Origin of the sequence: Myxococcus eversor, from assembly GCF_010894455.1 — a bacterium.
Lineage (GTDB): Bacteria > Myxococcota > Myxococcia > Myxococcales > Myxococcaceae > Myxococcus > Myxococcus eversor.
The window spans coordinates 173,014-288,356 of sequence record NZ_JAAIXY010000011.1 but is presented as its reverse complement, the minus strand read 5'-3'; the positions used below and the strand labels follow the sequence as shown (position 1 = coordinate 288,356).

Here is a 115,343-nt window from a genome sequence, read left to right as displayed (position 1 = left end):
CGCGGTCGATGAACGCCTCGTCGACGTAGACGAGCCCGAAGTAGTACTCGGTGACGTCCGGCGACTCGCTGGACTCCAGCTCCCAGGGGAGCGTCGCGGGGTTGGACTGGACGGTCTCCGTGCGGCTGCTCTCCGGAACCTCGTCGTAGTTGGTCATCGCGGAAAGCGAAGCCACCACGTCGCCCGGAACCGCCTGGTTCTCATCGCGGAAGGAGATGATGAACTCCGCGACGGAGTTCGGGGCCGCGCCCGTCAGCGTCACGGGCACGGACACCGTCGTCTGATCGAAGACGGCGAGCTCCGGCAGCCGGACAAAGCCGCCGTTGGCGATGCTGACACCGCGGGTCGGGGAGAACACGGTGATGGAGCCATTGCGCGAGGGGTGCGAGCCGGTGTTCGCGATGGTGACGAGGATGCGGCCCGTCTCACCATTGTCGAGCACGCCGTCGCGATCACACGAACTGGCGGGCAGGTCGTCGGAGAGCGTCGCGCTCATCAGCCCCAGCGCGGGACCCGTGCGGAAGCTCTGCACCACACCCTCGTGGGTGGTGGAGACATAGGACGGAGCCACGGCGCCGACACCGGCACCGCGCTTGGCGAAGGCGACCCACATGCGCTCCGCATCCGCGGGGTCCACGGAATAGGCACCCGCGAGGACGGCGTCACGCGCTTCCAGGAAGGTCGGCGCGAACGGCGTCTGCATGTACCCCAGGACGATGTACCGCTTCATCCGGTCCTGGGCCTCCTGGAACGGGTGCGCGCGCAGCAGCGAGGTATATGCCTCCCACAGCATGGTGGCCCACACTTCACCGGAGTTGTGGACCTGCGAGTTCACGCTGGCGTTCGGGATGAGGGGCGCGGTGGTCGGCAGGGTCGCCGAGTTCGCGATGTGACCGAACGTCAGTGCGTTCTTCGCCATGTCGGACGAGTACGTCACGCGACGGATGCCGAAGAAGGCGCTGTCGGGTGAGCCATAGCGCGGGGCGAACTCCGCCGCGCCGTAGGCACCGTTCCAGTTGGCGTTGGAGGGGACGTTGATGTCCTCCGCCCGGGTCACCATGAGCAGGGCGTGGAAGTCCGCCCAGCCCTCGCCCATCGCGCGACCCTGGTTGTTGACCAGACCGCCCGCGTCGAGGACGAGGCGGTTGCTGATGTAGTGCCCCCACTCGTGCGCGACGATGATGTTGTCGACGGTGCCGTCCGGGCCAATGCTCGCCTCACGGACCAGGCGCACGTTGAGGCCCGGCGCGTTGCGGAGCAGGTTGCCATCCGCCAGGGTGATGCGCAGCGCGGGGATGGTGAGCGTGGTGGAGGCGCCGCCCATGTCCGCGACAGGGCCCGCGGCGTTGTCCGCGACGATGATACCCGTCGCCCCCGCGTTCTGCGCCATGGTGAGCTTGTCGATGAAGCCGCAGCCACCGCGGTCGACGAGGGCGATGTTCCCGGCCACCGCCGCCGCGTTGGTCAGCGCGGTGCAACCGTCCGTGGTGGACGGACCACCCGCGGTGACCTCGTCCAGCGCGATGACGACGTTGCCCACGACGTTGAACACCTGGGCGCCCATGCCCGACGCGATGCCGACGTTATAGTTACCCGCGACGTTGCCCGGAGCATTCACCGTCAGGCGCGCGATGCGCGGGCCGGAGAAGCGGTACATCTGCATGCGCGGCGAGGCACCATCCGCCGGCGTCAGCATGTTGGCGTTGTCGACGCCGCTGTAGTCCTGCGCCTGCGCCTGGATGGGGTCGCCGTCCTCGCCACCGCGGTCGAAGTTGTTGAGCTGCGCGTTGCCCGTCGACTCGTCAAAACCCGTGTCGTAGTACCAGTCGTGCAGCCAGTTGTTCATGAAGAACAAGCTGGTCGTCGCCGCGGCGATCTGCTCGGCGTTGGCGTTCGGCTGGATGTCGAACAGCATCGTCCGGTCGAACACGCCGGGGGCGGTGACGGTGGGGCGAAGGTCGCCCGCGCTGTAGTAGTCCGGCGCCACGAGGTCCGCGTACGCGTCCACGTTGTTGCCGGTGGTCACCGTGGCGCCGGCCGGCAGCCACGGGTCATTCTGGCTGTAGGGCGCGTTCTGCAGGGTGACGAGCGAGGGAGGAACGAACGGGGGACGCCAGCCGGTCGGCGCTCCGTCCGGGTGCGGCGTGGCGTTCGTGCCCGACGGGCCGTCGTGAGGCGTATACGGGGGTGTGGAGTCCGCGAAGACGCGGTAGCTGAAGGCGGCTTCCTCGCGCATGTTCTTGCGAGACAGCACTCGACCATCCACCGCGGAGATGACGTACGCGTACGCGTCCGAATCGACGCTGTTCTCGCGCCCGGCGATGACCTCGACGTAGTACGCGGGCACCAGCGCGTTCGGCAGCGCGTAGTAGACCTGCTTGGAGCGAGCCGGCTCCCGGAGGCCCTCATCCTGAGGACGCGCGTACGAGGCCAGGGTGTAGCGCGTGTAGCGCCCCGTGGGCTTCGCGCTCTTCACCTGCATCAGCAGGCTGCCGTCGAGCGCGGCGCCCGTGACATCCTGGAAGGCGGCGGCGATGGCGGACTTCGCGGACAGCTTGAACTGCAGGCGCTCGGGGACCGTGCGCGTCGCGGTGACGTGCTCGGAGATGGTGCCGGAGACGGACACCAGCTCGTTCTGCTTGTTCAGGAGCAGCCGGAGGCTCTGGCGAAACACCTCGACGCCGGAGATCTCCTGCGCCACGGTGACGACCTTGACGCCCGCGGCCAGCTCCTTGACGCCGGAGACGCGCGCGCCAGCCACCTCGAACGACTTCACGCCGTACAGCGTCGCGTAGTCGCCAAGCTGGGCGAGGGCCGCCTGCGCAGGCGCCATGCTGGCGTACTGCGCCTTCAGCTTGTTGTTCGCCTGAGCGCCACCGTTGGCCCAGAGGAAGCGGGGCGCGCCGGTGTGCTCGTCGCGGTGGGTGACACGGACATTCGTGTCGGCGTCCACCGGCTTGAAGCTCGCGGTGGTACGGCTCGCGGGCTTCGCCTCAAGGAATGCGTCGTAGTTCGGCAGCGTCCGGGCGAAGGAGCCGGTACCTGAAAGTACCAGCGCCAGGCCGGACAGCTTGGCAACCAACCTTCTCACGTGGGGGTGCTCCCATGGGATTGCGCGGGGTGGGAGCCGCCCGGGAGACCCGATACGTCGCTTTCCGACAACCTCGCCGGAAGTTCAGGTCTGTTCTGATTGGCTCCCAGGTGACAATTTGTCACCTGTTGGAGAGATTAGTGCCATTACTGGTGTAAGTTGAAAGGCGACATCGCGGTTATTTCTACGATGGCGGGAGATTTCCGCATCCACGAGAGACCGGGTCTGAAAAATGCCCTGTCAAATCAGGTGGCTACAGTGTTCGTTGGCCACATTCCAGTGCTGGCGGACCTACCCGGGTTCCCTCGTGTCAAGCCAGACACGACGCGGAGTCCGTGCGGGAGTCGGGCCCCTGACAGTCCGCCTCGTGAGCGGCCGCCCTGCCCCGCCTGGAGCAAACCCAGTACGTGAGGCGCTGGCGCGCGGCGAGCGGATGCAGGAGCGCGGCGACGATGGAGCGCACCAAAGAGAAAACCCCGGCCACCATTGCTGGTAACCGGGGTCTTCAACCTTGCGGCGCTTTCGAAACCAGACAGGCATCGAAAGACACCAAGTTGCGGGGGCAGGATTTGAACCTGCGACCTTCGGGTTATGAGCCCGACGAGCTACCAGGCTGCTCCACCCCGCGCCATGTTGTGTCTGCCTATAAACACCAGAGGCCCGGCTTTCTATTCTCCGGGCCTCTGGCATTCCTAATTGCGGGGGCAGGATTTGAACCTGCGACCTTCGGGTTATGAGCCCGACGAGCTACCAGGCTGCTCCACCCCGCGTCAGCGGCGAGGGAGGTAGTACCGCCCCTCGCCGTGGACTGCAACATCTATTTCCCACGAACCCGAACACGCTTCAAACATGTTCGGGCGCGGTGAATCACTTGCCGAACTTGCTGAAGAGATCAGCGAGCGTGCCGAAGCCCTTCTTTCCAGCGGCGGCGCCCTGCGGCTGCTGCGTCTTCTGCCACTCCTCCACCTCGGCGCGCTCTTCGGCGCGCACCGCGGCGGTGACGGACAGACGAATCTTGCCGGAGGCGTCGATGTCGAGAATCGCCACCTTCACCTCCTGGCCGAGCGCGTAGTGCTTGCGCAGATCCGTGCCGCGCTCGGTGCCCGTCTCGCTCGCGGGGAGCAGACCCTTGCCACCCGGGAACTGGAGGAACACGCCGTAGGGCTCGATGCGGTCCACCTTGCCCACCACCACCTGCCCCGCCTTGGGGCGCGGCGCGGCCGGAGCCGAAGGCGCGGACTTCTCCGCCGCCACCGGAGCCGTACGCTCCTCGGGAGGACGCTGCGCCTCCTCCTCGGAGATGCGGCGCAGGCCGATGCGCTTTTCGTTCACGTCGATCTTCTCGACGGCGACCCAGATGGTCTCCCCTTCCTTCACGACGTCGCGCGGGTGCGCGATGCGCCGATCACTCAGGGCGGAGATGTGGACCAGGCCGTCCACGCCGGGACGCAGCTCCACGAAGGCGCCGAACTGCTGGAGCCGGACGACCTTGCCCTGCAGGCGGTCTCCCTCCTTGATCTCGGAGATCGCCTTCTTGAACGGGTCCTCCTGCCGCGAGCGCATGGACAGCGTGATGCGCTCCTTCTGCTTGGTCTTGTCGGGCGAGTTGGGCTGCGCGGGCTCCATGCGCAGGATCTCCACCTCCACCTCGTCGCCGGACTTCACCACGTCGCTGGGGTGACCCACGCGCGTGTACGAGAGCTCGGAGACGGGGATCATTCCCTCCACGCCGCCCAGGTCCACGAACACGCCGAAGTCGCGCACGCCGGAGACCTTGCCCTTGACGATGCTGCCCTGGGCCAGGTTCTTGCGCGTCTCCGAGGCGAGCTGACGCTGCTCGTCCTCGAGCAGCGAGCGGCGCGACAGCACCACGTTGCGGTCACGCACTTCCGTGACGCGGAACTTGAGCTTCTCGCCGATGAACTGGTCCGGCTTCTCCACGTAGCGCAGGTCCAACTGGCTGATGGGGCAGAAGGCGCGCTGGTCGCCGATGGCGACCTCCACACCGCCCTTGTTCACGCTCAGCACCATGCCCTCGACGGGCATGCCGGAAGCGCGAGCCTCGGCCAGCATCGCCATGGACGCGCTGCCCTTGGCCAGCGCACGGCTCAGGACGATGCCCTTGGCGCCCAACTCGATGACGTGCGCCTCCAGGCTGTCGCCGACGCCGAAGCGCAGGATGCCCTCGTCGTCCTTGAGCTCGCGAAGCTCGATCATCGCCTCGCTCTTGGCCGAACCCTCCAGCGACACGAACGCGGTGTCCGCGCCGAGCTGGAAGATGGTGCCCTTGACCTTCTCGCCCAGGCGCACGCCTCGACGACCCGGAGTGCCCCCCTCCTTGGCCTGCGCCTCGAACATCTCGGCGAAGGACTCGGATTCAGGTTGCTCCTCGTACAGCGCCGTGGAAGGCGCCGGCGTCGGCGCGACAGGGCGCGGCGTCGGAGTCGGCGTGGCACCGGAGGCCTCGGCGGCGGCCGTGGTCGCCTCCGCGGTCGCGGTCGCCTCGGCGGGCTGATCACCCACCGGACCCCGCGTTTCGATGGCACCCGAAGCCCGCTTCACGACGACCATGGGACCGGACGGACGGCGCTCGCCGCCACCACCGCGGCGCTCGCCGCCTCGGTCAGCACCCCGCGGACGGCGCTCCTCGCCGGGCGCTCCTCCCTCGGGGCGCGGCTGCGCACCGCGTCCCTGACCGGGACCGCCGCGCTCGCCTCCGCGACCACCGCCGCCGCCGCGACCTCCCTCGCCACGGCTCGCGCCGCCCGAAGGAATGCCGAGCATCACGTCGCCGAAGGTCGCCTTCGGCTTCTTGGGGCCCATTCCGCCAGGACCGCCCGCATTGGAACCGTTCTTCTCGTCGCTCACTGCCGAGACCTTCCTGAGACGAAGTCAGCCCAGACTTCCCGTGAAGCCGGAGCCCATGAAAAAGGCGGCGCACTCTACACGCGCGCCCTGTCGGGAGGAAGCCCCGATGACACGCACGTGGTCCACACCGCCACCTGGACCCTAACGAAGAGAGCCCATTACGCCTTCCCTTCCGACACCTGTTTGCACCCCCAATCAAAGCCTGCCTGCCCCGTCAGGAGCCGAGCAATGGCGCGGACTTAGCGCTTGCGCTGCAGGCGGCCAGAAACCTTGCGGAACACCGCGCTGGCCTCTGGAACGCCGAGCGCCGCGGCCACCGCGAAATAGATTACTCCCATCGGGAGGGCGACGGCGACGAATCCCAGGATGGGATGCAGCGCGGGGGGGGCGAGGAAGGCGCCACCCCACTCTTCTTGTACTCCGGGCATGGGACCCAGCACCGAGGCAAGCCCCAGCTTCACCCCCAGGGCCACCACCCCGCCGATCACCGCCGCGCCCCACAGCCGGGGCAGCAACCCCGAGGGCACGCCCACCCGGCCCAACTGTCGGGAGAGCTTGCGGCGCAGGAGGGTCGACTCCAGCCAGGCCACCATGCCGCTGGAGAGCGTGAGGCCGAGCGCGCCCAGTTCGGGGGGAAGCCCCAGCCACTCGGGCCCGTGAAGGCCCAGGGCCCAGGCGCCCAGCGAGCCCAGCGCCACGCGGACGATGGCGAAGCGCAACGGCGTCTTTGGATCCTTCAGCGCGTAGAACGCGGAGGCATAGAGCCGGCCCACGGTGGCGGCCACCAGCCCCACGGACGCGCCGATGAGCAGGTACCAGAGGTAGCGCGAGTCCGCCGCGCTGAAGCGGCCCGTCTGCAGCAGCGCCGCGGCGACCATGTCCCCCAGGAAGAAGAAGGCCGCGGCCGAGGGCACCACCCAGAAGGCGATGCGCCGCGCGCCCGCGTCGATGCGCGCCCGAAGCTTCGCGACGACCTCTTCCCGCTCGCCGTCCGCCGCGCGCGCCATCTCCGGCAGCTCCGCCGCGGACACCGCCATGCCGAAGAGGCTCACCGGGATCAGATAGATGGTCTGCGCGTAGACCAGCGAGGACATGGCCCGCCCGGAGATGAGCGTGGCGAAGGCCGTGTCCACCCACGCGCTGAACTGCACCACGCCTCGCCCCAGGACGACGGGCCCGAAGCTCTTGAGCACCTGGCGCACCGGCGCCGCCACGGTGGAGAGCGACGGCCTGAAACGCCCCAGGAGATTGAGGACGCTGGGCACCTGCACCGCGAACTGGAGGAAGCTGCCCGCCACGACGCCGTAGGCGAGCAGCTCCACCAGTCGCTCCTCGCTATACCGGCCGCCGAGCACCAGCAGCGTGAGGATGATGGCGCCGTTCCACACGACGGGCGCCAGGTACGACAGCAGGAAGCGGCGGTGGCTGTTGAGGATGCCCAGACACCAGGCGCTCAGGACCAGGAAGCCGGTGCCCGGGAAGAGGATGCGCACCACGCGGATGGCCAGCTCGCGTGAGTAGCCCTCGAAGCCCGGAGCGATGAGGTCCACGAAGAGCGGGGTGAAGAGCATGCCCGCGCCCACGAGCAGCGCGGTGGCCAAGGACAGCAGGCCGAACACCGCGCCCGCCACCCGGTCCGCCTCCTCCGTGTCCTTGCGGCCAAGCAGTTGGGCATACACCGGAATGAACGAGCCGGAGAGCACGCCCTCGCCAAACAGGTTCTGCAGGAAGTTGGGGATGCGCAGCGCCGCCTTGAAGATGGCCGCGGCCGCCTCGTTCCCCAGGTAGTGCGCGAAGACGCGCTCGCGCACGAGCCCCACGAGCTTGGAGGCGAGAATGCCGGTGGCCACGAGCAGCGCGCCTCGGCCGCTGGAGCGCTCGGACCGAGGGGGCGAGGCGGTGGGAGGCGGCGGGGAAGGCTCGGGCACGGAGGCGGTCACGAGCGGCGGACTCTACGCGTGACGTCAAGTGGCATGAAGCAGGAAACCCACCGGGCCCTGTTTCTCTTGACGGTGCCCCCGGCGCATTGCAAGGGTCCATTCCCAATGGCCGATACCCCGGACAGCGACCTGGACGACGTGGCGCGCATCCGCCGCGTGCTGGCGCGTGAGCTGGAGACCATCAACGAATACGAGTCCTTCGCCCGGGCCGCCACCCACCCCGAAGTGAAGGCGTTCTTCCTCCACCTGGCGACAGAGGAGAAAGAGCACGTATCGGAGGCGGTCCACATGCTGCGCATGCTCGACGCCAGCCAGGACACCCGCTTCACCAGTCCCATCGCGGCCGGGCACTTCCAGCAGGCCGTCGCCAGCACCGGCACACCTGTCGCGGCCCATTCGCCCTCTCCGCCTCCACCGCCGACGCCGAACGTCATCAACGGCCGGTCCCCGGTGGAGCCGCTCACGTCCCTTCCCCCGCAGCGCCTGATGTACGGCCTGCCCGCTCCGCCGCCCGCCGTGGAGTCCCATCCCCTCACGGTGGGCTCGCTCCGCCGGAGTGGTGGCGGTGGCGGCAGCAATCGCTGAAGCGTTCCTTCCCTCTTCTCCTTGTTGAGTATCTGGAGACTGTTCGATGCCTGACTTCCTTGGACATGCCGAGAACCCGCTCCGTGAAGAGGAGTGGGCGCGCCTGAATGAGACCGTCATCCAGGTCGCGCGGCGCTCGCTGGTGGGCCGCCGCATCCTCGACATCTACGGTCCGCTGGGCGCGGGCGTGCAGACGGTGCCCTACGACGAGTTCCAGGGCGTGTCCCCGGGCGCGGTGGACATCGTCGGCGAGCAGGAGACCGCGATGGTCTTCACCGACGCGCGCAAGTTCAAGACCATCCCCATCATCTACAAGGACTTCCTGCTGCACTGGCGCGACATCGAGGCGGCGCGGACGCACAACATGCCGCTGGACGTGTCGGCCGCCGCGGGCGCCGCCGCCCTGTGCGCGCAGCAGGAAGACGAGCTCATCTTCTACGGCGACGCGAAGCTGGGCTACGAGGGCCTGATGACGGCCAACGGCCGGCTCACCGTGAATCTGGGCGACTGGACGGTGGCGGGCGGTGGGTTCCAGGCCATCGTCGAGGCCACGCGCACGCTCAACGAGCACGGCCACTTCGGCCCCTACGCGGTGGTGCTGTCGCCTCGGCTCTACTCGCAGCTGCACCGCATCTACGAGAAGACGGGCGTGCTGGAGATCGAGACCATCAAGCAGTTGGCCGCCGACGGCGTCTACCAGTCCAACCGCCTGCGCGGTGACTCGGGCGTGGTGGTGTCCACCGGCCGCGAGAACATGGACCTGGCGGTCGCCATGGACATGGTGGCGGCCTACCTGGGCGCCTCGCGGATGAACCATCCGTTCCGCGTGCTGGAGGCCCTCCTGCTGCGCATCAAGCACCCGGACGCCATCTGCACCCTCGAGGGCCCCACCGCGGCGCCGGCCCCCCGTCGTTAGTCCGGCCCTCGCGCGCCCTGCTCCCATGGCCAAGGTCCTGGTGATCGACGACGAGGCGAATCTCCGCAAGGTGCTCGCCGCGATGCTGCGCCGGGATGGCTTCGACGTCACCGTCGCGGAGAACGGTGAGCAGGGGCTCGCCGAGTTCCACAAGAACGGCGCCGACATCGTCGTGACGGACCTGGTGATGCCCAAGGTGGGCGGCATGGAGGTGCTCAGCAACGTCCGCGCCGCCAACCCGGACGTGCCCGTCATCATCATCACCGCGCACGGCACCGTGGACTCGGCCGTGGACGCCATCAAAGCGGGCGCGTTCGACTACATCACCAAGCCCTTCGACCAGACGGAGCTGTCCGCCGTGGTCGCCAAGGCCGCCAAGACGAACGAGAGCGCCCGCCGCTCCGTGCGTCCGGACCTCAAGGCGCGCGCCGCCATCATCGGCGATGCGCCCCAGATGCAGGACGTCTACAAGGTCATCGACAAGGTGGCGGACACGCCCTCCACGGTGCTCATCACCGGCGAGAGCGGCACCGGCAAGGAGTTGATCGCCACCGCGCTGCACGGCGCCTCCAGCCGCCGCGACAAGCCGTTCATCAAGATCAACTGCGCGGCCATCCCCGCCACGCTGTTGGAGAGCGAGCTGTTCGGCTACGAGCGCGGGGCCTTCACCGGCGCCGTCACCTCCAAGCCCGGCCGCTTCGAGCTGGCCGACGGCGGCACGCTCTTTCTGGACGAAATCGGGGAGATTCCCGTCGAGATGCAGGTGAAGCTGCTGCGCGCGCTCCAGGAAGGCGAGTTCGAGCGCGTGGGCGGCATCAAGACGACCCGCGTGGACGTGCGCCTCGTCGCCGCCACCAACCGCGACCTCCAGGCGGAGATTGAAGCGGGCCGGTTCCGCAAGGACTTGTACTACCGGCTGGCGGTGGTGCCGCTCACCCTGCCGCCCCTGCGCGAGCGCCGCAGCGACATCCTGATGCTCGCGCGGCACTTCGTGGACAAGTACAACCGCCGCCTCAACAAGAAGATCGAAGGCATCGCCGACGAGGCGCTCGCGCTGCTCCAGGGATACTCGTGGCCGGGCAACATCCGCGAGTTGGAGAACCTCATCGAGCGCGCGCTGCTGTTCGCGGACGGGCCGCTCATCACCGCCAAGGACCTGCCGGACCCCGTCCGTCAGGGAGCGGGCGTCCAGCCGAGCCCCGTGTCGTCCACCCCCACGCCGAGCCTGGAAGTTCCCACGGGCGAGGTGGGCCTGAAGGACATCGTCCGGATGAAGGCGGCGGAGCTGGAGCGGGACCTCATCGTCAAGAAGCTGGATGAGACGGGGGGCAACGTCACCCGGGCCGCGCGGCTCCTGCAGATCAGCCGCAAGTCGCTGCAGACGAAGATGAAGGAATTCGGCCTGCGCGACTCCACGCCAGACGAGCAAGAGGACGGCCCCGAGGATTGACCCTCGGCAGGCGGAATTCCTCGTCGCGGGCGCTGGTTTTCGCGCCCGCCCACTCTTTTCATTCACGGAGCCAGCATGCGGCCGAACCTTCCCACCCTCGGTGCACCACCCAAGCGCAGCCCCATCGGGCCCGTGGTCGCCGTGTCACTCATCCTGGGCGGCGCCGCCGGGGGCGTGTGGTGGTGGAAGCAACGGATGGCCAACGCCACGGGCGAGGCCGCCGTTCATCAGCCCGTCGCGGAGGCCACCGGCCCCGTCGATGCGGGCGCTGTCGCGGCGGCCGCGCTCACCGCGCCCGTTCCCGTGGACCCGGTGAAGGCCGCGGGTCTTGAGCGCGCGTCGATGCGCATCGACGGCCCGCTGGAGACGGCCATCAACAGCGCCGCGGGTGCGGACGTGGGCCCTGCCCTGGCGCAGGTGGTGACGCGCACGCTGGTGTGGTGGGTGGCGGTGCCGGGTGAAATCCTGCGCGGCGACACGCTCGACGTGCTCTTCCAGCGCCGCCCCAACGAAGAGCCCCTGGTGCACGCGGTGCGCTTCACCAGCGCCAAGCTGGGCAAGACGCTGACCGCGTATCGCTACCAGGCGGGAACCGAGGGCGCCGCCCGGTACTACCTGTCCACGGGCGAGGAACTGGAGCTGCGCCTGGAGAAGTCGCCGCTGGACGACTACGAGCAGGTGACGTCGCTCTTGCGCGATGGCCGGCGCCACAAGGGCGTGGACTTCCGCACCCCGGTGGGCACGCCCGTCAAGGCGCCCTTCGCGGGCGTGGTGAAGCGCAAGAACTGGAACTGGGGCAGCAACGGCAACTGCCTGGAACTGGTGGAGGCTGGGGGCCGTGGCCGCCGCGCGCTCTTCCTGCACCTGGACGAGGTGGGCAAGGACATCCACCCGGGCACGCGCTTCAACGTGGGTCAGGTCATCGGCCGGAGCGGCAACACGGGCCGCTCCTTCGCGCCTCACCTGCACTACCAGCTGATGACCCAGGATGACCGGGTGCTGGACCCCTTCGACCAGCACAAGACCTACCGCCGCACCATGGCGGCCGGCCACAAGACGGGCTTCGATGACGAGGTCCGGCGCCTGGAAGGGCTGCTCGGAACCTCCGTCGCGGGGAAGTAAAAGCAACCCGATTCTTGACACTCCTTCGACGGCGCGGCTAGCTGGAAGCCCCCGGGCTTGCCGGAAGGCCCGGTCGTTTCGCCGTCGGAGGTCGGATGCACAGGCTTCGCGCCGTACTCGCCGCGCTTACACTGGGCGCGCCGTTCGCCGCCAGCGCGGCGGACATCACCCGGATCGCTTCCTCCTTCGAGGAGGACGATCCGTTCGACCTGTTCATCGACGTCGGGTTCGAACGTACGCAGACTCGCGCCAAGATTGTCCGCGAGCAGCTCGCGCCAGCGGGCACGCCTCCCAATGAGGATGGCTCGCCCGCCACCCGCGGTGATGCCGCGGAGCTCTGGTACAAGGGCGTGGATGCCCGCCTCAACCTGAGGCTGGCCATCGGTCTCTACAAGGACCTGGAGCTGTCCTTCCTGCTCCCGCTGGTGTTCCAGCAGAACGAGCGGTGGGACTTCACCTCCCAGTCGTCCCGGGAGACGTCCACCATCACCAACAACTGCGTCAACGCGGATGGCTCGACCATCCCGGGATGTCTCTCGGACCCCGCGAACCTCGGCGCGCCCCTCTTCGGCGTGCCACAGGAGAGCTTCCGGGGCGGTCTGGGCAACCTCCACTTCGGCCTGGCCTACGCCTTCTTCAACCAGGCGAATGACGACACCAAGCCCACCTGGATTGTCGGCATCGACTACGAGGCCCCCACCGCGAAGGTGCGGGATCCGAGCGTGGACACCACGAACTCGGACGATCGCGGCAACATCGGCGACCGGGTCCACAAGTACCAGATCTACACGGCGTTCTCGCGCCGCATGGGCGTGGCCGAGCCGTACTTCAAGGCCAGCTACACCATCCCCGTCCGAGGCCCGCTCTTCTATTCGAACTGCGACCAGCGCAACGCCAACCCGCCGAACCTCGGCGCGCCCGGCAACTGCGGCACGGGGCCGTGGAACCGCAAGGAGACGGGCATCAAGGCGCCCGAGATGCTGGGGATGACCGCCGGTGTGGAGCTGGTGCCGTTCGACCGGCCCCAGAAGCACCAGAAGTTCACCCTGGACCTGCGGGCCATCGGCAACTACGTGGGCTCCGGCCGGTACAACAACGAGCTGAGCGCGGCGCTGCGCAAGCTGCTCACCTCCGAGGACTACTTCCAGGTCGGCGGCATGCTCGGCGCCACCGCGAGCGCGTCGGACGCCTTCAAGATTCGCGCGTCGGGCACGTTCCTCTACAACACGGACCACACGCTGACGAACGAGGAGCTGGGCCAGGACCTCGACGGCAACGGGCAGGTCGACACCGCGCCGGGCTCACCCGAGCTCAACCCGACGTTCGACTGGCGCTACGACCTGGTCTCCCGTCGCTTCCGTGCCGTGGGCAGCACGACGTTCCGCTTCGACCTGAGCGCTTCGTTCAACTTCTAGCGACAGGCCACACCCGGGAGGCGCGGCATGCACCGCCTGCCCTCCCGGTGCCGCGACGGCGGCGACCTGGGCTCCAGGAAGGACCCTTCCTGGAACCCGCGGCGATTCACCGCTTCAGCGACAGCCCGAGTCGGTAGACGTCCTGTCCCGACCAGCCCGCACGACGCGCCAGCTCGGTACTCAGCGGCTTGAGCTTCTCGCCGCGAGCCAGCCCCTCCTCGAGTCCGCGCTTCAGCTCCTCCTCGGACCAGCGGCGCTCTCCGGTGCGGCCCTCCACCAGAACCACCACCTCGCCCCGAGCCTCTTCCGTCGCGTAGCGCGCGGACAGCTCCGACAGCGGGCCCCGCACGAACTCCTCGTGCAGCTTCGTCAGCTCACGGGCCACGCACGCTCGGCGATCTCCCCAGGCCTCTTGCAGGTCCGGGAGCGTCTCTCCCAGACGGCGAGGAGACTCGTAGAGCACCAGCGTCGCGGACAGCGCGGCCACCTCCTCCAGCATGGCACGCCGCTCGGCGCCCTTGCGGGGCAGGAAGCCCAGGAAGTGGAAGCGCCCCGTGGGGAGCCCCGACGCGCTCAGGGCCGCGACGAGGGCCGTGGCACCTGGAATGGGCACCACCGTCAGCCCTCGCTCCAGGGCCTCGGCCACCAGCCGCTCGCCAGGGTCGCTGATGGCGGGGCTGCCCGCGTCCGTGACGAGCGCGCAGTCATCCCCTTCCGAAATCCGGTCGAGGATTCGCCCGGCCCGCTGTCCCTCCGCGAAGGCCGGCAGGCTCACCAGGTCCTTGCCGCCAATGCCGAAGTGGTCCAGCAGCACGCGGGAGTGCCGCGTGTCCTCGCAGGCGATGAAGCGCACCGCACGGAGCGTCTCCAGCGCGCGAGTCGTGATGTCACCCAGGTTCCCGATGGGCGTGGCCACCAGGTACAGCGTTCCAGCCATGCCTTCCCCTTACATGCCCGCATCGAAGGCGCCGGGAATGTGCTCCACGGTGGCGCGCTCTCCGCGCCCCACCACCGAAATCACGTCGAAGCGCATCATCCGCCCACGCAGGTCATGAGCGAAGAGATAGTGCAGCGCCGCCTTCACCACCCGACGTTGCTTGGCGAAGGACACGGTGTGCGCGGGGTCTCCCCACACGGCCGAGGAGCGCATCCGCACCTCGACGAAGCACACGGTGTCCTCGCGCTCCGCCACCACGTCCAGCTCGCCGTAGCGACAGGGCCAGTTGCGAGCCCTCACCACCCAGCCCCGCGCCTCCAGGTACCGCACCGCCACCGACTCCGCCTCGTCCCCGAACTCCCGCCGCACCCCACGCCCCATCCCCATACCCCCACGGTCCTCCTCCATGGAGGACACCTTCTACATCGGACTACACGTTAACCGTGCCGTCCGACATCTGGGCGAAGCCTGAGTGCGGGGTGACGTGGAGCACCTGCGTCAGCGTGCCCAGGTGCTTCAGCATGCGAGCGATGAGCGGCAACTTCACTTCCTCGACGCCGGCGAAGACATCCTCGAGGACGAAGGGCCGCTTCACGCGAGCGCTCCCCTTCTCCACCACCGTCATCCGCAGGGCCAGGTAATACATGTCCAGGTCCTTGGGCGGAATCTCGCCCACCGGCACGCGCTTGCCGCTCGCGAGCGCGAAGGCCCGGCCCTCCTTGTCCCACTCGACGCCCTGGTAGCGGCGGTCCGTGAGCGCGGTGAGGTACTGGACGCAGCGCTCCTTGAGCATCGCCTGCACGCTCAGGATGTCGGTGGTGAAGATGTCCGCGGCCTGGGCCAGCAGCGCCGGAGACGGGTCCTCCAGCGGCTCCGCGGGCGCGGGGGCCCCATCCGGCCCGGCGGCGGCGGGCGGCGGTGGCGCCTTCGCCAGCGCGATGGACTCCTTCACGCGGCCCAGCTCTCGCTCCACCTCTCGCATGTCGCGCACGTAGGAGCCCTTCTGCGTGAGCTCCGCGTTGAGCGCCTCGAGCTGATCCTTCAGCGTCTGTCGCTGCGTGGACGCGGCCAGGAACTCCGGGTCGGCCTCCACGCCCGCGAGCTGATCCTTCAGCTCCACCACGCGAGCGGCCAGCAGCTCCTTGCGCTCCAGCGCGGCGGGAATCTCATCCAGGCTCTCCACGCCGAGCGCCTTCTGGGCCATGCGCACCGGCGCGGCGTCGGCCTCGAACTCCTCGTGGATCTTCTTCTCGCGCGAGTCGAAGCGGCCTTCCTTGCTGCCACGCTGCGAGGTCTTCTGGATTTCGTCCACGTAGCGCAGCGCGAGCAGCGCGGAGAAGCCGAAGGCCGGGATGTCCAGCAGCGCCAGGTAGCGGAACATGCCGTCGATTCCAAAGCCCAGGCCTACGCCCAGGCCCAGGAACAACACGCCCACGGCGATGCCCGCCCAGAAACCACGGTCCTGGGTCAGCGGCTCCACCGAGGCCGGAATCTCCGCGGCGTCCGCGTCCCGGTCCGCCCCGAGTCGAGCCAGCGCATCGTCCCGCTTCGACACCGCCTTGGGGAAGCGCTGCACGCGGTTGAGGATGTCCTGGGGAAGCCCCAGCGTCTGCGGCGTCGGCGCGGCCCGCCACGCGTTCTCCGCGTCGTTGATGGCGGCCTTCAGGCCCTCGGTGCCCTTCAGGCGCTGGTCCGCCTCGAAGATCTGCGAGGACAACCCATCCACCTTGAACTGGAGCGCATCCACCTCGCGCGCGGAGACGAGCTCCGCTTCCAGCGCGCGCACCTTCGCCTCGGACGCGGCGATGTCCTCGGAAGGCGCCACGGCGGACGCGGACGCGAGCGAAGGGAACTTGCCGGACGTCTTCGGATCCACGCCGGCCTTCGCCGCGGCCTTGCGCGGACGTCGTGACGGCAGCTGCCCCAGTTGGAGGCAGTAGAGCTGCTCGAAGGTCGTCCTCGGAGGCAGCCCCACCTGACCTCGGAGGAACTGGTTCATCTCCGACGCGTCCGACGACACCAGCTCCGGCTGCTGCGTCGTCTTGTTCAGACGGTGCAGCGTCCCCGAGCCACCCAGCTCCCGCAGCACCCGGTACGTGGCGCCGTCGACTCCCTGGAACGTGAGCGCGGCCTTGCCGGACTTCGCACCGGGAGCCACGAAGGAGGCGTCTCCACCGCGACCGTCCGCATAGAACAGCGCGAGCAGGAGCCCCGCGAACGGGCTCGCCTCTGCCGAGGGCGGCTTGAGGACAAGGTACCCGGACTTCAGCGCGAAGCGGCCCGCGGGAGTGAAACCCCGGACATTCTGGACGGCGACCTCGACGAATTGCATGGCCGGCGCATGTTACCGCGAATGAAAAAAGGAGCGCCCGGGATCGGACGCTCCTTCTTTACGACGGCCCCGGGGGGGGGCCGACGAGGACTCAAGCGCTCAGGAGGCCTTGGGGGCCTTGGGAGCCTTGTTGGGGTCGTCCTGCACGTCCACGCGGGCCGCCTTGCCCTTGAGGTCGCGGAGGTAGAAGAGCCGGCTGCGATTCACGCGGCCACGCGAGAGGACCTCGATCTTCTCGTAGCGGGGGCTGTGCAGCGGGAAGATGCGCTCCACGCCGACGCCGAAGGACGTCTTGCGGACGGTGAAGGTGGCCCGGTGGCTGCCCGAGGTCTTCCGGATGACGGTGCCCTCGAACGCCTGCACGCGCTCCTTCTCGCCCTCCTTCACCTTCCAGAAGACGCGCACGGAGTCACCTGAACGGAACGGGGTGACGTCCTGGCGCAGGTACTTGGCCTCGACGTGCTGAATGGCGCTGTTACGCATGACAGACTCCAGTAAAGCGGAAGCTAACGCGATGATGAACGCGTGAAAGAGCGGGCCGTACTACCAGAGAGAACGGTGTCGGACAAGCCCGCTGAAGCCCAATCCACTGAGAACCCCCAGGGTTACAGGTCTTCCTCGCGGCGAGCCAGCAGTTTCTGATCCGCCTTGGACAACTCCAGGCGGGAGTACAAGTCAGGACGGCGCTCTCGTGTGAGCACCAGCGACTTCCACCGGCGCCAGCGGGCGATGCGGGCATGGTCCCCCGACTGGAGGGCGGCGGGCACCTCGACGTCCCTGAAGACAGGCGGGCGCGTGTACTGGGGATGCTCCAGCGTCCCCTCCTCGAAGCTCTCCGACACCGAGGACGCCACGTTGCCCAGCACCCCGGGGACCAGGCGCGCCACGGCATCCACCACCGCCAGCGCGGCGATCTCCCCGCCGGTGAGGACGAAGTCCCCCAGGGACAGCTCGCCGTCCAGGTGGCTCATCACCCGCTCGTCCACGCCCTCGTAGCGGCCGCAGACGAGGATCAGCCCCGCGGTGTGCGCCACCAGCTCGCGCGCCGTCGCCTGCGTGAAGGTCGTCCCGCGAGGGCTCATCAGCAGCACCTTCGCGCCGGGCAGCCGCGAGCGCGCCGCTTCGATGCCGGCGATCAGCGGCTCGGGCTTCATCACCATGCCCGCACCGCCCCCGTAGGGCGCGTCGTCGGTGACGCGGTGCTTGCCCTCCGCGTACTCGCGGATGTCGGTGATGGTGGTGGAGAGCAGGCCCTTCTCCTGGGCCTTGCCGAGGATGCTCGCGCCCAGGTAGCCGGACACCATGCCGGGGAACAGCGTGAGCAGCTCCACCGGATACGGCGGGCTCACGACTCGGACCCGTCCGGGGCGTCCTTGTCGGCGTCGGGGCGACCGACCACCACGTACTCAGGGGGGCGGATCACGATGCGCTGGCCGGCGATGTCCACGGTGGGGACGAACTCGTCGGCGAAGGGCACCACCAGTTCCTGGCGGCCCGGGGCGCGGATGACCAGGTTGGGCACCTCGCCGGTGGCCCAGATCTCCTCCACCGTGCCCAGGGACACACCAGCCTCGTCCACGGCGGACAGGCCCAGCAGGTCGCCCTGGAAGAACTGGCCGTCCTCGGGCGGCTCCAGGTCCTCGCGGAAGACGAACACCGTGGAGCCCACCAACGACTCCGCCTCCGTGCGCGTCTCCACGCCCTCGAAGGCGACGATGTCCTCTTTCGGCGTGGGCCGCAGATCCTCGATCTTGAGGTCGCGCTCCACGCCCGCGCGGGTGCGGATCCGGACCCGCTCGACGGTGGCGAGCGTCTCCGAGTTGGGATCAAACGGCCGCACGGCTATCTCGCCGCGCAGTCCGTGCGCGCGAGAGATGAAGCCCAGCTCGAGCAAGGGGGTCGGAGTCACCGCGACGTGTCCGGTGCGGCGGCGGGTGGACCGCTGGCCGCATTGCGCCGGTCGTCGAGGATCTCCAGACGGACCTTCTGGCCTGACTTCTGCGCGGCGGCATTGAGCAGCGTCCGGAGGGCATTCACGGTGCGCCCATCACGGCCGATGACCTTGCCGACGTCCTCGGGGGCGACCTTCAGCTCGAAGAGCCGCGCGCCGTCCACCTCGGAGATGCGCAGGCCCACCTGGTCCGGTTGATCGACCAGGGCCCGCGCCAGATACGTGAGGAGTTGCTCCACGTCCGCTCAGTACAGGCGGTCGCGGATCAAGCCGCGGGGGTGGACTTGGGAGCCTTCGCGGCGACCTTGATGAGGTCGGCGACAGTCTCCGAAGGCGTCGCGCCCGTCTTCAGCCAGTAGCTCAGCCGCTCCTCGTTGAACTCCACCTTCGGGGGGGTGAGGTTCGGGTCGTACGCACCAACGGCCTCGATGAACTTGCCGTCCCGGGGGTTGCGGGAGTCGGTGGCGACCACGTGGTAGTACGGCTTCTTCTTGGCGCCCGCTCGGGCAAGACGGAGGACGACGGCCATGGAGTGCTCCAACGAACAGGTAACAACGATGGAAACGGGGTGGCGCTCTTAACGCCGCACCCGCTGGATTGTCAAGGAAGCTCGGGACTTTATGTCGTGCTTTCGGCCGGACTGGCCTCACCACGATTCGCGAGTTGCCCGCAGGCACCCGCGATGTCCCGGCCCCGGTTCTTGCGGATGTACGCGGCCACGTGACCATCCGACAGGATGGCCCGGAACTCTTCGGCCCGCTCTTCCGCGGTGGTCTGGAAACCCAGACCGGGGTTCTCGTTGTAGGGAATCAGGTTCACCTTCGCCGGAATTCCCTTGAGAAGCTGGATGAGGCGATGGGCGTCCTCGTCGGTGTCGTTGAAGCCCTGGATGAGGACGTACTCGAAGGTGATGCGGCGCCCCTGGCGCAGCGGGAACTTGCGACACGCGTCCAGCAGCGCGGCGATGTTCCACTTGCGGTTGACGGGCATCGTCTTGCTGCGCTGCTCGTCGGTGCTGGCGTTGAGGGAGATGGCCAGCTTCACGTCCGTCTCCTGCCCGAAGCGCTCGATCATGGGAACGAGGCCGACGGTGGACACGGTGATGTGGCGGTGGCTGAAGTTCGGCCCGTCCCCGGACTGGAGGATGGCGAGCGCCGTCTTGAGGTTCTCGAAGTTGTGCAGCGGCTCGCCCATCCCCATGAACACGAGGTTGGAGAGCGGGCGCAGCGTCTCGTGGCCCTCGTTCTTGCGAACCTCGCGGTTCACCGCGTGGACCTGGGCGACGATCTCGCTGGCCGTCAGGTTGCGCTTGAGGCCCATGGTGCCCGTCATGCAGAAGCTACAGGCCATGGCGCAGCCCACCTGGGTGGACACGCACAGCGTCCTGCGGTCCTCGGAGGGCATGTAGACGGACTCGATGTAGCGCCCGTCCCGCGTCTTCCACCGGTACTTGATGGTGCCGTCGATGCTGCGCTGCTCCAGGTCCTTCACCAGCGGGATGATCTCCGCGGCGACCCTGAGCTTCTCGCGCAGGACCTTGGACAGGTCCGTCATCTCGTCGAACGAGGTGGCGCCGCGCTGGTGGAGCCAGCGGTAGACCTGCGGGGCGCGGAAGGCTCGCTCGCCCAGCTGCTCGGTGACGAAGCGGGTGAGCGCCTCCATCGACAGGCTGGCCACGTCCACGAGCTTCGCTGGCGCGGGCGCCGGCAGGGGCTCCGTGACGGGAAGAGAGGGGGTGGCGGAGGTGTCGGTCATCGTCGTCGCGCTAGTGAACGGTAGGGCCCGGGGCGTCCCTTCCCACACCTGGGCACGACAAGTCAAAGGAGCGCCCGGCCCCTGAGTCCTGCCCCAGCCAGTAGGGCCCTTCCCTGCCCCGCTGGAAAGCCAACGGCCCGGGCCAGCCCCCCTCGCGGGTGCCGACACCGGGCCGCCGGTCAGGAGCCCGCTGGGGGCCCCGCCGCCCTACTTCTTGGCGGTGTAGTCGTACGGCTGGACTTCCGTCTCGCGGAAGAAGTACGCGATCTCGTTCTTCGCGTTCTCCAGGCTGTCGGAGCCGTGCACCGTGTTCTGGTCGATGCTGGTGGCGAAGTCCTTGCGGATGGTGCCCTCGGCCGCCTGCGCGGGGTTGGTGGCGCCCATGATGTCGCGGTTGCCCAGGACGGCGTTCTCGCCCTCCAGCACCATCAGGACGACGGGGCCGGAGATCATGAACTGCACCAGGTCCTTGAAGAAGGGCCGGGCCTTGTGGACCGCGTAGAAGCCCTCCGCCTCCTTCTGGGAGAGCTGCTGGAGCCGGATGGCGACCGGCTTCAGACCCTTCTCCTCGAAGCGGCTGATGATCTTCCCGATGACGCCCTTCTGCAGACCGTCCGGCTTGATGATGGAAAGCGTACGCTCGATGGCCATTTTGACTGGCTCCTTGTTCCCTTGAGGGGTGTTAGCGCTTCTGGGGGCCGCGCTTCACGGCCGCCTGGAGGGTGGTGCCCAGCTCGGCGGGGCTGGCGGCCATCAGGATTCCCGCGGCCTCCATCGCCTTGATCTTCTCCGTCGCCGTGCCCTTGCCGCCGGAGATGATGGCGCCGGCGTGGCCCATGCGCTTGCCCGGGGGCGCCGACTGACCGGCGATGAAGCCGGCGATGGGCTTGGTGAACTCGCGAGCGACGTACTCCGCGCCCAGCTCCTCGGCGCTGCCGCCGATCTCACCAATCATGATCACCGCGTCCGTGTCCGGATCCGCGTTGAACAGCTTCAGCACGTCCACGAAGTCCGTGCCGTTGACCGGGTCTCCGCCGATGCCGACGGCCGTCGACTGGCCCAGCCCCAGCTGCGTGAGCTGGTGCACGGCCTCGTACGTCAGCGTGCCGGAGCGCGACACCACGCCGATGCGGCCCGCCTTGTGGATGTGGCCCGGCATGATGCCGATCTTGCACTTGGCGCCGGGGGTGATGACGCCCGGGCAGTTCGGACCGATGAGGCGCACACCCGGCTTGCCCTGCAGGTAGCGCTTGGCGCGCACCATGTCGAGGACCGGGATGCCCTCCGTGATCGTGATGATGAGGGACACGCCCGCGTCAGCGGCCTCCATGATGGAGTCCGCGGCGAACGGGGGCGGGACGAAGATGACGGACGTGTTCGCGCCCGTCTGCTTCACGGCGTCGGCGACCGTGTTGAACACGGGAACCTTGCCCTCGAAGTCGGTGCCGCCCTTGCCCGGCGTGACACCGCCAACGAGCTTCGTGCCGTAGTCCAACATCTGCTTCGAGTGGAACGAGCCCGCCGAGCCGGTGATGCCCTGGCAGAGGACCTTCGTGTTTTCGTTGACGAGGATGCTCATGGCGCTCCTTCAAAAAAGTGTGGGCGATGAAGCGCGCGGACTACTTCAGCGCGGCGACGGCCTTCTCGGCCGCCTGACGCAGGTTGTCCGCCGGGGTGATGGCGAGGCCAGAGTTGCGCAGCAGTTCCTTGCCCTGCTCCACGTTGGTGCCTTCCAGGCGAACGATGAGGGGCACCTTGAGCTGCACTTCCTTGGCCGCGGCGATGATGCCGTCCGCGATGACATCGCACTTCATGATGCCGCCGAAGATGTTGACCAGCACCGCCTTCACCGCGGGGTCGGCCAGGATGAGCTTGAAGGCCGCCGTCACCTTCTCCTTGCTCGCGCCGCCGCCCACGTCCAGGAAGTTGGCCGGAGAGCCGCCCACCAGCTTGATGGTGTCCATGGTGGCCATGGCCAGGCCCGCGCCGTTCACCATGCAGCCGATGTTGCCCTCGAGCGCGATGTACGCCAGGTCCCACTCCTTGGCCTGCGTCTCGCGCGCGTCCTCTTCCGCCAGGTCCCGGTAGTTCAGCAGGTCCTTGTGACGGTAGAGCGCGTTCTCATCGAACGTCACCTTCGCGTCCAGCGCCACCACGCCGCCATCCTTCAGGATGACCAGCGGGTTGATCTCCACCAGCGACGCATCCGTCTCGATGAACATCTTGTAGAGCGCGGTGCAGAACTGGGCGAACTTGTTCACCGTGGGGCCCGTCAGGCCCAGCCCGAAGGCCAGGTTGCGGCCCTGGAAGTCCAGGAAGCCCACCGCCGGGTCCACCGTCTCGCGGAGGATCTTCTCGGGGTGCTTCTCCGCCACTTCTTCAATCTCCACGCCGCCCTCGCGGGACGCCATGAAGGTGACGCGGCTGGTGACGCGGTCCAGCGTCACACCCAGGTACAGCTCCTGGCCAATGGCCAGACCTTCCTCGATGTAGACCTTGTGGACCTTCGTGCCTTCCGGCCCGGTCTGGATGGTCTTCAGCATCATGCCAAGCATCTGCTTGGCGAGTTCCTTCGCCTCGGCGGGGCTCTTGGCCAGCTTCACGCCGCCGCCCTTGCCGCGGCCACCCGCGTGGATCTGGGCCTTCACCACGACGACGGACGTGCCCAGCTCCTTCGCCGCGGCCTCCGCTTCATTCGGCGAGAGGGCGAGAATTCCCTTCGGCGTGGGCACACCGTACTTCCGGAAGATTTCCTTGCCCTGGTACTCGTGGATCTTCATCGAGGCTCCATGTGGAGACGAGGGGGACGACCCCTTACAGGCGTCAGCGCGTCGCCCTCATTGCGCAGAAACCGACGGATGGCAAGGCCGTTTGACCCTGCACACACCGCGGTGCGGCAGCGTGTGGACAGCTGATAACCAGGAATGTCCGCGTGGATGAGGCCGCCTTCACCTCGCCCGAGCGACGGGGCGAACGCTCGAACGGCGACGGCCCCATGCGGTGTCCCGGAGGACACGCGCACGAGGCCGCTCGCACGTCACGCGAGTGACGGACGTGTCACCCCGGACCGCTGTGGCTCTTCTTCTCCTCTTCCTGCGAGAAGAGGTCCTTGATGACCAGCTTGGTCACCTGACGGTTCATCATCGCGATGGAGGTGGTGAGCGGAATCTCCTTCGGGCAGACCTTCACGCAGTTCTGCGCCTTGCCGCAGTCCTGCACGCCGCCGGGCCCCATGAGCGCGCGCACGCGCTCCTCGGAGTTCAGCTTGCCCGTGGGGTTCATGTTGAACAGGCGGGCCTGGCTGATGGCCGCGGCGCCCACGAAGTCGTTGCCCATGGTGACCTGCGGGCACGCCTCCAGACAGCTGCCGCACGTGATGCACGTGGAGAGCACGTACATCGTGGACTGGTCCGCCGGAGACTGGCGCGGGCCCGGCCCCAGGTTGTGGGTGCCGTCCGTGGGAATCCAGCCCTTCACCTTCTTGAGCGCCTCGAACATCCGGCTGCGGTCCACGGCCAGGTCCCGGACCACGGGGAACTTGCTCATGGGCTCCAGGGTGATCGGCTGCTCCAGCTTGTCGATGAGCGCCGAGCACGCCATGCGCACCCGTCCGTTGATGTTGATGGCGCAGCTGCCGCAGACCTCCTCGAGGCACGCGGCGTCCCAGACCACCGGGGGCACGCGCTTGCCTTCCACGGTGACGGGGTTGCGCTGGATCTCCATCAGGCACGAGATGACGTTGGCGCCCTTGCGATAGGGGACCTTGAACTCCTCGTAGCGGCCCGGCTGGTCCGGAGCGTCCTGCCGCCAGATGCGGAAGGAGATGGATTGGGTGCTGACGGCGCCTGCCTGTGCGGTGTCCATGTGGCTCGACCCTTCAAGTCAGTTGCGGGGACCCGCGCTCGCGCACGGGCCCACCCAGAAAGTTCCCCGGTGACTCACGCGTACCAGCGCGGCTCGGGCTTCAACACCGGCGTCGGGACGTCCTCGTAGGAGATGTTCGGCCCCTCTTCCGCGTACTTCGCGATGGTCGTCTTCGCCCACTTGTCGTGGCGCGCCTGCCACTGAGCCATCCACGACGGGTCCTCGTTGGGGTCCTTCGTCTTCGGCTCGGGCAGCGAGAAGTCCGGCTTGTAGTGCGCGCCGCGGCTCTCGTCGCGCAAGAGCGCGCTGGTGGCGATGACCTCGCCCAGCTCCAGCATGTTCCAGAGCTGGTTGGTGTACGACAGCGACCGGTTGGACGAGTTGCCCGTGTCCAGGACGTTGACGTTCTTCCAACGGCTCTTCAGCTCGCGGATCTTCTCCACGGTCTTCTTCAGGCGGTCGTTGTAGCGGACGACGGTGCAGTTCTCCGTCATCACGTCGCCCAGCTCCTGGCTCAGGCCGTAGGGGTTCTCCGGGCCCGACATCTTCTTGATGGTCCCGAACCGGTCCTCCCAGTAGCGCTTCGCGTCCTGGAAGTACTTCTCCGGCATGGCCGCCGCGCTCGTCGTGTTGCTCTTGGCGAAGGACGCCATCGCCGGGCCGCCGATCATCCCCGAGTAGATGCAGGAGAGCAGCGAGTTGGCGCCCAGGCGGTTGCCGCCGTGGAACGCGTAGTCCGCCTCGCCCGCGGCGTAGAGGCCCGGGATGTTGGTGGACTGGTTCTTCGGGCTGCCCTCCAGCGGCGTCAGCGTCTTCGGGTCGGCCTCGAACTGCACGTACAGGCCGCCCATCGAGTAGTGCATGCCCGGGAAGATGACCATCGGCGTGACGCGCGGGTCGTCACCGACGAACTTCTCGTAGATCTCCATGACGCCCTTGATCTTGGCGTCCAGCGTCTTGGCCGGGATGTGCGTCACATCCAGGTACACGCCGTCCCTGCCCCCGATGCCCATGCCCAGGTCGCGGCAGACGATGAAGATCTCCCGCGTGGCCACATCGCGGGGCACCAGGTTCTTGTACTTGGGGTACTTCTCCTCGAGGAAGTACCAACGCTCGCTCTCCGGGATGTCCCGGGGCCCGCGCGTGTCGCCCTTCTTCCGGGGCACCCAGACGCGGCCACCCTCGCCGCGCACCGACTCGCTCATCAGGCGCAGCTTGTCCTCGCCCGGAATCGACGTCGGGTGCACCTGGATGAACTCACCGTTCGCGTAGATGGCGCCCTCCATGTAGGCGCGACCCGCTGCGGTGCCGGTGTTGATGATGGAGTTGGTCGAACGACCGAAGACGATTCCGGGGCCACCCGTGGCGAGGCACACGGCCTCCGCCGGGAAGGTGCGGATCTCCATGGTGCGAAGGTCCACGGCCACGCTGCCGATGCAGCGGCCACCCTCGTCCTTCACCGTGCCGAGCCACTCCCAGTACTCGTACTTGGTGACCTTGCCCTCGGCCTCATAGCGGCGGACCTGCTCGTCCAGCGCGTAGAGCAGCTGCTGGCCCGTCGTCGCGCCGGCGAAGGCGGTGCGGTGGTGCAGCGTGCCGCCGAAGCGACGGAAGTCCAGCAGCCCTTCCGGCGTGCGGTTGAACGTCACGCCCATGCGATCCAACAGGTAGATGATCCCGGGGGCCGCGTAGCACATGCCCTTCACGGAGATCTGCTCGGCCAGGAAGTCGCCGCCGCGCAGCGTGTCCTTGACGTGGATCTCCGGGCTGTCGCCCTCGCCCTTGGTGTTCACCGCGCCGTTGATGCCGCCCTGGGCGCAAACCGAGTGCGAGCGCTTCACCGGGACGAGCGAGAGCACATCCACCTGGTGGCCCGCCTCCGCGAGCTTGATCGTCGTCATCAGCCCGGCGAGTCCGCCGCCCACCACCGTGAACCGCGCTGCTGCTGCCATCATCGTCTCCTTGACTGCCGGGGTCCCGGACGCGCCAGCCGTCAGCCGGCTCGCCACGTTGGCGCGCCACGCTCCGGACATCCCCGTGCGAGTTCTACAGGCTAGTTAACTTGGCGGAACCGCGCCGCAACGGCGGCGTCGAAAACGATAAGCCCGCGTCATCCGCGGCATCAGGCGCGAAGCCCGCCGACTGCTTCCGGCGGGCTCCACGACTGGAACGGACTACAGCTTGACGGAGTCGACCGTCTTCTTGACCGACTGGAAGGACTTCGCCAGCTCGGTCTTCTCGGCCTCGTTGAGGTCGACGGTGATGATCTTCTCGATGCCGCCCGCGCCGATCTGCACGGGGGTGCCGAAGAAGTAGTCGCTGATGCCGTACTGGCCCTTCAGCAGCGCCGCGCCCGGCAGGATGCGCTTGCGGTCGAAGATGAAGCTCTCCGCCATGGCGATGGAGGAGGCCGCGGGCCCGAAGTAGGCGCTGCCCGTCTTGTACAGGCCGACCAGCTCCGCGCCGCCCTCGCGGGTGCGCTTGACGATGGCGTCCAGCTTGTCCTTCGCGATGAGCTCCGTGAGGGGCACGCCGCCCACGGTGCTGTGACGCACCAGGGGCACCATGTCGTCGCCGTGGCCGCCGAGCACCAGCGCATCCACGTCACGGATGGAGCAGTTGAGCGCCTCGGCCACGAAGCACTTGAAGCGGCTGGTATCCAGCACGCCCGCCATGCCCACCACCATGTTGTCCGGCAGGCCGGCGATCTTGTGGAGCGCGAACACCATCGCGTCCAGCGGGTTCGCCACGTTGATGACGAACGCGCCCGGGGCGTGCTGCTTGATGTTGGCAGCCACGTCCGTCATGATCTTGAGGTTGATCTCGAGCAGGTCCTCGCGGCTCATGCCCGGCTTGCGAGGCACGCCAGCCGTGATGATGATCACGTCCGCGCCCGCGACATCCGCCCAGTTCGTGGTGCCGGTGACGCGACAGTCGTAGCCGTCCACCGCCGAGAGCTGGTTGATGTCCAGCGCCTTGCCCTTGACCAGACCTTCGGCCACGGGGATGTCGTACAGGAACACGTCACCGAGCGACTTCTGCACCGCCAGCAGCGCGAGGTTGCCGCCGATCTGCCCGCCGCCGATGAGGCCAATCTTCTTCTTGCGATTCTGAGCCATGGATTCGCCGTCTCCCATTTCCCCGTGAGGGGACTACATGTGCTTGATGATGGCCTGACCGAACTCGGAGCACTTCACCTCGTTCACGCCAGACTGCCCTTCCTGCTTCATCAGACGGGCGAAGTCGTAGGTCACCGTCTTGGCGGCGATGGCGCGGTCCATGCCCTGGATCATCAGGTCCGCGGCCTCGTGCCAGCCCAGGTGCCGGAACATCATCTCACCGGAGAGGATGACCGAGCCGGGATTCACCTTGTCCTGGTCCGCGTACTTGGGCGCCGTGCCGTGCGTCGCCTCGAAGACGGCGTGGCCGGTGACGTAGTTGATGTTGCCACCCGGGGCGATGCCGATGCCGCCCACCTGCGCCGCGAGCGCGTCCGACAGGTAGTCACCGTTGAGGTTCAGCGTGGCGATGACGTCGAACTCGTCCGGACGCGTGAGCACCTGCTGCAGGGTGATGTCCGCGATGGAGTCCTTGATGATGATCTTCCCGGCGGCGACGGCGGCCTTCTGCTCCGCGTTGGCCGCGTCCTCGCCCTTGGCGGCCTTCGTCACTTCCCACTGGTCCCAGGTGTAGACCTTGTCACCGAACTCCCGCGCGGCCAGCTCGTAGCCCCACTTGCGGAAGGCGCCTTCGGTGAACTTCATGATGTTGCCCTTGTGGACCAGCGTCACGCTCTTGCGCTTGTGGTCCACCGCGTACTGGATGGCCGCGCGGATGAGCCTGTCACTTCCCTCCTGGGACACCGGCTTCAGGCCGATGCCGACGTTGGAGGGGAAGCGGATCTTCCCGAACTCCTTCGGGAACGACTCCTTCAGCAGGGCCAGGAACTTGTCCGCCGCCGGGGTGCCGGCCTCGAACTCGATGCCCGTGTAGATGTCCTCCGTGTTCTCACGGAAGATGGTCATGTCCACCTTGTCCGGCGTCTTCACCGGGCTGGGCACGCCCTTGAAGTAGCGTACGGGACGCAGGCAGACATAGAGGTCCAGCATCTGGCGCAGCGCCACGTTGAGCGAGCGGATGCCGCCGCCCACCGGCGTCGTCAGCGGGCCCTTGATGCCGACCAGATAGGTGCGGAAGGCTTCAACCGTCTCTTCGGGAAGCCAGTTGTTGACCGCCTTGAAGGACTTCTCGCCGGCGAGCACTTCGTACCAGGCGATCTTCTTCTTGCCCTTGTAGGCCTTCTCCACCGCCGCATCGAAGACGGCCTGGGAGGCGCGCCAGATGTCGCGGCCGGTGCCGTCGCCCTCGATGTAGGGGATGATCGGGTGGTCCGGGACGGACAGCTTGCCGTTCTGGAGGGTGATCTTCTCGCCGGACGATGGGGGCGCCATGGACGTGCTCCTGGAAGGTGTGGCCGTGTAAGAATTGGCGCGGGATAGTCGAGAACCCGCCCCCCTCCCGTCAAGGAGTTTGGCCACCCCTCCAGGGTGCAGGACTTATCGGACCCAGCGGCGCGGCACGAGAGGACGCCCTCCTCTCGCGCGCCCACGAGCGCTCGATGTCCTCGCCGGCCCGACTACCAGCAGGCCAGGCCCGGCGCGGGCAGCTCCACCGTCACGGTGAGCCCCTGCTCCACGCCGCGCGCCACATCCAATGTCCCGCCCACGGACTCCACCAGCTCCCGCGCGCGAGCCAGCCGCCGGTGCGCCGGCCCCACCAGCATGGGCGACAGCAAAACGGCCCTCAGCTCCCGCTCGGACAGGTGCGCGTCCGGCGTCACCACCTGGAAGCGCGGCCCCTCGTCACCGAAGTCGTCCGGCGAATCCAGGCGGACATGAACCCCGGCTTCCCCGGCGTGGTCCGCCGCGTGCGCCATCAACAGCAACAACACCTGCCGTGTGCGGCGCACCCCCGTCCGCGCCAGCACCGCTTCCTCCGGAAGTTCCAGTTTCACCGCGATGCCGTGGATTCTTCGCGTGACTTCCAGCAATTCCTTGGATTCACGCATGAGCGCCGCCACATCCACCTGGTGGAAATCCGGCCCCTCCACCGACTCCAGGGAGGCCACGCGCACGGGGCGTCCGCCCTCGTTCGTCGCTTCACCCGAAGTGCTTCCCACCCAATCCCGCGCCGCGCTCATCGCTCACCTCATCTGGTTGGCGTGTGGGAGGGAGTTTACTGGAGCAATCCGACTTGCTCCATTTCACTACGAGAAAGCACTCAGAGCGTGGTTGACTGGTGACATTACAGTTGCGCGACATCTTGGCGGTGGCGTTGTCGGGTGCTGGGCATACAGTTGGTGAAATTTGGAGAAATGACCTGTCACGGTTGACCCAGTGACCTAGATTCCCGCCTTGCCGAAAACAGCAAGGCTGCACAAATTCGATTTGACTGTTCCTGCTGACTCCGTATGATACGGACCCATAGCGAAATGCCGCCCACCGCAGCACCGCTGGAGCAGGGAGGAACTGTTGTGCTTGCAACTTCGCCATCCGCATCAGGCGTTCCTCACTACCGGAGAAGGGGGCTCCTGGACATGGAAGGGGGAAACCCGCTCTCCGACCGGCGGACGGTCGAGTTCGATAGCAGAGACGCTTTCATCAATGTGATTCCGCTGCCGCCAGCGGAAGCCGCGCTGGATGACTCGGGCTATTCGCTGCACGGTCGCGGCCCCAACGCCATCACCTGTTCGCTGGGTTCGCTGGAAGGGACCATTGGCGAGGTGACGCGGTTGAGCCCCACCGTCGTCTGGGTGATGCCGCGAGGCCCGGTGAACCAGGTCGAGTCGCCCACCCTGCCCGTCTTCCTCAAGGGACGCGGCGTCACGATTGGTCCGCTGGTGGGTGCGTTCATCCGCACCGACGCCGAGACGGCCAGCGCGCCCGTGGGCCTGCAGCTCGTCGGAGTCACCGTGGAGCAGGGCCGGCAGATTCTCGCCATGCTGGCGGAGGCCCTGCGCAACGGCGTGGCGGAGCCCGCGGCCTCGGCGCTCCCGATGCAGGACACCATCGAGCAGCCCGAGCGCATCCGCTCCATCCTCAGCGCCATCTGCGCGGCGGGGAACAAGGGCGTGCTGCGCCGCATGGGCCACTCGGTTCAAATGGTGCTGGAGCGCTTCAACTCGGCGACGGCCCAGCTCGAGTGGCGCACGGATGAGACGGTCACGGATTGGGGCGAGGCGCCCTACGACGTGGACGTCATCGGCTACAACAGCGCCTACCGGATGCAGTTGGAGGCGGGCGGCACGGATGGAGACCGCCTCTTCACGCCGCTGCCGACGCGCATCTTCCGCATCCGTCACCGCTGGCACCGCCGAGTCCCCGCCCCCACCGGCGCGCGCGTGCGCTTCCACCACCCGCTCTGGCGGGAGCTGGGCGAGCTGCAGCGCGACGCGGTGGACCTGTCCTTCTCCGGCCTGTGCGTCCGCTGCAAGCCCGAGGACTTGATGTTCCCCGGCCTGCTGCCGCCCCACATCGAGCTGGAGACCGGCGCGGGCCAGACTCTGACTTTGCGTGGCGAAATCCGTTACGTCACCAGCCCACGCGCGGACGGCCACGTGTTGTGCGGCCTGAGCGTGCAGCCCTACTCCGTGGATGAAGCGCGCTGGGTGCGCTTCGTCTCGCAGACGACATCCCCCGCGACTCGCACCAGCGAGGACATGGAGGACGGGCTGTGGGACTTGTTCACCCGCTCCGGCTTCTTCAGCCTGGCGGGCAAGTCCACCGAGGAGTTCGAGGAGCTGCGGCTGTCCTTCCGGACCATGGCGAAGCGCGGCGCGGAAGTCCCGCAGCTCTTCTGCCAGGCGGTGTGGCCGTCGGAGCGCGGGCCCGAGGCGACGCTGTCCTTCATGAAGCCCTACCGCCACGCGTGGATGGGGCACCAGGTCGCCAAGCGCCCCGGCAAGCCGCCTCCGAGCGTGACGGAGCCGGGGCAGATCATGCGCGACTTGTACGTGCGCACGTTCGAGCACCCGCAGAGCGACCCGGACTTCCGCTGGGTGGTGGCCTATGTGGAGGCCCTCAACCCGTGGATCGCCAAGGCGCACGTGCGCTACGCCGAGCGACAGATGGAGACGGGCCAGGGCCTGGCCTTCACGCGCAAGGTGCACATGCTGGACGTGCTCACGCACGAGCAGACCGGCCGCAGCCACGAGGGCATCCAGGTGGGGCTCGCCACGCCCCAGGAGCTGACGCTGCTGGCGGACACCATCGCTCGCACGCGCCCGGCCTGCTACGTGGAAGCGCTGGACTTCACGCGGGAGCGCATGGACATGCGCCCGGTGCAGGCGCGCTGGAAGGAATTCGGTCTCGAGCGTGAGCGCGAGATTCTCGTCGCCCGGCGGGGTGGAGTGCCCGTGGCCGCGACGGTGCTGGAGCTGGGTCAGCGGGGCACGAATCTGTACTGCCTGCTGGACATGGCCCGCCTGTTCTCGCTGACCGAAGAAGGACCGTCCACCTATGTCGCCTTGGTGGATGCCGCGCGTCGTTGGTATGCCGCGCGACGCCGCACCTCGTTCCACTTCCTGTGTGAGGACGAGGGGGGGGATTACGTGCAGGAGGCCGGCATCCACGGCGGACCTGATCCATTCATGTGGATCATCTCCTCCAAGCTGATTCCCGACTTCCTCGAGCACATCAGTGAGCTGACCATCGGGCGCCGTGGCGCCCACAACCCTCGCTAACACGCCCTAGAGGTTCAGACATGAGCAACAAGCAACTCGTGGAGCAGAAGTACGTTCCCCACGTGGTCGAAGTCCGCGAGCGCCTCAAGTCCTCTCCCGCGCTCCAGACGCTGTTGGATCCGAACGTGGACCCGGCGCTCGTGGAAGGCTTCCTCATCCAGCTCAACTCGCTGGGCGTGTACATGACGGAGCCGGTGGACGGCTGGATTCGCCGCGCTGGCGAGGCCACCGTGAAGATGGGCCTCAAGGACGTGGGCGAGAAGCTCATCACCCACGCGAAGCACGAGGAAGGCCACCACCTGATGATGATCGAGGACACCAAGAGCCTCGTCGCCCGGTGGAACGCCAGGCGCGCCCCCCAGCTGGACGCGAACGCCCTGCTGAACCAGGCGCCCACGCAGTCCATGGTGGACTACCGGAAGATCCACGAGGACACCATCGTCGGGCCCATGCCCGCCGCCCAGGTCGCGATTGAATATGAAATCGAGAACCTGTCGGTCGTCTTCGCGCCCGGACTGATGGCTCAGGCCAAGCGCGTATGTGGCGAAGACATCATGGAGGCGATGTCCTTCGTGAAGGAGCACGCCGAAATCGACGTGGGCCACACCGCCCTCAACGAGGTGATGCTCGGCAAGCTGCTGACCCAGGTCCCCGAGAAGGCCGAGGTCATCGGCAAGACGGGCGCCCAGGCGCTCGACATCTACCTGCGCTTCATGGGCGACTGTGTCGAGCGCGCCCAGGGCATGCTCAAGCCCGCCGCGGCGGCCTGACCTCACCTGCTGGCGAAGAACACTTCGGGGCGCCTCGGGCCATCTCGGCCTGGGCGCCCCGTCGTCATTTCACGCAGTCCCCTGCCCTCGCATCACCCGGCGCGGCGGACCTCGGTGGAGCCGCCCGAAGGCCTGGGACGGATGAGTCCGCGCAGCGAGCGGCGGAGCCCGTCCAGGCTGGGGCCGTTCGACGTGCCGTACACGTAGCGGTCCGGACGCAGCACCACCACGTCCTTGTCGTGGTGCTTGAACCACGCGCTCAGCCGGCCCTCCGTGTCCACGAACGCGTCCGCGGGCGGCTCGCCGATGCGCTCCGCGGAGAGCACCGACCAGGCCCGCGCGCCCAGCTCGGCCGCCAGCGCGCGCGCCTCCCGCTGCGTGTCCTGCGAGGCCCCGGGCCGCGTCAGCACCACGAAGCCGTCGCCGATCACGTGGTCCATCAGCACCCGCTGGTTTTCGGAGGCCTCGACATGGGGCTGCGGGAAGTAGGTGCCCTCCGGCGCGGCCTTCGCCCGCTGCGTGCCGAGGATGAAGCCCTTCTCCAGCGCGAATGCGGGCTTCACCTTGAACTGGCGGATGAACTCCCCGGTGACGGGCAGGCGGTAGAGCAGTTGGATGAGCACGTTGCGCGCGCGCGCCAGCACCTGGCCGCCGGTCATCATCGCCCGGCCCATGGCGTCCGAGCTCTTGATGACCTCCGCGACGTGGCCCCGGCGCTCCTGCTCGTACGTGTCCAGGAGCGAGTCGTCCGCCGAGCCGTCGAGGACTCGCGCCAGCTTCCAGGTCAGGTTCGCCGCGTCGCGGAAGCCCGCGCACAGGCCCTGGCCCAGGAAGGGCGGCATCAGGTGCGCGGCGTCACCGAGCAGGAACGCGCGCCCCACCCTCCAGCGGTCCACGAGCCGGCTGTGGTACGAGTGGACGTTGACGGAGCGGATGGTCACCGTCGCCGGGTCGATGTAGTGCGCGATGAGCGAGCGCACGTGGTCCGGCTGCCGCACGGCCTCCAGGTCCGCGCCCGGGTCGACAATCAGGTCGAAGCGCATCTCGTCCCGCGCGGTGCGCGCGATGAAGCCCCGACGGTTCGGTCCGCACAGGTAGCTGGTGTAGTCGGGCTCCGGCGACGTGGTGCTCACCGTGATCGCCAGCGAGTGCTCCAGCGCGGTGGTGCCCTCCAGCTTGAGGTCCAGCTTGCGGCGGATGGAGCTGTGGGCGCCGTCGCAGGCCAGCAGGTAGCGCGCGCGCACCGTCACGGACTTGTCGGTGCCGCACTCGCGCACGCGCACGTTGAGCCCCTCGCCATCCTGCACGAAGGACTCGACCTCGCGGCCCTGCCACAGCTCCACGTGTTCGAAGCGCGCCATCCCCCGCCGCAGCCCCGCCTCCATGCGCGGCTGCTGGAAGAAGGCCCCCACGTAGTGGCCGTACGGTTGATCCAACCCCGCGAAGTCCACCTCCGCGAGCGAGCGCAGGCGGTCGTCGAGGTAGCGCAGCGTGTGGCACGGATGGAAGCCCGGCCCCAGCTCGCCCTCCAGTCCCGCGGACTGGAAGATGCGCTGGGCCTCGTCGTCCACGCTGATGGCGCGGGACTGCCCATGCGCGGACAGCTCCTTCTCCACCACCAGGGTCCTCACGCCTTGGAGCCCCAGCAGATTGGCTGCCATCGCTCCGACCGGTCCACATCCCACGATGATGACATCAACAGTTTCTGGAGCCACGTCCGCCCTCCGGGTGCCGTGCTTGTTGAACTGCCTTTGATTCATCCCCCAGGCCAGGCCTTGGAATAATCAAGCCAGTACCACCGCTCCGCCTCGCCCCGTGCCTCTTGATTCAAAGAACGCCTGGGGGTGGATTCCTTGCCTGTTTGAGTTTCACCCCTCGAACAGAATTTCCAATCACGCCTGGATGTTTTCTGTTGCAAGCGGGGAGGTGCTCCCTACCCGGCGGATTCCCCTCGTGGGCCGAGGTGGGTGCGCGTTCCTCGTGAGCTACAAGTTTTGCGTCTGCATGAAATCGCAGTGTCGAGTAGCGACGGAGACCCTGTCTGGAAAGCAGCACAGATGTCGTGGCAACGCGCGGCGTCGTGCTTTCGGGGATCGACGGATGCTTTGGTGGAGCTTCCCCCTCACGCGAAGTTCGCGAAGGAGCAGTCAGATGGAATGGCTCGAATTCTCCCGCTGGTCCCCCGAGGTGGAGCGCCAGCTCGCCCAGCAGGCGGCGCGACTGGGCGCGGCGGCGGCCCGTGGAGCCTCCCTCACCCGGCGGGTGCGCGTCAGCGCCACCGTGGCGGCGGCGTACCGGTTGAGCGCGATGCTGCGTGAGTACCCGCGCACCAATCCCTGGGGCCACCCCGTCTCGGAGTCCTGAGTCGGGGCAGACGCTCGCCGGAGGTCCCCCGGCTTCCGGCGTCCCGTCCCCACCAGGAGCCTTGGCCCCCTCGTCGAGGGTGAGCGCGTGAAAGGTCCCTTCAAGGGGCCGCACGAAAGCTCCCATCCGAGGGAAGGGCTCTGACGAAAGCGGTTCGTTTCACGATTGATTGACACATCAATCCACTCCCACCTCAGACTACCGGGTTCCCACGGCGACGCCCAGTGGCGCGCAAGGACTTCGCGCAAGGGGCCAGGCGCGGCGCAAGGGCTGCGCGGGCACGTCGGCGGACTGGCCGTGCTCCACGTGAACTGGTGGGGCTCGCGTGCTCGACTGCTCGAGCTCACTCCTCGGCGGCCTTGCGCAACGCGGGGCGCTCCAGCTTCCCCATCGCATTGCGTGGCAGGGCCTCCACCCAGAGGAACCGCACCGGCAGCTTGAAGCCCGCGAGCGACTGGCGGCACCAGGCCTCCAGCGCCTCCGCCTCTGGATGCGGCTGGCCCGCGCGCAACGCGAGGAAGGCCACGGGGACTTCGCCCCATCGGGAGTCAGGCACGCCGACGACGGCGGCCTCCTGCACCGAGGGATGATTGGCGAGCACCGCCTCCACCTCGGCCGGGTAGATGTTCTCCCCGCCCCGGACGATGAGGTCCGTGCGGCGCGACAGCACCGTGAGCCGGCCCCGTGCGTCCAACACACCAAGGTCCTTCGTGCGCAGCCAGCCGTCGCGCAAGACTTCGCTCGTGGCCTCGGGTCTTCGCCAATAGCCCGCCATCACCGTGGGGCCACGCACCTCGATGTCGCCCTCCTGCCCGGGGCCTCGCATGTCGCCGTTCTCTCCGACGACGCGAACCTCCAGCCCAGGGAGCGGTGGCCCGGCGGTCCGCCCATCCGCGTCAGAAGGTCGCTCCGTCGTCACCTGTGAGCATGCCTCGGTCAGCCCATACGTCTGGAGCGCGAGCAGTCCCACGACGCGCGCCCGCTCCAACAAGGGCACGGGCACAGGCCCTCCACCAATCAACGCCAGCTTGAAGGACTCCGGCACGCGACGCCCGGCTCGAACGTCCAGCACCCGCTCCAGCGTGGTGGCGACGAGGCTCGCGTGCGACACGGCCTCCTCGTCGATGGCGCGACAGGTGGCTTCCGCATCGAAGCGCTCGTGCAGAACGAGGCAACCGCCCTCGTATGCGGTGCGCGTGAGCATCGCGAGCCCACCGACGTGGAACAGCGGCAACGTCCCAAGCCAACGCGGCGCACGGTGTTCTCCCAGGTTCTCCGCGGAGCCACGTGAGGACGCCCGGAAGTTCCCCTCCGTCAGCACCGCCCCCTTGGGCCTTCCCGTCGTCCCGCTGGTGAAGAGGACGACACGCGGCGCGCCCTCCTCCAGCGCCACGCACGTGTCGGACGAAGGCGCTCCCGCGAAGGTCTCCAGCGCCTCAGCGCCGACCAGCCGCTCACGCAGGGTTCCCAGGACAAGCGTCAGACTCGGATCGACGTCCTGGGCCAGGGGCTCCAGCTCCGCGCGGGTGAGTCGCGCATTGAGCGGCGCCAGCAAGGCTCCGAGACGACCCAACGCCCAGAAGAGGAACACGCAGGCCGCGTGATTCGTCGCCAGCACACAGACGCGATGGCCCGCGCCAATCCCGCGAGCCTCCAGCGCGGCCACCCACCGACGCACCTCCGCATCCAGTGCACCGTAACGCCACGAGCGCCCCGCGAAGGTGAGCGCCTCCACGTCCGGATGACGCGAGGCTCCTTCGCGAACGGGACACCCGTACTTCGTCACACCAACGCCCCGGCATCCAGGCCCAGCCCAGGCGACTCCGGAAGACGGATACGTCCGTGGACGGGCTGGTACTCATTCCAGTCGGGCTCCTTCGCGAAGAGCCGCCCCACCGCGAGCCCCGAGGCCAGCACGCCCGAGGGCAGCGCGGCGGCCAGGTGCGCGGCGCCCGCTCGGGCCACCACGCCATCCAGCGAGCTCGTCACATACGCCTGCATCCCCAGCCGCGCGGCCCGCATCGCCACCACGAGCCCGGGGAGCAGTCCGCCCAACACCATCGGCTTGAGCACCACCGCGCCCACCGCAGGTCCGCCGCCCAACAGCGGGTCCACCGACAGCAGCGCGCGCAGCGTCTCCGGAGAGCCGAGCGACTCGTCCGCCGCCACCATGCACGGCGCCCTTCGCTGCACGCGCCACAGGGCCGACAGGTCCTCCGGCGGCGTCGGCTGCTCCACCAGCTCCAGGCCGTACCAGCCCAGCTTGTCGAGCGCTCGCTTCGCCTCGGGCTCGGACCAGCCACCATTCGCGTCCAGCCGCAGCTTCACGTCCGGCCCCACGGCCTCGCGCACCGCCTTCACGCGCTGCTCGTCCGCCTCCAGCGAGCGCGTCGCCACCTTCAACTTCAGCGTCCCGTAGCCCTCGGCCACCGCGCGCCTGGCTTCCTCCGCGAGCGCCTCCGGGGACTCCTCACCCAGCAGCGCGTTCACCAGCACCTCGGGACGCGACTCCTCGGCCAGCAGCCAGCACAGCGGAACGCCCTGGCGCTTCGCGAGCAGGTCCAACAGGGCCAGCTCCAGCGCATGCTCCGCCGCGGGCACGGGACACGGCGGCGCGGGATGACGGGCCCGGACGCGGACGCCCTCGCCACGTGCCACCGTCGGAGGAAAGGGCGACAGCGTGTCCTCGACAGCGCGCACCGTGTCGCCCAACATCTGGCCCTTCAGCGACGACAGCCACGCGCCCAACACCTCACCGCACACCGCCAGCGGCTCCGTGCCGAACTCCGGCAGCGGCATCGCCTCTCCGAGCCCCACCCGCCCGTCCTCGTCCTCCAACCGCACGAGGAAACCCTCGCGCGCGGAGTAGGAGCCTCGGGCTGTCTTCAAGGGCTGGAGCAGCTCCAACTTCAGCGGGGTCAGCGTCGCCTGGACAATGCGCATGAGCTCACATCATCGCAGGTACAGGCCCACGCCGAACAGCAAACCGAAGAAGAGTTGGAAGCGCGCCGTCCCGCCCAGCGCCGGGTTCAGCGCGGCCCCCTGCTCTCGCAGCACCCGCTTCAGCGGCGGCACGACGAGGGGCGCACTCAAGAATGAGAGAAAGACCCAGGGTCCCGCGAGTCCCAGCGCGAACATCGCCACCGGCGTGGCGAACGAAGCCACGAGCAGCAGCACGTACTCGGCCTTGCCCGCCGTCGTCCCCCAGCGCACCGCCAGTGTGCGCTTGCCCGCCTTCACGTCCGTGGTGACGTCCCGCAGGTTGTTGACGACGATGAGCATGGTGCCGCTCGCGCCCACGGGGATGGCCGCCCACCACGCCGCCGCATGCACCGTGCCGGCCTGCACGTAGAAGGTCCCCGTCACCGCGACGAGCCCGAAGAAGATGAAGACGAAGAGGTCGCCCAGGCCGTTGTAACCCAGGGGGAACGGCCCGCCCGTGTACGCGTAGCCACAGAGGAGAGACGCGAGGCCAATCGCGACGATGGGCCAGCCGCCCACCGCCACGAGGTACGCCCCCACCGCCGTCGCCAGGCCGAAGCAGATCGCCGCGCCCAGCAGCACCGTGCCCGGCGCGATGAGCCCGCTCTGCGTGACTCGCACCGGCCCGAGCCGCTCGTGCGTGTCCGCGCCCTTCTTGAAGTCGTAGTAGTCGTTGATGAAGTTGGTGCCGATCTGGATGAGCACCGCGCCCAAGAGCGCCGCCAGCGCCGGGACGATGCGCCCCACGCCCAGACCGAACGCGAGCGTCGTCCCCACCAGCACCGGCACCAGCGCCGCCGTCAGCGTCTTGGGGCGGACCGCCATCAACCACGTCTTCACCGTGGGCCGAGGCTTCACCATGGCCACCGGAGCTCCCGGCACGGACGTACTCACGGGTTCACCCTCCCAGGGCTCGCCGTCGGAGTGGCGGCCTCGAACTGGGGCGCCTCGTACCAGGGCGTCTGGAGGAACCCCAGCACCTCTCGGGAGTAGTCCTCGGGCGCCTCCAGGTGTGGCGCGTGGCCGCAATCCGAGAAGGCATGGCGCCACACCACCGGAAGCTCCGTCGCCATCTTGCGCGCCGTCTGCGTGAACTTCTCGTCCCGCGCGCCCGTGAGCAGCAACGTGGGCAGCCGCTGGTGATGCAGCTCCGACCAGTAATCCGGTTGCACTCCGAGCCCCAGGCACTCCAGCGCCCCGGCGAGCCCCTCCACGGTGCAAGCGCGACGGTGCGCGCGCAGCGTGTCCCGGCGATCCTCGGGCATGGCTCGCAGCCCGTCGAACATGGGCAGCGCCTCCCAGCGCTCCACGAAGGCGTCCACGCCTCGCGCACGGATGAAGGCCGCGAGCCGCGCGTCCGCCTCACGTCGCGCGGACCGCTCCTGTCGTCGATGCAGGCCCGGTGAACCGCTCTCCATGATGAGCCGACCGAACCGGTCTGGTGCGCGCACGGCCGCGGCCAGCGCCACCCGCGCGCCCTGCGAATAACCGAGCAGGTCCACCGTGCCCGCGCCCAGCGAGTCGACCAGGGCGACCAGCGCGTCCACCGTCTCCAGGAAGCCGTCGCGGCCCTGTCGCGTGGGCAATGGCGTGGCGCCATGCCCCGGCAGGTCCACCGCGATGGCTCGCACTGAGCGGCCCAGCAGCGGACGCAGTCCGTTGAACGAAGCCCGGTTGCCGGTGAAGCCGTGCAGCAGCACGAGGGGCCGGGAGCCTTCTCCCCATGTCTCGCAGGCCAGTGTCACGCCCATGGTCCGTCTCCCAGTGCGGCGGCCATCCTCGCGAAGAGCTGCCGATGGTCATCCACGTTCGCGGCCCGGTCCACGCGAACCTCCACGAGGTGCAGGCCGCCTTCGAGTCCTTCACGTACCGCCGACCGCAGCGCGGTGGGAGTCGTCGGCCGGTGCAGCCGCGCCCCGCCGAGCGCCGCCGCATGCGACAGGTCCACCCCGTGCGGGGTGCCGAACAACGTCTCGAACTCGTCTGGCTTCGCCGCCTGCGCGATGGGCAGGAACGAGAAGATGCCACCGCCGTCGTTGTTCACGGCGACCACCGTCAGCGGAACGCGCGAACGCGACGCCGTGACGAAGGCGCCCACGTCGTGAAGCAGCGCCAGGTCGCCGGTGAGCAGCACGGCGGGACGCGAGGCCGCGGCGGCCATGCCCAGCGCGCTGGAGATGATGCCGTCGATGCCATTCGCCCCACGGTTGGCCAGCACCCTGAGAGGCACCGGACCCGCCGGCGCGAACGCGTCCACGTCGCGGATGGGCATGCTGCTGGAGACGAACAGCGGAGCACCCGCCGGAAGCGCGGCCACCACCTCGCGGGCGATGCGCGGCTCACTGAGCAGTTCGGGTCGCTCGGCGAACGCGGCCTCGAGCGCGCCTCGCGCCAGTCGCTCCGCCGCGAGGAAGCCCTGCGCCCACCGTCCCGGGCCTCGGGTCTGTCCCTTCGCCAGCGCCGCGCAGGCCGACACCGCCGAGCCCTCCACCACCGTCGACGCGCGATGCGTGGGGTCGAACAACGCGCCCCCATCACTGAAGAGGACGACGTCCGAGCCCGACGCCTCCAGCCACTGCTGCGGCGACTTGGGCGTCAGCCCGCCACCGAAGCGCAGCACCAGCTCCGGCCGGTGCGTCTTGGCGAAGGGCGCATGGCGCAACAGCGCGTCGTAGTACGAGAGCGTGAGCGGCCCACCGCCATAGCGCGCCTGCGACGTCGCCTCGGCGAGCACCGGGTAGCCCGTCGCCTGGGACAGCGCGGAGATGGCGTCGGCGAACCCGTCCGCCTCGTCGCGCGGTCCACAGACGATGACACCCCGCTCCGTCGCTGCGATGCGCTGACGGACGGACTCCAGCACCGCCGCGTCCGGCACTTGCATCGGCGGCACGATTCGCGTGAGCGGCGCACCCGCGCGGCCCGCCTTCGACAGCTTGGACAGGTGCTCCTCGCCGAAGGCCTCGGTCACCGGCGCGAGCGGCTCGCGGAAGGGCACGTTGAGCTGCACGGCACCACGCGGCATGCGCAGCGCGGTGGCCACGGCCCGCGCGGCGGTGGCGCGCAGGTGGATCAACGCGACGTCACTGGCCTCGGGGACGCCCACGTCCGTGAAGCTGCGCGCGTGCGCGCCATAGAAGTGCGCCTGGGGCACCGTCTGCGCCGCACCCCAGCCCTGCAGCTCCAGTGGCCGGTCCGCCGTCAGTACCACCAGCGGCACCTGCGACAGCGAGGCCTCGATGACCGCGGGATAGAAGTGCGCGCCCGCCGTGCCGCTCGTCGCGACGAGAATCACCGGCGCGCGGGACTGCTTCGCGAGCCCCAGCCCGAAGAAGGCCGCGCCGCGCTCGTCGATGATGGACCAGGTGCGCAGGCCCTCCGCGCGAGCACACGCCAGCGCCAGCGGCGAGGAGCGCGAGCCCGGGCACACCACGGCGTGCCGCGCGCCACCGCGAACCAGCTCCTCCACGAGCGCGCGAGCCCACAGCAGGTTGAGATTACTGTCGCCCGACATCCCCGCCTCCCAACGCACGCAACACGGCCAGACTCTTCATCTCCGTCTCCCGCCACTCCGCCTCCGCGATGGAGCCGGCCACGATTCCGCAACCCACGAACAGCCGGGCCCTCGAGCCCCGTACGCGCGCCGAGCGCAACCCCACCATCAGGTGCGCACGCCCCGGCCCCATCCAACCGACCGGCCCCGCATACCAGCCCCTGTCCAGCCCCTCATGCTCCACCAGGAACGACAGCGCTCGCTCGCGAGGCGTCCCACCCACCGCGGGCGTGGGATGCAGCGCCCCCACCACCTGCGCCGCCGACACACCCTCGCGCAGCTCCGCGCGGATGCCCGTCCGCAGGTGCACCACGTTCTTCAACGCCAGCAACTGCGGCTCCGCATCAGCCCGCACGTCGTCGGTGGCCAGGCCCCGCACCGTCGCGAGGATGTAGCGCACCACGGCCTCGTGCTCGCGCACGTCCTTGTCCTGGCCGCGCAACCCCTCGGCCAGATGCGGCGCGGCCGTCCCCGCGAGCGCCTCCGTCTCCAGCACCCGCCCCTCCACCCGACACAGCGTCTCCGGCGTCGCGCCCAGGAAGCACGTCCCGTCCGGCGCTCGAAACAAGAAGGTGGCGCAGCGAGGGTTCTGCTCCCGCAGCCGCGCCAGCACGTCCACCACGTCGAAGGGCGCCGGCCCCTCCACGTCCACGGCGCGCGCCAGTACCACCTTCTGGAGCTGTCCCGAAGCAATGGCTTCCAGCGCCCGCTCCACCCGCGCCTCGAACTCCGGACGCGACGACGTCAAGGACAGCGAGACCTCGCCTCCCCGCGCATGTCGATAGGCGTCCGAGAAGCGCGCGCGCACCCGCTCCAGTCGCGAGCGCACCGCGTCCTCACCGCCCCGTCCCTCGGGCGCGAAGGCCGCCACGGCCAGGCCGTTCGCGGTGCGCCACACCAGGACTTCCGGCAGCGTCCAGCGCGCCACGCCGTGCGCCGCCCAGGCCTCGTCGGGAAGGCCCGTCGCACCGAAGCGAATCCCGCCGAACCAGGGACCCGGAAGGTCGTCGGGCACCTCTCCCAACCAGCGCAGCGACGTCGCGGCCAGCGAGTTCAGGACCGCGGGCACCTGCCCGGACTCCGACGCCACCACCACCGCCGCCTCACCCCACCCCGCCGCCGCTTCCCGCTCCAGGGGCCGCTCCCAATACACGGTGGGAACGCCCAGCGAATCCGCTCCGGAGAGTGGATCCACCGCCGCCAGGGGCATCATTCCGGCCACCCAGCGCTGGCCCTCAACGGGATTGAGCGTCTTCATCAGCGGTCCTCATCCGCGACTGCCCTGAAATCACCTTCGGTTGTCTTCTAAGCCATCTCGGCTATACATGCACCAAGGAGTTCAAAACCTCTTGAACTCGGTGGATGGGAGGGCTCGTGGGAGGCAAGCAGCCAGACGAATCCGTGCCGGTAAACGCCGGGAAGGACACGGGTGCGCGGCGAGTTCTCCGGGCATTCCGTCCCGAGGGCACGCGTGTCCGCGCGGGGACCGTGGAGGTAGGCGGCCCGGGGTTCGTCGTCATGGCTGGCCCCTGCGCCGTGGAGGGTGTGGAGCAGGTGGAGCGGACCGCCGCCGCCGTGGCTCAGGCGGGTGCGCATGTCCTCCGCGGTGGCGTGTTCAAGCCTCGCACCAGCCCCTACGCATTTCAGGGCATGGGGGAGCCGGGGCTTCAGTTGCTGGCCGACACCGGACGCCGGCACGGGCTGCCCATCATCAGTGAAGTGATGGAGACCGCGCAGATTCCCTTCATGGCGGAGTCCGCGGACATCCTCCAGGTCGGCGCGCGGAACATGCAGAACTTCTCCCTGCTGCGCGCGCTGGGAAAGATTCGCCGCCCGGTGCTGCTGAAGCGGGGGCTGTCCGCCACGGTGCAGGAGTGGCTGCTGGCGGCGGAGTACATCCTCGAGGGCGGCAACGAGCAGGTGCTGCTGTGCGAGCGAGGCATCCGGACGTTCGAGACGGAGATGCGCAACACGCTGGACCTGGCGGCCGTCGCCTGGGCCAAGCAGCGCACGCACCTGCCCGTTATCGTCGACCCCTCCCATGCGACGGGACAGGTGGAGCTCATCCTCCCCATGTCGCTGGCGGCGGCGGCGGCGGGGGCGGATGGGTTGTTGATTGAAGTCCATGCGAAGCCGGAGCAGGCGCTGTGCGACGGGGCGCAGGCCCTGACGCCGGAGCGCTTTCAAACGTTGATGCAGCGACTGCCAGCCGTGCTAGACGCGGTGGGCCGACACCTTTGGAGGCCGGAGAGTCCGGCCCAGGTCGTGAGGGCGCGATGAGTACCGAAGTCCGTCAGATGTTCTCCTCCATCGCCACGCGGTACGACGTGACGAACGAGGTCCTGTCGTTCGGCATCCACCGCCTGTGGCGCCGCACGGCCGTGCGCCTGAGCCGGGCCAAGGAAGGCGACAGCGTCCTCGACTGCGCCTCCGGCACGGGTGACCTCGCGCTCGTCTTCAAGCGGAAGGTGGGGAGCAACGGCCGCGTCGTGGGCACGGACTTCTGCCCGGAGATGCTGGAGAGCGCCCCCTCGAAGGCGGCCAAGGCGGGCCTCCAGGTGGACTTCCAGGTCGCCGACGCGATGGCCCTGCCCTTCGCGGACAACAGCTTCGACGTGGCCTCCATCGCCTTCGGCATCCGCAACGTGGATGACCCGGTGAAGTGCCTCAGCGAGATGGGGCGCGTGGTGAAGCCGGGCGGCCGGGTGGTGGTGCTGGAGTTCGGCCAGCCCCAGGGTGCCTTCGGAGCGCTCTTCCGCTTCTACAGCAAGACGGTGATGCCGGCCATTGGCGGCCTGCTCACCGGCAACCGCGCGGCCTATGAGTACCTGCCCCGCACGTCGGCGGCCTTCCCCGCTGGAGATCGTTTCCTGTCGCTGATGGACCAGTCCGGCGCCTATGCGGAGCGAAGCGCGCATCCGCTGACGTTCGGTACGGCGAACGTGTATGTCGGCACCGTCCGCTGAAGGCCGCAGAAGACTCGTCGAGCATGTCCTCAACTCAGTGGATCCCCGGCTCGCGCCGACCCTGAGAGAAGCCGTCGCGCGTCCGGGGCCCACGCCCCGCCCGGACGCGGGCCAGACGGTGGTGCTGTGTGGCCACCGCAGCGCGGGCAAGTCCACGCTGCTCCCCCGCGTCGGCGGGCTGCTGGAGCGGCGGGGGCTGGACCTGGACGCCCACCTGGAGCAGGTCCACCGACGCCCGCTGCGCAAGTGGGTCGCGGAGGCGCCCACGGAGTTCCGCGCCGCCGAGCGCCGCGCGCTCCTGGAGCTTCCCGCTGGAACCCTCGTGGCGGTGGGTGGCGGCTTCCTCTCGCACCATCCGGACGCGCTGGCGGGGATGTTCACCCTGCTCATCCCGGTGACGTTCGAGACCTACCGCGAGCGGCTCCTCACGGACCGGACCCGCCCCCGGCTGCGTCCGGCCCTCTCCCTGGAGGAGGAGCTCTCCTCCGTCTTCCATGAGCGCGAGGCCCTGCATGCCCGCGTTCCCACCGTCGCCCTGGTGGACTTCCTCCGGGGCTGCCTCCACCTCGAGGAGTCCCCGTGACGCCCGCCCGGCGTGTCGTGACGCTGCCTCCCACCCTGCTCGGCACCGACGCCGTGCACTTCGCCCGGGAGTGCCAGCGTCGCGGCGCCGACGTGCTGGAGATTCGCACCGACCTGCACGCCCCGGAGGCCGTGGACCCGGCGGCGCTCGCGACCGTCCTCCCGCTGCTCGTCTCCGAGCGTGGCAAGCCGCTGCCCCCGTCCTGGCTCTCCGCCGCGTGGCGCGTGGACCGGGACTTGATGGACGCCACCGGGCACCAGGGCTCGCTCGACGCGCCCTCCGGCAAGCTGCTCGCGTCGCACCACGCGGACCGGCAGCTCACCACCGACGAAGCGCTGCGCCTGTGGGAGCGCGCGGTGCCCCCCGACGCGCTGGTGAAACACGTGGAGCCCATGGCCCATCCGGACCATCTCGGCACACTGCTGGAGACCCAGCGTCGGATGGCGGAGCGGTTCGGCGTGACGCGTGTCACGGTGCTCGGAATGGGCACGGTGGCGCTGCCCGCGCGGGCCGTGCTCGCCCGGAACAACGTGCTCGACTATGTGGCCGCTGGTGGCTCCTGGGCCGCGGCGCCGGGTCAGCGACTCCTCGACGATGTCGTCCGGGAGTGGCGCGGCGCGGACCGCACCACGATTCCCGCTCCGCTGCGGCTGGGCATCTTCGGGATGTCCATCGCCCACTCGCGCTCGCCGCGCATCCATCGTCAACCGTTCGACCGCATCGACATCCCCGAGGGCGGCCCCGTCGAGGCGCTCCTGGACTCGCTCCTGCCCCACTACGCGGGCTTCGCTGTCACCAGCCCGTTCAAGAAGCCGCTGGCCCTGCACACCGGCTCGTCGCTGGACGCCATCAACACCCTGGTCCGCCGAGGCAACCGCTGGGAGTCCTTCAACACCGACACCGAGGGCGCCCGGATGGTACTGGAGCGCCTGGGCTCGAAGGAGGTCTTCGTCCTCGGGGACGGAGGCGCCACGTCCGCGCTGCGCACCGTGGCGGCCGAGCGCGGTGAAGCCCTGCGCATCCTCCGCCGGGCAGACATCCAGGCCCCCCTCACCGGGGCGGGTGTCTGGACGTGGCCGGTCCAGGTCGAGCCGCCGGATTCCCTGCGATTCGAGCGAGCACGCGTCGCGGTGATCGCATACGGTGCACCGGGCCGACGCATCGCGGCGGAGATTACGCGGCGCGGCGGCACCCCGGTCCTGCTGGGTGCGGCGTGGTTCGTCGCGCAGGCCCGGCGGCAGCGACAGCTTTGGGAGACCGCGACATGAACACCTTCGGAGTCCTCTTCCGTCTGACGACCTTTGGTGAGAGCCACGGCCCCGCGCTCGGCGCGGTGGTGGATGGCTGCCCCGCGGGCGTGCCCCTCACGCAAGAGCGCCTCCAGGCCGCGTTGGACCGGCGCCGCCCCGGCCAGTCCGCCCTTGTCACTCCTCGCAACGAGCCGGACCGGGTCGAAATCCTCTCCGGCGTCTTCGAAGACAAGACGCTCGGCACGCCCATCGCCGCCATGGTGCGCAACACGAACCAGCGCTCGGGCGACTACGAGCAGCTCAAGCAGGTGGACCGACCCGGCCACGCTGACGCCGTGTGGCGCGAGCGCTACAAGCACCGCGACCACCGCGGCGGTGGCCGCACCAGCGGACGCGAGACGCTCTGCCGCGTCATCGGCGGCACCATCGCGGAGGCGTACCTGGAGCGGGACATGCCCACCGTGCGCACCGTCGCGTACGTGTCCCAGGTCGGTGACCTCATCGCCTCCGTGCCCGCGCCGGGCCTTACGCGCGCCATGGTGGACGCGCACCCCACGCGCTGCCCCGACGAGGCCGTCCGCGAGGAGATGTCCCGCCGCATCCTCGCCGCGAAGGAGGCCGGGGACAGCCTCGGCGGCTCCATCGACATCCGCGTGGAGGGCCTGCCCGTGGGACTGGGCGAGCCCATCTTCGGGAAGATCAAGGCGCTCATCGCGCAGGCGCTCGGCAGCGTGGGCGCCATCACCGGTGTCGTCTGGGGCCCGCCGGATCTGCTCAAGCGAATCGGCCAGCCGGGCACCCAGTTCCATTCGGTCAAGGACGTCTACGGCGGCATCCAGGGGGGACTCACCAACGGTGAGCCGCTCCAGGTCCGCGCTTTCTTCAAACCCCCAGCGACGCTGGCGGACCACGCGAAGGGTGGCCGTCACGATCCGTGCATCATGCCCCGCGCCGTTCCGGTGCTGGAGTCCATGGTGTCCCTGGTCATCGCGGACCTCGTCCAACAGATGAACGCACGCCCCAACACCCTATGAGCCCCTACCCTCCCGGCGCCTACCGTCCTCCCAACGACCGCTGGGGTCCGTTTTCCCGACTCGCCAAACGCCTCCCCGAAGGCAGCCTCGCGGTCGTGGACCGCACCGTGGCCCGCCTGCACCCGGGACTCATCCCCGCGCTGGAGGCGCAGAACCCCCGCGCCATCGTCCAGCTCGTGGGCGGAGAGAGCGCGAAGAGCTTCAAGGCCCTGGAGAGGGTGCTCGCCGGGGGCCTGTCCCTGCCGCGCTCCGGCACGCTGCTCGCCGTGGGCGGAGGCACCGTGGGCGACGTGTCCACCGTCGCCGCGCACCTGCTCAAGCGCGGCGTGAGGTTGGTGCAGGTCCCCACCACGCTGCTCGCCGCCGTCGACAGCAGCCTGGGTGGCAAGGGCGCGGTGGACCTCACCGTGAAGGGCCGCGTGGTGAAGAACCCCGCCGGCGTCTTCCACTACGCCGAGGAGTCGTGGATCTGCCCGGAGCTGTTCGCCACGCTGTCGCCGACCCAGGTTCGCGAGGGCTCGCTCGAGGCGTGGAAGATGATCATCAGCCTGGATGCCGCGCTCTTCCGCCGCTACCTGCGCAAGCCTCCCGCGCTCGAGAAGCTGGTGAAGGACGCGCGCGCCCTCAAGGAGAGCGTCTGCGAGCAGGACCCGTACGAGCACAAGGGTCTGCGCCGGGTGCTCAACTTCGGCCACACCTTCGGCCACGTGCTGGAGAGCGTGTCCCACTTCAAGTTGTCCCACGGTGACGCCGTGGGTTTGGGCATCCTCCTGGCCCTGGACGTGGGTCGCCACCTGGGCGTCACCCCCGAGGCCGTGGCCGCCGAGGCCGAGCGCGCCCTCATCGACGGCCCGGGTGTCCTCGATAGAGAGCGAATCGCCGCCCTCCTGCGCCCCGCGTCGCTCAAGGACATCGCCACGCTGCTCGACGCCGACAAGAAGGCGGGAGCGCGGGGCGAGCTGCGCATGGTGCTGCTGACCGCCATTGGCGCCACCGAGGTCCGCGACGTAGCGGCCAGCACGTGGCGCGAGCTGTGGCCGGCGTGGACGAAGGCGGTACGCCCGTGAGCCAGAGCACCCGTCGAATCCTCCTGGACCCGAGCGGCCTCGTCGCCTCCCCGCTCACCCCGCCCGTCTCCAAGTCGGACGCGCAGCGCGCCCTGGTGCTCGGTCACCTCACCGGCGCCTGGCCCCTGCCCTCCGTCCAGGCCGAGTCGGACGAGGACCTCCCCGCCGACGTGCGCGTGCTGCGCCGGGGCGTGGAAGCCCTGCGCCTGCCGCCCGGGCCCGTGCGGGCCGTGGACTGCGCGGACGGTGGCGCCCCCTTCCGCATCCTCGCCACCCAGGTCGCGGTGACTCCGGGCGCGCGCGTGAGCCTCACCGGCACACCCCGCCTGGGCGAGCGTCCCCATGGCCCGCTCTTCACCTCGCTGAAGGACGCGCTCGGCCCCGCAGGCCTCACCCTCACCGAGGGGAGCCCCTGGCCGGTGGAGCTCGCCGCGCCCACGGACACCTCGAAGGTGTCGCCCGTCTTCCGGGTGCCCGGCGACCAGAGCAGCCAGTACGCCTCCAGCCTCCTCCTGGGCTGCGCCGCGCTGTTCCTCCGGGAGCACCGCGCATGGAGCGTCGAAATCGAAGGGACGCTGACGAGCGCCGGCTACCTGGAGCTCACGCTGACGTGGCTGGAACGGTTCGGCTTCGAGGTCCAGAAGTCCGAATCGCGCTACACCCTCTCCGGCTACACGCCCCCGCCGAGCGTCCCCTCCCTGCCCGGGGACTGGTCCTCATTAGGCTATCTCCTGCTCGTCGCATGGAAGGCCGGCGGCACGGTGGAGCGAGCCGACCCCGCGAGCGCCCATCCGGACCAGGCCATCCTCCGCCTCATCGAGCAGGTGGGCCTGGGCACCACTCCCACGGGTCCAGCACACACCCTGAAGGTGACGGGTCGTCCCGCCGGAGGCCTGCGGGCTTCAGGAAAGGAGTGCCCGGACCTGCTACCCACCCTGGCGGCGCTCGCCTGTGTACTCCCCGCGCCCTCCACGCTGACGGACGTCGGAATTCTCCGTCTCAAAGAAAGCGACCGGTTGGAAGGTATCCGAGACCTCGTGAAGGCCTACGGGGGCACCACGGAGCTCCAGGGGGAAATCCTCCACCTGACGCCTCCCGTGGCCCCTCCTGCCCGCTTCGAGATGGACAGCCGGGGGGACCACCGCCTGGCGATGACGGCCGCGACACTCAGCGTGCTGTCTGGAGCGACCCTTGTCCTCACGGGTCCTGATTGTGTCGAGAAGAGTTTCCCCGGCTTCTGGCGGCAGCTGTCCCGCTCGGGAGCGCGTATTTCCGAGCAGCTGTAGGAAGCATCAGTGTCTCCCCATCCGACTCATCGTTCTTTTTTGTTGAAAGCGATCCGCGCCCTGTGAAATCTCCGCCCATGCCCAAGGACACGCTGACGATCACCGACAATCGGACCGGCAAGACGTACGAGGTCCCGGTCGAGAACGGCTGTATTCGCACCAACGCCCTCCGACAGATCAAGGTCGCGGACGACGACTTCGGCCTCATGGGCTACGATCCGGCGTTCCTCAACACCGCGAACTGTAAGAGCGCCATCACCTTCATCGATGGTGACAAAGGCATCCTGGAGTACCGCGGCTACCCCATCGAGCAGCTGGCCGAGAAGTCCAGCTACCTGGAGGTCGCCTACCTCCTGCTGAATGGTGAGCTGCCGACCCCGAAGGAACTGGACAACTTCGTCCACCTCGTCACGCACCACACGTACGTGCACGAGAACGTGAAGTCCTTCATGGACGGGTTCCGCTACGACGCGCATCCCATGTCCGTGCTGGGCTCCACCGTGGCGGCACTGTCCAGCTTCTACCCGGAGGCGAAGTACACCAAGGACGAGCAGAGCCGCCGCATCCAGATCACCCGGCTCATCGCCAAGATGCCCACCATCGCCGCGTTCTCCTACCGGCACCTGATGGGGCTGCCCTACATCTACCCGGACAATGACCTGTCCTACGTCGCCAACTTCCTGGCGATGGTGAAGCGCGTCGGCACCGCGACCTACAAGGTCCACCCCGTGCTGGAGCGCGCGCTGGACGTGCTCTTCATCCTCCACGCCGACCACGAGCAGAACTGCTCCACCACCTCCGTGCGCACGGTGGGCTCGTCGGAAGTGGACCCGTACTCGGCCGTCACGGCCGGCATCGGCGCCCTCTACGGCCCGCTGCACGGCGGCGCCAACGAGGCGGTGCTGCGCATGCTCCGCGAGATCGGCCACATCTCCAAGGTCCCGGACTTCATCAAGTCGGTGAAGAGCGGCGAGGGCGAGAAGAAGCTGATGGGCTTCGGCCACCGCGTCTACAAGTCCTACGATCCGCGCGCCAAGGTCATCAAGCGCGTGGCCGACGAGGTCTTCGAGGTGACGGGCAAGAACCCGCTGCTGGAGCTGGCCGTGGAGCTGGAGCGCATCGCGCTGCAGGACGACTACTTCGTCAAGCGCAAGCTCTACCCCAACGTCGACTTCTACTCCGGCCTCATCTACGAGGCGATGGGCTTCCAGGCGGAGATGTTCCCCGTCCTCTTCGCCATTCCCCGCACGGTGGGCTGGTGCGCGCAGTGGGAGGAGATGGTCCTCGACTCCGAGCAGAAAATCGCGCGTCCCCGTCAGATCTACACGGGCCAGAAGCGCCGCGACTACATCGCCATGGACAAGCGCGCCGCGAAGTAGTCGGCGCGTCCCTCCAGGGATGACGTGAGAAGGGGCGAGGGACCGCGAGGTTCCCCGCCCCTTTCCCGTTGCGGGCTTCCAGAAGGCCCCGAGGCGCCGGAGCCCCAAGAGCTCCGGAGTCGCCCGCACCGCCCCGCTTCAGCCCGTCTGGGCCGCGCCGCCGGCCTCGGTGTACATCGACTCGATGAGCGCGGCGTGCTTCTGCTCCACGGCCTTGCGGCGGACCTTCAGGGTGGGCGTCAAATCCCCCGCGTCCACGGTGAGGTCCGTCTCCAGGACGACGAAGCGTTTGATCGTCTCGAAGCGGGAGAGCTTCGGGTTGATGTCCCGGTCCAACCCCTCCTGGAGGAGCTGGCGCAGGCGGGCGTCCTGGGAGAGCGTCTTGAGGTCCGCGGGCCAGCCCTTCTCCTGGGCCAGGGCGCGGCACCTCTCCACGTCCAGCGCCAGCAGGGCCACCAGGTAGTTGCGCCGCTCCCCTATCACCACCGCGTGGCCGACGCCGGGCAGGGACTTGAGGAGTTCCTCGATGTTGCCAGGCGCCGTCTTCTTCCCGCCGGAGGTGACGATGATCTCCTTCTTGCGGCCGGTGATGTGGAGGTAGCCCTCGCCGTCGAGCTGGCCCACGTCCCCGGTGTGCAGCCACCCGCCCTCCAGCAGCTCCTGGGTGGCCTCCGGGTTCTTGTAGTAGCCCATGCAGACGTTGCCGCCCTTGACGAGAATCTCTCCGTCCTCGGCGATGCGCACCTCCACGCCGATGAGGGGACGTCCCACGGTGCCCAGGTGGGCGGCCTCGCGCGTGTTCACCGTGCCTGGGCCCGCCACCTCCGTCATGCCCCACACCTCGTGGATGAACATGTCGATGGAGGCGAAGAACTCCAGCACGTCCCGGCCGATGGGCGCCGCCGCCGTGGCGAAGAAGTCCACCCGCTCCATGCCGATGCGCGTCTTGAGCGGCTCGAACACCAGCCGCTGGGCCAACTTGTACTGGGCCTCCAGCAACACGGGGATGCGCTCGTGGCGCTGGGCGCGCGCGTGCAGCTCCGAGGCGACGCCCCGGGCCCAGGAGACGATGCGGCGCTTCATGGGCGGCTGGGAGCGCAGCCCTTCGTCCGCCTTGGCCTTGAACTTCTCCCACACGCGGGGCACGCCGAAGAAGAACGTGGGCCGCACGTCCTTCAGGTTCGCCGGCATCGCCTCCACCGAGTCCGCGAAGTACACCTGGATGCCCAGCATCAGCGGGCAGTGCAGGGAGATGACCTGCTCGGCGATGTGGGACAACGGCAGGTAGGAGATGATGACCGAGTCACTCTTGTGCTTGAAGTCCACCGCGGTGATGAGCTGCCGGGTCGTCCAGGCGAGGTTGTAGTGGCTGAGCATCACCCCCTTGGGGTGGCCCGTCGTCCCGGAGGTGTAGATGAGGGTGCCCAGGGCCTCCGGCTTCAGCGCGTTGACGCTGTCCCAGTAGGGCTTGTCATCCACCCCGGTGCCCTTCTCCAGGACGTCCGCGTAGCGCAGGACGCCCTCCGGCAGCGGCGTGGAGGGGGCATCCAGGATGATGATGTGGCGCAGCTTGGGCAGCCGCTCGCGCAGGGCCAGGCCCGTGCGCAGGTGCTTCTCGTTCTCCACCACGAGGACGGTGGCCTCACAGTGGCCCAGGATGTACTCGAGCTGGTCCACCGCGCTGGTGGTGTAGAGACCTACCGGCACGCCTCCCAGCGCCATGGCGGCCAGGTCCGCGACGTGCCACTCCTCGCGGTTGAAGCTGATGATGCCCAGGGGCTGGCCCTCCCCATAGCCGAGCGTCCTCAGGCCCAAGGCGAAGCGTTTGACCCGCTGGGCGTAGTCGAACCAGGAGGTGGGGACATAGGAGCGTCCCCGTCGTGTCCAGAGGGCCGGCCGATGTTCCTGCTGCGAGGCCCGGTCATGGAGGGCATGCACCATCGTCTTCGGAAGGTCCATCCGACGAAGGTTAGCGGATGTAGGGGCGTCCCCACCACGTCCCCGATTCGCGGACGTTGACAGCTGGTTGGATGGCTTTGTATGCCGCGCCCGACCATGAGCATCGACTTCACCTGCCAGAAGTGCGAGGCAAGCTTCGAGCTTGACGTTCAAGACCTCATCGAGGGGACGGAGAAGATCGTCTGTCCCCACTGCGACGCGAAAGCGCCCGCGAATCTCTCGGAGGACTTCGTCGCCGCGCTCTCGGAGATGCGCGCGCAGATCGCCGTGCTCGACAAGAAGTTCGCCGTCTCCATGACGCTGGAGTCGGAGGACGTCGCGGACACCATCGACGACGAGGACGAAGAAGAGGATGAGGAGTCCGAGGACGAGGACGACGACCTCGACGAGGATGAAGACGAGGACGTCGAGGACGACGAGGACTACGACGACGAGGATGAGGACGAGCGTCCCTGACGTCCGCTCCCTTGCCCTCCGGGCGGGCGTTTCCCGCCGTCCAGGGCAACCTGGCTGAACCGCTGCCCTCCCGACAGGGTGGCGGGTGCGTAGTTTCAGGGTGTGAGAACACCCAACCGCGCCACTTTCTTCTTCGCCCCCCTGTCGGCGCTGTTGCTGGCGCTCGGGGGGGTCCTGATGCTCCCCGCCTTCAGCGCTCCGGGGGCCGTCGCGGCAACCCTTCCGGAGGCCTCCGGGGAGCCGTGCATCACCGAGCACGGAGGCGACCCCAAGGCCTGCGATGAGCTCGTGGAGCTCGAGGTGCAGGACGTCGTCCCGCTGGTGGAGGCCCAGACGCACGCCGTCGTGCTCACCACCAAGGACAAGCAGGTGGTCCTCCCCGTCTTCGTGGATGAGGCCTCCGCCGTCTCCATCGCCTTCCGGCTGGCGGAGCGCGAGCCACCCCAGCCGCTCGCTCAAGACCTGCTGGACGACGTCGTCGACCAGCTCGGCGCCAAGGTGACGGAGGTCCGCATCGATGACCTGCGCGACAACGTCTACTCGGGGCGCGTCTTCCTGGAGCAGGGCGCGAAGAAGATGACGCTGGAGGCCCGGCCGTCGGACTCCATCGCCATGGCCCTCACCAGCCATGCGCGCATCCGCGTCACTCGAAAGGTCCTCACCCTGGCCGGCATCAGCCGCGAGGAGATTGAGTCCCTCCAGAAGGGGGGCCCCGGCGTGGGTGGCAGTGGCCCCGGTGGCCTCATGGAGGAGCCCGAGGTGATGCCTCCGCCTGGGCTGCCCTCGCCTGGCCACCCGCCCATCGAAATGGACACGGACGCGCTTCCGCCCGGTCACCCGCCGCTCGGCGCGCCCCAGGGCAGCGGCAAGAAGATCGACCTCTAGTCCTCGAGTCGGGGGCGAGCAGGCCCGACGACAAGCACGAGAAAGCCCGGCCCCCCCTCCCTGGGAAGCCGGGCTTTCTCTCTCGAACATCGAGCACTTCTTGAAGACGCGGGCGCGGGGCCAACCCGGAGGTCAGCGCCGCGCCTGGGGCAAAGAGTTAGTCTCCCGGGCGCGAGGCTGTCAAGCCACGCACCCCGCCGCCTAGGATGCGCGCGCATATGCGCAAGGCGAAGATCATCTGCACCCTGGGTCCCGCATCGAGCACGCTGGAGACGATTGAGGGCCTCATCCGCGCGGGGATGAACGTGGCGCGGTTGAACTTCTCGCACGGCACGCACGACGAGCACCGTCAGCGGGTGGCCCTCATCCGCAAGGCGTCCAAGCGGCTGAAGCTGCCTGTCGCCATCCTCCAGGACATCCAGGGCCCCAAGATCCGCCTCGGAAAGTTCGAGGGTGGACAGCTCACGGTGCAGGCCGGGCAGCGCGTGACGGTGACGACGCGCGCCGTCATGGGCCAGGGCTCCATCATCCCCACCCCCATCAAGTCGCTGACGAAGGACGTGGCACCCGGCGAGGCCATCCTCCTGGACGACGGCCGGGTGCGCCTGCGCGTGCGCAAGGTGACGGGCCAGGACGTCCTCTGCGAGGTGGAGATCGGCGGCCTGCTCAAGGACCACAAGGGGCTGAACCTGCCGGGCTCGCCCATGTCCGTGCCCACGATTACGCCCAAGGACGAGGTGGACCTGGCGTTCGGCCAGGAGGTGGGCGTGGACTACGTGGCGCTGTCCTTCGTGCGCTCGGCGGACGACGTCCACCGCGCGCGCAAGCATGTGGCAAAGAACAAGACGCCCCTCATCGCCAAGATTGAGAAGCCCCAGGCCGTGGACCAGCTCGACGCGATTGCCCGCGCGTCCGACGGCATCATGGTGGCGCGGGGAGACCTGGGCGTGGAGATGCCGCTGGAGCAACTGCCCGCCATCCAGAAGCGGATGGTGCGGGTGGTGAACCAGATGGGTGGCCTGGTCATCGTCGCCACGGAGATGCTGGAGAGCATGGTCAACAACCCGCGCCCCACCCGCGCGGAGGTGTCGGACGTGGCCAACGCGATTCTGGACGGCGCGGACGCGGTGATGCTGTCGGGCGAGACGGCCGCGGGGCGCTACCCCATCGACGCGGCGTCCACCATGGCCCGCATCGTCGAGGAGACGGAGCGCGGCGTGGTGCGCCACCAGCACCACTCGCCCTTCGAGCGCTCGGAGGATTTGGGCACGGGCGTCGCGGCGGCGGCGGTGGCGGCGTCCGGGCAGCTCAACATCCAGACGATTGTCGCGTACACGGAGAGCGGCCACACCGCGCGCCTCATCTCCGAGTTCCGCCCCCACGCGCGCATCATCGCCCTCACGCCGAACGAGTCCGCGGTGAACCGCATGGCGCTGTATTGGGGCGTGACGGGCCTCCAGGTCCCTCGCGTGAAGTCCACGGACGCCATGCTGCAGCAGGTGCGCAAGCTGTGCCTGCGCGAGGGCATCTGCAAGGAGGGAACGCCCGTCGTCGTGGTGGCCGGCGTGCCGCTCAACGTGCCAGGCAACACCAATCTGATGAGCATCCACCGCGTGTGAGCGCGGTGGACGTCGTCGCTCCGCTCAGAGCACCTTCTGCTCGAAGTCGTAGATCTTCTCGACGGCGAGCTGACGGTAGCGCTCCATGTTGAGGGCACGGCGGGCGCACTCCCACACCAGTTCGTTGGAGGTGCGCTCCGGCTCCTTCTTCTTGCGGCGCTTCACCTCGGCCTTGATGGACTTCACCGCGGCGCGCGGGTGGTAGCAGAAGGCGGAGGAGAACAGGAGATGGCCACCGAAGGGGATGAGGCGGGCCTCCAGGATGTCGCCCGTCTCCAGCCCGGCGATGTTGCGCCGCTCCGTCACGTCGAAGTCCTTGCCCGAGTACATGTCCCGCAGGCGCACCAGCCCCTTGCCCAGCTTGCGCACCTCGAAGATGCCGTGGACCGTCTCCGTGAAGCTCCGGAAGGCGTTGGCCTCCTCGGGCGGAGTGTTCGCCAGGCGCTGCTCGTAGAACTCCACGGCCGGCGTCTTGCCCGTGCCCGGCGAGACGCGGTCGTAGAGGTAGTAGTCGAGGAACGACGCCATGCGCAGCTCGAAGAGCTTGTCGTCCTCGAAGACCTCGCCCGTCAGGCGGAAGTACTCCGCCTTGGCTTCGAGCAGGTCCGCCTTCCGCGACTCCACGCTGCCGAAGGCGATGAGCTGGTCCAGGTACGGCTGGTAGGAGAGCGGTGACAGCGGGGAGTCCATAGAGAGTCGGTCATCCTACCCCGCCATCAGCTTCGCGAAGCGGCCGAAGAGATAGCGTGCGTCATGCGGGCCGGGAGAGGCCTCGGGGTGGTACTGCACGCTGAAGGCCCGAGCGTCCGGGACGGCCAGGCCCTCCACCGTGCCGTCGTTGAGGTTGATGTGCGTGACGACGGCCTTGCCCTTGAGGCTGGCGTCGTCCACGGCGAAGCCGTGGTTCTGCGCGGTGATCTCCACCTTGCCCGTCGTCAGGTCCTTCACGGGCTGGTTGCCGCCCCGGTGGCCGAACTTCATCTTGTACGTCCGGCCGCCCAGCGCCAGGGCCATGATTTGATGCCCCAGGCAGATGCCGAACACCGGCACCTTGCCCAGGAGCGCCGCCACGGTGCGGTCCGCGCCCTTCACCGCCGCCGGGTCTCCGGGGCCGTTGGCCAGGAAGACGCCGTGGGGCTTGCGGGCCAGGACTTCCTCCGCCGTGGTGTGGGACGGCACCACCGTCACGCGGCAGCCCACGTCGACCAGGAAGTGGAGCATCGACTTCTTGAGGCCGTAGTCGTAGGCGACCACGTCGAAGCGCGGGTCACCCTGCGGGTGGGCCTCGCCAAGGCCGGTGAAGACATCCGGCGAGGGCGCGGTGAACGTGTACGGCGTCTTCACCGACACGCCGCTGGCCAGGTCCAGGCCCTCCATGCCGTGGGCGGTGCGAGCCCGCTCCGACAGGGCGGCCGGGGACAGGCCCTCGCTGGAGATGACGCCCATCTGCGCGCCGTGGGTGCGCAGGTGGCGCACCAGGCGGCGGGTGTCCAGGCCTTCGATTCCGGCGACGTTGTGGCGCTTGAGGTACGCATCCAGCGACTCGCGCGAGCGCCAGTTGGACGGCTGGCTCGCGAGGGCGCGCACCACCATGCCCACCGCGTGCGGCTTGCCGGCCTCTTCGTCCTCCGGCGTCACGCCGACGTTGCCCATCTCCGGGTACGTCATGGTGAGGATCTGCCCGACGTACGAGGGGTCCGTGAGGATCTCCTGGTAGCCGTACATGGACGTGTTGAAGACCACCTCACCCACCGTCTCGCCGACCGAGCCAAAGGCACGGCCCTCGAAGGTGGTGCCATCCGCCAGGGCGAGCACTGCCCGCTTCGTCATTACCGTGACTCCTTCACCTGGCCGTCGGAGAACACCTTCCGGCCAGAAACCCAGGTCTGCACCACGCGGCCCTTCTGCTTACGGCCATGGAAGGGCGTATTCCGGCTGCGGGAATAGAACCGGTGGGCATCCACCGTCCACTCCTCCGAAGGGTCCACCACGGTGATGTCCGCCGGGGCCCCGGGAGCCAGGTGACCGCCCGGCAGGCCGAACGCCTTCGCCGGACCGTGCGTCAACAACTCCACGGCCCGCTTCGCGTCCAACAGCCCCGAGTGCACCAGCTCCAGCGTCAGCCCCAGGGCCGTCTCCAGCCCGACGATTCCGTTGATGCCCTTCTCGAACTCGACCTGCTTGTCCAGGACGCCATGGGGCGCGTGGTCCGTGGCGATGGCGTCCACCGTGCCATCCACCAGCGCCTCGCGCAGCGCCTCCACGTCCCGGTCCGCGCGCAGGGGCGGCGCCATCTTCGCGTGGGTGTCGTAGTCCCCCACCGCCCGGTCATCCAGGATGACGTGGTGTGGAGTGGCCTCGGCCGTGACGAGCAGACCCCGGCGCTTGGCCTCGCGGATGAGGCGCACGCTGCCCTCGCAGGACACGTGGGCGATGTGCAGCCGGCCCTTCGTCTCCTCGAGCAGCACCAGGTCACGCGCCACCATGGCCACCTCCGCGGAGGCGGGGATGCCGCGCAGGCCCAGGCGCGTGGCGGTGACGCCCTCGTGCATGGCGCCCCCAGCGGACAGCGTCAGGTCCTCCTCGTGGACCATGACGGGCACGCCGAAGAGCGTGGCGTACTGGAGCGCGCGCCGCATCAGCGCCGCGTTCATCACCGGGCGGCCGTCATCGGTGATGGCGACACAGCCGGAGGACACCAGCTCGCCCGTCTCCGCCAGCTCCTCGCCCTTGAGGCCCTTGGTAATCGCACCCGCGGGGTACACGTGGCACAGGCCGGCGGCGCGAGCGCGCGACAGCACCAGCTCCGTGACGAGCCCGCTGTCGTTGACGACCTTGGTGTTGGGCATGGCGACGACGGCGGTGAAGCCTCCCGCCACGGCGGCGCGGCAGCCCGTGAGGACGGTCTCCTTCCCCTCCTCGCCCGGCTCGCGCAGGTGGACGTGCAGGTCGATGAAGCCCGGCAGCACCCAGCGCCCTTCGGCCTCCACCACCTCCGCGCCTGGGGGCACGGGGAGCGGCGCGTCGGAGACCTCCGCCACCTTGCCGTCGCGCACCAGGACGTCGCGGACTCCATCGACGCCGTTGCGCGGGTCGATGACGCGCCCTCTGCGGAAAAGCACCGTGGAGCTCATGACGCGCACACCTCGAGGATGGCCCGCCGCACGGCGACGCCGTTGGAAACCTGCTCCAGGATGACGCTGCGAGGCCCGTCCGCCACCGAGGGCGCCAGCTCCAGGCCGCGGTTGATGGGGCCCGGGTGCATCACCAGCGCGCCCGCCTTCATCCGCTCCTCGCGTGCGGGGGTGAGGCCGAACAGGCGCGAGTACTCCTTCGTCGAGGGCAGGAACGCCTCGCCCATGCGCTCCATCTGCAGGCGCAGGCACATCACCGCGTCCGCGTGAGGCAGCGCCGCGTCCAGGTTGTGCGTCACCTCCGCGCCCAGCGACTCCAGGCCCGGGGGCACCAGCGTGGGAGGGCCACAGAAGACCACCCGCGCGCCCAGGGCCTTCAGGCACCAGAGGTTGGAGCGGGCCACGCGGCTGTGGAGGATGTCGCCGACGATGAGCACCGTGCGGCCGTCCAGGCTGCCCCAGTGCTGGCGCAAGGTGAAGGCGTCCAGGAGGGCCTGGGAGGGGTGCTCGTGCGTGCCGTCCCCGGCGTTGATGACGGCGCAGCGGACGTGCTTCGCCACCAGATGGGGCGCGCCGGACGAGCGGTGGCGCATGACGATGGCCACCGGCCCCGTCGCCTCGATGTTGCGGGCGGTGTCCAGCAGCGTCTCGCCCTTCGACGTGGACGAACCGGAGGGGCTCCAGTTCAGGACGCCGGCGCCCAGGCCTCGGGCGGCCATGTGGAACGAGGTGCGGGTGCGGGTGGAGTCCTCGAAGAAGAGGTTGGCGACCACCTTGCCGCGCAGGGTGTGGGTGACGTCTGGACCACCAGGCAGGTGCGCGCGCGCCCTGTCGAGCACCGCTTCGAGCTCGTCCCGGCGCCAGCCTTCGATTCCAAGGAGGTGTCTCATGGCCGGGGCCGCCGCGTACCCCGGGCCGTGCGGCGCGTCAAGCACCGTCCGAGGCGCGCCGGCCCGCCTGCCCCTCGGGTGTGGGTCAGCGTACGGGCTCGAAGAAGCGGTCCAGGCGAAGGCCCGTGCCACCGAACAGGCCATGCAGCAGGCCGTGGTAGCCCAGCGACAGCCACACCACCATCGCCTTGCCCTTGATGTGGCCGTAGGGGACGAACTCCGTCTTGCCGTAGCCGGTGATGCCCAGGCCGTGGCGGCTGTCGGAGCTGTTGTCGCGGTTGTCGCCCATGACGAAGACGTGCCCCTCGGGCACCACGTAGGGGCCCTCGTGCCGGGGCATCCGCGTGGGCGTCTGGAGCACGCTGTGCGTCACGCCGCTCAGGTCCTCCCGGTACAGCGCTTCCTGCTGGTCGAACCACCGCCCGTCGTCGGTGATGTTGTTGACGATGTACTCGGGGTTGATGCTCTCTCGAATCTGCGGCTGGCCGTTGATGTGGACCACGCCGTCGAACATCTCCACCGTGTCACCCGGCACGCCCACCACGCGCTTGATGTAGTCGGTGGCCTCGTTGACGGGGTTGTTGAAGACGACGACGTCGCCGCGCCCCGGAGGCCGGACGATGACGAACGGCACCACGTTCGCGAAGGGGACGCGCACGCCGTAGATGAACTTGTTGATGAAGACCTGATCACCAATCTGGAGCGTGGGCAGCATGGAGCCGGAGGGAATCCGGTACGGCTCCACGATGAACGTCCGGAACACCAGGGCGACCAGCAACATCTTCACGAAGCCGCCCACGAAATCCATGGGGGACTCCTTGCGGAACGCCCCCAGGTGCTGGGCGGTGAGCGCGTCGAGCGCCTTCACCTCGCGGGGCAGCCGCTCCATGTCCCCTTCGGCCGAGGCCGACTCCACCTTCAACGCCTGGTCGGTGATCTGCTCGGCCACCAGCGGGGAGACCTTCTCGCGCACCTGCGGCTTCTGGAGGATGCGCTCGTTCTCGGAGATGAGCTCATGCGCCTCGTGCCTCATCCGGCGGAGCTGCTTCTCGCGGGGCGACACGTTGCGCCACACCAGCAGCGCCACGAAGTACGCCACCATCAGCACCCCCAGCCCCTTCATCGCGGGCTGGGCCCAGGCGGCCGCCGTGGGCACGAACTCGATGAGCACCGTGTACGGGAACAGCACCAGCGCGACGATGCACAGCGGGGCCCACAGGCTGGTGAGCATCTCCCGCCACAGCAACTTGCGGCGCGCACGCACCTGTTCAGGGGTGCGCCGGGCCGCCATCGCGGTCGCCAGCTTCGCGGGAGGGGTGGCGGAAGGACTGGCAGCGTTCATGGCTACTGCTCCGACTTGAGGACCGCGAGGAAGGCCTCCTGCGGAATCTCCACCGTACCCACCTGCTTCATGCGCTTCTTGCCCTCTTTCTGCTTCTCGAGGAGCTTGCGCTTGCGGCTGATGTCACCACCGTAGCACTTGGCGAGCACGTTCTTGCGCATGGCGGAGATGGTCTCACGGGAGATGATCTTCGCGCCGATCGCCGCCTGGATGGCCACTTCGTACATCTGCTTCGGGATGACTTCCTTCAGCTTCGCGCAGACCTCGCGACCGCGCAGGTAGGCGCGCTCGCGGTGCACGATGACGCTCAGCGCGTCCACCGGCTCCCCGTTGATGAGGATGTCCAGGCGCGCCAGATCCGCCTCCTGGTAGCCGGTCAGCTCGTAGTCCAGGCTGGCGTAACCGCGCGACACGCTCTTGAGCTTGTCGAAGAAGTCGAAGACCACCTCGGCCATCGGCATCTCGTACGTCACCTGCACGCGCTGCCCGCTGCTGCCCAGGTACTTCATGTCCTTCTGCACACCGCGGCGGTCCTGGCACAGCTTCAGGATGGCGCCCAGGTGGTCGTTGGGGACGTGGATGTGACAGGTGAGGATGGGCTCCTCGAACTTCGCGATGTTCTGCACCGGCGGCAGCTTGGCGGGGTTGTCCACCAGCTGGACGTCACCCTTGCCGCTCGTGATCTGGTACACCACGCTGGGCGCGGTGGTGATGAGGTTCAGGTTGTACTCGCGCTCCAGGCGCTCCTGGACGATCTCCATGTGCAACAGGCCCAGGTAGCCGCAGCGGAACCCGAAGCCGAGCGCCGTGGACGACTCGGGCTCGTACGTGAAGGCGGAGTCGTTGAGCTTCAGCTTCGCGAGCGCGTCACGCAGGTTCTCGTACTGGTCGGACTCGATGGGGAAGATGCCGGAGAACACCATCGGCTTCACTTCCTGGAAGCCCGGGAACGGCTCCAGCGTCGGACGGGCCTCCTCCGTGACGGTGTCGCCGACCTTCGCGTCCAGCAGCTCCTTGATGTTGGCGACCAGGACGCCCACTTCGCCGGCCATGAGCTGCGTCACGGGGCGGGAGAACGGGGTGAAGACACCCAGCTCCTGGACCTCGAAGACCTTGTTGTTGCTGAACAGCTTGATCTTCTGCTTGAGCTTGAGCGTGCCTTCCAGCACGCGCACCAGCGTCACCACGCCCCGGTAGTTGTCGTACCAGGAGTCGAAGATGAGGGCCTTGAGCGGCGCGTCCGGCGAGCCCGTCGGCGGCGGCACTCGCGCGACCACGGCCTCGAGAATCTCGTGGATGCCGATGCCTTCCTTCGCGGAAGCCGGCACGGCCACGGAGGCGTCGATACCGATGACGTCTTCAATCTCCGCGCGGGTGCGGTCGACGTCCGCGCTGGGCAGGTCGATCTTGTTGATGACCGGGATGATCTCCAGGTCGTGATCCAACGCCATGTAGACGTTGGACAGCGTCTGCGCCTCCACGCCCTGCGACGCGTCCACCACCAGCAGCGCGCCCTCGCACGCGGCCAGGCTGCGGCTGACTTCGTAAGCGAAGTCGACGTGCCCCGGCGTGTCGATGAGGTTGAGGACGTACTGCTTGCCGTCCTTCGCGGTGTAGTTCATCCGCACGGACTGGGCTTTGATGGTGATGCCCCGTTCGCGCTCGATGTCCATGTTGTCGAGGAACTGGGCCTGCGCCTCGCGCTTGCTCAGCGTCCCCGTCTTGTCGAGGAGGCGATCAGCCAGCGTCGACTTTCCATGGTCGATATGGGCGATGATGCAGAAGTTGCGGATGTGCGCGTTTTCAGCCGGCATGTTCGTGGCGCTCGTCGGAAGAAGCGGGCGTGCCTAACATCGAACCGCGCGAAAATCTACGCGCGAACGCCCGCCAGACGAGCAACCCGTCAGGGGCGCCCGATTGTTCCCCCACCACCGTGTTCCCCTGAACGGACGCCCGGCCACCTGGGGACGACAGGACACGAGGCCCCGCCCGGGAGAGGCGACTTGCTCCCGGACTCCCCTGCCCTGCTTCCCGTCGGCCGGCCTCAGCCGTGGACGCGGACCGGCTCGGCCTTCTCGCGGAAGTAGGCGATGGTGCGGCGAGCCCCCTCGCGCAGGTCGGCGGTCGGCTCCCAGCCGAGCACCTTCTTCGCGAGCGAGTTGTCGATGCACGAACGCAGCTGCTCGCCGGGCTTGCCGGGCGCGTGGGCCACGGCGGCCGTGGAACCCGCGGCCTCGGCCAGCAGCGCGTAGAGGCGGTTGATGTCGGTCTCCACGCCGGTGCCGATGTTGATGGCGCCCACGTAGTCCTTCTCGAAGGCCAGCCGGTTCGCCCGGGCCACGTCGGGCCCGAAGACGAAGTCGCGGGTCTGCTTGCCCTCGCCGAAGATGGTGGCGCCCTGCCCGGAGAGCAGGCGCTGGCAGAAGATGGCCACCACCCCCGCTTCGCCGTGCGGGTTCTGTCGCGGGCCGTACACGTTGGCGTAGCGCAGGGCGACATACGGCAGGCCGTACTGGGCCCGGTAGTAGCCCAGGTACAGCTCCCCCGCCGCCTTGGAGACGCCGTACGGGGACACCGGGCGCGTCGCGTGGGACTCGGTCGCGGGGAACACGTCCTGCTCGCCGTAGATGGCGCCGCCGGTGGAGCTGAAGATGACCTTCTTCACGCCGGAGACGCGCGCGGCCTCCAACACGTTGAGCATGCCGCGGATGTTCACGTCCGCGTCGAAGCCCGGATCATCCACGCTGCGCCGCACGTCCATCTGCGCCGCCAGGTGACAGAGCACCTGGGGCTTCTCCGACTTGATGAGCTCCGCGGCCTCGCGGCTGCGGATGTCATGCACGGCCAGCCGGACGCGCGGGTCCAGGTTCTCCTTCTTGCCACCCGACAGGTCATCCAACGCGATGACCTCGTGTCCCGCCTTCAGGAACTCGTCGCACACGTGCGAGCCGATGAAGCCCGCTCCACCCGTCACCAGGACTTTCACGCTTCCGTCTCCCCGCCACCCGGCCGTGGCCAAACTGTCTTTGATTCCAGAATCTCGCGGCGGCAACCTATGACGCGGATCGCCTCACGGCAACCTCGCGGAACCACGCGATGGTCTCCCGCAGACCCTCTTCCAGCGGCACCTTGGGCTCCCAGCCGAGCAACGTGCGGGCGCGGGTGATGTCTGGTTGACGCTGCTTGGGATCATCCTTGGGCAGGGGCTTCTCGATGATGCTCCCGCCGCCGCCCGCCGCCGTGCGCACGGCCTCCGCGAACTGACGGATGGTCATCTCCCGGGGATTGCCGATGTTGACCGGGTGGGGCTCGTCCGACAGCGCGAGCCGGATGAGGCCGTCCACCAGGTCCTTCACGTAACAGAACGAGCGCGTCTGGCTGCCATCGCCGAAGACGGTGAAGTCCTCGCCCTTGAGCGCCTGCCCCACGAAGGCCGGAACCACGCGGCCGTCGTTGAGGCGCATGCGCGGGCCATAGGTGTTGAAGATGCGAACGATGCGGACCTGCACGCCCTTGCGCCCGTAGGCCGCCGTCACCGCCTCCGCGTAGCGCTTGGCCTCGTCGTACACCGAACGCGGGCCAATGGGATTGACGTTGCCCCAGTAGTCCTCGCGCTGCGGGTGCACCAGCGGATCGCCATACACCTCGGAGGTGGACGCCATCAGGAAGACGGCCTTGTTCGCCTCCGCCAGCTTCAGCCCGTTCTCCGTGCCGATGGAGCCCACGCGCAGCGTTTCCAGCGGGAGGTTCGCGTAGTCGATGGGCGACGCGGGCGACGCCATGTTGAACATGTAGTCGAACGGCTCCTTCACGGGGATGCCGTCGATGATATCCGCCTTCACGTACCCGAAGCCCGGCCGCCCTTGCAGCGTGCGGATGTTCTCCTCGTTGCCGGTGATGAGGTTGTCCACGGCCGTCACGGCGGCCGCTCCGTCATCCAGAAGGCGCTCGCACAGGTGCGAGCCCACGAAGCCCGCGCCGCCCAGTACCACCACTCGCTTGCCCTGCATGCTCTTCACGTCGCGCCTCGTCTCTCTCTCAAATCTCGTCGAAGGTCGCCTGCCCCGGCAGCTGCGCTTTGTACTTCTCCAGGACCAGGTCGATGCCCTGGCGGATGTACTCGGCCACGGGCACCTTCGTCTTCTGGTTCAGCGCCTTGAGGAGCTCGTTCTGCTCCGGGGTGATGTAGATGGTGGTGCTGATCTTCTTTCGGGCCATGGCGATATGTGAAAATATATGGAATGACGTGGCGCGCGAAAGCATCTCGTGCACACGACTCGGCGCAGAGGCCCCTGCGTCCCGGGAGCACCGAATGATCCGCTGCAAGCGCTGGATTTTCCTCGGGTTGATGACTTCCGGACTGCTCACGGGTTGCGCCAGGGACAAGTCCTCGGAGCGCGGCACCGGAGCCACGGGTAGGTCCTCACCCACCTCGTCCGGCTCGGCCGAGTCCATCCAGCCGGAGCGCTCGCGCGACGAACACGTCACCCAACTGGACGTGAACGGCGACGGAAAGCCGGACGTGTGGACCTACACGGTGGCGGACGCGGGCGCGAACGGCGAGGAGCGCTTCCGCAAGGTGCGCCAGGAGCTGGACCTGAACTGGGACGGCCGCGTGGACCTGACGCGCTCCTTCGACGACGTCGGCGCGCTGATGCGCGAGGTGATGGACCTGGACTACGACGGCAAGGTGGACGCCACCTACTTCTACGAGAAGGGGGCCAACACGCGCCGCGAGCGGGACTTCGACGGCGATGGCCGCACCGACAGCGTCACCTTCTACGAGCGCGGCGTCCTCGTCCGCAAGGAGCGCGACACCAACGCGGACGGGCGCGTGGACTACTGGGAGTACTGGGAGGCGGGCCATGTGGACCGCATCGGCGAGGACCTGGACGGTGATGGCACCGTCGACAAGTGGACCCGCAATCCCAACAACGCGGCCCGCGACTGAGGAGCGAGCCGCGCCTGCACGGCGCAGCGACTACGCCTTGCTGGTGCCGGTGCGACCGTAGGAGTCCTCCAACCGCACGACGTCATCCAGCTCGGGGGTGCTGACCTCGAGGATGTCGCAGTCGGTGAGGGCGACCATGCGGTGCTTGGTGAGGGGCTTGATGTGGTAGCTCTCCCCCGGGTTCATCTCCTTCTCGATGAGGCCGTTGCCCTCGTCGACGATGAAGAGCAGCTTGCCGCTCTGGACGTGGATCGTCTCGTCCTTCTGGTTGTGGTACTGCAGGCTGAGCTTGTGGCCCTGCTTCACGTGCAGCAGCTTGCCCACGTAGCGCTCGGTGTGGGCCCAGATGAGCTCGTGGCCCCAGGGCTTCTCCACCCGCCTAGTCGTCGTCATGGTGCTTCCCGTCTTCCTCGCCCGCTCTCAGTTCGTGCCGGCCACGAACGCGTCGAGCTGGGTCTCACGCTTGAAGTCTGACAGATACCGCGTCGCAGCGTCCTTCGAGGCGAAGGTGCCCATGCGCACGCGGTACCAGGTGCCCTTGCCAGCCACCTCCGCCGTGACGATATACGGGGCATAACCCCTATCACGCAACCGGGCCATGAACCGGTCGGCCTCCTGCTTGTCCTGGAAGGCCGACAGCTGGAGCGTGAACGCCCCACCCTTCACCGCCGGGTCCGGCAACTGCGCGGCGCGGGCCAGGGCCTCCTTCATCCCGCTGCCCCCCTCCTTCTGCGTCGTCCGAGTGGCCACGGCCGCCGTCTCCACCTTCCCCGACACCTGTGCGGGCTTGGTCGCGACGGGCGCGGGCTTCTCGGCGGCGGGCTTCTCCGCGACGGGCGCGGGCTTCTCCTCGGCGGGCTTGGGCGTCTCGGCGACAGCGACGGCCTGGGGCTCCTCGGAGGGCTCCTCCGGAGGCAGCTCGCCGGTGTCCGGGTCCGGCGTCGGAGCCATCGCGGCCGTCTTGACGGGCTCGGGCGGCTTGGGCGCGGGCTTCTCGGCGGGGGCGGGCTTCGCGGGCGCGGGCTTCTGGGCCACGGCGACGGGCTCCGCGCTGGCCTTGCGCGTCAGCTCGTCCTGGAAGGTGAGCGCGGAGTCCTTCTGCCGCACTTCCTGGAGCGCCTGGGCATTGGCATCCAGCGCGGAGAGCAGGTCGGGCGCGCTGGCCGTCTGCACGTCACCGGCGAGCTTCTTGCCCACCACGACACCCAGCACGAAGACGGCGCCGAGCACGACGATGCCGGCGATCAACAGGCTCACGATCTGCCGGTTGTCGAGAGAGACGTCGAACTTCTCCTTCATCCGGTGGGCGTCTCGCATGACTCAGGGATCCTCGCGCGCGGACAGAGCGGGCCACACGAGTCCGTGTTGCGGCCTGTAGCGTCGGCGTCGAGGGGAAGGTACGCCCCACCCCCCACCCGGTCAAATTCACGGAAGGCGGCCTCAAGGGACGCGCCGTCACCGCGCCGCGGACGTCACCGGCAGCACCGCCGAGGCGAGCGCCACCGAGGGAAGCACGGCCCCCGCGGCTTCTTCCTGTCGAGGTTCGGGGGCATTGAGCCGCGCGCGCAGCTCCTTGCCAGCGGCGAAGCTGAGCGTGCGGCGCTCCGGCACGGAGACGCGCTGCCCCGTCTTCGGGTTGCGCCCCGTCCGGGCGCGACGCGTGCGCAGGGAGAAGACGCCGAAGCCTCGCAGCTCGATGCGCTTTCCAGCCACGAGCGCCTCCGACATGCAGTCGAAGACCGCATGGACAATGGCCTCCAACTCCCGCCGCGGGACGTGGGGTGCACGCGCCGCGATGCGCTCGATGAGCTCACTCCTCGTCATGGGACACCTCCGCCGAGGGACGGTGGACTCTACAGAAGGCGCACCCGCGAGGACAAACCGGGGGAGAGCCCCCACCTCAGCGCAGGCGCAGGTCCACGGGGCCTTCGACTTCCACCTCGGAGCCATCCTTGCTCTTGAGGATGACCTCCGCGCCATCCGGCACCAGCAGGCGGACGGTGCGCCCCAGGGGCACCTCGCGGCCCTCCAGGAGCACCGCGGTGGCCAGGTCATCTGTCTCCGCCACGACGAAGCCATCATCCACCACCGCCACCAGCTCCCCCTCCCCCAGGTCACCCGCATGGATGAAGGGGACCTTGGGACGGAACGGCGGTGCGGGCAGCGGCGTGTGAGGCCCCTCGTGCTCGGTGTCGGAGCCCATCCGCTGCAGGCCGTTGGGCGTGAAGAAGGCGACGAAGTACTGGGTGGACGAGTACGCGTCCTCGTGCGCGCTCTTGGGCGTCATCTGCACGTTGGTGTAACGGGCGGCCACGATTCGCAGCGCGCGGGGCGCCTCCTGCACGGCGCCCTCCACCCAGCGGTGGGACGGGAGGTTGGAGCCGTGCAGCTTCGCCTCGTCCGCGTCGCCGACCTCCAGCGTGTCACCCTTCTCCAGGAACCTCAGGCCCCCGCCGAAGTACTCCAGCACGGCGGGGCCGGTGGCGGTGAGCACCACGTCCCCGGTGAGCTGGGCGCCGACGGCGACGGTGCGCTGCTCCTTGCCCTGCGTGCGAAGCACCGGGGCTCCCGCCGCGAGCAACCCGGCGATGGGCTTGTCCGAGTGCTGCTTGCAGGCGGAAAGCAGGCTGGCCGTAGCGACGACGAGCAGACATCCCATGAGGCGCCGCGCCATGTCCTGCTTCCTTCCTCAAGCCGACTCGAGCTCAGACGATCCAACCACCACCCAGCACCTGATCCCGAGCGTAGACCACCGCGGCCTGTCCTGGGGTGACGGCGCGCGCGGGGGCATCCAACTTCACCGAAACGAGACCATGGGGGGAGATCTCCACACGCCCCGAGGCCCCCGCGTGGCGGTGCCGGATGCGGACCTCCACCGGCGTCTCCGGGGACGGCGGCGCGTCCACCCAGTGGGGCTGGAGCAGACCGAAGCGATCCCGCCCCGTCTGCTCGGCGCTGCCCACGACGACGCGGTGGGTCTCCGGCTCCAGCCGCTGGACGTAGCGCACCTCTCCGCCGCCCAGGTTGAGCCCCTTGCGCTGCCCCACCGTGTAGCGGTGGATGCCCTGGTGGGTGCCGAGCACGTGCCCCTCCGTGTCGACGACCTCGCCCGAGGGCTGGGGGCCGGCGACCTTCTCCACGAAGCCCGCGTAGTCGCCGTCCGGCACGAAGCAGATCTCCATGCTCTCCGGCTTGTGGCTGGTGACCAGGCCGTGGCGCTCGGCGACGGCGCGGACCTCCGCCTTGGTCATGTCGCCGACGGGGAAGACGATGTCGCGCAACTCGTCCTGGCCGAGCGTGAAGAGGAAGTAGCTCTGGTCCTTCGCGGCGTCGACGGCGCGGCGCAGGACGTAGCGGCCGTCCGTCTCCTCCACGCGCGCGTAGTGGCCTGTCGCAAGCCGCGCCCCGAGCGCCCGGGCGCGCTTGAGGAGGAAGTTGAACTTCACGTCGCGGTTGCAGGCCACGCAGGGGATGGGCGTGCGCCCGCCGAGGTAGGACTGGACGAAGGGATTGACGACGCGGTCCTGGAAGATCTCCTCCGCGTTGGCGACGTAGAACGGAATCCCCAACGACTGGGCGACGGCGCGCGCGTCATCGATGTCGTCCGGACTGCAGCAGCTCCCGCACTTCGCCTTGCCCTCGTAGGACCAGACGCGCAGGGTGATGCCAATGACCTCATGGCCCTGCTCCTTGAGCAGGGCGGCAGCGGCCGAGGAATCCACCCCGCCGCTCATCGCAACGACGACTCGCATGGTGCCCCTTCCTACACGCCCCGGCTTCCGGGCGCACGCGGGAGGACGCGGGGATCTCCCCAAACCCGACCCCAGAGCTCGCCCCAGAGTTCGGCGGAAGCTCGGTGGAAGCCCGGTGGGAGGGCAGCCCACCAGTCGGGCTCAGGCCCCCGAGCGCGCCGCCCGCCAGGCCAGGAGCCGCTGCTTGAGGCCCTCGGCGGTGTTCAGGGCCGGTTCGTCGAGCACCGAGTCCATGAGGAAGCGTGTCGCCTCCCCGACGATGGGCGACGGGCCGACGGCGAGGGTGGCCATGATGTCGCCCCCCGTGAGCGCCAGGTCCTTGGGCACCAGGGGCGGCTTCGCGGCGGCCAGGGCCTCCAGCCGCGCGAACAGGCGTTCCACCTCCGCCACCCGCTCTGGAGCGCGGACCTGGACTCGGGCCCTCGCCACGGCGACGAGTTGGGGAAGCTGGGGCGGCCCCACGCGGGCCAGGAGCCGGCGCAGCGCGGCGTCCGTGTCCGAGACGCGCTCCTCCAGCTTCGCGGTCTCCACCAGCAGGGCGACGAGGTCCGCGACCTTGTTGGGGAACTTGAGTCGCAGGCCGATTTCCCGGGCCTGGGTGCGGTCGACAAGGTCCGCGAGCAGCGCGGCCATGCGCGGCTCGATTTCCGCTGGCGCGGCCTGCACGGCGGCGCGCGCGAGGCGGGCGGCGTCTGGGGTGGCCTGGGCGACTTCGGGGAGGAACACGTCCATCAACCCGGTGTCCTTGAGCAACACGAGCCCTCCCTCGGCGCGCGGGGAGAGCAGCAGCTTGGTCAGCTCCTCGCGCACGCGCTCCAGGGCGACCTTGCGGAACACCCCGAGCGTGGCGGGGATGGCGTCGCGAGTGTCCGGGTCCAGGGTGAAGCCGAGCACGGCGGCGAAGCGGACCGCGCGCATGGGGCGCAAGCCGTCCTCGGAGAAGCGCTCCAGGGCCGAGCCCACGCACTTGATGAGCTGGGCCTGGAGGTCCGTCTGGCCGCCGAAGGGGTCCACGAGGTCGCGGTCCAACGGGTTGTAGGCCATCGCGTTGATGGTGAAGTCGCGGCGGGACAGGTCCTTGACGATGTCGCGCTCGAAGGCGACGGAGCTGGGGCGGCGGCCGTCGAGGTAGTCCCCTTCCGAGCGGAACGTCGTCACCTCGACGTGGGTGCCGCCCTGCACGACGGTGACGGTGCCGTGCTGGATGCCCGTGGGGATGACCTTGCGGAACGCGCGCTGGACCTCCTCCGGGAGCGCGCTGGTGGCGACGTCGAAGTCCTTCGGGGGGACGTCGCGCACCATGTCCCGGACGCAGCCGCCCACCAGGTACACGGCGTGGCCCAGCTCGCGCAGCCGGGCGATGACGTCGAGCACGGGCTGGGGAATGTCGGCGTTGTGGAGGTTGGCGAGCATGTGTCCCTGGGCGGCGAGCGACGTGCCCGCATCCCCCGGTTGTACTTGCGTGCCCGCCTCCGAATCCAGGGCCACGGCGAGGGGCACGGTGCCCGGTCCATTACATTGACTCTCCGTTGCAAGGCGGCTCGGGATTGTACACCTGCGAGGAAGTCGAGGCGCACGCCATGATCAGGCACTCGGCCTTCGTCCCACAGTTGCCGTCACAGCAACGCTGCTGCCCCGAGGGACACGCGGCGCCGGCATCGGCACAAGAGCCACAGTTCATGATCTCTCCACAGCCGTTGGAGACACAGCCACAGAGGCCGAGACAGGTGGCCGGATTGGGCTGACAGGTGGACTCGCACATGAACTGGGAGTTGCAGATGTAACCCGTGGAACAGGTGCCGCAATCGAGCGTCCCCCCACAGCCATCCGAGGGATTGCCGCACTGCCCTCCTATCGCCGGGCACGTCGTCTGCGGAACGCATCCCGTCGAGTACAGCTCGCTGGGCTGACGGGTCCAGGTCGCTCCGGACAGGTCGCGAGTCCATCCACCGTTGATGAGCACCTGGTCGGGCGCGTTGCCGACGAGTGACACCTTGAAGTCCCTGCGCGCCCGCACGAGCGCTGGCATCGTCGTCCACCCGTTGGTGCCGATGTCGAACCGCGCCGCGGACGTCACGGGAGCGCCCGTGGCTGGATTCATGCCGCCGACCACGAGCACGGTGCCATTGCTCAGCTCGACGGCGGCGTGGCCCGTGCGCACGACGGGAACACTCCCCGAGGCGGACCAGGTGTTCGTCACCGGGTCATAGAGGGAGGCCACCTGTCCCGCCACGTCGTTGACCCAGCGCGGTCCCACCACCAGGACCAGCCCAGGGACGGTCTTCGTCAGCACCGTCGCGGAGTGGCCGGAGGCCAGCACGTTGTTGCTGTTCCCCACGGACGACCAGGCGTTGGTCGTGGGGTTGTACCGCTCGTGCTGGATGCGATTGCCGAGCACGAGCACGTCCCCTTGCTTGAGCAACGTGGCCGTGTGGCCCGAATAGGGGTGGGTGGGAGCGGCCGCCAGGGTCCACGTTCCGGTGGCCGGGTCGAAGAGCTCCGCGGACGCGAGCCCCTGGGTGGAATCGGGGTTGTCGCCGCCCACCACCAGCACCTTGCCGTTGGGAAGGAGCGTCTGCGTGTGACGGGCCCGGGCGACCTGGAGCGCGCCCGTGGCGGTCCAGAGGCCCGTGGTCGGGTCATAGAGTTCGGCGCTCTTCCCATTCCCACCAGGGGTGATGCCGCCGGAGACCAGGACGCGACCATCCGACAGGCGCGTGGCGGCATGCTCGTGACGAGCGGACACCAGACTTCCCGTGGTGCTCCAGACCGTGGAGGCGCCTGGGGTGTACAGCTCACAGGTCCGGAAATCACTGGGGGCACCCTGGGCGGTGCCGCCTGCGAGGAGGACTCGCCCGTCCGAGAGGACCGTCTGCGTGAAGCCCGTCCGGAGGAAGGCGGGCGAGGTCGTCAGGACCCGCGCCTCCTGGGACGCCAGCGCGGGGTCCTCGGCCTTGGGCGAGCTGCACGCCACTCCCATGAACAGCCCCAGGAGCGCGGCGGCCCCTCTCATCCCACCCAGCTGGCTCAAGACGCCTCCGGAATACGGTCCGAGCTGTATACGAACCCAGCCCGCAACTCCGGTCGTCGAGGGGCCTCCGGGTGTCGCCGCACCCCACCTCAGGCCACGGGGCGTGACGGCTCAGCCGGTGCGTCTGTCCGACACGCGGTTCGCCGACAGCACTCTGGACAAGGCCAGCACGAGCACGCCCGCGAGCGGCACCACGAGCAACCCCACCCGCAGGCCCACCGCGTCGGCGACGAGGCCGACGATGGGCGGCGACAGGAGGAAGCCCAGGCGCATCAACCAGCTCACGAGCGTCAGGCCCGTGCCCGGACGCAACCCGGGCAGCTCGTCGGCGCCGTGCATGGCGGCGGGGACCAGCGTCGAGACGCCGAAGCCCGCGAGCGCGAACCCAGAGATGGTGGCGGGCACCGAGGGGAAGAGCAGCGCCGCGCCCATGCCCAGCGCCGTGAGCGCCCCTCCTGCCCGAGCCACGGCACGCTGTCCGAACCTGTCGACGAGCCGGTCGCCGAGCATGCGACCCACGAACTGCGCGCCCACGAGCGCCACGTATCCGAACGAAGCCACGGTGACACCCGCGCCCAGCGTTCCGGAAAGATAGACAGCCGCCCAGGTCATCCCTGCGTCTTCGACGAGCGCCCCGCCCAGGGCAATCATGACCAGCGCGGCGACCGTCAATCCCAGACGGATTCGACCCGACGATACACGCCGTGTCTGGGCGCCTTCGTCTTGAGTCGCGGACTCGGGTGAGTCGTTGGAGGCAGTGGGCTCGGGGCCGGGGAGCAGGAAGCGCAAGGCGGTGAGCGACACGGCGGAGAAGAGAAGCGCGGAGAAGCCCAGATGGAGACCGCGTGGCACGTTGAGTCCCGCGGCGAGCCCGCCCATGAGTCCCCCCAGGACGGCGCCGATGCTCCAGATGGCGTGAAAGGAATTGAGGATGGAGCGACCATGGAGCCGCTGCACCCGCAGGCCATGGGAGTTCTGCGCCACGTCGGTGATGGCATCCATGCTGCCCGCGAGGAAGAGCGTCCCCGCGAGCACCGCCCACGAAGGCGCGATGCCGGCGAACAACATTCCCAGTCCCGTGAGCACGGTTCCGGCCACGGCGACCCGGGACGAGCGGAAGCGGCGGATGAGCGCTCCAGCGGCCAGTCCCGCCATCAGGGCGCCGAACGGGAAGGACGCGACAGCGAGTCCATACTGGGCATTGCTGAGCCCCAGGTCGGATTTGATTTGCGGATAGCGCGGCAACAGGTTGGCGAGGATGGCGCCGTTGGTGAGGAACAACACCGCCACGGCGGCGCGGGCGGCTCGGTGCTCACGGGGCACCGGGGGCCGGAGGGGGGAGATCATGGTGAGGCGGCTCTAGGATGGGAGGAATCGGAGCACGGCGTCGCGCGTGACGTCGCGGCCATGCGGTGTGGCATCGAGGCTGACGTGGATGAACAGCCCCTCAATCAAGGCATCGAGTTTGTGGGCGGTCTTCGCGTCGACGTGTTGTTCGAGCACGTCGCGGCTGCGGCGCATCCAGTCGTGGGTGATCTGCCGGAAGGAGGGCTTCCGGGCGGCGAGGGTGTAGAGCTCCAGCGTGAGCACCAGGTCATCGGGCCCCTCCACGAGGTCCGAGTGCACCAGGTCGACGATGGCCGAGGCGAGCTGGCCGCGATGAGTCACGCCCGAGAGTCGCGCCGCGAAGCGCTCGCTGATGCGCTCGGCGAAGCGGGTGAAGGCCTCGTGCAGGAGCTCCTCCATGCTGGTGAAGTGGTAGGTCATCGACCCCAGCGGCACCCCTGCACGGTCGGCGACCCGGCGGTGTGACGTTCCGGCCACCCCACCCTCCGCGATGACGGCGAGCGCGGCGTCAATGATGCGGTCGCGTCGGTCCGGGTCATTCCGGCGGGTCGCCAAGGGGGGCTGCCTGGGTCGAGGGCTCGTACGAGAGCGACATGGAGAAGAAGTCCTTCATGTGTACGTTCGTACATATCGACAGAATGCGGAACGACTTTGTTCCCGGGAGCCAACGCCACCCCCAGGAACGAAGCGGTCGAGCAGGCAACCCGCAGCCCGCGCGACGGGTGCTTCATGGCCTACGGCAGGAGCTGCGAGCGCATGGGGACTGTGAGGAACACGGGGCGTCCGCTGCCGAGCTGGCCGTCGGAGTTGGAGCCCCACCCCCAGACCGAGCCATTCACGCGCACCGCCAGGGTGAATGCATCGCCGGCGGCCACGGAGGCGGCGGTGAAGACGACCAACCCCCCGGGCTCCATCACCGTGACGGGGAGTGGGGAGATGGCGCCTGGCGGAGCAAGTGACCCCAGCACACCGGAGGAGCTGTTCATGCCCCATGCGAACACCGAGCCGTCGGAGCGAGCCGCCGCGCCATGGTAGCTCCCGACGGCCAGTTGGCCTCCACCGCTCCAGCCAGGTGACTGCGTGGCCAGCGCGCGTGAGGTCTGCGTGCCATCCGCGAGCTGCCCGAAATCATTGTCGCCCCAGGCCCACGAAGAGCGAGCGTGTGGGCGGAGCCGGCTGCCACCGCCACCACGTTGTCCACCCCTCCGACCAGGATGGGCAGGTCGCGGTCCACCAACGTCGCGTCTCCCAACTGGCCCACGGTGTTCGCGCCCCACGTCAGCACCGAGCCATTCCAGAGGACCGCCACCGAGTGGAAGGCCCCGGCGGCGATGGACCGCACGTCCGTCAGCCCCAGCACGGGGACGGGCGACGCGCGGTTGGAGCGGCTGAAGTCCCCCAACTGACCGTTCCGATTGGCGCCCCAGGCCCAGACACTGCCATCCGCGCGCAGCGCCAACGCGTGGAGGTCTCCCGCGACCACCTTCGTCACATCCGTCAGCCCCGGCACGGGCGAGGGCGCCGCGCGCCTGGACTCCGTGCCGTCGCCTCGGGCGGCGCTCAAGGCGGAGCCCCAGGCCCACAGCGTCCCATCCGAGCGCACCGCGAGCGAGTGCTGCCCCCCCGCGACAGCGGCCACGACGCCCGTCATGCCTTGGACGGCCACCGGCGCCAGACGATACTGGCGGCTGTCATCACCCAGTTGGCCCCACTGGTTGTCACCCCAGGCCCACAGCGTCCCGTCCGCGCGCACAGAGAAAGAGAACTGCGAGCCCGCCGAAACGGACACGAGCTGGTCCGGCCAGGAGAGCCTCACCGGCACGGAGCTCTGGTACGGCATCGAGGTCCCCAACCCCAGGGCCCCCTGCGAATTGGAGCCCCAGGCCCAGACGAACCCATCCGAGCGCACCGCCAGCGTGTGGGACGGGCCCGCGGAGAGGGCCACCACGTTCGACAACGAGGGCACCGTCACGGGAGAAGCGCGGTCCACCTGGGTTCCGTCCCCCAACTGGCCATCGGAGTTCCGCCCCCAGGCCGCGAGCGTCCCGTCCGTGCGCAGCAGCACGGAGTGCGCTCCCGCCGCCGCCACGATGGCGCCGTTGGCGAGCCCCAGAACCAGGCCTGGGGAGGAACGGGAGATCGTCGTACCCGTACCCAGGTTGCCGAACGAGTTGTCGCCCCAGGACCACACCGAGCCATCCGCGCGGACCGCGAGAACATGGCTCGCGCCGGCGGCAACAGACACCACGTTGGTGAGTCCCGGCACCGGGCCTGGGACCAGGCGCGCGGTGGTTCCGCCAGTCCCGAGCTGACCGTAGGTGTTGTTTCCCCAGGACCACACAGTGCCATCGGCACGAAGCGCGATGGAGAAGGAGTGGCCCGCGGCCACCGAGACCACGTCCGTCAAGCCCGAGGCCCGCACGGGAGTGACGCGCTGAAGCTGGGTGCCATCCCCCAGCTCACCATTCGTGTTGGCACCAGCGGCCCAGACCGTTCCATCCGGCCGGATGGCCAACGAATGCGCCACGTTCGCGGCGATCCGGTTGTGAGGAGAGACCAGCGCCTTCGTGGAGGCGCCCTGCCCTCCCTGCGCGCTTCCTGGCTCTGGAGCAGCGCCACAAGCGATGCTCGCGATCAATCCCAGACAAACGACCCATGCCCGGAAAGGCGTCCGTGTCGTATCCATACCCGTGCCTCGATTCTCGTTGGAGGAGAGACATCGACGGGGCCGCGGGCGTTCGCGCGCGGCCACCGACCTTGCCACGGTAACAGCGCTGCGCCAGAGCGCCTCGAATTCGTTGTCAAACGTCAGGGTTCCCATTGCCTCATCATCCAGAACACCGTCGGGATTTGCCTCCCCCGCAGCGCCAAGGCGCGTCCACGGCACCCAGGCAGTGTGCGGGGCTCCTACTGGGGCTCAAGTGCGGGTGAGGCTGTCTTTCGAATCATGATTGACAACAACAGCGCCAACAACGCCCCTGTCGCGCTCCTGGACGTGTACTGCTACGAGCACATCACCGCCTGGGACGCGACGCGCAGCCCAGTGCAGGCGTGATGGACAGCCAGCCCGTGAAGACGACGGGACGAGGGGCCCAGGGCAGCCTCGCGCCGCGCGAATCGAAGCACTCGGGTCCTCGCCGCAAGGAATGAATAGTGAACTGCGCGAACAGTGAGTGTTGAGTAGTGCCGAATAGAGGTTGGCCGCCACCCTGCCGTGCCATTAATCACATACAGTCCCCCATGGCTCTTACGCATTGCTGAGGCAGGGTGAGATTTGTTGTGGGTGATGGACTGGCGTGGCGCGCTTTGGTTGCTGTCTCAGCGTCCGTGACGACCAACGGTACAGCGTGCCGAGGCGTGTGGACGTCTCGGCATGTACCGTCGCGGGACGGCTCGATGCCCGCTACTCGACAGGTATCGACGGCCTGGACGGGGCATCTGCAGGGGGAGAGCGCGGGGCGACGAAGTGTGGCTCCACGCATACGCCATGTGGGCGCCACGCCCGTGCCGCCTGCTGCACCCCACCCAGCCTGCCCGCCAAATTCCCCTGTAACTTCAGGGGGTTCTGCGATGACCCCGACAGGAATCGAACCTGTGGCCTGCGGTTTAGGAAACCGCCGCTCTATCCAACTGAGCTACGAGGTCGTACGACCAAGTCTGCGGAACCACTCATCATTTCAGATGAAGGGCGCCCCCATCGGCGGGGCCCTTCGCGCTGGGCCGGTTTATAGCAGGTGCCATGACGCGCGCAACGAGAGCGAAGCCCCGATGGGACATGCCCGTCCAAGACCGCTCTGACGCCTGGAGGATAACGGGCCTCCGTCCGACGGACACGAAGCCGAACCGGAGGGACCGCCCCCTCGCCCACCTCATGGGCCAGGGAGCGGTCAGGCGCCGTCCATCTGAGAGAAGTCGCACGATTGCGCGGAACAGGACAATCGGACTCCTCCCGCCATACGCCGGGCTGGGTGGTTCGCCCCCCACCTCCGATCACTCCCCCATGGATGCCGAGCGCTCGGCTCCGGTTTCGCAGGGTTCCCAATACAACACAAGACCATGGGGAGTGACCCGCCCCCAGCGCATCAGGGGAAGGCCACAATCACAGAAATCCTCTCCGACCCGGTCGACGTAGGTCTGACTGTTGTAATAGTCAATCACATAGGCCGCCGTGCAGAGCGGAACCGCCTCCTGGCGTTCGACTCGAGCCGCATCTGCCGTGGCGCCTTCGACAACTCCTGCCCCGGCCCCCAACAGAACCCCCATCGACGTCACGAGCACAGCAGACAGTGTGGCCATGGTCCCTCAAGGGAAATGGCCACCAGCATGCCTCATCCTCGCGCTTCGGAGGGCCTTACAGCGCCTTCTGGAGCGCCAGTTCCAGCTCCTGACGCGTCTGCCAGGTCACCGGGCGAAGACCCGAGGCCAGCTCCAGCGTCCCATTCGCGACGGTGACGGAGGCCTGGGCGTCCGTGCGCAACTGGATGCGCTTCACCTTCTCGCGCAGCGCGGTGCGACCAATCTCGTCCTTGGCGAGGGACGCCACCACCTCGCGGACGCGCTCGGCGAGGAAGCCCAGCGCGCGCAGCTCCTCCGCGCTCGCGGGATTGACCCCGGGAGCCAGCGTCACCTCCAACGGAGCATCCGTCACGGCGCGCAGACGGGCCTCCAGCGCGATGAGCTGGCGGCGAAGATCCAGCAGCGACGGGACGGGCACGGAATCTCGCCTCAGCTCACCGAACCACACCACATCATGGATGGTGACGGACTCGATGGTCCCTGCGGGGATGATGGACACATCCTCCTGCGAGTAGCCGCCCTCCCGGGGGGTCTGAAGGAGGATGGCGCGACCCTCACGACGGTCCTCCAGCATCTCCCGGACGATTCCAGTGATGGCCCGACCACTGCGCAGCGACAGCGTCGCGCGGGGCAGGAACAGCGGAATCCCCGCCCGCTCCCGCGCGGTGATGCGCAGCAGGGCGTAGAGCACGGCGTCCACGCCCTTGGCGTCCGCCTCCAGGAACGAACGGAGCGAGTCCCCCGTGTACGGATTCGGCAGCTCCGGGGCGGCCTCGAGCGTCTTCCGGATGGACTCCTTCCGGTCATCCACCTGGTCCACGTTGGTGACCGGCTCATGGTCCAACGTGAGCACCCCGTCCTGGAACGTCGCGATGCTGGAGGCCGAGGAGTTGCTCGACGTGTTGCGGATGACGATGCGCTTGAGCGCGCCTCGCAGGAACTCACGACCCAGGTCGTCCTGCCCCAGGGCCTCCAACGCGCCGATGAGCGGGGTGAAATAGACCTGGGGCCACGCCTCCGCGTACAGCTCCGCATACCCCTCCGCCGTGAGGCTGGCCCAGTCGACCTCCACGGGCACCTCGAAGCGCGCCGCGGCCTCCAGGTCCTTCTTCAGCTTCGGGTAGAGCGTTTCCTCGAACTGCTTCGCGGCCTTGCGTTCGGCGAGTCCCATTCAATTCTCCGGAAGGAGGGTGTGGGCGAAGAGCTTCGCCCAAGCCCCCAGCAGACGCCCAGGCCCGACCGCTCGTTCCATCGCCCTGGTCCAGCACGACCCACACCAGGGGGTCCATCCGGGGTCGTCCCGGCATCACTGTGCCGGGTTTTCGGGCACAGCCAGGCTTTTCCCCTCACCCGCGACCCAAGCCCAGGAGATCTCCATGTCGAAGTCATGGAACGTCGTCATGTGCAGTCTGGCCTCGCTGTGGATGGCCTGTTCAGGCGGCCTCGAAGAGCCGACCCAGCCGGACCCCGCTGGTGAGATGCGATTGTCTGTCAGCGGCCTGACTGCCCAGCAGCTCGACAGTCTGGTCATCACGGTGCAGCCAGCCAATGTCTCTCAAGCCCTGTCGTACTCCGCGACGACGGACACCTTCGTGGGCACGCTCGTGTTGCCCGTTGGAGCGCAGAGCCTGACGGCGCACGGCCACGGCACGCGCACCGCGACCCTGGAGTCGACGTACGGCACCGCGGCGCGCGGCACCGATACCTGCGCGTGTTCACCGCGCCCCGCTGCGTGACTGGAGCGGGGCCATGCACTCCGCCTACTCTGGACGGATGCTGAGGCGGATGCTGCCGACATCCGTGTCGCTGTAACCATCCACGACGATGGTGATGGCCTGCTGGGCCGTCAACGGGACACGGACTTCCGTCGTCCCGTCGTACCGGCTCCTGCCGTCGCAGGCCAGGACCGCCACGGGCTCACACGAGCGCGGGTACACCGCGACCACCGTACCGATGCTGGAGCCCTCCGTATCAATCACATACCTTCCCGTGGCGGGTGCCACCCAGAAGAACACCTTCTCGGGTGCGTCCGACGGGTAGTAACAGGCCTCTTCCTGGTGATTGATGTGGCTGACGCCTGACGTGTTCGCCGCCGTCCAGACGGGGAGCGCGTCCGTCAGATGGACGCCCTCGACGCCCTGGCAGTTGGCGCGCTCCGTTGTCCCCGAAGCCGATTGGCAGTCCGGGTCCAACGGATAGTCCTCCAGCCCGTCGCCGTCGTTGTCCACGTCGTCGGAGCACACGGGCAACACCGGCGGGTCCTCCTCGGTTTCATCCTGGCGCGAGTCACACCCCGGCTCGTCGGGGTAGTCGACACGCCCATCCCCGTCGTCATCCCGCCCGTTGCCGCACGCGAACGGCAACTCCACCGTCAGCGTGAAGTCGACCGCGTTCGTGGCCTCGACGACCACCACCACTCGCTCGTGGGCCGCGAGGGTCGCGACTCCCATCGCGCCGCCCGGATTGTTCCGGGACCTGCATGAGGTGAGAAGCTCGCCTTTGCATGACTCCTCGCGCAGCGACAGGTAGGTGCGGGCGTCATTGATGTCACTGTCCACCCGGAACCGATACGTCCCCGCGATGGGCGCCACGAAGTCATAGGCCCGTGCCTGGACATAGCGCGAGTCATTACACCCAGCCGACGCGGCGACATCCGAGACCCGGGGCGTCCCCTGGATGACCATCGGCGTCAGCGGCAGGCCCTGAGTCGGCAGCACCTCTCCGCAAGCCACCTCGTCGTCATCCGCCGCGCTCAGACACGACGGGTCGCCCGACAAGTCCTGGGAGAAGTCGATCAGTCCGTCCCGCTGGCCCACGGGCTCGCTGTCCAGCTGGTCGCCGCAGGCAGGCGCCAGGATGGGGTCCTCCTCGATGTCGTCCAACGGATCGGAACAGCCGGGGTCGTCGGGGAAGTCATCCTTCCCATCGCCGTCCGAATCCATCCCGTCATCACAGCGAGGCGTGCGGCACTGGAACTTCGTATTGGACACCTCTCCGCCTTCCAGGTCCTTCGGGCGACAGAGCTGATGCTCGGAGCACCGGAACCAGGGCTGCAACGGATCACACCCCGCATCCACAGCGAGGATGCCGTGCACCCGGAGCTGGGCCGTCCCTGTCCCTTCCGCGACGGCGTAGACGATTGAGCCCTCGCCCACGGACCTGCTCGTATAGACCCCCGACGACGGCTCCGGCTCCACGTCGCACGTGCTGGCCCGGTGGTCGGCGGCGCAGGCATCGCGCAGGGACAGCCCGCTGAGCTGCGTCTCCGCCCCCACCATGAGAAAGCCAGGCCCCGGCATGCGAATGCCGACAACCCGGTCCACCTGGTTCTCCGTCGAGCAGGTCAGGCGATGGTCATCCTCCGCCCCATCGAAGTCGAGCGAAAGCAGGGCCCTCTGGTCCAGACCGACACTGGCCTCTTGTGTCAGGTCGATGGGCGACTCGCAGCTCTCACCATCGCCTTCCTCGGAGTCGCCCGCGGCACTGCCACAGCCCGGATCCTCGGGCCAGTCCACGAGCCCATCCCCGTCGTCGTCCTCGTCGTCCGAGCAGGCGGGAGCCGTTGGAGGGTCCATCTCGGTTTCGCCATCCGGAGACTCGCAGCCCGGATCGCTCGGGTAGTCCACGAGGATGTCTTCATCGCCGTTGCTCTTGCCGTCACTGCACTGACTCACCTGGCATCGGAACACCGGTGAGCCATCCGGCGCCTGCTCCCCCTCCTCCTCGCCACACACGCCGTGGCCACACTTGAAGTTCGAATCACCCGGCGTGCACTTCGCGCCAGCCCCCAGACGCGCACTCGCCAGCATGACTCCATGGCGGGTGCTCTCCAGCCTCGCCACGAAGATCTTCGCATCCTTCGACAAGGGGCCCGTCTCAAGCCAGGAAGGCGAGCCGCTCGTCCGACACGCGAAGTCCTCCGGGACAGGCGTGCAGCCATCAACCCCGGTCATGTCCTGAATGTAGGTATGGAACGGCAGGTTGTACCACCCCCCCGTCGCCACCAGCACGAGGCTTTCGACGGGACCATCGAATGGCAGCGAATGCCATGAGCCAGCAGGAGTCTCCGACGGTTGAGGACAAGGCGTATGGAACGGCTCCGCTTGCGCATGACTCACCGGCCTGAAGTCGACGCCTGGCGGTATCTCAATCGCGCTCTCACAGGCCGAGCCCGCGGTCGCCGCATACACGGGCAGCGACAACGGCGCGGAGGTGGCCGACACGTTGAACATGTCGACCGCGGTCGCGGTGAATACCACCGGTCCCTCGACCAGCGGCGTGAACGAGCCAGTCAGGTTGTATCCCTGGTCCGGACGCACCGGGATGGCCTGCCTGCTCGCCAGGACCGTGCTCCCCGCGAGCAGCTCCAGCGAGTCGAGTTGCCCCTCGTCGTAGAACGTCGCATCCACCGTGGCCAGCTTCCCCACGACGGCATAGCTTCGTTGAGAGGACAGCGAGAACCAGGGCGCCCGGTTCGCACCGACCTGTCTCTCATGCGCCTGCGTGACGCTCCTGCCGCGAACGTCGGTGGCAACCGCCTCCAGTCTGAGCAGGCCCGCGGTGGGGGCAAGGAGGGGCATCGTGAGCGTGCAGGACCAAGCCCCCGCGCAGGCGGGGTTGGAGGCGGACACGACCTGTCCGTTCGGGAGCGTCGCGGCCACCGACAACGTCGCCATGCCCACGTCATCCGACGCCTGGATCTCGTACGAGAAGGGATACCCGGCGGGCAGCTCCATGTTCCACGGCCACGAGACCGCGCTGAAGTAGACCGTGGGCGCTCCATTCTCGTCGATCCGCACCTCCTCGTAGCGCCGCACCTGATGCCCCATCAGGTCGATGGCGAGCGCCATCACCACCACGGTGTCCTTGCCCTCCAGGCGAGGATCCACGAGGAGCGGCAGGACGAAGGAGGTATCCAGCACCCCGTCCTCGCTGCTGGCGAGGAACTCCTCGGTGCCTCCGCCCTCGATTCGCGTGGGGCTCACGTACGTCGCGCCGTAGATGACCCAGGCACTCACCGTGTCCAGGTCTCCATCGACGTCCTCCGCGGAGACCTCGACGGGAATCTCGGTCCCCTCGACGGCGGAGTAGGACGTCCAGATTTCCTCGATGGTCGGAATGGCGGTGGGCTCCAGGAGCGTGAAGCGCTTGACTCCCGAGTCCAGCCGCAGTCCCAACGTGTCTTCGACGGTGACCTGCAGCGTCACCGCGTCGCCCACCTGCTTCGCGGAGAGGTCCAACGTGTAGTCGAGCGCATTGCGTCCCCATCCATCCGAGGTGACGTTGCTCGCGACGACCTCGCCATCGACATACAGCCGCAGGGTCGACGGCCCGTCATCCTTCGCTGACAGCTCCAGGACGTTCTTCGCCGGACTCGCGAACAGGCGAAGCGGCATTCCCCGAAGGTCCGTGGGAGGGCTCGACGAACCATTCACATAGACGTCCACCAGCTCGCGCTTCGCCTTGCCCAGCGAGTCGATCACATCGACGTAGAGCACCTGATGGTCCATCAGGTGAGCGGGGAGTCGGACCGAGCCGGAGTAGTCCCCTGTCTGCCCCACCCTCGGCGTCAGCACGCCCAGGAACACATCGCCCAGGCTCGCTGTCACCGTGTAGGGCGGGGTGCCGCCCCACACCGACGCGCCGACAGGAATCGCCTCCCCCACGGTGAACTCGGCGTCCCACCAGGACGGCTCATACACCCACACTGCCAGGTCCTCCTGCTCGGGCGGAGCCGCGACGCGGATGACACGCTCCTCGGACTGCCCTTCCCCGCCACCGACCGCGCGGGCACGCACCTGGAGCCGCAGCTCCGAGCCCGGCAGCGCCGTCTTGGGCACCCACCACTGACCCGCGACGGCTCCCGGCTCGAGGTGCGCGAAGGGCATCCCGTCCACGAGCAGCACCGCGTCGTCCACGCGGGCACCCGACACCCGCGCCTCGAACGGCACCAGCGTTCCAGGCCGCATCACGAGCGGCGAGGCGGAGAGCAGCAACGTCGCGGTCGGTGCGGCGAGCACCTGAGGCGCCGCGAACACCGTCACACCCGTGAAGCCCTGCGCGACGGCGACCTGGTCTCCCGCCAGCACCGCGTCCCTCGCGTCCGGAGCAACGAACGTGGCCTTCAGCGCCGGCGTCGTGGCCGCGACATCCCAGAGCTGCACGTCATCCGACGTGGTGACCAGCGCCAGATGTCCCGTCAACCGGATGCGCCGCACGGGATGCTCGGTCGGCACCGCGCTCCGCGCCACCAGGCCCCCGCTGTTCAACGCGTAGACCCGGAACCCGGCGTCATTGCCCGCGAGCACCCTCTCACCGCCCAACGCCACGGCGTTCGCCGGCTCGCTCGCGAGGCTCTCGCGCCGCAGGATGTCGCCCGAGCGGTCCAGCTCCACCCACGTGAGGCCCGCGGGGCCTCGCGCGATGACGGCCCGGCGATCATCTCCCGCGATGTCGACCGTCGGCCCCTGCAGGTCCAGCTTCTTGACGGACAACACGTCCGGCAGGCTGGCTGTCGCGACGACTCCGGCGTTCACCGTCCACAGCCGTCCGGCGCTCGCGTGGAACCGCTCCACGTTTCCGACATCCGTGGACAACCTCGGCCCACGCGTGGTGTCCGCGCCGAAGGCTCCCGTGGGGTTCGCATCCAACAACACGGACATCGTCGCTCCGTTGAGCACGAAGGTGTCCCCGCCCACGCGCTCAATCTGCCGCACGGACCTGGGCGTGGAGACTGGCAGTTGCTGCGTGGGCCTGGGCGGAGTCGAGAGGTCCAGCAGCGACGCGCCACCCGACCCCGCCGCCACGACGACGCCGCTTCGCGCCGGAGACAGGCCCACCACCTCGCCCGTCGTGGGCAAGGTGGCCAGGGTCGAAGGAGTCGTCCCTCCAGCCAGGTCCTTCACCACGAGCCCCGCCTCGGTCGCCGCCAGCAGCACGCCGCCCGACACGCGCAGCGCCCGCGCCGACAACGGCTCCTGGGCGAGCACTCGCGGCGCGGACGGCTCTCGCACGTCCACGATGCGCAGCACCTCGTCATCACCCGCGACGTAGGCCCGGCCACGGCTCACGGCCAGTGCCCGCGTCCCGGTGCCCAGCACCACCTCGCCCTGCGCCACCAGGCTCGACGTGCCCACTGCCACCACCTGCACGCCTCGCGTCGTTCCCGCCACGAGCATGGCGCCGTCCACGTCAACCAGCCGGACGTTGTCCTGAAGGTCCGTGTAGCTCTGCGACGTCGGCGTCGCCACCGGCCGCACGTAGAGCCGCCTGGCCGATGCATAGAACAAGCGGTCGCTCGTCACCGCCAGCAACGGAGTCTCCACCACCGGGCTGGAGCGGTTCGCCCAGGACTCCAAGCTGGGTGACGCGGGCTCGGACAGGAGGACCTCCTCAATCCGGGAATTGTCATCGAACACCACGAAGGCGCGGCTCGACGCCTTGAGCGACACCACCGTCGAGTTCTCCATCACCCCCACGAGGCGTGGCTGCTCCGGTCGCGAGACATCCACGACCTTCAAGCCCCCCTCCGCCATCGCCACCAGCACATGACGTCCCTGGACGGCCAGCGACAGGGGCGTGCCCTCCAGGCGCACCCTCCCCAAGGGCGTCACACCCACCGCGGCACCACGCACCAGCCGTCCCACGGCGACCCCCTTCGGAGTCGCGGCCACGACCAGCTCATCCAGCAGCGCGATGTCCACCGCCCCCGCGAAGTCCCCCGCGACGATGACCGAGCCGTCGGACATCGTGGGCGCGACCACCTCACGCTCCCGGAAGTCCGCGGTTCCACCGCTGCTGACGTTGCCCTGGAAGTCCTTCGCCCAGCCCTCCACGCGGAGCACCGTCCCCACGGGAGTCGTCACGGGCACCGTGTAGCTCAGCAGGGGGCCCCCCGTGGCCACCAGCACGTCACCGAGCGTCACGCGCAGGCCCTGCTCCACCACCGGCGACGCCGCATCCGTCACCGTCAGCTTCGCGATCACCCTCGAACCCGCGGCCACCACCGTGCCCGCGGGAGCCACGTCCAGCGCCGAAATCACCGGGCGTATTTCGTCCGGAACCACCAGCACCTGCTTGTGGGCCACGGACACGCGCCCGTCGCCGTCGACCAGCCGCGCCGTCACCCACGCACTGACGCTGCCCGCGCCCGTCGCGAGCGTCGGCATCCTCGGTGTGGCCACCGTGGTCGGCGAGGCGAGGACCAGCTGCTCCACCACCGTCTCCTGGCTCAGCCCCACGGCGAAGCTCACAGTGTAGCGCTCGGGCACTGGCACGCCGTCCTGGAACTTCACCGTCATCGACACCGGCTGGCCTTCCGCGACCTGGGCGACCGCGGGGATGAGCGTGAACGGCGTTCCCGTCGGAGTCCCGTCCGTGAAGACGAGCACGGACCTGGGCGCGGACATCGCCGTCTCGTTGCCGTCCGTCGCGGTCGCCACCAACGTGACGCCATGTCCCGTTCCGGTGCCCACCATGGGCACCGACAACACCGCCGACAGGGTCGGCGCCATCACGGTGACGCTGTCGAGCACCGTCACTCCGTCCATCAGCGACACCGTCACGGATTTCACCCGCGCCGGGTCCACGAGCCGGGGGGCCACCGTCATGAGCGTGCCTTCAAACACCTGCTCGGGTGCATCCAGTCCCACGAACTCCGGGCCAGACGTCGCCGCATCCAGGTCCACCACGGCCTCCGCCTTCTGGGAGTTGCCAGCCTGGTCGTGCACCCACAGCTCCAGGTGCGCGCTCGCCCCCGTCAGCGGCAGGTCCACGGCGTCCGGCAAGCGGCCGTCGAGCACCTCCACCGTGCGGCCGTTCACCTTCAGCTCCGACACGTAGGCATTGAACGGGTCCACTTCGTCGCTCACGCTGGTGACCAGCGCGAGCCGGCTCCCCGCCACGCCGTTCGCGGGCACCTCCAGCGACACGCCAGGCTCGTCGGGTCCACGCCCCAGCGGCAGCCGCGTCACGCTCCGCTCGTCCGCACCGAGAATGTCTCCCGCCGTGATGACCGCACGTCCCGTCAGCGCGGGGTAATGGCCCACGACCACGGGATATGCCCCACCCGACACGGGCTCCGTACGGACGTCATGCACCCGCAGCCCCTGCGCCGTCCCCACGACCAGCCACGGACCGAACACGGAGGCAGACCGCGCCGGGACATCCAGCACGGCGGCCGCTGTCCCGAGCTGAGCCAGCTCGGTGCCCGACTCCTCGAAGCAGCTCAGGCCACTGGCCCACACCACGCAGGCCCGGTCATCCCCGGTCGCGACGACGAAGTCCACGCTCCCCACGACGGTCGACGCCTTCACCGTGGGCGCATGCGGCGTGGACACGTCCACGGACATCAGGCTCTCGTCACCGAGCACCAGCACGCGGGTTCCACTCGCCGCGAGCCCCTTGACGGGCTCCGTGGGCAGACGTCCCGCGAGCTGGCCGGCGGCCGTGTACACCTCGACGCCTTCATCCGTCCCCACCGCCAGCAGCGCACCGCGCACCGCCGTCAACGCCGTGGGCGCGCGCCGCACGTCCATCGTCGTCACTGACAGGTCCGGCAACGACAGCCACTCGACGACGCCGGCGCCACCGCGACGCACCGCCACCGCGAGCCGGTCCTCGACAAAGGACAGCCCCACTCCGCGCCCCTTCATCCGGCGCGTGCCCGTGACGGCGAGCGTGGAGCGGGAGCGCAGCTCCACCACGGACTCACCCACGGAGTCCTCGCGCAGCACCGCCCACGCGTCGCTCCTCGCGGCCACGGCCACCACCGGCAGCGACGGCTCCGGCTTCACGCTCACGTCCGCCTTCGCGAACACCGCCAGCGTGCCCGTCTTCACGCTCGCCAGCCGCTGCGAGCCCGTCTCCAGGGCCTCCACCCGGGCCACCACCGGCGCGCCTTCCGGACCGCGCGGCAGCGTGTACCGCCCCTCCGCGCCGGAGGACGCGACGCCGTCCACGGTGAGCGAAGGCACCGGCGTCATCTCTCCGGCCTGAGCCCCCACCTGGAGCAGTGAGCCCCCCAGCCACATCGGTCCCACTGGCAGCGTCGCCACCTGGATGACCGGAATGGGCTCCGAGGAGTCGTTCTCCACCTGGAACACCTGGACGATGGGCTCGCTCTGGAGTCCATCCAGGTCCGTGGCCACCGCGCGCACCGTCACGCGATAGGGCTTGTTGTTGACCAGCACGGGCACCCGGAAGCGATGGCTCCAGGGCTCGTGCGTCAGCGTCACGGACTGCTGGTCCAGCCCCAGTTGGACGGACTCCACGCCCGCGGGCGCGCTCACGTCCACTGTCACATCGACCTCGTCGCCTTCCCACAGAGGGCTGCCAGCACTCGGCGAGCGCAGGCTCACCACCGGCTTCGTGGCGTTCGGCACGGCCGCCAGCACGGTGACGTCCACCGTCGACTCCGCGTCGTTGCCCCGCGCATCCGCCGCGGACACCCGCAGCTTCACCTGCGTGTCCTCGGTGACGGAAGGCGCCACCCAGCGCACCGGCCCGGGGACTCCCGCGAATGTGGCGAGCTGCTTCGGCGCCGTGGTTCCCATCAACTGGTGGAACGTGGTGCGCGTGACGCGGATGTCGTCGGACACGCTCGCGCGCAGCTCCAGGCCCGCGCCCGAGGGAATCTTGGCGCCCATGGTCGGCAGCAACCAGGCCACCGTCGGGTCCTGGACGTCACGCTCCACCGTCACCTGCAGCAGCGCGGACGCGGAGGTCTGTCCACGCGAGTCCGTCGCCACGGCGACCAGTTCGTGGACCTCGCTCACCTCACCCGTCAGCACGAGCGGCAGCGCCTCTTCCAGAACGCTCGTCGTCCCCGTCAGCCCGGTGACCCGGCGCAGCGGCCGACCATCCATGCTCAGCTCGATGGCGCTGAGCTGCTCGGGGTCTTCCGCGGAGACGCGGAGGGCAAGCGTCTCGCCTTCCTTGCCCTGCACCGCCGCGAGCGCGGGCTCCGTGAAGCTCACCGTGGGCAACCTGTCGTTGGTCAGGTTCACGGTCGCCGACACCGTGTTGGGATTGCCACTGCCATCCACCGCGCGAGCCACCAGTGTGGATGTCCCTCCCGCCGGAATGCTCTGCCAGGTGTAGCGGAACTTCGGCTCGTGCCGCGTCACCCGCGACAGCGCCACGCCGTCGACGGAGAGCTCCAGGAGCAGGGGCCCCGGGCCGGTGTCCGTGCCGGACACCACGAAGGTGTACTCCGTGCCCACCCCCAGCGTGGAGTTGTGCACCTGCGTCGTGCGTCCCTCGAAGGCCAGCGCCACCGTGGGGGCGATGACGTCCACGGCGTAGAAGGTCTGCGGCCGGGGCGCGGGCCGCACGTTGCCCGCGACGTCGTAGACGTTCGTCAGGGTCAACATGTAGCCCTTGGTGGACTCGAGGTTCGCGGCACCCGCGGGCCTCGTGAAGGTCATCGTCGAGCCCGACACGGTCAGGTCCCCCGACAGCGTCGCCCCCGTCGAGGCGTTGGTCAGCACCGCCGTGGTGAGCGCCTCGGGCGCCACACCCTTCCGCACGGGCTCGTCGAACGTGGCGCTGAATGTCTTCTGCGCGAGCGGCACCGCCCCCGAGGGCAAGTACACGGGCGACGCGGTCGGCGGCTTCAGGTCTCCCCGGTGGAGGCTCGCCGCCAGCACCAGGCTCGCGCCCGGCTGGGACAGATAGAGCGGCACCGCCCCCTCTCCACCCGCGGGGATGCGGACATCCACGCGGTTCGTCGCGAAGTTCATGAGCTGAGCGAGAGGACCGTTCTGCGTGAAGCGCACCTCCAGGCCCCGCGTGAAGCCCGTACCCGTCAGGCGCACCCACTGCCCCGCGTTGTCGATGCGGTTCGGGGTGACCTCGGAGACGGACAGCGGCGTGTTGTACACGAAGCCACCGGGCACCTCCGCCACGTCGTTCCCACTGACCACTCGCACCAGCACCGGTCCCGCGTGCTGCGTCGCCGGAGCGAGCACTCGCAGTTGGGTGGCCAGGGCCTCGTGCGTCGGGTCATCCGCGGCCAGCGCCAGCCCGAAGTACACCTGCGCATCCGGCGCGAAGCCCGAGCCCTGGAGCGTCACCACGGTGCCACCCGTCAGGGGACCATGGTCCGGGGCAATCTCGGAGACGGAGACACCGGAAGCCTCCGCGCCACCCCGGAACGAGTACGTCCAGTCACCGAGCACGGTGCCGCCCTTGTACGGCGTCTTCCCCAAGGTGATGCGCGCCGAGTAGTCCCTTCCGGACACGAGCGTGCTGGTGGGTTGGGAACGCAGCGTCGAGCCCGACGGCGTCACCGTCGCGGGCACCACGGTGGTCTCCTCCAGGAGCAGGATGGACGACTGCGCCACCACGGACAGCGGCAGCTCGCTCGCGACGGACACCGACACGGGCGCGTTCAGCGGCAGCACGCCTCCGGGCTGGGGCGACATGTGCCGCAGCGTCGGGTACGGCAGCGTGTCGAAGAGCTGCGTGCGGCCCGACAGCGTCGTCAGCAGCACGAAGCCATCACCCACCAGCGGCCTCGGCTGGTAGTTGGCGGTGTGCGTGAAGAAGGTCCGCTCGACGAAGGTCGGCGTGACGGTGGTGTCGATCCACGACGCACGCCCCGTGCCCGCGGCGACCAGCCACGGACCGGAGAGCGCCACGGAGCTCGGCATGCTTCCGGACTCGCCACTCGAGGTCCATGAGCCCACCAACCTCGGCGCCTTCGGGTCCATCACCTCCAGGACGTACGCGGACTTGCCCGCGGCCACGGCGATGCGGTTGCCCTCCACGGACAGGTCCATGGCCATCCCCGCCAGCCCGCTGACGGAGCCCTCCACCTTCAGCTCGCCATCCCTCAAGCCGCGCAGCTCCACGCGCGAGACCTGGCCCTCATCCAGCAGCACCGCCAGGGAGTCCCCCACCACGCCCAGCGCGGCGATGCGCGAAGGCGACAGCGAGTGTTGCGCGAGCACCACCAGGTTGTCTCTCGGCTGGCCCGACTCGCGCATCTCGCCGAGCAGCACCAGCTCACCCCCGCCCGCCACCACCACCGTGGTGGCCCCGGGCCCCACGGCCACGGACGTCAGGTAGGCGCCCGCCACCAGCGGGACACGGTCCAGTTCCACCGGCGCACACGGCACGCCCGGGCCACTGCCACACGCCCCCAGGTCGTACCGCACCACCACGTCCGTTCCGAGGAGGACCGCCCGGCTCCCCGACACCGCCAGCGCAGCGGCGCCGCTCACGCCCGGCACGCGACCCAGCTCCAGCTTGTTGCCGGACAACGACAGGTCGATGGCGACCAGGTCGCTGTCTCGCGCCTGGAGCAGCGTCGTCCCCACGAGCGCGCTCGCGGGCCCACCGGCCTGCAGCTCCTCGCGCTTCGCCAGGGTGAAGGTGAAGCCACCCGCCAGGACGCTGCCCACCGAGGTGCTCCCCGTGGGCGTCTCCACGCGCACGTCGACGGGCCCCACGATTCCATCCGGCACCGTCGCCGTCAGCACGCCCGACACGTCCACCGTCGTCGTGCTCGCCGGCACGCCGGAGAACATCACGCGCGAGCCGGAATAGAAGCCCTCGCCATGGAGGCGGACCTGCGCGCGGCTCATCGTCTCCGCGAAGGCCGGCTCCACCTTCGTCAGCTTCGGAACCGGCAGGTAGCGGTAGGCCCCCAGCCGCGACACGGACAGGCCATCCGCGTTGCGGACCTCCACGGAGGCCGCGCCCGCGACACCCGGAGGCGCCAGGACCGTGATGACCTTTCCACCCTGCGACACGGCGCAGCTTCCCCCGGACGTCGCGCCCGCCGGCTTGCCTCCGATGAGCACGGTGCAGCCCGACAGGAAGCCGGTGCCATGCAGCGTCACCGTCTCGCCACCCGCCGTGAGGCCATGGGCAGGGCTCACCTCGCCCAGCGTCGGACGCGCGACGGTGGCCTGCGTGGCCGTCAGGAACCGGACCTCCGTGTCCGTGCCCAGCTCACCGCCCTGGAGGTCCGCCAGCGCACTGCCCACCTTGAGCACGTAGCGCGTGCCCACGCTCAGCGCGGGCGACGGCGTGAAGATGGCGCGAGCACCGCCCTCGTCCGAGCGGGCCTCCACCGAGCCCGTCACCGTCTGACCGGTCGACGTCTCCAGCCGCACCTGGTCCAGTGTGTTCGTCGCGGGCAGCTCCGACAGGAGCACCGCCGGCTTCGTCCCCACGGGCACCGTCTCGCCCTCGGACGGAATGGAGCCACGCACCTCCAGGTGGTCCAGCATCACCGAGGCGATGGTGCCCGCCAGCACTCCGTGCCCGGTGTCAGGCGGTTGCACGGGCAGATCCACCGCGCGCCCGTTCTTGTCGAGCACCAGCGTTCCCACCATCAGGTACTTGTCCATCATCGCCAGCGTGTTGGCGTCGCCCTGGACCAGCGCATGCTCCAGCGCCGTGGGGCTTCCGGTGTGAGGCACCCGGAAGCGCTGCACCTTGCCGCCGCCGGCCGCCACATAGGCGATGCCCGCGGCCACCCGCGCCTGCTCCGCGGAGACCCGTCCGTTGTTCATCACGTCCGCGAGCAGCAGCGCGCCCGCCAGCGACGGCTGGTTCGGCGTCTGGAGCTCGATGATGGTCACCTGCGCCTTGGCGCCGAGCGACACATAGGCCCGCGAGCCCTCCGTCGTGATGTGGCGCGCGGAGCCGATGAGCGGGAATTCGCCCACCTGCTCCAGGTCACCCCGGCGCGCGTCCAGCACGAGCAGCCGGGTGCCCCCCGGCCCTTGTGCCGAGGCCAGCAGGTAGTCGCCATGCAGCGCCAGCGCCGTGACGCCGCCTTGAATGAGCCGCTGGTACGTCTGACGCGGCTGGGGATTCTCCGTGGTCCGGTAGGCACGAATCCCCGAGGCATCCGCCGCGTAGACCATGTCGCCCCCGGCCACCACGGCCACCGTCGCGCCCGTCCCCGGCAGCGAGTACGTCACCGCCGACGCGGAAGGCCGCGTCACGTCCATCACCTTCAGGCCGCCCGTCCCCGCGGCGACGTAGAGGACGTTGCCCACCTTGGCGAGCTGGTACGCCCCCGACGTCCCGCTGTCGCTGAACATCACCCGCGCCATCTGCCGGACCGCCGTCTGCTCGGAGAGGTCGGCGATGTACAGGCCGCCCTGGGACTGCGAGCGCAGCCCTCCGCCCTCGATGGCCGCGCCATTCGGGCCGGTGACATCCACCTCGCCACCGATGGAGCCGTAGAGGACGCCACGGTCCACCAGCACGTGCCGCAAGGGCGGTGTCTCCAGCCGCGCCGTCGCGCCCGCGCCATAGAGGAACGAACTGGCGCGCACGGCCTCGCGCGGCTGCGTGCCTCCGTCATGCGTGGGAAGCGTCAGGCGGGCCTTCACGTCCACCAGCCCCGCCGCGTGGGGCGGAGCCACCGCCGTGGCCTGACCCGACGAGCGCACGTTCACCGTGAAGGAGCGCGCATCGTCGAAGTAGACCTCCATGCCGGGGAGGAAGCCCGCGCCCGTGAGGGCCACTTCCACGCCCCCCTGCTGGCTCGCATGGTCCGGAACCGGAGCGCTCAACTGGAGCGCGTCGCGGTACGTGAACGCGCCCAGCCGCGTCGCCTGCATTCCGTTCGCGTAGCCCACCTGCACGGCCGCGGGCCCGGCGACGGACGACGGAGGAATCCGCACAGTGAGCGTGCCCGACTCCGCGTTGAACACCACGTCACCTGCTCCGGTGATGGACGTTCCACCCACGGACACCCCGAGTCCCGCGCCGCCCAGGTTGGAGCCGACGATGCGCACCGTCGTCGTCTCGGTCCGCAGACCGCTCGACGGTGTGACGGAGGTGATGACGGGCCTCAGGCGGCCGGACAGGTCCACCTGGAACTTGAAGAAGACCGACGTCGCCAGCGGACGCGACAGTCCGTCCTCGGACAGCGTGGACTTCACGCCGCCCGCCGCCAGGGACACCTCCACCCGTTCACCGGGCTGGAAGACGTCCATTGGGTCGGGCGTGAAGAACAGCGAGGAGGTCCTCAGGGCGGTCGCCTCCACGCGGCTGACTCCCGTCACCACGCGCCCGGCCGGGAACGCCGTCGAGAAGGCCTTCACGCGGAAGGCCGCCGGCACCAGCGAGTCGAGCGCCACGGGCAGCGAGAAGTCGATGCGGACATCCGTGCCCACCGGGGCCAGCGACTCCGGCTCCGGGGACGAGCCCACGGCGAGCAACTCCGCGGGAGCAACCTCCACGACGGTGCGCCCCGCGCCGCGCGTGGCCACCCACAACGAACCACCGAACCACGTCAGGCCGGAGCCCTCCGCGTCCAGCAAGGTGGACTGGAGCAACACCGGCTGCCCCTCGTGCGCCGTCGTCACGTCGAAGACGTACAGGCGCCGGCCCACCGTGACGTAGGCGCGCCCCGAGCGCACGGAGATGCGCGCACGCATCAACTGGTCCGTGGACACGCCCGCATCGACCACGACTCCGCCCAGCCGCGCGCCCTGGCGGTCATGGATGGCCAACCGCAGGCCATTGCCACCCGAGGCGTTGATGTTCGACGTGAGGACGTAGAAGCGGTTCACTCCCAGCTCCAGCGCCAGGCCATCCTCCGGGTACAGCGGGATGGAGCGGACGAAGACCGGCTGCGGCCCCACCAGCTCGAAGACCTGGATCTGCCCGCTGGCCGTGCCCGGTTGGGTGACGCTGACATAGGCCAGCGTGCCCTCGATACGAACGCCCGTGGCGATGCCACCCGTGGTGGCGCGTCCCGCGACATAGGGCCGCTTGCTGTCCGCCGCGTCCACCACCGTTACCCCGGCGCCCTCGGCCAGCAGCACCAGATTGCCGCTCACGTCCAGGCCGTTGACGGGGTTGTCCGTCCTCACGCCGCCCAGGCGGATGGGCCGCTCCTCGAGCGTCACGTCGAAGATGTCCAGCCCCACCAGGTGGGCCTGGGCGCCAATGCCCACGTACAGCGTGTTTCCCGACAGCCGCAGCTCGGACACTTCCTTCGGGGGATAGCCGGGCAGCCCCAGGTTCGTGCCGAACGGCAGGTCATAGGCGAACGTCGCCACGTCCCATTCCCGTGGCTGCTCGGGCGGCTCTTCGGGTTCCTCTTCGGGGGCCACCAGGGTGACGGTCGCCAACCCCGGCGCATCCGCCGCGGGCACGGTGAAGCGCACCGTGCGCAGGTCGACGATGTCGACGTCGTCCGCCAGCGTCGTCTCGCCGACGCGGACCTTCATCCCCGGCTGGAGCACGGACTGGTCGAACACCAGCGTGGCCCGCGTTCCACCGCCCACGGGGCCGTGGTCCGGGGAGAGCGTCGCGTGCGCCTGGGCCGGGTCGTCGATGTAGAAGAGCGCGAAGGTCAGCTCCGACTTCGGCCCGCCCGGATGCGTGACTGTCACGTCCACGGGGCCCGCCTGCTGCGCCCCCAGCACGGTGACCTCCATCTCCGTGTCGTCGTCGTTGCGCGGGCAGATGACAGGCGTGCACGTCACCACGTTGGGTCCAACCTGGACCCGCTCCGTGCCCGTGAAGCCCGAGCCCTCGAGCGTGACGCGTCCACCGGTGGCACGAGGCAGCGTCGTCGGCGACACCGACATGAGCACCGGCACCCGGCTGCTCGCCTTGCCCGTCGTGAACGTGGCGCGGAACGGCTTCAAGAGATTCCCGCCCCGCTCGTCCGTCACGTCGGTGGTGACGAGCAGCGTGTAGTCCTCCTCGGGCCTCAGCGTGTCGTTGACCGAGGCCGTCACCGTGTAGACGCGCTTCGCGTCGTCGTGCGCCACGGAGAGCAGCACTTCGGCGACATGGCCCTGGGCATCCAGCGCGAGCTGGCCGTCCTCTCCCAGGAGCTTCACGTTGTCGAGCACCACGGTGGGCTCGGAGATGGGACGGTTGAAGCGCACCGTCAGCACGGGGCTGTCAGGGGAAATGATGGCCTCGCGCTCCGGGCTCATCCCGGTGACGAACGAGAACGGAACCTGGAGCTCGGTCAGGCGATCTCCACCCGCCAGCAGCAGCCGGTCTCCCACGACCGCCACATCCATGGCCAGCTCGGTGTTGCCTCCGCTCACCAACTCCGGCGCGCGCGGATTCGACACGTCCACCAGCACCACGCCACCCTCCTTCGCCGACACGAAGAGCATGTCCCCCAGCAGGCGCAACCGCTGCGGCTGGCCCGGCGTATTCGACAGCGCCTCGTCGAAGTCGATGCGCGGGCAGTCCGGCTCCGGATCCTCGGGGTGCTGGCAGCCCAGCTCCACCGGCGCCGCGGGGTTGCTGATGTCGATGAAGCGAAGGCCCAGCTCCGCCGCCGCGACGATGGCCGTGTTTCCCACCACCACCACGTCCGTGATGCTGGCGTTGAAAGGCAGCCGCGCCAGTCGCGCCGCCCCAGGCCGCGCGGACTCGTAGATCTCCAGACCGCCCTCGGGCCCCTCGCCCTTCCCGTGGTACGTCGTGCGCTGCCCGCCTCCCGCGCCACCTCCGAGCGAATACTCGGGCGGCGGCGGCAACGTCCCTTCCGGGTTGTTGCAGTAGTGGGCGCCCTCATGCTGTCCGGTGGCGACGAAGAGCCGGCCTCCGTGCACCGTCATGCCGTAGGGCTCGCCGCTCGGAGACAGGCTCCCCACCAGCAGCGGGTCCGCCGGGTAGCGAGTGTCCAGCAGTCGCAGGATGCCGCCCTTGCCGGCCGCGGGCTCGGAGCCCACGCAGGGCCCCGCGTTCGGCGGAGGGTTGGGCTGCATCTGGTTGAAGGCCACCCAGCTCCCCAGGGGCGTGGGCAGCAGGCGCGTGGCGAACTCGGGTTCGCCCCAGCCTCCGAACTTCGCCCGACCCAGCTCCGCCATCGAGCGGTCATTCGCCGTCGTCACGGCCAGGCCGGCCGCGCCGTTGGCGATGAGCACCTGGCCCGGCAGCGTCGCCACGTCGAGCGAGTCCGGCGTCAGGTCGAACTCCGGCCACGGCGTGTCGCTGGGCAGGTAGCCGAACAGGATGGCCTGGAGCCGGTCCACCTTCTCGACCTTGGGATTGACGGTCTGCCCCACGGAGGCGACGGGCTGACCCGCGTTGCGGACATCGAACGTGCCCGCGGTGAAGGCGTCGAAGTAGCGACCGCCCAGGATGTACGTGGCGTTGAGGTCCTTCGGCACGCGGTTGCCGCTGATGGACGCTCCAGCCGACGAGTACAGGTACAGGGGCTCGTCCAGGTCCGCGACCAGGGCCTTCGTGCGGAACGCGGAGACGGTGGCCACGCCATCCGTGCTCGTCGGCGCGCCCGACGCCTGCGGCGTGCGACCCCGCTCCAGGCCGTAGCCCACCTTGGTCTCCAGGCGGCTGTCCTCGGGCGGCTCCGAGCTTCCGCCCGAGCCCAGGTCGTCCGGCAGCGGAGCCGTCACGCGAACGATGGCGTAGCCATTCTCCCCGAACACCCCTGGAGGGGCCGTCACCGCCAGCTCCTCCGTGGAGAGGACCTGAACGGAGGAGGCCAGCACCCCACCGACGTAGACCGTCGGTCCGCCCAGTGCCCCATAGGCCCAGGCCGGCAGGAAGCCGACACCGCGCACCCGCATCTGGCTGCCGCCAAAGGGGTTGAGGAAGCGAGGCGTCGCACTCGTGATGTTCAACGGGGCCTTGTAGAGGAAGCCACCCGGCCTGCGGTCCCACAGCCCCGAGCCCGACACCAGGTTCCCACTCACGTCGAACATCCCGTTGATGACCACCACGTCCGCGAGCCCAGGCGCTCCCCCGGGAGCGATGACCTCCAGTCGCGTCGAGGAAGGAATCTCCAAGGGCTGCACGGTGGCCCGCTCGCCACCAATCAGGACGGTGACCACCTCCTCGAAGTTCCGTCCGAGGATCTGCACACGCGATCCGCCGCCAGCGCGGCCCACGCGCGGCACCACCTGGGCAATCTCAGGACGTGCGCCCGGCGCGCTCGCCGCGTCGAACTCCACCTCGAAAGGTGACAACAGGTCCTTGCCGTCCGGCGTGAGCAGGTCCGTCGACACCGACAGCACCAACTCCGCGCCAGAGGGCAGCGGGTTCTCCGGACGGAAGCGGATGAGCACGGTGCTGACCGGCTCCGTCGCGCTCCCCGCCTCCAGGTCCGCGCCCGTCGCGCCGGTGCCCAGCCACTCCGTGCCATCCACCTTCAACGACACGGACTGACGCGCGCTCTCCGGCGTCACCGTCGTGGAGAACGTGAGCAGCAACGACGACAGGTCGAGCGGAACCACGTCTCCCGCCTTCACGCTCGCGGAGACCAGGGTCAGCTCCGCCGCCGGACCGAACTCCAGCGCCCAGCCCGCGTTGCCACGGTTCCTGGCGCTGACGATGCGACCTCCCGCCACGGCGACCCGCTCGGCGGAGCCACCACTCGCTCCCGCGACGTGATGCAGCAGCCGGGGATTGAGCAAGTCACTCAGGTCCACCACGGCCACGCCCGCCGCGCCCACGGCCACGTAGGCCACATCCCCCACCAGCCGCACGTCCGAGGCGAAGCCCTTGAGCTTGTCGGTGCCCAGCGCGGCACGCCGGACAGGATTCGCCGGACTCGACACGTCCACGAGTACCAGGCCCTCGGCCCCCGCCGCCACGACGGCCACGTGGTCCCGACGCAGGCGCACGCGTTGCACGTCCAATTCCAACGAACCCTGCTGCGCCGGCATCCGGTCCACCCGCACCGTGTGCAGGTGACCTCCGGTGAAGCGATGGCCCGGGGTCCACGTGCCGGTGCCCACCACCGCCAGATCGTCCTCCACGGCCAGCGCGCTGACCTCGGGGAGCAACGGCTCCCCCAGGGTGTTCAGCAGGAAGGCGGCGTTCGTGATGTCGAAGCTCCGCAGGCCGCCCTTGCCTGCGGCGGCCAGCAGTCTGTCTCCTCGCAGGTCCAGGCCGAAGGCCGCGCCATTGCCAGCGGTGGTGGAGCGAACCAGCCTGGGCGTGGCCGGGTCGGAGATATCCAGCTCCAGGACGGTGCCCGCCGTGTAGCCGTTGTCATCCTGACGGGCGCCCGCGCCGATGAAGAGGCGGTCATTCCACTCGGACGCGTACGCGAGGGAGAGCAGGTCTCCTCCCAGGTAATCCCACGTCCCGATGATGCGGTCATCGCGACGGTCCGTGTCCTCGTCGATGACCTCGTTGCGGCGCTCGGGCGGGATGGGCGTCCCCGCCAGTCGGCCCTTCAGGTAGAGCCCCGACATGTCGACGATGCGAAGACCACCGGCGCCAACCATGTAGAGATGCTCGCCAATGGCCAGCTGGTCGCGAATCTCGCCCTGGAACGCCACCGCCGAATCCGTCGGCTGGTCGAAGGTGAAGGCGCCCGTGAGCGTGAAGGTCGACTCGTCCGACTGGGTCACCGTGACGTCCACCGGGCCGCGCAAGCCATTGGGCGTGTACGCCTCGATGCGCTCCATGCCCAGCACGCGCACGCGCAGGGCGGGCGCGTTACCGAAGCGCACCTGGACGGTGCCGCTCGTCTTGAAGCCGGTGCCACCCAGCAGCACCTTCGTTCCACCCGAGGCAGGACCTCGGCCCGGCGTGACGGAGAGCAGCGCCAGGTCCTTCGTGTAGATGAACGCACCCGCGCGAATCAGCGAGCTGCCAGACGGGTTGCGAATCTCCAGCGACGCGGCGCCAGCCACGGTCGATGCGGGCGTGCGCACGACGAGCTGGGTCGCGGTGCGCGACTCAATCTCCGCGGGAGTACCACCCAGGCGGACCTCCATTCCCTCCTCGAAGCCGCTGCCCGTCAGCGTCACGAGCGTGCCTCCGGTGATGGGGCCTTCTCGTGGCGAAATCGAGCCGACGACGACCCGTCGTGCCACGGTGTCCTGGGACGTCTCGAACTCCGTGACGAAGCGCCCGGGCATGAGCGAACCGTCCGTGCTCGCCGCCTGGAGGCCGGAGATGACCAGCCGGTGGAGTGTCAGCGCCCTGAGCGTCTGGCTCGGGTCGATGACGAGCTGGTGGACCCCCGCTTCGCTCACCTGCAGCGAGACGAGCACTGGGAGGTCCTCACCCTCGGCGGAGCCATCCATCCGATAGAGCCGCGCGTTGACCGACGACACCTCGCGCACCGCGACGTTGAGGTCGGCGACCAGCGTCTCCGTGGTGGGAATGCCCGTCGCGTACGGCGCCGGACTCACGGCCATCACCATGGGGAACGGCACGGCGATGACGGCGAACCCGTCATTGGGCGCTGGCTGCGCGGGCGGCGAGTAGACGGTGCCGATGGTGGCCGCCACCACGCCCTGGTCGATTGCGACATCCGAAAGCGACGTCGCGGGCCACAGGTCCACGGCGTCCACGGCGAGCGGCGTGGCCAGCTCCGAGAGCGCGGAGAGCTGCACCACGCCAGCGCCCGCGTTCACACCCAGGTGGGTGCCCAGCGCGGACAGCGAGAAGCGCGTGCCCACCAGGGTCGGCACCTGCGCCACCTGACGAGGCTGCGTGGGAGGCGTCAGGGAGACCGTGGACGCCCCCAGCCCGGACGACGACAGCCCGCGTCCCGAGTGGATGGCCAGGTCTCCCAGGTCCTGCGTCTCGCCCACCACCGGGAAGCCCGGACGCGCCAGGTCGACCACGAGTGTGGCCATGTCGCTCCCAGACCGTGCGAGCAGCACCGCGTGACGGCCGAGCATCCGCACCTTCTCGATGGAGGGCGTCCGCACCGAGCCCTTCATCAGGAAGGACCGCACGGAGCCGAGCAGCGTGGGACGCAGCGGCTCCACCAACGAGAACACCGCGAGGCCACTGTCGCCCGCGGCGACGAGTGCCAGGTCATCCACCACCGCGATATCGTGCGCCTTGCCCTCATAGGGCAGCGCCATGACGAGCTTGGGTTGCGTCCCCTGGCTCGCGTCCACGACGAGCAGCGACGGGCCGCCCTCGCCCACCATGTCCACGTGGGTCAGCTCCAGGGCCTCGGCCGCCACGTAGGCGATGCGCTCCCGCACCGCGAGCGCCTTGGGCTGATAGGGCGGAGGGAAGGAGACGCCACCCATCACCTCGGAGTTCTCCGGCACGGAGATGTCGACGATGGACAGCGCGCCCTGAGTGCTGCGCTTCAGCACCTCGATGACATCCGCGCCCTGCTGGATGTTCGCATCGGCGAGCAGATAGGCGCGGCCCTTCTCGAGCGCGAGCGCTCCGGGGCGGCCCTGCGGCAGGCGACTCGCGGGACGACCTTCCGTCCCATCGATGGCGGGCTGGTACCGGCCAATCCGCTTCGTCGTCGCGAGGTTCGTGTAGAGGTAGGCGTTCTCCGCCATCGCCGTCTGCCCGTCCGGATTGCCGACGAAGATGTCCGCCGGCCCGAAGCCACCTTCAGGCGTCGTCACCCGCATGCGGCCCGGAGAAAGGACGATGGCCGAGGGGGCCAGACTGCCTCGCGCCGTCTGCGCGCCCTGGCCCCGGAAGTAGACCTCCGCGCCCTGCTGGAAGCCCGCGCCGGACAGCTCCACCACCTGGCCACCCGCCAGGGGTCCGGAGGCCGGCGAGACGAAGCTCACCTGGAGGATGTCCATGTAGATGAAGCCACCCAGCAGGCTGCCTTGCAGTCCGCCCGGGTTGACCACGGTGACCTTCACGGGCCCCTCCACCTGCTGCGGCGTGCGCGCGGTGAGGACCGTCTTCGACTCACTGACGGAGACCTCCGTCGCCTCCGCGTCGGAGAAGTACACCCGGGCGCCCTGCTCGAAGCTGGCGCCGCGAATCGTCACGCGCGTGCCACCGTCCACCGGACCCGCGCGAGGCTCCACGCGGTCCACGCGCGGCACCAGCCCCTCCGCCGTGCGCGTGCGGAAGCGCGACAGGAAGCGCTTGTCCAGCGTCTGCTGGAAGGTGCTCCCCACCCCGGCCTCCACGGAGATGGAGTGCTCCTTGCCCCTCGCGAGCTTCACGCCCGCGGGGAGCAGCAGCTCGATGCGGTAGCTGTCCGTCGGGCTCACCCGCGCCTCGGTGGTCAGCACACGGCCGTTGAGCAGCCCTTCGCGCAGGATGACCCGCGCCGCGCTCACCGTGGCCGGGTCCACCGGCTGGGAGAAGCCCACGGACAGCGCCAGCTCGGGCGCCTCGAACGCCACCTGCTCCGCGCCGTTTCCGGGCGTGACGTCGGTGACGATGAAGCGGGGCAACGTGAACTCGGCCACGCCCTGGTGGCCGAACAGCGTCAGCAGTCCGTCGCCCGTCATCGACACGTCCAGCGCGGCCGGCACATTGGCCCGAACGGACGTCGTCGCGATGCCCGCGTCATCGATGATGGAGGCCGTGAGCAGTCCCTTCACCGGCCGCGAGTCCTGGTCGATGAGCTGCACCGTGGACACCGACACGTTGCCCAGGCCCGCCACCGAGCGCTGGCCCGCGGCCAGCAGGTCCGCGCGGCCCGGGGCATGCGACAGCAGCGACACCACGCGCGGCGCGGCGCGCACGTCGACCACGGCGAGCGAGGCCGTGGCGCCCTGGCACCCCACGTGGACGCGCTCGCCCACCACTTCCAACGTCTCCGCGCCACCCGGCACCGCCGCATGGCCCAGCTCGCCCAGCTCCGGGTCCAACAAGTCGACCACCCGCAGGCCGCCCGTCCCCGCCGCCACCAGCAGCTTGTCGCCGAGCACGCCCACGTCACGCGCCGGTCCATTCGTGGGCAGCGTCGTCACCCGCTGGGGATAGTCCAGGTTCGACAGGTCCACCACCACGACGCCCTGATCGCCATTGGCGACGAAGGCCAGCTGCCCCGCCGCCACCACGCCGCCCACGTCGTGGCCGGACAGTTCGATGGAGCCCCGACGCGTGATGTTGCCCGCGTTGCTCGTGTCGAACAGCACCAGCTCTCCGTTGCGAGCCGCCAGGTCATGGCGGACGCTGACGAGCACCAGGTGCCCGTGGAAGGCCGACGCCACCGGCACGCCTTCCAGCGGGTGCGCGACCAGCGCCTCCAGCGGAGCGTCCGTCACGCGGAAGAACTCCACGCCCCGGCGCACCGGCGCGCCGAGCGGAAGTCCGGTGGCCCCCACCACGCCCAGGCCGGCGCCATCCACCGCCAGCGCGGACAGGCGGGTGCTCTCCCCCGAGCCGCCAAACGGCTTGTACGGCGTCCGGGACGGCCGCATTCCGGCCTCCACCTGGATGACCTGCGACGACGCGGTGTTGCCGGACAGGTCCTTCGCGCGAGCGTGGAGGGTGATGGCCTTGCCCGCCAGCGGCGTCGGCACCAGCCACGAGTAGCCGTACCGTGGCCGGTTCGCGGAGCTGGTCCCCGCGACCGCCGAGGCGCCAACCTCGCCCGACACCGTCTCTCCCGTCCCCGACGTGTAGCTCGCGAGGAAGCCCACGTCGTGGATGCCTGCGTTGTCGGCGGCGAAGGCCGACAGGAACAGCGGCTCACCTTCCGTCACGACATCCAGGTGCGGCGGGTCCACGAGCTCCACGTTCGGCGCCGTGGTGTCGGGGATGGTGCCCACCTTCCGGGCGGGCGTCTCCGCCTCCTGCCCCGCCTTGTCCACCGCCACGGCCTTGATGAAGAACTCGCGGCTGCCGCTGCCAATGGGCGCGACGAAGCTCGCCACGTACGCGTTGGGTTTGCCGGGGATGCCCGCCGGAGCCAGCGCCGTGGCCACCTTGCGGCCGTCCACGAAGAACGACACCGACTCGATGCCGCTGTCCACGTCGATGGCGTTGGCCTCCAGGCGCAGCCGAGCGCCCGCGAAGACGGTGCCGTCGGGTTCCGGCCGCGTCAGCTCCACCGTGGGGACCTGGTCCGCGACGACGTTGAACGCGACGGGCTCCGACTGCGTCGACTGTCCGGCGGTGTCCACGGCGCGCGCGGCGATCCACAGGCGCTTGCCCACGTCCGCCGGGTCCGCCACGTAGATGTGCTCGAACGGCAACTGGAAGCGGCGGCCGACCTCGGCGAGCGAGTCCCGGGTGGGGCCCACGAGGAACGTCACATGGGCCACCGCGACGTCGTCACCCGTCTGCGCATGGAAGCTGCTTGGCAGCTTCGCCACCACCTTGAACGGCGGGTTCTTCAAGGCCACCGTTGGCGGCTTGTCGTCGATGGCGTTCACCGTCACGGTGTCCGTGGCCCATCGGTTGCTCAGGTCCACCGCCCTCGCGGTGAACCGCAGCGGGACGGACGCGCCGTTGTCGGGAACGAGGTCCTTGGGCACCAGATACGAGAAGCGGTAAGGCGGCGCGGGGACGCGGGCCAGCTCCACTTCATCCGCCGAGCCCACCTTCAGCATGAAGGTGACACCCGCCACGCCCACGTTGTCCTCGGCGCGAGCCTCCACATCCAGCCGGAGTCCCGTCACCATCGCGGACCCGTTCGCCGGAGACACCAGCTTCACCTTCGGGTCCTGCGTGTCCGCCTGCGCCAGCACCGTCACGGCCCGCGCGTCGGCTGTCTTGCCCGACGAGTCCCGCGCGTTCGCCCGGATGGTGAGGGTCCTCGACGCGGAGCCATGCGGCAGCGGCACGCGGAAGGCATACGGCCGCGTGGAGCTGGCGAAGCGCAGCATGCCGTCCACGCCGCCCTCCACGGTGACCTCCACGCGCTGGACGTCGACGTCATCCTGCGCGGCCACCAGCACGGAGAAGTCACGGCCCTCCGTCACGATGGCGCCATGGGCCGGCTGGGCGATGACCACCGTGGGTGGCAGGTCTTCCGCCACCGTCAGCACCACCGTCTGCGAGTTGACGATGTGGCCGAAGCTGTCCACCGCGCGCCCCTGCAGCCGCAGGGTGCCGCCCGTCGTCTCCGGCACGGGAATCAGGAAGCGGAACGGGGGCTGGGTCAGCGTGGCGACCGGCGTCGCGGCGCCATTCAGATAGAGCGACACGGAGGTGACGGCGACGTCGTCCTCCGCGGAGAGAATCACCGGCAGGAAGTTGCTCGCCACGGCCGTCGTCCCGTCCGAGGGAGACAGGATGGAGAGGGCGGGCTCGCGATCCCTCACGACGTCGATCTGCTGGTACTCCAGCTCACCCAGGTTGCCGGAGATGTCCCGGGCCCGGGTGGCGATGAAATACGGCACGGAGTCCAGGCCGCCCAGCTCGGACAGCTTCGGCACCGAGTGCTGGAACGTGACAACCGGCGAGTACACGTCGAAGGGAGAGCCAGGCAGGCCGTTCTCCGAAGGGAAACCTCCGGCGACGTGGACCAGCTTGAGTCCCTCGGCGCTCGGGCCCGCGTAGATCTCCACCCGGTCCACGAACGCGTTGTCATGCGCCTGGACCTGGATGAGCACCGGCGTGTTCTCGATGACGTCGCGGCCCAGGCTGGGGCGCAGCACGTTCGCCACCGGCAGGCCCGTGTCCTCCGCGATGCGAATCCGCCGCTCCACCGAGGAGCGGTTGCCTTCCAGGTCCGTCGCCTCGACGCGCAGGAGCACGAAGCTCTCGGTGCGCATGGGGTCCAACCGGACGAAGCCCGGCGGCAGCGCCAGCAGGCCTCGGAAGATGCGGAAGCGGGATATCTCCTCGGGCCCCACGCGCAGGGCGGTGAGGGCATCGCGCACGGTGACATCCGCGGCGACGGGGTTGCCGTCGGGGTCGAACAGCGTCGGCACGACGGTGCCATCCCGCGCCTCCAGTTGGAGGGCGGGCTTGCCGTTGACGAAGAACTCCACGCCGGTGACCTGGGTGTCATCCGCGGCGAGCGCGCCCAGGCGGAGCTGGATGCTGCCTTCCACCAGGTACCCGTCCTGCGCGGGCTCGAGAATGGCCAACTGGGGCGCACGCGGCCTGCGGCTCTCGATGACCAGCCGCGCGCTCTTCTCCTGGTTCGCGGTGTCCTTGACGGTGAGGGTCAACACCGTGGGCATGCCATCCGGGCCCACCGGTGGCGTGACACCCACGGACAGCGCCCTGCTCCCCACCTGCGGCGGAGCGAAGGTCTGCGTCTGTGGCGCGTTCGAGCCGAAGGTCGTCGTCACCGACTGCACGCCCACGTCGTCCTTGACGGTGAAGTGCAGCGTCGCGCTCTTGTTCTGGAGCAGGCTGACGAAGCCCCCCTCCAGCTCCGTGCGGTACAGCGTCTCCCCCACCGCCACCAGCCGGTCCATCTGGAGGGTCGGCGGCGCGTCGGAGACAATCTGCACATACGCGGGCAGGGAGACCGTCTCGTTGCCGGCGCGGTCCCACGCCTGGGCATACAGCTCGGCGGCGCCCTGGGCCTCGCGCTGGAGGGTGACCTCCACCTCCTGCGACGTCCCTACCAGCAGCGTGTCATCACCCTGGGCAACGCCATCCATCAGCAAGCGGACGCCGGACAGGCTCGCGTTGTCAGTGACGCGCAGGCGGACCTTGAACGGCTGGTTGCGCACCGCCGTCGCGCTCTCGCCCAGTCCGACGATGGACACGGTGGGGGCCACCGTGTCGGGCACCACCCGCAGGCTCCGAGCGTCCTTGGTGACCACACCGCGCGTGTCCACCGCGACGGTGGTGAGGCGCACGTCGGGAGACGTCCACGACGCGGGGATGCGGAAGCCCACCTGACGCGAGGTGAGCTGACCTGGATTGAGCGACGGGGACAGCGGGTCCACCGTCAGACGCTGACCTCCCGCCGCGGCGCGGACCTGATACGGCTGGCCGGACTGGTAGCGCAGCGCCAGCTCCGACACGAGCACCGGACGCGAGTCGCCCCCACGGGCTCGCAGCTCCACGAGGATCTGCTCCACCTCCACGGCGTTCTTCGGGAACCCGAGGTCCACCTCGTATCCATTTCCAGCGTCGAGCGTGAGCACGCGGGTCCGCGTGAGGTCGCCGGACGGGAACAGGGCCTTGAAGGTGTTCAGCTCCGCCCGCGCGTCCGCCGAGAGCGAGGCACGGGGGCGCAGATGGTAGGTGACGCGGGCCTCGGCCCCGTGGGAGTCCGCGCCGACTTTCAGACGAAGGAAGCCGGGAGCGGTGTCCGTGGCCAGGGCGACGTGCGGCGTGACGCGAACGGCGCTGTCCTCGCCCGTCACGGTGAACGTGAATGGTGCGCCTGGCGACCCGCCACTGGCCGGCTGACCGCCGAAGGACAGTGAGGCGACCGGCACCGCATGGTTCGCGAGCGAGAACGGCGTCTGGGGCGTGCCCGCGAGCGCCGTCGCCTGGAGCGCGAAGTCGTTGGCCGTCGCCGCCTTCACCTCCGACGTGGAGGCCACCAACCATGCGGCCCGCAGACCCACGTCGTCCTGCAGCTCCAGCGTGCCCTGGTAGCGCTGCTCTTCAATCAGGTCTCCGCTCGTGGGAGACACCCAGCGCGCGACGGGCGCCGTGTCGGCCACCAGCAGACAGGAATAGGCGGACACCGTGGTGCGCCCCTTGCTGTCCGTCGCCGTGGCCTCGAAGCTCACGGTGCGCGTCTCTCCGTTTGTCAGCGGGGGAAGGGTGTAGGGGCCGGTCAACGACACACTGGCCGCGGGCAGCGTTGACGGCTTCTGCTCCAGGTTCGTGAGGTCAGCCCCGTTCTCGAAGCGCACGGAGAGAGACTCCACCGCGCTGTCATCCGACGCCTGGACCTGGAGCTTCACCTCCGAGCCGGCCACGCAGGTCCGCGCGTCGGGCACGCCCGTGAGCGAGACGCGCACCACGGGAGGCAGCTTGTCCTCGGCGACGACGATATCGAACACGACCTTGGACGTGTCCGTGGGGTTGCCGGCCGGGTCATACGCGCGGGCCCAGATGACGTGCCGCTCGGGCGCCTCGTCCTCGGGGTCCACGCTGGTGCGCTTGAGGGGGACTGTTCCGGAGAAGGTCCCCACGTAGCGCCGACTGACGAGGATGTCGCCGGGCCCCTGGGGATTGGGGACGCGGACCTCCTCGAAGTCCTCGTGGCTCGCGCGCAGGTACGCCTGCTGCGGCGTGGTCGGCTGGATTTCGACGCCGTCGAGCATCACCGCGACCCGTGAGACGCGGACATCGTCCGAGACGTCGACGCGCAGTCCGAGGCTGCTCAGGTTCGGCACCTGGAGCGGCTGCGAGGCCGTCCCAGGGATGGGCGACAGCAGGAGGGCCGTGGGGTGCTCCAGGTCGTCGATGACGTCGAGCACCACGTCCTCGTGCCCGAACTGGGGCACCGGGCTCACGTCCTTGGCGATGATGCCCACCGTCCGCTCGGACGCGGGCGTGGACGGCGTGACGATGGGGGCGCGGACGACGAGCTTCTGCTGGATGGCCGTGTTGACGGGGCCGATGAACGGCTCCAGCGTCACGCCACCGGAGCGAGCCGCGAAGCTGGCGACCCCTTCGTCATCCGACACGGTGAAGGTGACGGTGACGTCCTGGCCTTCCTTCACCACGGTGCGCGGCGCGGGCAGCATCAGGTGGACGACGGGGTCGGTGTTCAGCACGGCCTGGAGCACCAGGCGGCGCTCCGCGGTGCGGTTCCCGTCATCCACGACGACGGCGCGCAGGCGCAGCGGCTTGCCCGCGAAGTCGGCGGGCACATCCAGGGTCCACTTGAAGACCTGGTACAGGCCCTCCTGCGTTCCAGTGATGGCGCCCGAGCCCACCTGCGTCTCCGGCGCATCGGGGTTGGCGGGCTGGAGCGGGTCCTGGAGGAAGAGCCGGGCGTTCTTGACGCGGACGTTGTCCGTGGCCACCACGACGACGTCCACCTTCCGGTTGGCGCCAGCGAAGACACGCGTGCCCTCGGCGGGAGTCCGGAAGGCCACCATCGGCGGCTCGTCGTCCGCCGTCACCTCGAGCGAGAGGGAGACGGTGCCCACGTTCTTCTCACCCGCGCTGTCGACGGCCTCCGCGATGAGCTGAACGGTGTCGGGCGTCGACGGCAGCAGCAGGTCGAAGCGATACGGCGGCACCGTGGCGACGCCGACGGACTCGCGGGTGCTGCCGCGCAACTGGAAGAGCTCCACCCTTGAAACGGCGACATCGTCCTCGGCATGGAGGACGATGGGAACACGTGTGGCCGCCGTGCCGACGAAGCCGGGACTGGGACTGAGGAACTCGACAGTCGGTGGCCGGTCGCCCTTGAGCGTGACGGTGTGGCTGGTTTCGGCGTGGTTGCCCGAGGAGTCGAACGCGCGCGTGGTGAGCTTGAGGGTCTCCTTGGGGAGCGGCCCCACGAAGAACTTCTCGACGGGGATGACGGTGTAGCTGATGTACGAACCGGAGACGCCCGCGTTGTCGCCGAGCGCGTCGTCGACGAAGACCGGGATCTCCTCTTCGTCGAGATAGAGCTCGACGCGCTGGGGTGAGACCTCGTCGAAGCCCGCGATGGTGACCAGCAGCGCCTGGGAGTTCGGCACCTCCACCAGATGCTGCGGCGTCAGGATGTTCACCGTCGGGGCCTTCAAGTCCCTGCGAATCCCCACGACGATGGCACCGCTCGTCAGCTCGTGCCCCTGTGCGTCCCGGGCAGTGGCCGTGATGGAGAAGGTCCCATCCACCTCGACGACGGGCGTGCGCCAGAGCACGCGATAGGGCGGCACGGCGGACTGCCCCACCGGCACGTTGTTCACCTTCCACGTCACCTGCGGCGGCTCGCCGCTGTCATCCGATGCGGCGGCGGTGAGCGTGACGGGAGTGCCACCCACGTAGGAGTCCGTGGACGTGGGTGTCTGGATGGCCACGTTGGGCGGGCCGTCCAGCCTGACGACGGCCTCGAAGCCGATGCGGCGCTCCAGGCCGCCATGGTCGATGGCCTGAATCTCGACGCGGGAACGCTTGCCCGCGCTTCCCGCCGGAGGCGTCCAGACGAGCTTGAATGCCTGGCCACCCTCGGCCGTGCCCCCCTGCCCTCCCTGGTCCTGGCGCGTGGTGGCCACCGCGTTGCCGTCCACGAGCAGCGCCAGCTTGACGCCGAAGGCCATGGCGTCGTCCGCGACGGTGCCTTCGACGGAGAGCGGCACCTTCTCCGTCACCTCCACCGTGCTGCCCAGGGGCGCGCGGCGGGTGATGAGCGGAGGCGCGTTGCCGACGATGCGGACGAGGACGGTGGAGCTTTCAGCCGTGGCGCCCTGTCGGTCCACGGCCGTGGCCTTGATGGCGGCGGAGGTGCCCGCGCTGCCCGCCGGAGGGACGTAGCTGATCTCCCACAGAGGCACCGCGACAATCACTTGGGGCGAGGTGTTGGGAACGGGGCGCAGCTCCATGCGAGCCGTCTGGGAGGAGCCGACGGGCGCGCCGTCCACGGTGAAGCGAACGACCTGGAAATCGAGCGGCGACAGATTGCCGGACGCCCAGTCACCGCTCGTCACGCGAAGGATCTGGGGGAGTCCCTCGATGAGATTCGCACCGGGGGTGGGCAGTTCGTAGACGACCTGTCGGGTGCTCGGGCCGGCGGGAGGCACGACCTTGATGTCGAGCGTGGCCTGAGGAGACTCCTGGTCACCGGAGTCCACCGCGATGGCTGCGACCTTGAAGGTGGCGCCCGCGAGAGGTGGCGCCTGGATGCGCAGCGAGTACGGCGCGGTGTCGTCGATGACGGTGGGCACGCCGTTGACCAGGAAGCTGACGTGCTTGACGGACACGTCATCGGAGGCCACGGCGCGAACCTCGAAGCTGGCGCCGGCGGCGATGGACGTGGGGCCTGACAGGCGGACCGTGGGGAGACCATCCTGTGCCTCGACGCGGATGTCGTCCGTCCAGACGACGTCGTCCACGGTGGTGTGCCGGGCGATGATGTTCACGCTGCCCTCGCGGAGCGAGGTCACCCTCCCCTCCGGGGTGACGGAGACGATGGTGGCGTCCTCCGAGCTCCAGACGGTGCGGAGGGTCGACGGGGTCAGGTCGATGACCCGGCCCGTCGCGGCGTCATCCAGGCGGCCTTCGAGCTTGAGCTGGAAGGTGTCGCGCACGCGCTCGAGCGTGACGGTGCTTGGGGTGATGCGGACGCCCGCGATGCGGGAGGGGTCGGTGACGATGACCGGCACGTCCTTCGTGCGCTCGGCGTAGGTGACCTTGACGGTGGCCTCGCCCTGGGCGAGCGCGATGACGTCACCGGACTGGGTGACGGCGACGATGGCGGGGTTGCTCGACTCGTAGAGCACGCCCCGGCGTCCACCGGAGATGTCCACTTCGCCCGCGATGGCGAAGTTGCCGAAGACCTGGAGCTGCTCGCGGCGGCCCACCTGATCCAACAGGAGGGACTCGGGCCTGGCGGAGATGGAGATGAGCGGGTCGAACGAGGTGGAGCTGGTGAACTCCACCGCGGAGGTGTGGACGGTGCGGCCAAACGGGTCCTGGAGGGAGACATCCGCGATGACGACCCCGTCGGGAGGGACCTTGCCGTCGAGCGTGGGGATGAAGAACTGGATGCGGCCGGGGGTGGAGACGCGGGGACGGCCGACGAGGCGACGGGCGGTGACGAACGCCTGGGCCTCGGCTTCGCTGAGGTCACCGAAGACGGTGCGCAGGGCGAGCGCGGAGGCGCCCATCATGGACAGCTCAGCGGAGGAGACCTGGCCGCTGTAGCCGACCTCCAGGATGATGCCGCTCTCGTTGACTTCCTCGCGGAGTACCGCGCGGACGGTGACGGGCGTGGGGGCGAAGCCCGGGGGGCTGGCCTTGGCGTCGAAGGTGGTGCTGAAAGAAGCACCGGGCACCGAGTCAGGGCCAATGGGGATGGCGGTGACGGTCAGGGCGCCGTCGTCCGGGAAGGCGGCCTTGAGCGGCACGAGCAGGTGGAACGGGACGGCGCCGGCGAAGTCACGCTCGACACGGAGGTTCGTGACGGAGGCGAAGTTGCCCTGGGTGGCGGAGAGGCCCTGGATGGTGACGAGGACCTGCGACACCTGCTGCTCGATGTCGAAGCCAATCTCCACGCTCTGCGAGCCAGGACGCAGCGGCGCGAGGGGATAGGCCGCCGTCACCTCGGGTGGCGCCGCGTGGGCCACCAGGGCGAATCCCAGGCACACCACCGCGAGCACCGCGCGAACACCGCTTGAGCTGAACCGACGCACTACCCCTCCGACCTACGCCCTCTCGGGACGTACCGTGACCGCCTCAACAACCACCCAAACGACACACCGCTCGCCCGACGCACCGGTGAAACAGGTCTCGAAAGACCCGCTCCCCAGGCGCCCCCTCTCATCGATACGGAGTGAACCGAACAGTTCGGCAGTCCCGTCGGCGGATCCGCGTGCCAACAGAGAGGCCGCACCACGTATGGGCCCACCGGGTCGGGGGTGGCACGCCTCGGCGGCGGCCACTCTCCCCAGACGCCGACCTACACGCCCTGTGCGGCCCCACAGGCAGCGACGATGGCCCGAATCACGTCACGAGGGAGATCTGGACGGCCGATAGAGACGTGGTCCTCGTCGCCCGGCGCATGGTTCGCCTCTCGGGCGAACAGACAAACACGCTCCCGCATCTCGGCGGACGCGGCAGCCAGCACCGCCCCCACTTCATTCGAGAGACACAAGACAGCGACTTCACGCGTCGCCAGTTCCTTGCTCATCAACCCGAGGTCGCATTCGAACTCGATGGCTCCGATCTGATCGGCAATCGAGACCACCTCCGAGTTCGGACCCGTGCGCGAAGGAACGGAGGGATTGAGCTCCACCTCATGGCGCCCGTCTCCCAGCTTCCGCAGCTCCGCATAGGTCACCCCGTGAAAGTCCTCACCGGGCCACACCTCGGTCAGCTCGCTCCATTTCCTGGAAAAAAGACTCATCACCAGGACACGACCTGCCTGCAACCGAATGAACAAGACCTTCATCGTGCTCAAAGAAATCGGGCGTCTCCTGACTTGTCATTAACCAGCACTATCAACGGCCCATCGAAAACGGAGCCATCCCCACGACTCCGGTCAAACAGGACGACCCATTCATCAGCCATTCTCGGGTGCTTCCGCGCTCCTGAGTCCAGGCGCAACTCCGCCTTCAACTCGCGTGCGACAAAATGCCGTGCCACATCAGTCGCCTCGTCAGCATTCATCGTTCAGACACCCTGACGATTCAACAACGAATCGCGGATCGACTCGGCTCGTCCACGGTCTTGAGCAGAGACCTCAACGTAGCTGCGCCCAGGCGTGAACAAGACAGGACCTCGTCGGATCCACAGATTGTCACCTCGCCACCAGGAGGTCCGCTCATCCGATGCCTCAGGGATCATGGCCACTCCTGGAATAGCAGAGGTCGCCGTGATGAGACCGTGGTCCTCTATATTGAGCTGGCATCGCCACCACCCAGCGCAGTCATGGAAGAGTTCGTATGAAACAGCATCATCCTCAATCAACTTCTCCACGGACGAATACACATACTCGTCCTCACAAAACACACCACGCTCTCCCACTGAATACGAGAACTGGAACGACAGCTTCATGACGAACTCATAGAGAACGTCCTCTCCGTCCAGCTCGTAGAACAGCAACTCCTTGGGCCCCCCATAGCGATCAGACCACAACCCGAAGGATGTCCTCGATGTTCCAATTCTGTAGGACAATCCCCCCCACCGTCGTTGCAACTCCACGACGAACCCCGAGACAGGAGCCTCATCTCTCGACAGGCCCGCAGCGGTGTCTTGAGGGGTCATCCTCTCCCGCCACTCGCCCGCCTCGGCGATCAATCTTTGCGCGCGCCCTGAAACCTCCATGACGTACCCCTTCTCATCACTCAAACAGTGTGCCAGGCGGGAACTGATCTCGCCTGAAAATCTGCTGGCACCATTTACACACGGGAACGAACTTCCCGTCCATGGGAGATATGGGCTTTGTGAACTCAATGTCCTCAAGCGCTTCCCCCATCAAACACAGTGCATTGGCCGTATGTTGCTCGCCGCATACCCCCAGGGGGTGCGCGGGTACCTGATCGAGATCCAGGTTTTCGGTAGCACTTGCGCGGCGATTGAGCTCCGCATGCTTCTCCCGCATCTCTTGAGACCAATACCCCGGCTCTCTCGGCTTCTGAGACCCAAGCGCCACGGCCTTCTTGGTCTTCTTGCCCTGCCCCCCTATTGCCACGCGCGTCCCTTGCCTCTGCTTCGACTTCGACTGGGTCCTGAACTCCTTGACGAAGTCCTCGAGCGCCTCTTCTTTCGTACCGAACGTCTTGGCCGAGGGGTCGTCTGGCCCCCCCGAGTTCGCCCCCTGAGCCATGAGGTACGGGAGTTGCGCCGACGGCGGCCCGAACGCGACACCTGGACGGGAAAGGGTAGCGGCGCCAGCCCCCCGGCTTCCGCCAAAGGCCAGGTCCATGGGCGCGGACGGAGGCCGTCGCATCGGCCTGATCGACCGCAACTCCAGCACCTGCATCGCCATCATCGCCGGCTCATGCACCATCTGATAGGACTGGCGGATCTCTGGTGCGAGCGTGTCCCCTTCGGCGTTGGGGTGCAGCGCCCCGAGCACCGCCATCGAGGCACCGATACCCGCCCGGGCGTGTTCGTTCTTCAGGACCCACTCACGAGCCGCCGCCGTCGTCTGATTCTGCGTGCGGTAGTAGTCCGCGGAGTTCTTGATGAGCTTGCAGCCCCTGTAGAAGTCTCCGTAGCTGGTGTTGAAGTCCGAGAGGTCGCTCTTGTCTTTCAACAAGATGTCATCGACCAGAGCGACGTAGC

General features: G+C 68.9%; 75 protein-coding genes and 3 tRNA genes (2 of these 78 only partly in view). 21 read left to right on the top strand and 57 right to left on the bottom strand.

Annotated elements, in window-relative coordinates; all coding sequences use genetic code 11:
* From G4D83_RS23330 to murJ, 5 genes are all read right to left on the bottom strand, one after another.
* Positions 1-3,091 carry the beginning of a myxosortase-dependent M36 family metallopeptidase gene (locus tag G4D83_RS23330; protein ID WP_163867011.1) on the bottom strand. It extends 3,110 nt beyond the left edge of the window, so the window shows 3,091 of its 6,201 coding nt (coding positions 1-3,091); its start codon is at positions 3,089-3,091; its stop codon lies beyond the left edge, outside the window.
* A gap of 554 nt (positions 3,092-3,645) precedes the next feature.
* A tRNA-Met gene (locus G4D83_RS23325) sits at positions 3,646-3,719 on the bottom strand.
* Between the two features lie 68 nt (positions 3,720-3,787).
* Positions 3,788-3,861, bottom strand: a tRNA-Met gene (locus G4D83_RS23320).
* A gap of 97 nt (positions 3,862-3,958) precedes the next feature.
* Positions 3,959-5,914, bottom strand: coding sequence for a S1 RNA-binding domain-containing protein (locus G4D83_RS23315; RefSeq protein ID WP_163867084.1), 1,956 nt, complete (start codon positions 5,912-5,914; stop codon positions 3,959-3,961).
* A 284-nt stretch (positions 5,915-6,198) separates the two neighbouring features.
* The gene (gene murJ, locus G4D83_RS23310; RefSeq protein WP_163867010.1) at positions 6,199-7,899 is read right to left on the bottom strand and encodes a murein biosynthesis integral membrane protein MurJ; all 1,701 of its coding nucleotides are present in this window, start codon (positions 7,897-7,899) and stop codon (positions 6,199-6,201) included.
* 105 nt (positions 7,900-8,004) lie between these two features.
* Here murJ and G4D83_RS23305 point away from each other — a divergent pair, with 105 nt between their 5' ends.
* From G4D83_RS23305 to G4D83_RS23285, 5 genes are all read left to right on the top strand, one after another.
* Positions 8,005-8,484, top strand: coding sequence for a ferritin family protein (locus G4D83_RS23305; protein WP_163867009.1), 480 nt, complete (start codon positions 8,005-8,007; stop codon positions 8,482-8,484).
* A gap of 46 nt (positions 8,485-8,530) precedes the next feature.
* Positions 8,531-9,400, top strand: a complete 870-nt coding sequence (gene encA / locus G4D83_RS23300; protein ID WP_163867008.1) for an encapsulin nanocompartment shell protein EncA — start codon at positions 8,531-8,533, stop codon at positions 9,398-9,400.
* A gap of 25 nt (positions 9,401-9,425) precedes the next feature.
* On the top strand, positions 9,426-10,850 hold the full coding sequence (locus tag G4D83_RS23295; protein WP_163867007.1) for a sigma-54-dependent transcriptional regulator: 1,425 nt from the start codon (positions 9,426-9,428) through the stop codon (positions 10,848-10,850).
* A gap of 75 nt (positions 10,851-10,925) precedes the next feature.
* The gene (locus G4D83_RS23290; protein WP_163867006.1) at positions 10,926-11,972 is read left to right on the top strand and encodes a peptidoglycan DD-metalloendopeptidase family protein; all 1,047 of its coding nucleotides are present in this window, start codon (positions 10,926-10,928) and stop codon (positions 11,970-11,972) included.
* 95 nt (positions 11,973-12,067) lie between these two features.
* Positions 12,068-13,387, top strand: a complete 1,320-nt coding sequence (locus G4D83_RS23285) for a hypothetical protein (protein WP_163867005.1) — start codon at positions 12,068-12,070, stop codon at positions 13,385-13,387.
* A gap of 106 nt (positions 13,388-13,493) precedes the next feature.
* On the opposite strand, the gene rsmI is transcribed toward G4D83_RS23285, so the two are convergent.
* The 17 genes from rsmI to G4D83_RS23200 form a co-directional block, all read right to left on the bottom strand.
* Positions 13,494-14,324: a 16S rRNA (cytidine(1402)-2'-O)-methyltransferase gene (gene rsmI / locus G4D83_RS23280; RefSeq protein ID WP_163867004.1), complete on the bottom strand. Its 831-nt coding sequence runs from the start codon at positions 14,322-14,324 to the stop codon at positions 13,494-13,496.
* Between the two features lie 9 nt (positions 14,325-14,333).
* Complete coding sequence (locus tag G4D83_RS23275) at positions 14,334-14,711, bottom strand: YraN family protein (protein WP_163867003.1); 378 nt, start codon at positions 14,709-14,711, stop codon at positions 14,334-14,336.
* Between the two features lie 43 nt (positions 14,712-14,754).
* Positions 14,755-16,656 carry an AAA family ATPase gene (locus G4D83_RS23270; RefSeq protein ID WP_163867002.1) on the bottom strand — a complete coding sequence of 634 codons (1,902 nt, stop codon included), beginning with the start codon at positions 16,654-16,656 and terminating at the stop codon, positions 14,755-14,757.
* Between the two features lie 99 nt (positions 16,657-16,755).
* Entirely contained in the window at positions 16,756-17,139 is a 384-nt protein-coding gene (gene rplS, locus G4D83_RS23265) for a 50S ribosomal protein L19 (protein ID WP_163867001.1), read from the bottom strand.
* 122 nt (positions 17,140-17,261) lie between these two features.
* Positions 17,262-18,005: a tRNA (guanosine(37)-N1)-methyltransferase TrmD gene (trmD, locus tag G4D83_RS23260; RefSeq protein WP_163867000.1), complete on the bottom strand. Its 744-nt coding sequence runs from the start codon at positions 18,003-18,005 to the stop codon at positions 17,262-17,264.
* Positions 18,002-18,565: a ribosome maturation factor RimM gene (gene rimM, locus G4D83_RS23255; protein ID WP_163866999.1), complete on the bottom strand. Its 564-nt coding sequence runs from the start codon at positions 18,563-18,565 to the stop codon at positions 18,002-18,004. The genes trmD and rimM overlap by 4 nt, the downstream gene beginning before the upstream one ends.
* Positions 18,562-18,846 carry a KH domain-containing protein gene (locus tag G4D83_RS23250; protein ID WP_163866998.1) on the bottom strand — a complete coding sequence of 95 codons (285 nt, stop codon included), beginning with the start codon at positions 18,844-18,846 and terminating at the stop codon, positions 18,562-18,564. Before G4D83_RS23250 ends, rimM begins: the two co-directional genes overlap by 4 nt.
* 26 nt (positions 18,847-18,872) lie before the next feature.
* Positions 18,873-19,136 (bottom strand): 30S ribosomal protein S16, encoded by a 264-nt coding sequence (rpsP, locus tag G4D83_RS23245; RefSeq protein ID WP_163866997.1) that lies wholly within the window; start codon positions 19,134-19,136, stop codon positions 18,873-18,875.
* An 89-nt stretch (positions 19,137-19,225) separates the two neighbouring features.
* Positions 19,226-20,362 (bottom strand): dual-specificity RNA methyltransferase RlmN, encoded by a 1,137-nt coding sequence (rlmN, locus tag G4D83_RS23240; RefSeq protein WP_163866996.1) that lies wholly within the window; start codon positions 20,360-20,362, stop codon positions 19,226-19,228.
* Between the two features lie 207 nt (positions 20,363-20,569).
* On the bottom strand, positions 20,570-21,013 hold the full coding sequence (gene ndk / locus G4D83_RS23235; RefSeq protein WP_163866995.1) for a nucleoside-diphosphate kinase: 444 nt from the start codon (positions 21,011-21,013) through the stop codon (positions 20,570-20,572).
* Between the two features lie 31 nt (positions 21,014-21,044).
* Positions 21,045-21,941, bottom strand: a complete 897-nt coding sequence (sucD, locus tag G4D83_RS23230; RefSeq protein ID WP_163866994.1) for a succinate--CoA ligase subunit alpha — start codon at positions 21,939-21,941, stop codon at positions 21,045-21,047.
* A gap of 40 nt (positions 21,942-21,981) precedes the next feature.
* A complete protein-coding gene (gene sucC, locus G4D83_RS23225) occupies positions 21,982-23,142 on the bottom strand; it encodes an ADP-forming succinate--CoA ligase subunit beta (RefSeq protein WP_163866993.1) in 1,161 nt (386 codons plus the stop codon).
* 277 nt (positions 23,143-23,419) lie between these two features.
* On the bottom strand, positions 23,420-24,226 hold the full coding sequence (gene sdhB, locus G4D83_RS23220; protein ID WP_163866992.1) for a succinate dehydrogenase iron-sulfur subunit: 807 nt from the start codon (positions 24,224-24,226) through the stop codon (positions 23,420-23,422).
* Positions 24,227-24,300: 74 nt separating this feature from the next.
* Positions 24,301-26,178: a succinate dehydrogenase flavoprotein subunit gene (sdhA, locus tag G4D83_RS23215; protein WP_163867083.1), complete on the bottom strand. Its 1,878-nt coding sequence runs from the start codon at positions 26,176-26,178 to the stop codon at positions 24,301-24,303.
* Between the two features lie 222 nt (positions 26,179-26,400).
* Entirely contained in the window at positions 26,401-27,345 is a 945-nt protein-coding gene (gene mdh, locus G4D83_RS23210; protein WP_163866991.1) for a malate dehydrogenase, read from the bottom strand.
* A 33-nt stretch (positions 27,346-27,378) separates the two neighbouring features.
* Positions 27,379-28,677 carry an NADP-dependent isocitrate dehydrogenase gene (icd, locus tag G4D83_RS23205; RefSeq protein WP_163866990.1) on the bottom strand — a complete coding sequence of 433 codons (1,299 nt, stop codon included), beginning with the start codon at positions 28,675-28,677 and terminating at the stop codon, positions 27,379-27,381.
* A 185-nt stretch (positions 28,678-28,862) separates the two neighbouring features.
* Positions 28,863-29,426, bottom strand: coding sequence for a HAMP domain-containing histidine kinase (locus tag G4D83_RS23200; protein WP_163866989.1), 564 nt, complete (start codon positions 29,424-29,426; stop codon positions 28,863-28,865).
* Positions 29,427-29,822: 396 nt separating this feature from the next.
* Here G4D83_RS23200 and G4D83_RS23195 point away from each other — a divergent pair, with 396 nt between their 5' ends.
* Together G4D83_RS23195 and G4D83_RS23190 are read left to right on the top strand one after the other, a co-directional pair.
* Positions 29,823-31,967 (top strand): PilZ domain-containing protein, encoded by a 2,145-nt coding sequence (locus tag G4D83_RS23195; protein ID WP_176436133.1) that lies wholly within the window; start codon positions 29,823-29,825, stop codon positions 31,965-31,967.
* Between the two features lie 20 nt (positions 31,968-31,987).
* The gene (locus G4D83_RS23190) at positions 31,988-32,737 is read left to right on the top strand and encodes a hypothetical protein (RefSeq protein ID WP_163866987.1); all 750 of its coding nucleotides are present in this window, start codon (positions 31,988-31,990) and stop codon (positions 32,735-32,737) included.
* 92 nt (positions 32,738-32,829) lie between these two features.
* Here the strand turns inward: G4D83_RS23190 and G4D83_RS23185 are convergent, their stop codons facing one another.
* Positions 32,830-34,497, bottom strand: coding sequence for a bifunctional 3-(3-hydroxy-phenyl)propionate/3-hydroxycinnamic acid hydroxylase (locus G4D83_RS23185; RefSeq protein ID WP_217911588.1), 1,668 nt, complete (start codon positions 34,495-34,497; stop codon positions 32,830-32,832).
* Positions 34,498-34,888: 391 nt separating this feature from the next.
* Between G4D83_RS23185 and G4D83_RS23180 the strand changes: the two genes are divergently transcribed.
* A complete protein-coding gene (locus G4D83_RS23180) occupies positions 34,889-35,101 on the top strand; it encodes a hypothetical protein (RefSeq protein ID WP_141645890.1) in 213 nt (70 codons plus the stop codon).
* A 343-nt stretch (positions 35,102-35,444) separates the two neighbouring features.
* On the opposite strand, the gene menE is transcribed toward G4D83_RS23180, so the two are convergent.
* From menE to G4D83_RS23150, 6 genes are read right to left on the bottom strand one after another with little or no spacing between them, the layout of a single operon-like run.
* Positions 35,445-36,887, bottom strand: a complete 1,443-nt coding sequence (gene menE, locus G4D83_RS23175; RefSeq protein WP_163866985.1) for an o-succinylbenzoate--CoA ligase — start codon at positions 36,885-36,887, stop codon at positions 35,445-35,447.
* Positions 36,884-38,044 carry a mandelate racemase/muconate lactonizing enzyme family protein gene (locus G4D83_RS23170; RefSeq protein ID WP_163866984.1) on the bottom strand — a complete coding sequence of 387 codons (1,161 nt, stop codon included), beginning with the start codon at positions 38,042-38,044 and terminating at the stop codon, positions 36,884-36,886. Before G4D83_RS23170 ends, menE begins: the two co-directional genes overlap by 4 nt.
* Before the next feature lie 9 nt (positions 38,045-38,053).
* Positions 38,054-38,977 carry a 1,4-dihydroxy-2-naphthoate polyprenyltransferase gene (locus tag G4D83_RS23165; RefSeq protein WP_163866983.1) on the bottom strand — a complete coding sequence of 308 codons (924 nt, stop codon included), beginning with the start codon at positions 38,975-38,977 and terminating at the stop codon, positions 38,054-38,056.
* The gene (gene menH / locus G4D83_RS23160; RefSeq protein WP_163866982.1) at positions 38,974-39,834 is read right to left on the bottom strand and encodes a 2-succinyl-6-hydroxy-2,4-cyclohexadiene-1-carboxylate synthase; all 861 of its coding nucleotides are present in this window, start codon (positions 39,832-39,834) and stop codon (positions 38,974-38,976) included. Before menH ends, G4D83_RS23165 begins: the two co-directional genes overlap by 4 nt.
* Positions 39,825-41,594 carry a 2-succinyl-5-enolpyruvyl-6-hydroxy-3-cyclohexene-1-carboxylic-acid synthase gene (gene menD, locus G4D83_RS23155; protein ID WP_163866981.1) on the bottom strand — a complete coding sequence of 590 codons (1,770 nt, stop codon included), beginning with the start codon at positions 41,592-41,594 and terminating at the stop codon, positions 39,825-39,827. The genes menH and menD overlap by 10 nt, the downstream gene beginning before the upstream one ends.
* Entirely contained in the window at positions 41,578-42,891 is a 1,314-nt protein-coding gene (locus G4D83_RS23150) for an isochorismate synthase (protein ID WP_163866980.1), read from the bottom strand. The genes menD and G4D83_RS23150 overlap by 17 nt, the downstream gene beginning before the upstream one ends.
* A 104-nt stretch (positions 42,892-42,995) precedes the next feature.
* On the opposite strand from G4D83_RS23150, the gene aroF reads away from it, so the two are divergent.
* The 8 genes from aroF (at position 42,996) to G4D83_RS23110 (ending at position 51,198) form a co-directional block, all read left to right on the top strand.
* The gene (gene aroF, locus G4D83_RS23145) at positions 42,996-43,913 is read left to right on the top strand and encodes a 3-deoxy-7-phosphoheptulonate synthase (RefSeq protein WP_163866979.1); all 918 of its coding nucleotides are present in this window, start codon (positions 42,996-42,998) and stop codon (positions 43,911-43,913) included.
* Entirely contained in the window at positions 43,910-44,599 is a 690-nt protein-coding gene (gene ubiE / locus G4D83_RS23140) for a bifunctional demethylmenaquinone methyltransferase/2-methoxy-6-polyprenyl-1,4-benzoquinol methylase UbiE (RefSeq protein WP_163866978.1), read from the top strand. The genes aroF and ubiE overlap by 4 nt, the downstream gene beginning before the upstream one ends.
* A gap of 37 nt (positions 44,600-44,636) precedes the next feature.
* Positions 44,637-45,182, top strand: coding sequence for a shikimate kinase (locus G4D83_RS23135; RefSeq protein WP_240356512.1), 546 nt, complete (start codon positions 44,637-44,639; stop codon positions 45,180-45,182).
* Positions 45,179-46,450, top strand: a complete 1,272-nt coding sequence (locus G4D83_RS23130) for a shikimate dehydrogenase (protein WP_163866976.1) — start codon at positions 45,179-45,181, stop codon at positions 46,448-46,450. Before G4D83_RS23135 ends, G4D83_RS23130 begins: the two co-directional genes overlap by 4 nt.
* Positions 46,447-47,466: a chorismate synthase gene (gene aroC, locus G4D83_RS23125; RefSeq protein ID WP_163866975.1), complete on the top strand. Its 1,020-nt coding sequence runs from the start codon at positions 46,447-46,449 to the stop codon at positions 47,464-47,466. Before G4D83_RS23130 ends, aroC begins: the two co-directional genes overlap by 4 nt.
* Positions 47,463-48,533, top strand: a complete 1,071-nt coding sequence (locus G4D83_RS23120; RefSeq protein ID WP_163866974.1) for a 3-dehydroquinate synthase — start codon at positions 47,463-47,465, stop codon at positions 48,531-48,533. Before aroC ends, G4D83_RS23120 begins: the two co-directional genes overlap by 4 nt.
* Positions 48,530-49,819 (top strand): 3-phosphoshikimate 1-carboxyvinyltransferase, encoded by a 1,290-nt coding sequence (locus tag G4D83_RS23115; protein ID WP_240356511.1) that lies wholly within the window; start codon positions 48,530-48,532, stop codon positions 49,817-49,819. The genes G4D83_RS23120 and G4D83_RS23115 overlap by 4 nt, the downstream gene beginning before the upstream one ends.
* 77 nt (positions 49,820-49,896) lie before the next feature.
* Entirely contained in the window at positions 49,897-51,198 is a 1,302-nt protein-coding gene (locus G4D83_RS23110; RefSeq protein ID WP_163866973.1) for a citrate synthase, read from the top strand.
* Positions 51,199-51,336: 138 nt separating this feature from the next.
* Here the strand turns inward: G4D83_RS23110 and G4D83_RS23105 are convergent, their stop codons facing one another.
* Positions 51,337-53,157 carry an AMP-dependent synthetase/ligase gene (locus G4D83_RS23105; RefSeq protein ID WP_205522696.1) on the bottom strand — a complete coding sequence of 607 codons (1,821 nt, stop codon included), beginning with the start codon at positions 53,155-53,157 and terminating at the stop codon, positions 51,337-51,339.
* 81 nt (positions 53,158-53,238) lie between these two features.
* Between G4D83_RS23105 and G4D83_RS23100 the strand changes: the two genes are divergently transcribed.
* The 3 genes from G4D83_RS23100 (at position 53,239) to pyk (ending at position 56,117) form a co-directional block, all read left to right on the top strand.
* Positions 53,239-53,613: a hypothetical protein gene (locus G4D83_RS23100; RefSeq protein ID WP_163866972.1), complete on the top strand. Its 375-nt coding sequence runs from the start codon at positions 53,239-53,241 to the stop codon at positions 53,611-53,613.
* Between the two features lie 177 nt (positions 53,614-53,790).
* Positions 53,791-54,498: a bifunctional nuclease family protein gene (locus G4D83_RS23095; protein WP_163867080.1), complete on the top strand. Its 708-nt coding sequence runs from the start codon at positions 53,791-53,793 to the stop codon at positions 54,496-54,498.
* Positions 54,499-54,716: 218 nt separating this feature from the next.
* Positions 54,717-56,117, top strand: coding sequence for a pyruvate kinase (pyk, locus tag G4D83_RS23090; protein WP_163866971.1), 1,401 nt, complete (start codon positions 54,717-54,719; stop codon positions 56,115-56,117).
* A gap of 24 nt (positions 56,118-56,141) precedes the next feature.
* On the opposite strand, the gene G4D83_RS23085 is transcribed toward pyk, so the two are convergent.
* The 9 genes from G4D83_RS23085 to G4D83_RS23045 form a co-directional block, all read right to left on the bottom strand.
* Positions 56,142-56,807, bottom strand: a complete 666-nt coding sequence (locus G4D83_RS23085; RefSeq protein WP_163866970.1) for a DUF7986 domain-containing protein — start codon at positions 56,805-56,807, stop codon at positions 56,142-56,144.
* Between the two features lie 15 nt (positions 56,808-56,822).
* Positions 56,823-57,947, bottom strand: a complete 1,125-nt coding sequence (carA, locus tag G4D83_RS23080; protein WP_163866969.1) for a glutamine-hydrolyzing carbamoyl-phosphate synthase small subunit — start codon at positions 57,945-57,947, stop codon at positions 56,823-56,825.
* Positions 57,947-59,251 (bottom strand): dihydroorotase, encoded by a 1,305-nt coding sequence (locus tag G4D83_RS23075; protein WP_163866968.1) that lies wholly within the window; start codon positions 59,249-59,251, stop codon positions 57,947-57,949. Before G4D83_RS23075 ends, carA begins: the two co-directional genes overlap by 1 nt.
* Positions 59,248-60,141 (bottom strand): aspartate carbamoyltransferase catalytic subunit, encoded by an 894-nt coding sequence (locus G4D83_RS23070; RefSeq protein ID WP_163866967.1) that lies wholly within the window; start codon positions 60,139-60,141, stop codon positions 59,248-59,250. Before G4D83_RS23070 ends, G4D83_RS23075 begins: the two co-directional genes overlap by 4 nt.
* 85 nt (positions 60,142-60,226) lie before the next feature.
* Complete coding sequence (gene lepB / locus G4D83_RS23065) at positions 60,227-61,483, bottom strand: signal peptidase I (RefSeq protein WP_163866966.1); 1,257 nt, start codon at positions 61,481-61,483, stop codon at positions 60,227-60,229.
* Positions 61,484-61,485: 2 nt separating this feature from the next.
* Complete coding sequence (gene lepA / locus G4D83_RS23060; protein ID WP_163866965.1) at positions 61,486-63,297, bottom strand: translation elongation factor 4; 1,812 nt, start codon at positions 63,295-63,297, stop codon at positions 61,486-61,488.
* A 230-nt stretch (positions 63,298-63,527) separates the two neighbouring features.
* Positions 63,528-64,469, bottom strand: a complete 942-nt coding sequence (locus tag G4D83_RS23055; protein WP_163866964.1) for an NAD-dependent epimerase/dehydratase family protein — start codon at positions 64,467-64,469, stop codon at positions 63,528-63,530.
* Positions 64,470-64,536: 67 nt separating this feature from the next.
* The gene (locus G4D83_RS23050) at positions 64,537-65,493 is read right to left on the bottom strand and encodes a UDP-glucuronic acid decarboxylase family protein (RefSeq protein WP_163867079.1); all 957 of its coding nucleotides are present in this window, start codon (positions 65,491-65,493) and stop codon (positions 64,537-64,539) included.
* A 28-nt stretch (positions 65,494-65,521) separates the two neighbouring features.
* Positions 65,522-65,701, bottom strand: coding sequence for a ribbon-helix-helix domain-containing protein (locus G4D83_RS23045; RefSeq protein WP_044281109.1), 180 nt, complete (start codon positions 65,699-65,701; stop codon positions 65,522-65,524).
* 94 nt (positions 65,702-65,795) lie between these two features.
* Between G4D83_RS23045 and G4D83_RS23040 the strand changes: the two genes are divergently transcribed.
* Positions 65,796-66,434 carry a hypothetical protein gene (locus G4D83_RS23040; RefSeq protein ID WP_163866963.1) on the top strand — a complete coding sequence of 213 codons (639 nt, stop codon included), beginning with the start codon at positions 65,796-65,798 and terminating at the stop codon, positions 66,432-66,434.
* Between the two features lie 30 nt (positions 66,435-66,464).
* On the opposite strand, the gene G4D83_RS23035 is transcribed toward G4D83_RS23040, so the two are convergent.
* From G4D83_RS23035 to G4D83_RS45605, 14 genes are all read right to left on the bottom strand, one after another.
* Positions 66,465-66,827, bottom strand: a complete 363-nt coding sequence (locus G4D83_RS23035) for a cupin domain-containing protein (RefSeq protein ID WP_163866962.1) — start codon at positions 66,825-66,827, stop codon at positions 66,465-66,467.
* A gap of 27 nt (positions 66,828-66,854) precedes the next feature.
* Positions 66,855-67,751 carry an SPOR domain-containing protein gene (locus G4D83_RS23030; RefSeq protein WP_163866961.1) on the bottom strand — a complete coding sequence of 299 codons (897 nt, stop codon included), beginning with the start codon at positions 67,749-67,751 and terminating at the stop codon, positions 66,855-66,857.
* A gap of 138 nt (positions 67,752-67,889) precedes the next feature.
* Positions 67,890-68,258: an integration host factor subunit beta gene (locus G4D83_RS23025; protein ID WP_163866960.1), complete on the bottom strand. Its 369-nt coding sequence runs from the start codon at positions 68,256-68,258 to the stop codon at positions 67,890-67,892.
* A gap of 76 nt (positions 68,259-68,334) precedes the next feature.
* Positions 68,335-69,108 (bottom strand): hypothetical protein, encoded by a 774-nt coding sequence (locus tag G4D83_RS23020; RefSeq protein ID WP_163866959.1) that lies wholly within the window; start codon positions 69,106-69,108, stop codon positions 68,335-68,337.
* A gap of 31 nt (positions 69,109-69,139) precedes the next feature.
* Entirely contained in the window at positions 69,140-70,186 is a 1,047-nt protein-coding gene (mnmA, locus tag G4D83_RS23015) for a tRNA 2-thiouridine(34) synthase MnmA (RefSeq protein WP_163866958.1), read from the bottom strand.
* Positions 70,187-70,327: 141 nt separating this feature from the next.
* A complete protein-coding gene (locus G4D83_RS23010; protein WP_163867078.1) occupies positions 70,328-71,599 on the bottom strand; it encodes a CCA tRNA nucleotidyltransferase in 1,272 nt (423 codons plus the stop codon).
* A 100-nt stretch (positions 71,600-71,699) separates the two neighbouring features.
* Complete coding sequence (locus G4D83_RS23005; protein ID WP_163866957.1) at positions 71,700-73,217, bottom strand: Kelch repeat-containing protein; 1,518 nt, start codon at positions 73,215-73,217, stop codon at positions 71,700-71,702.
* A gap of 111 nt (positions 73,218-73,328) precedes the next feature.
* A complete protein-coding gene (locus G4D83_RS23000) occupies positions 73,329-74,564 on the bottom strand; it encodes an MFS transporter (protein WP_163866956.1) in 1,236 nt (411 codons plus the stop codon).
* A 12-nt stretch (positions 74,565-74,576) separates the two neighbouring features.
* Positions 74,577-75,119: a TetR/AcrR family transcriptional regulator gene (locus G4D83_RS22995; protein ID WP_163866955.1), complete on the bottom strand. Its 543-nt coding sequence runs from the start codon at positions 75,117-75,119 to the stop codon at positions 74,577-74,579.
* 179 nt (positions 75,120-75,298) lie between these two features.
* Positions 75,299-75,613, bottom strand: a complete 315-nt coding sequence (locus G4D83_RS22990) for an RCC1 domain-containing protein (RefSeq protein WP_420826654.1) — start codon at positions 75,611-75,613, stop codon at positions 75,299-75,301.
* A complete protein-coding gene (locus G4D83_RS22985) occupies positions 75,547-77,091 on the bottom strand; it encodes an RCC1 domain-containing protein (protein ID WP_163866953.1) in 1,545 nt (514 codons plus the stop codon). Before G4D83_RS22985 ends, G4D83_RS22990 begins: the two co-directional genes overlap by 67 nt.
* A gap of 1,044 nt (positions 77,092-78,135) precedes the next feature.
* Positions 78,136-78,209 (bottom strand) — tRNA-Arg (locus G4D83_RS22980).
* 345 nt (positions 78,210-78,554) lie between these two features.
* Positions 78,555-78,860, bottom strand: coding sequence for a hypothetical protein (locus tag G4D83_RS22975; protein WP_163866952.1), 306 nt, complete (start codon positions 78,858-78,860; stop codon positions 78,555-78,557).
* A gap of 55 nt (positions 78,861-78,915) precedes the next feature.
* Complete coding sequence (locus G4D83_RS45605; RefSeq protein WP_176433795.1) at positions 78,916-80,031, bottom strand: hypothetical protein; 1,116 nt, start codon at positions 80,029-80,031, stop codon at positions 78,916-78,918.
* 205 nt (positions 80,032-80,236) lie between these two features.
* Here G4D83_RS45605 and G4D83_RS22965 point away from each other — a divergent pair, with 205 nt between their 5' ends.
* Positions 80,237-80,596: a hypothetical protein gene (locus tag G4D83_RS22965; protein ID WP_163866951.1), complete on the top strand. Its 360-nt coding sequence runs from the start codon at positions 80,237-80,239 to the stop codon at positions 80,594-80,596.
* 24 nt (positions 80,597-80,620) lie between these two features.
* Here G4D83_RS22965 and G4D83_RS46925 read toward each other — a convergent pair whose 3' ends face one another.
* From G4D83_RS46925 to G4D83_RS22945, 4 genes are all read right to left on the bottom strand, one after another.
* Positions 80,621-112,747, bottom strand: a complete 32,127-nt coding sequence (locus G4D83_RS46925) for an IPT/TIG domain-containing protein (RefSeq protein ID WP_163866950.1) — start codon at positions 112,745-112,747, stop codon at positions 80,621-80,623.
* 266 nt (positions 112,748-113,013) lie between these two features.
* The gene (locus tag G4D83_RS22955; protein WP_163866949.1) at positions 113,014-113,514 is read right to left on the bottom strand and encodes a hypothetical protein; all 501 of its coding nucleotides are present in this window, start codon (positions 113,512-113,514) and stop codon (positions 113,014-113,016) included.
* A 212-nt stretch (positions 113,515-113,726) separates the two neighbouring features.
* Complete coding sequence (locus tag G4D83_RS22950; protein WP_163866948.1) at positions 113,727-114,404, bottom strand: hypothetical protein; 678 nt, start codon at positions 114,402-114,404, stop codon at positions 113,727-113,729.
* On the bottom strand, positions 114,397-115,343 hold the end of the coding sequence (locus G4D83_RS22945; protein ID WP_163866947.1) for an RHS repeat-associated core domain-containing protein. It continues 14,272 nt past the right edge of the window; only the last 947 of its 15,219 coding nucleotides appear in the window; its start codon lies beyond the right edge, outside the window — the gene reads right to left on this strand; the stop codon is at positions 114,397-114,399. The genes G4D83_RS22950 and G4D83_RS22945 overlap by 8 nt, the downstream gene beginning before the upstream one ends.

Excerpts from the sequence above, each read along its gene's own strand:
- G4D83_RS23150 (WP_163866980.1), bottom strand. The coding sequence starts at position 42,891 with ATGAAGACGCTCAATCCCGTTGAGGGCCAGCGCTGGGTGGCCGGAATG.
- G4D83_RS23050 (WP_163867079.1), bottom strand. The coding sequence starts at position 65,493 with ATGCAGGGCAAGCGAGTGGTGGTACTGGGCGGCGCGGGCTTCGTGGGC.
- G4D83_RS23120 (WP_163866974.1), top strand. The coding sequence starts at position 47,463 with ATGAGCCCCTACCCTCCCGGCGCCTACCGTCCTCCCAACGACCGCTGG.
- G4D83_RS23290 (WP_163867006.1), top strand. The coding sequence starts at position 10,926 with ATGCGGCCGAACCTTCCCACCCTCGGTGCACCACCCAAGCGCAGCCCC.
- encA (WP_163867008.1), top strand. The coding sequence starts at position 8,531 with ATGCCTGACTTCCTTGGACATGCCGAGAACCCGCTCCGTGAAGAGGAG.
- G4D83_RS23190 (WP_163866987.1), top strand. The coding sequence starts at position 31,988 with ATGAGCAACAAGCAACTCGTGGAGCAGAAGTACGTTCCCCACGTGGTC.
- icd (WP_163866990.1), bottom strand. The coding sequence starts at position 28,677 with ATGGCGCCCCCATCGTCCGGCGAGAAGATCACCCTCCAGAACGGCAAG.
- rsmI (WP_163867004.1), bottom strand. The coding sequence starts at position 14,324 with ATGGCTGGAACGCTGTACCTGGTGGCCACGCCCATCGGGAACCTGGGT.
- G4D83_RS23185 (WP_217911588.1), bottom strand. The coding sequence starts at position 34,497 with ATGAATCAAAGGCAGTTCAACAAGCACGGCACCCGGAGGGCGGACGTG.
- G4D83_RS22975 (WP_163866952.1), bottom strand. The coding sequence starts at position 78,860 with ATGGCCACACTGTCTGCTGTGCTCGTGACGTCGATGGGGGTTCTGTTG.
- G4D83_RS45605 (WP_176433795.1), bottom strand. The coding sequence starts at position 80,031 with ATGGGACTCGCCGAACGCAAGGCCGCGAAGCAGTTCGAGGAAACGCTC.
- lepA (WP_163866965.1), bottom strand. The coding sequence starts at position 63,297 with ATGCCGGCTGAAAACGCGCACATCCGCAACTTCTGCATCATCGCCCAT.
- G4D83_RS23275 (WP_163867003.1), bottom strand. The coding sequence starts at position 14,711 with ATGGGGATGGGGCGTGGGGTGCGGCGGGAGTTCGGGGACGAGGCGGAG.
- sucD (WP_163866994.1), bottom strand. The coding sequence starts at position 21,941 with ATGAGCATCCTCGTCAACGAAAACACGAAGGTCCTCTGCCAGGGCATC.
- G4D83_RS23285 (WP_163867005.1), top strand. The coding sequence starts at position 12,068 with ATGCACAGGCTTCGCGCCGTACTCGCCGCGCTTACACTGGGCGCGCCG.
- G4D83_RS23030 (WP_163866961.1), bottom strand. The coding sequence starts at position 67,751 with ATGCGAGACGCCCACCGGATGAAGGAGAAGTTCGACGTCTCTCTCGAC.
- G4D83_RS23000 (WP_163866956.1), bottom strand. The coding sequence starts at position 74,564 with ATGATCTCCCCCCTCCGGCCCCCGGTGCCCCGTGAGCACCGAGCCGCC.
- sucC (WP_163866993.1), bottom strand. The coding sequence starts at position 23,142 with ATGAAGATCCACGAGTACCAGGGCAAGGAAATCTTCCGGAAGTACGGT.
- G4D83_RS23110 (WP_163866973.1), top strand. The coding sequence starts at position 49,897 with ATGCCCAAGGACACGCTGACGATCACCGACAATCGGACCGGCAAGACG.
- aroF (WP_163866979.1), top strand. The coding sequence starts at position 42,996 with ATGGGAGGGCTCGTGGGAGGCAAGCAGCCAGACGAATCCGTGCCGGTA.
- rpsP (WP_163866997.1), bottom strand. The coding sequence starts at position 19,136 with ATGGCCGTCGTCCTCCGTCTTGCCCGAGCGGGCGCCAAGAAGAAGCCG.
- rplS (WP_163867001.1), bottom strand. The coding sequence starts at position 17,139 with ATGCGTAACAGCGCCATTCAGCACGTCGAGGCCAAGTACCTGCGCCAG.
- menD (WP_163866981.1), bottom strand. The coding sequence starts at position 41,594 with ATGTCGGGCGACAGTAATCTCAACCTGCTGTGGGCTCGCGCGCTCGTG.
- G4D83_RS23180 (WP_141645890.1), top strand. The coding sequence starts at position 34,889 with ATGGAATGGCTCGAATTCTCCCGCTGGTCCCCCGAGGTGGAGCGCCAG.
- menH (WP_163866982.1), bottom strand. The coding sequence starts at position 39,834 with ATGGGCGTGACACTGGCCTGCGAGACATGGGGAGAAGGCTCCCGGCCC.
- G4D83_RS23170 (WP_163866984.1), bottom strand. The coding sequence starts at position 38,044 with ATGCGCATTGTCCAGGCGACGCTGACCCCGCTGAAGTTGGAGCTGCTC.
- rlmN (WP_163866996.1), bottom strand. The coding sequence starts at position 20,362 with ATGACCGACACCTCCGCCACCCCCTCTCTTCCCGTCACGGAGCCCCTG.
- G4D83_RS23095 (WP_163867080.1), top strand. The coding sequence starts at position 53,791 with ATGCTCCCCGCCTTCAGCGCTCCGGGGGCCGTCGCGGCAACCCTTCCG.
- G4D83_RS23085 (WP_163866970.1), bottom strand. The coding sequence starts at position 56,807 with ATGGACTCCCCGCTGTCACCGCTCTCCTACCAGCCGTACCTGGACCAG.
- G4D83_RS23010 (WP_163867078.1), bottom strand. The coding sequence starts at position 71,599 with ATGCTCGCCAACCTCCACAACGCCGACATTCCCCAGCCCGTGCTCGAC.
- G4D83_RS23075 (WP_163866968.1), bottom strand. The coding sequence starts at position 59,251 with ATGAGCTCCACGGTGCTTTTCCGCAGAGGGCGCGTCATCGACCCGCGC.
- sdhB (WP_163866992.1), bottom strand. The coding sequence starts at position 24,226 with ATGGACACCGCACAGGCAGGCGCCGTCAGCACCCAATCCATCTCCTTC.
- G4D83_RS23105 (WP_205522696.1), bottom strand. The coding sequence starts at position 53,157 with ATGGACCTTCCGAAGACGATGGTGCATGCCCTCCATGACCGGGCCTCG.
- G4D83_RS23305 (WP_163867009.1), top strand. The coding sequence starts at position 8,005 with ATGGCCGATACCCCGGACAGCGACCTGGACGACGTGGCGCGCATCCGC.
- G4D83_RS23200 (WP_163866989.1), bottom strand. The coding sequence starts at position 29,426 with ATGAGCGCGGCGCGGGATTGGGTGGGAAGCACTTCGGGTGAAGCGACG.
- aroC (WP_163866975.1), top strand. The coding sequence starts at position 46,447 with ATGAACACCTTCGGAGTCCTCTTCCGTCTGACGACCTTTGGTGAGAGC.
- G4D83_RS23270 (WP_163867002.1), bottom strand. The coding sequence starts at position 16,656 with ATGCAATTCGTCGAGGTCGCCGTCCAGAATGTCCGGGGTTTCACTCCC.
- lepB (WP_163866966.1), bottom strand. The coding sequence starts at position 61,483 with ATGAACGCTGCCAGTCCTTCCGCCACCCCTCCCGCGAAGCTGGCGACC.
- G4D83_RS23040 (WP_163866963.1), top strand. The coding sequence starts at position 65,796 with ATGATCCGCTGCAAGCGCTGGATTTTCCTCGGGTTGATGACTTCCGGA.
- mnmA (WP_163866958.1), bottom strand. The coding sequence starts at position 70,186 with ATGCGAGTCGTCGTTGCGATGAGCGGCGGGGTGGATTCCTCGGCCGCT.
- pyk (WP_163866971.1), top strand. The coding sequence starts at position 54,717 with ATGCGCAAGGCGAAGATCATCTGCACCCTGGGTCCCGCATCGAGCACG.
- G4D83_RS23020 (WP_163866959.1), bottom strand. The coding sequence starts at position 69,108 with ATGGCGCGGCGCCTCATGGGATGTCTGCTCGTCGTCGCTACGGCCAGC.
- G4D83_RS23315 (WP_163867084.1), bottom strand. The coding sequence starts at position 5,914 with ATGGGCCCCAAGAAGCCGAAGGCGACCTTCGGCGACGTGATGCTCGGC.
- G4D83_RS23035 (WP_163866962.1), bottom strand. The coding sequence starts at position 66,827 with ATGACGACGACTAGGCGGGTGGAGAAGCCCTGGGGCCACGAGCTCATC.
- sdhA (WP_163867083.1), bottom strand. The coding sequence starts at position 26,178 with ATGGCAGCAGCAGCGCGGTTCACGGTGGTGGGCGGCGGACTCGCCGGG.
- G4D83_RS23195 (WP_176436133.1), top strand. The coding sequence starts at position 29,823 with ATGGAAGGGGGAAACCCGCTCTCCGACCGGCGGACGGTCGAGTTCGAT.
- ndk (WP_163866995.1), bottom strand. The coding sequence starts at position 21,013 with ATGGCCATCGAGCGTACGCTTTCCATCATCAAGCCGGACGGTCTGCAG.
- G4D83_RS23045 (WP_044281109.1), bottom strand. The coding sequence starts at position 65,701 with ATGGCCCGAAAGAAGATCAGCACCACCATCTACATCACCCCGGAGCAG.
- G4D83_RS22965 (WP_163866951.1), top strand. The coding sequence starts at position 80,237 with ATGTCGAAGTCATGGAACGTCGTCATGTGCAGTCTGGCCTCGCTGTGG.
- carA (WP_163866969.1), bottom strand. The coding sequence starts at position 57,947 with ATGACGAAGCGGGCAGTGCTCGCCCTGGCGGATGGCACCACCTTCGAG.
- G4D83_RS23025 (WP_163866960.1), bottom strand. The coding sequence starts at position 68,258 with ATGACGAGGAGTGAGCTCATCGAGCGCATCGCGGCGCGTGCACCCCAC.
- G4D83_RS23070 (WP_163866967.1), bottom strand. The coding sequence starts at position 60,141 with ATGAGACACCTCCTTGGAATCGAAGGCTGGCGCCGGGACGAGCTCGAA.
- ubiE (WP_163866978.1), top strand. The coding sequence starts at position 43,910 with ATGAGTACCGAAGTCCGTCAGATGTTCTCCTCCATCGCCACGCGGTAC.
- G4D83_RS23295 (WP_163867007.1), top strand. The coding sequence starts at position 9,426 with ATGGCCAAGGTCCTGGTGATCGACGACGAGGCGAATCTCCGCAAGGTG.
- mdh (WP_163866991.1), bottom strand. The coding sequence starts at position 27,345 with ATGGCTCAGAATCGCAAGAAGAAGATTGGCCTCATCGGCGGCGGGCAG.
- G4D83_RS23100 (WP_163866972.1), top strand. The coding sequence starts at position 53,239 with ATGCCGCGCCCGACCATGAGCATCGACTTCACCTGCCAGAAGTGCGAG.